A 114729-nucleotide genomic window follows, 5' to 3' on the forward strand; every position below is an offset into this window, starting at 1 on the left:
GAAGACCATCGGGCGGCCCTCCGGATTGCCGAGGACCCGCACGTTGGTGCGCCGCAGCACGTCAGGAGCCGTGGCGTGCTCGACAGGCGTCGGAAGGGCCATCATCTCTCCTGCTCGGCGGCGAACGGACTCCCACTGGCCCCCTCGCCCGGCTCCATCATCCCCGAAGATCGATGAGGTCTCCAGGCCCCCGCGAGCCGGCTGCGGGACTTGAACCCGCAACCTTCCGATTACAAGTCGGATGCGCTACCAATTGCGCCAAGCCGGCACGCCGCTGGGTGAGAACGGCCCTCCCATCCTAGAGCAGCGGGAAAGAGCGCTACGGCGTCGTGGTCGGCGTCACCTCCGGCGTCGCCTCCGGGGTCGCGGCGGGCTCGGGCGTCGTCGAGGGCGAAGGGGTGGCGGAGGGCGAGGGAGTCTCCTCGGCGTCCGTCTCCTCCGTCGACTGGGCCAGCACGAAGGCGGCGAACTCGCTCGGGTCGTTCAGCTCGCCCCGGTACTGCTTGCCGTTCACGACGATGATCGGCGTGCCCTGCACCTGCTCGATGTTGGAGTCGGGGATGTCGCCGGTGAGCACGCGATCCGTCGCCGCGTCCACCCACGCCTTGTACCGCTGGTCCGTGATGCAGCCGGCGACGGCGTCGGCCTTGCTCACCCCGGCCTCCTCGGTGATGGCGATGATTGCCGCGTCGTCGAGCCCGCTCGACTGCTCGGCGGGCTGGTTGTCGAACATGAGGCTGTTGAACTCCCAGAACGAGTCCGGGGAGTAGTTGGCGACGCAGGCGGCGGCGTTCGCGGCCCGCAGGGAGTAGCCCTGCGCGCGGCTCGTGAGCACAGCCAGCGGGTGGATCTCGACGGTGGCGGCGCCGGTCTCGATGTAGCCCTCGAGCTGCTCGGCGTTGGTCTCCTCGAAGTCCTTGCAGTAGGGGCAGAGGTAGTCGACGTAGATGCGGATGTTGACGACGCCGGAGTCGTCGGTGGCCGTCGGCACCGGGTCGGCGTCGGACGCGAGCGCCATGGTGGGCGTGGCCTTGAAACCCTCGCCGATGTGAATGCCGTCGCTCGCCATGTTGGCGGGGCCGGGTCCGGCAGGACGCACACCGTTCCAGATCACGAGTCCGACGATGGCGATGATCGCGACGAGCACGAGGCCGATGCCGCCCTGGAGGGCCCACCGGGAGCGGCGGTCGCGCTTCTTCTGCTTCTCTCGGTTCAGCCGAGCCTTCTCGCGGGCGAGTTCACGCCGCTGATTCTTGCTGGGTCGACCGTCTCCGGAATCGCCGTGGGCCATAGATGTCACTTCCGAGGTGCGTATAAAGAACAGTGGCGCAGTCCCCCCGGATGCGCCGGAGAAATGATAAGTCGACTGTCTGGGAATAGCCCAAACGGCACCTGGACGCGATAGCTCGCCGGCCCCGCGGACCGTGTCGCCCCGCGCTTTCCTTCCTCTCGCGGGGCGGCGTGCCATACTGTTGCGAGTGGCCGACGACGTCCCACGTCGATGAGCCACATCGCAACATCCATTCACTACGGATCGTCCGGCACGTACCTGCCGGTGAAGGAGACAGAGAAATTGGCATCTGTAACGTTCGATAAGGCCACGCGCCTCTACCCGGGCTCCACCCGACCGGCCGTCGACAAGATCGACCTCGAGGTCGCTGACGGCGAGTTCCTCGTCCTCGTCGGCCCCTCCGGCTGTGGAAAGTCCACCACCCTTCGCATGCTCGCCGGCCTCGAAGAGGTCAACGACGGGAACATCTTCATCGGTGACCGCAACGTCACCGACATCCCGCCGAAGGACCGCGACATCGCGATGGTGTTCCAGAACTACGCGCTGTACCCGCACATGACCGTCGCCGAGAACATGGGCTTCGCGCTCAAGATCGCCGGCGTCGGCAAGGAGGAGCGCGCGAGCCGCGTCCTCGAGGCGGCGAAGCTGCTCGACCTGGAGCCCTACCTCAACCGCAAGCCGAAGGCCCTCTCCGGTGGTCAGCGTCAGCGTGTCGCCATGGGTCGCGCCATCGTGCGTCAGCCCCAGGTGTTCCTCATGGACGAGCCGCTGTCGAACCTCGACGCGAAGCTCCGCGTGCAGACCCGCACGCAGATCGCGTCGCTGCAGCGTCGTCTCGGCGTCACCACGGTCTACGTCACGCACGACCAGACCGAGGCCCTGACCATGGGTGACCGCATCGCGGTGCTCAAGGACGGCCTGCTCCAGCAGGTCGGAACGCCCCGCGACCTGTACGAGGCCCCGCAGAACGTGTTCGTCGCCGGCTTCATCGGCAGCCCGGCCATGAACCTGTTCTCGGCCGACGTCGTCGACCGCGGTGTCCGCTTCGGCTCCGCTCTCGTCAACATCGAGCGCAACGTGCTCCAGGGAGCCCACGGCACCCAGGTCACGATCGGCGTGCGTCCCGAGGACCTCATCGTCTCGACAACGCAGGGCGAGGGCCTCGAGGTCGTCGTCGACCTGGTCGAGGAGCTCGGCGCCGACGGCTACCTGTACGGCCACTCGGACCTCGCGGGCAACCGCACCGACATCGTCGCTCGCGTCGACGGCCGCCTCCACCCGAACGCCGGTGACCGTGTGTTCCTGCTCCCGCAGCCGGGCCACATCCACACGTTCGATGCGGAGACCGGCCTGCGCCTCAACGAGCCGGTGCACATCGGCTCGTAGTTCCGCACCGCACCACCGCACTCTGCCGCGGCCCTTTCGGGGCCGCGGCAGAGTCCGTTAAGGCGCCCTCCCCCCCGCTGATCGGCCCACCGAGAAGTGGGTACGCTCGTACCATGGACGGTTCACTCAACATCACCGCGGCGACGGTCGACCCCGCACTGCTCGACCTGCCGTGGGTGCTCCCGCTCGCGGACTGGCCGTCCGAGAACATCGCGACCCTGCCGAAGGGCATCTCCCGGCACCTCGTGCGCTTCGCCAACCTGTCCGGCTACGTCATCGCCATCAAGGAGACGACGGACGTCATGGCCAAGGGCGAGTACGACATGCTCCGCACCCTCCAGCGGCTGGAGGTGCCGTGCGTCGAGCCGGTCGCCGTCATCACGAACCGCACGGACGAGGACGGCAAGCCGCTGATGTCCGTGCTGGTCACCCGCCACCTCAAGTTCTCCCTGCCCTACCGCGCGCTCTTCTCGCAGACGCTGCGCCCGGACACCGCCACCCGCCTCGTCGACGCCCTCGCCGTGCTGCTCGTGCGCCTGCACATCATCGGCTTCTTCTGGGGTGACGTGTCGCTGTCGAACACCCTGTTCCGGCGCGACGCCGGCGCCTTCGCCGCCTACCTCGTCGACGCCGAGACCGGCAAGCTCTACAGCGGTGGGCTCTCCAACGGCCAGCGCGAGAACGACCTCGAGATCGCCCGCGTGAACATCGCCGGCGAGCTGATGGACCTCGCGGCCGGCGGCCACATGGAGGAGGACGTCGACCCGGTCGAGACCAGTGAGCGCATCGTCGCCCAGTACCGCATGCTCTGGCGCGAGCTCACGGCGGCGGAGCAGTTCTCCACGTCTGAGCGCTGGCGCATCAACGAGCGCGTGGACCGCCTGAACGCGCTGGGCTTCGACATCGAGGAGCTCGCCATCCGCACCATCGAGTCGGGCAACCAGGTGCACATCCAGCCCAAGGTCGTGGACGCGGGGCACCACTCGCGGCGCCTGCTGAGGCTGACCGGTCTCGACGCCCAGGAGAACCAGGCCCGCCGGCTGCTCAACGACCTCGACGCGTACACGGTCTCCTACGGCAAGCAGAACCTCGACGAGGAGCAGGTGGCCCACGAGTGGCTCGCCCGAGTGTTCGAGCCCGTGGTGCGCGCGATCCCGCGCGAGCTGCGGGGCAAGCTGGAGCCCGCCGAGGTGTTCCACCAGCTGCTCGAGCACCGCTGGTACATGTCGCAGCAGGAGTTCCGGGACGTCCCCCTCGCCGAGGCCGTCACGGCCTACGTGAACGACATCCTGCGCCACCGCCGTGATGAGGCGACCGTGATCGGCTCCCCGCCCACGGAGGCGATCACCACGATCACGCAGCCTGTGGACGTGTCCGCCGACGAGACCGAGGACTGGCGCGCCCGGGTCTAGTGCCGGTGCGGGTGCGGGTGCGGGGTCGGTGCGGTGTGGGTCCTGCGGGTCCCGTATCTCCTGCCTGGGCAGAGGCACCTAAGCCAGCCCTGCTCGTTGTAGTCCCGCGCTCCTGCCCAGGCAGCGGCGCCCAACGCAGCCCCTCTCGTTCTAGCTGCGCGCTCCTGCCCAGGCAAAGGCATCCTGCCCAGCGTGAACCTGGGCAGGATGCCCGTGCCTGGGCAGGGGCGGACACCCGGGCTCGATCACAGGCGAGTGAGGGGTCGCCCGGGACGCAATTCAGCAGATGCAGGCCGACACGCCGCTCAGGGGCGTGACACGCCGGCCGAGGACTCAGATCTGCTGAATTGCGTTGGTGAGGGGGTCGAACACAGGCCGCCCTCCTCCCAATGCAGGTTCGGAGGGCGTTCTTGATTGGGCAGGCCTGGAGTTACGCGGTTGCGCCTGTGCAGGAGCCTGTATCCGGGAAGGGCGAACCTGTATTGCGGAGGCGAGCCTGCAGCGGGAAAGGGCGAGCCTGCAGTGGGAAAGGGGGAGCCTGCATTGGGAGAGGGCGAGCCTGCGTTAGGAGCGTGCGAGCCTTCAGAGGGGAAGTTCCCGCAGTCCCCCTACATCTCGCGTCGCTTCGACAAGCTCAGCGACCGGGAGGCGTCCCTCCTCGCCCGCCCCCGGAAGGGACGGGCGCTTCGGGTGCGGATCAGCGGCGGGCGGCCGCCGCGCGGAGGCGCGAGATCTCGTAGAGCGTGACGCTCGCGGCGATGCCCGCGTTGAGGGACTCGGTGGATGCGCTGATCGGGATCGACACCACGGCGTCGCAGGTCTCGGTGACGAGGCGCGAGAGCCCCTTGCCCTCGCTGCCCACGACAACGACCACGGGCTGGTTCGCGAGCTCAAGGCCGGGCAGCTGCACATCGCCGCCACCGTCGAGGCCGATCACGAACACCCCGCGCTGCTTGAGCACCTTGAGGGTCTGGGTGAGGTTGCCCGCCATGGCGACGGGCGTGCGCGCCGCGGCGCCCGCGGACGTCTTCCACGCCGACGCCGTCATGCCGACGGAGCGACGCTGGGGCAGGATGACGCCCTGCCCGCCGAACGCGGCGACCGAACGGATGATGGCGCCGAGGTTGCGCGGATCCGTGATGCCGTCGAGCGCGACGAGCAGTGGGATCTGGCCGCGGCCCTCGATCTTGTCGAGCAGGTCGATCGGGTCGGCGTAGTCGTACGCGGGCACCTTGAGCACGAGGCCCTGGTGCACGGAGTCGGGACCGGCGAGCCGGTCGAGTTCCGGGCGCATGACCTCGAGCACGGGGATGCCGCGGTTCGTCGCGAGGGCGAGGACCTCCTTCACCCGGTCGTCGACCTCGATGCGGGTCGCCACGTACAGCGTGGTCGCCGGGATGCGCGCCCGCAGGGCCTCGACGACGGAGTTGCGCCCCGTGACGAACTCTGCGGAGCCTGCGGACGACGAGCTGGAGCGGCGTCCGCGCGACGGCGCCTCCGTGCGCTGCGCCTTCGCGCGGCCGCCCGCTGTGTTCTCGTAGCGCTCCTGCGCCGCCTTCCGCTTGCCGGCGGGATGGTACGGGCGGTCCTCGGCCTTGGGAGTGGGCTTCCTGCCCTCGAGAGCCTGCCGGCCCTGTCCTCCGGACCCGACCTGCGGGCCCTTCTTCGTCTTGCGCACCGCTCCGGCGCGCCCGGGCTTATTCGCCATCGATCCTCCAGTGTGATCCGTTGGGGCCGTCCTCGATCAGGATTCCGGCGTCGGCCAACTCCGCACGGATGCGGTCCGCGGCGGCGAAGTCCCGCGCGGCGCGGGCCTCCTGCCGCTGGGTGAGGAGTCGGCGGATGAGATTGTGCAGCGCGTCGCGCACGGCGACGCTGCTGGTGGACTGCCACTGCGGGGCCAGCGGATTGATGCCGAGCACAGTGGTCATGGCGAGCACCTCGCCGCGCGACGTCGCCGCGTTCTCGAGCTGCTCGGCGTCGAGGGCCGCGTTGCCCGCGCGCACCCGGTCGTGCAGCACGGCCAGGGCCTGCGGCACGTTGAGGTCGTCGTCCATGGCCTCGCGGAACTCGTCGGGCACGACCACGATCTCCGCGCTCTCGAAGCGCGTCGACTTGAGGCGGCGGGCCGACCGGGTGAGAAAGACCTCGATGCGGTCGAGGGCGGCCTCGGCCTCCGCAAGGGCGCCGTCGTGGAACTCGAGCGTCGAACGGTAGTGCGCGGCGCCGAGGAAGTAGCGGATGACGATCGGCCGCGCGGCAGCGAGCAGGTCGGCCGCGTAGATGGAGTTGCCGAGCGACTTGCTCATCTTCTGACCGGCGACGGACACGAGCCCGTTGTGCACCCAGTAGTTGGCGAAGTCGTCACCGGCCGCCGTGGACTGGGCGAGCTCGTTCTCGTGGTGCGGGAAGCGCAGGTCGAGACCGCCGCCGTGGATGTCGAACCGCGGTCCGAGGTAGCGGGTCGACATCGCGGAGCACTCGATGTGCCAGCCCGGCCGGCCCGGCCCCCACGGCGAGGACCACGACGCGGTGTCGGGCTCCCCCTCCTTGGTGCCCTTCCAGAGCGCGAAGTCGCGGGCGTCGTGCTTGGCGCGCAGCTCGGAGTCGGCAGCGGCCTCCATGTCGTCGAGGCGCTGGCGGGTGAGCGATCCGTAGGAGCGCCAGGAGCGGGTGTCGAAGTAGACGTCGCCGGATCCGTCCGACGCCGGGTACGCGTGGCCCCGGGAGATGAGCCGCTCGATGAGCGCGATCATGTCCGGGATGTTCGCCGTGGCCCGGGGCTCGTAGGTGGGCGGAAGGATGTCGAGGGCGGCGTAGCCGCGGCTGAACTCGAGCTCCACCCGGTAGGCGAGCGCCCACCACGGCTCCGCGTCGGTCGCGTTGACGAGCACCTTGTCGTCGATGTCCGTGACGTTGCGCACGAGCGTGACCGTGTAGCCCGAGTACTCGAGCCAGCGGCGCAGCTGGTCGTAGTTGAGCGCCGAGCGCAGGTGGCCGATGTGCGGGGACGACTGCACCGTCGGTCCGCACACGTACAGACCGACCCGACCCTCGACAAGGGGAACAAAGTCCCGAAGGGACTGCGTCTGGGAGTCGTAGAGCTGCACGGTCACGGCCGCAAGCTTACTTGGGCGGCACGGGAGCCCCGGCCGGAAGCACGAGTGCGGTCGCGATGGCGGTGAGGCCGCGACCCTCGCCGGGGAAGCCGAGCCCATCCGTCGTCGTCGCCGCGACGCTCACCGGCGCGCCGAGCGCACCGCTCAGCACGGCCTCCGCCTCAGCCCGGCGCGGGCCGACCTTCGGCCGGTTGGACAGCACCTGCACGGCGACGTTGCCGATCGCGAACCCGCGAGTCCTCAGAAGCTCGGCCGTGCGGCGCAGGAACACGTCGCCGTGGGCCCCCTCGAGCGCGGGGTCCGCGGTGCCGAACAGCCCGCCGATGTCGCCGAGGCCCGCCGCGGACAGAAGGGCGTCGCAGATCGCGTGCGCCACCGCGTCGCCGTCGCTGTGCCCGGACAGCCCGACCTCGCCCGGCCAGTGCAGCCCCGCCAGCCACAGGGGCTCCGCCGGATCGAACGCGTGCACGTCGACGCCGACACCCGTGCGCGGCGCCGCCGGCGCGGCGGGGACGGGACCGACGAGCTGCTCCGCCCGGTGCAGGTCCCACGGGGTCGTGATCTTGAACGCGCGGGCGTCGCCGTCGACGACCCGCACGGAGCCGCCCGCGGCGGCGAACAGCGCGGCGTCGTCCGTGTACTCGATGCCGTCCGCCGCGGCCTGGGCGTAGGCGGCGGCCAGCCCCGCCCGCGGGAACCCCTGGGGCGTCTGCACGGCGACCAGCTCGGATCGGTCGACCGTCGCCCGGACCTCGCCCGACGCGTCCCGGCGCTTGATGGTGTCGCTGACCGGAAGGCCGGGGATGACGCCGGCGCCGCTGTCCCGCGTCTCCTCGAGCACGCGGGCGAGCTGGGCCGGCGGGGTGAGGCAGCGCGCCGCGTCGTGCACGAGCACCGTCTCGACGTCGCCGCCCAGCACCGCCAGGCCGGCGGCGACGGACTCCTGCCGGGTCGCTCCCCCTGCGACCACGGTCACGTACCCGGCGGCGGCCCCGGCCGTCCGGTCAGCGAGCGTGCGCGTGGTGTCGGCCTGATCCGCCGGGACGACGAGCACGACCTGCGCGGGCTCGGGCAGGGCGAACACGCCGTCGAGCGCCCACTCCAGGAGGGTCCGGTCGAGGAGGGGCACGAAGGCCTTCGGCTCCGGTCGCCCCAGCCGGGTGCCGGACCCGGCCGCCACGACGATGACGGCGACGGTCGCGGCGGGCGGGTGATCCGCGGAGGAAGCGGGTGCGAGGGTCATGTCCGACAGGCTACCGAGCCGGAAAAGGCGCGACGGGCAGAGCGCGGGCCGGCACATCCGAGGGCTGGATACGGGAGGCGCGACACCCTCGACATCCGGGCACGAAAAAGCGGCGCCGGCCGGATGGCCGACGCCGCTCGTCGCGTTCGATGGGAACGGTCAGGAGGCCAGGACCTCGTCGAGCACCGTCGACGCCTTCTCCTCGTCCGTCTTCTCGGCGAGCGCAAGCTCGCTGATCAGGATCTGACGCGCCTTGGCAAGCATGCGCTTCTCGCCCGCGGACAGCCCGCGGTCCTGGTCGCGGCGCCACAGGTCGCGGACGACCTCGGACACCTTGATGACGTCACCGGACGCGAGCTTCTCCAGGTTCGCCTTGTAGCGGCGGGACCAGTTGGTGGGCTCCTCGGTGAACGGGGCACGAAGCACCTCGAACACGCGGTCGAGGCCCTCCTTGCCGATGACATCACGGACGCCGACCAGATCGACGTTCTCAGCAGGGACCTCGATGGTCAGATCACCCTGAGTGACGTTCAGCTTGAGGTAAAGCTTCTCCTCGCCCTTGATGATCCGCTTCTTGACCTCGATGATGGTGGCTGCGCCGTGGTGGGGGTAAACGACTGTTTCGCCGACCTCGAAAAGCATAGAGTGTGTTCCCTTCAGGAACCTCTAGTTTACCATAGGGCCTCCCTGCCCCTCCCGCGCGCCCGCCCCGACCGTGACCGTCCCCTAGGCTAGGCTCGACAGCGATTCCGCGGCCCGACGCCGTTGATCCGACGTCATCGTTACGGCAAATCGGAGGGTTTAGTTGAAACTGCGCGCCACCGCCTCGATCGTCCTGGCATCACTGATCATGGTGGGAACGACGTCGTGCAACTTCGTCAGCCCGCAGACGACCACGGAGATCTACGAGGCCTCCGACGGCGTGAACTTCTCCATCGGTGACATCAAGGCGCGCAACGCGCTCATCATCTCCGAGGACGGGGAGCACGGCTCCCTCCTCGTGACCTTCATCAATGACTCCGGCGAGGAGCAGGAGGTCTCGGTGCAGTACGACACCGTGACCGACGGCAGTGCGTCGCGTCAGACCAGCACCGTTTCGCTCGACCGCGGCATGACGATCTTCGACTCCGGCGACAACGAGACCTTCGTCATGGAGAACCTCGACGACGCCCAGCTGGGCGGCCTCTACCCGGTGTACTTCCAGTACGGCGACGCCGAGGGCCTCGAGGTCCAGGTGCCGGTGCTCGGCACGGAGCTGCAGGAGTACAGCACCCTCGCCCCGACCCCGACGAGCACCCCGGAGAACACTCCGACGCCGACCGAGGGCACGGAGAGCACCGAGGGCACGGAGAGCACCGAGGGCGCGGAGAGCACGCCGGAGAGCACCCCCGAGGTCACCCCGGAGAGCACGCCCGAGGCCGAGTAGCTCGACCTCGTCGGCCCCGTCGCAGCGGATGCGGCGGGCGCGACGACGAACTCCTGGCGCCAACGCGAATGCGGGGGCACTGCTCGGCAGTGCCCCCGCATCGTCGTTCGGTGCGGTCAGCCCTCGAAGCGGTAGCCGAGGCCGCGCACCGTGACGAGCTGCACGGGCTCGGACGGCTCGCGCTCGATCTTCGCCCGGATGCGCTTGATGTGCACGTCGAGGGTCTTGGTGTCGCCGAAGTAGTCGGATCCCCAGACCCGGTCGATCAGCTGTCCGCGCGTCAGCACGCGCCCCGCGTTGCGCAGCAGCAGCTCGAGCAGCTCGAACTCCTTGAGCGGCATCGCCGTCTCGCGTCCGTCGACCTCCACCGTGTGGCGCTCCACGTCCATGCGCACGGTGCCGGCCTCGAGCACGCCGGGCTCCTCCTCGCCCTCCTCCATCGAGACGCGTCGGCGCAGAACGGCGCGGATGCGGGCCAGCAGCTCGCGGGTCGAGTACGGCTTGGTCACATAGTCGTCGGCCCCGAGCTCCAGCCCCACGACGATGTCGATCTCGGAGTCCTTGGCGGTGAGCATGATGATCGGCACGCTCGATCTCGTGCGCAGCTCGCGGCACACCTCGGTGCCCGGCATGCCGGGGAGCATCAGGTCGAGCAGCACGAGGTCGGCACCGGTCCGGTCGAACTCCGATACGGCGCCCGGCCCGTCCTCGACAACGGCCACGTCGTAGCCCTCGCGCTCGAGCAGGAAGGAGAGCGGTTCGCTCAGGGCGGGTTCGTCCTCGACGAGAAGGATGCGGGTCACGTGGTACTCCTTGCGATGGGCTGTGCGGTGGGGCGGGCGATGCCGGCGTCGTCGGCGGGCGAGGCCGCGGGAAGGCGGATGGTGAACGTCGAGCCGCGGCCGAGCTGGGACCAGACCCGCACGTCGCCGCCGTGGTTCTGCGCCACGTGCTTCACGATGGCGAGCCCGAGCCCGGTGCCGCCGGTGTTGCGGGCGCGGGCCTGGTCGACCCGGAAGAAGCGTTCGAACACCCGGTCGAGGTCCGATTCCGGGATGCCGACGCCCTGGTCGGTCACGGCGAGCTCGACGACGCTCTCCGATCGTCGCACACCGATGCCGACGTGGGAGCCGTCGGGCGAGTAGGTGATGGCGTTGGCCACGAGGTTGTGCAGCGCCGTGACGAGCAGCGCCTCGTCGCCGTAGACCTCGGCGTCGAGGTCGCCGCCCGTGACGAGCCGGATGCGCCTGGCCTCGGCGACGACGCGGTTCTGGTCGACGGCGCGGGAGACCACCGCGTCGAGGCGCACGAGCTCGGGCTTGGCGAGGGCGTCGGCGGCCTGCAGCCGGGAGAGCTCGATGATCTCCTGCGTGATGTGGGCGAGCCGGGTGGACTCCGCGGTCAGCCGGTCGGCGAAGCGACGCACCTGGTCCGGCTCGTCTGCCGCCACCTGCAGAGCCTCGGCGAGCAGCCCGACCGCGCCGATGGGCGTCTTCAGCTCGTGGCTGATGTTCGCGATGAAGTCGCGCCGCACGCTCTCCAGCCGCACGGACTCCGTACGGTCGTCGGCGATGAGCAGCACGTACCGGGCGCCGAGCCGGGCGGCCCGCACGATCATGTACAGGCTGGCCTCGCTGAACGGGCCGCGGCTGAGCTCCAGCTCCTCGGTCAGGGACTCCCCCGACCGGCGGACGCGGTCCGTGAGCCGCACGAGCTCCGGGTGCACGAGGGCGGCATTCCAGACCAGCCCGAACGCGTGGGCGGCCGGCGAGGCCTTCATGACGTTGTTGGACGGATCGAGCACAATCCCGGCGGACTCGAGGGCGTCGATCACCTCGTCGACACCGTCCGGAACGGCCGGCGTGATCACCTCGGCGGCGCGTTGACCCCGGAGGGACGCGTGATGCAGTAGCCACGTGAATCCCGAGCCCACCGCGAGGCCAAGGGCAAGTGACACGAGCACCAACAAACCGGTGTCCATGGGGTCAACACTAGGAGACGGCCATCGGCCGATATCGCCGTTTCTCTGCCGTCCCGGGCTACTTTGGTAGAAGTTCAGTCCCGCGGCACCGAGAGTTAACCTTCACGGGTCAGCATGGGCGCCGGACCGTACGCGTGGCCGCGCGCCCGCGGACGCACCACAGAAACAGGAAGGACGCCCGCATGCGCGAGGTATTCCAGCAGGAGTTGCGAGAGGTCCAGGACCGTCTCGTCCACATGTCGACCCTCGTCGCCGAGTCCATTGACAACGCCACCCGCGCGTTCAACGAGTCCGAGGTCAGCCTCGCCGAGACCGTCATCGCCGCCGATCCGCACATCGACGAAGCCGCCCGCAGCCTCGACGACCTCGCCATCCACATCCTCGCCCGCCAGGCGCCGGTGGCCCGCGACCTGCGGATCGTCGTCAGCGCGCTGCGCATCAGCGCCTCGCTCGAGCGGATGGGCGACCTCGCCGAGCACATCGCGCAGCTCGCGCGCTACCGCTTCCCGGAGAAGGTCGTTCCGGCCAGCCTCCGCCCGACGTTCGCCGAGCTCGGGCAGCTCGACGTCGCCATCGCCCGCAAGCTGACGGAGCTGCTCACCAGCGAGGACGTGCGCCTCGCCGAGGAGATCCGCAACGACGACGACCGCATCGACGAGCTGCACCTCAGCGTCTTCGACGCCGTGCTCGGCGAGACCTGGAAGGGCGCGGCGGTGGACACCGTCGACTCCACCCTGGCGAGCCGCTACCACGAGCGCTTCGCGGACCACGCGGTGTCGATCGCCAAGACGGTGCAGTACCTCGCCACCGGCGAGCTGGTGCCGTCCTCCATCTGATCGCTCATCGCGGCGATCGCTCGTCGCGGCGACGCCGCTGGCCGCGTCACCGCTTCCCAGCACGCGAGAAGGCCCCGGGTTCCCCCGGGGCCTTCTCCGTTCGGACTGCGCCGCCCGTGCGTCTGTTCCTGCCCTGCCTACTTCTTGCCCTGGGCCGCGACGGCCGCCGCTCCGGCCGCGGCGGCCTCGGGGTCGAGGTAGCGGCCACCCGGCTGAACCGGGGCGAAGTCCTCGTCGAGCTCGTACACGAGCGGGATGCCCGTGGGGATGTTCAGCTCGGAGATGTCGGTGTCCGAGATGCCGTCGAGGTGCTTGACGAGCGCGCGGAGCGAGTTGCCGTGCGCCGTCACGAGCACGGTCTTGCCGGCGCGGAGGTCCTCCTTGATGTCGGACTCCCAATAGGGCAGCATCCGGTCGATCACGTTCTTCAACGCCTCGGTGCGCGGCAGGTCGTCGCCCAGCGCGGCGTAGCGCGGGTCGTGCGCCTGCGAGTACTCGTCGTCGTCGTCGATCGGGGGCGGCGGCACGTCGAACGAGCGGCGCCACACCTTGAACTGCTCGGCGCCGTACTCCTCGAGCGTCTGGGCCTTGTCCTTGCCCTGCAGCGCGCCGTAGTGGCGCTCGTTGAGACGCCAGGACCGCTTGACGTCGATCCAGGAGCGGCCGGCCTTCTTGAGCGCGATGTTCGCGGTGTCGATCGCCCGCAGCAGCACGGACGTGTAGACGATGTCGGGCAGGAGCCCGGACTCGGCCAGGAGCTCGCCCGCGCGGATCCCCTCCGCCTCGCCCTGCTCGGTCAGTCCCACGTCGACCCAGCCGGTGAAGAGGTTCTTCTGGTTCCACTCGCTGTTGCCGTGGCGCAGGAGGATGAGCGTGTATGTCGAGTTCGGCATTCCGCCAGTGTATCGACCCGCCGCCCGCCGGATCGGGGACCCCGGGTCACGGCGGTGGGCTGCGCTAGCGTGGGACCATGCGCGATCGAGCCCCGTCGACGCCCATCGGGTCGGTGACGCGTGGCACGACGAACACGAATCGGCTGCGCCGGGTCGACCGCTGGATCACCGCGCTGCCGGAACTGCGCCGGGCGACCGCGCCCCTCGTCGTCGACCTCGGCTACGGCGCGAGCGGCGTGACCACCTTCGAGCTGTACGGCCGGCTCGCCCGGATGCGGCCGGACGTGCGGGTCGTCGGCTTCGAGATCGAGCGCGGCCGGGTCGACACGGCGAGGCGACAGCTCGAGGCGCAGGAGGACGAGCGCATCCGCTCGGCCGTGCGGTTCGAGGTCGGCGGGTTCGAGGTGCCCCTGCCGCCCGGCGACCGGGCCACCGTCGTGCGGGCCTTCAACGTGCTGCGCCAGTACGACGAGGCGGATGTGCTGCCCGCCTGGCGAACCATGCTCCGACGCGTGGACGCCGACGGCCTGCTCATCGACGGCACCTGCAACGAGGTCGGCCGCGTCGCCGCCTGGGTCGACGTCTCCCCCGCGGGCCCCCGCAGCCTGACCATCGCGCTCCGGCTGTCCCGGCTCGACCGCCCGTCCGTCGCCGCCGAGCGGCTGCCGAAGGTGCTCATCCACCGGAACGTGCCGGGCGAGCCGGTGCACGACCTCCTCGTCGCGCTCGACCGCGCGTGGCAGCTGGCCGCACCCCTCGCGTCCTACGGCCCGACCCAGCGCTGGATCGCGTGCGTGCAGCAGCTGCGCGACGCGGGGTGGCCGGTGATCGGCGGCCGCTCGCGCTGGCGGCTCGGCGAGGTCACGGTGCCGTGGGCGTCGGTGCAGCCGCGCGGCTTCGCCTGGCCCGAGGAGGGCTGACCGGGCCGCCTGTCGCGTCCCTTCGACAGGCTCAGGGACCGTATCCGTCCTGTCCGCGGAGACCCCGTTTCACGGTCGCTGAGCTCGTCGAAGCGACGCTCGCCGCCTCGGGGTTCCGGCCCTTCGACAGGCTCAGGGACCGTATCCGTCCTGTCCGCGGAGACGGCATCCACCGTCGCTGAGCTCGTCGAAGCGACGCTCGCCGCCTCGGGTCCCATCCCTTCGACAGGCTCAGGGACCGTGCGGCTCAGGGACCGTGGTGAGGTTCAGGGACCGTGCGGCTCCTGTACTCCAATGCCGGGGTCAGCGGGTGACGCGGCCCAGGCGCGGGAGGCGCGGCACGTTCGCGACCGCGCCGGCGTCCGGGGGCACGATGACCTCCTGCGCCGCGGCGATCGTCACGTCGTCGGCGATCACGAGGAGCTGCGCATCCGGCGCCACGGACCTCTTGATCACGGCGAGCGCGACGGGTCCGAGCTCGTGGTGCAGCGCGCTCGAGGTCACCGAGCCGACGGCGACCGGCTCCTCCCCCTCGCGAGGCGCGAGCACCGGCGCGCCGGGGCCCGGAAGCACGGCGTCGGAGCCGTCGAGGTGCAGCAGCACGAGCCGGCGCGGCGGCTTGCCGAGGTTGTGCACCTTGGCGACCGTCTCCTGCCCGCGGTAGCAGCCCTTCGTCAGGTGCACGGCGGTGCGCAGCCAGTCGAGCTCGTGCGGGATGCTGCGCTCGTCCACCTCGGCGCCGAAGCGCGGCCGCCACGCGGCGATGCGCAGCGCCTCGAGCGCGAGCGTGCCGGCCGCGGCCAGCTCGCCGGCCGCCACCCGGTCGGCGACGGACGCCAACTCGGCGCGCGGCACGAGCACCTCGGTCTCGCGCCACTGGGCGCCCGGGTGGTCATCGGCATGGGAGTACTGGTGCCCACCCGGTCGCACGGCGGACCAGGGGTCGCGCCAGGCGAGGAGAACGCCGTTCGGCGCCGCGACGGGCAGGCCGAGTGCGGCGGGATCACCGAAGGTGGCGATGGTCGCGTAGTCGCCCGTACGGTCCTGGGGCTCCACGCGCAGCATGAAGCGCATGCGGGAGAGCCAGGCGAGCAGCTGCTCCGCCTGGTCCCGCTCAACGAGGAGCCACGCGGTCTCGCCGTCGTCGAGCACGCGCACCGCGTGCTCGAGCCGGCCGTTCGGATCGAGGAGGAGAGTCTCGGCGGACTCGCCGGGGGCGAGGCCGCGAAGGCTCTGACTCGTGAGCGAGTCGAGCCAGGTCAGCCGGTCCTCACCGGGGATGGCGAGCACGGCACGGTGGGAGAGGTCGACGACGGCGCGGCCGGACTCGAGCGCGCGCTGCTCGAGCACGGGGTTGCCGTAGTGGGCGGCGACGCCGGCGTCCGGCCCCTCGCCCGACACGGCGCCGGGGAGGGTGAGGAACTCAGTCAACGCGGGCCAGCCTTCCTGAAGCGTGCGTGCGCAGGTCCTGGCCGAGGGCGGCGATGTCCCACGCCCAGAGCAGGTCGCGCTCCACGAGCCCGTAGATCCGGGTCGCGGCGGAGTAGTTCTTGGAGCCGTCGGTGCGCATGACTGCGTCGGTCGCCAGGTCGATGCGCGGGCCGCGCACCTGGCCGAGGTACACCTCGCTTACACCGCCGGGGTGCACGAGGGAGACCTCGATGTCGAAGCCCTGGTTGTCATTGCGCAGCGTCTCGACGTCGGACGCCGTCCGGTAGGGCGGGTCGCCCACGCCGGGCAGCAGGCCCGGGCCGGGATCCGCGTCGCCGAGGGGCCGGCTGAGCCGCCAGTAGCCCGTCTCGGTCGCGAGGGGGGTCGTCCCGCCGACGTAACTGTCGCCGGCCGGGTCGCGCAGCCATGTGGACGAGCTGTAGTTGAGGTGCGGGAGGCCGTCGTGGCTGAAGCTCACGCGCTGGCGGAACTCGTGCCGCTCCACGTCGTCGCCGACGACGTACTCGACCATGCCTGAGCCCTCCCAGACGCCGAGCAGCCAGGACAGCGGAACGAGCTCAGCGGGCAGCCCGACGGGAAGTTCGATCATGGCGCGACCTGTCTTTCGGACTGATCGGCGGGGAGAGCGAGCGTCAGCTCTGACCGCGGAAGAGGTTGTACAGCACGACAACCGAGACGGCGCCGATCGCGAGAGTCGCCAGGACCAGCAGGCCCGTGTAGAAGAGTTCGAGGGCGATCAGCGAGGACATAGATCGATTTTAGCCCACCGGCGGCGACACGGCCGCCAGCACCGCGGTCGCGAGGGCGAGCAGCACCACGAGGCCGCACACGCTGAGCATCGCCCGCCCGACGAAGCCGGTCTTGCGAGGCAGCGCGAGCTGGATGAGGAAGGTGACGATCACGCCGGCGCCGAGCACGACGGGCAGCCAGTCGAGGTAGTCGCCGGGGGCGGCCAGTGCGGCGACGAGGACGATGCCGACGACCCCGAGGATCCACACCGGCACGACGCTCTTCCACTGGCCAACCACCCGTTCATTGTGCCGCACGGCCCTCACCGCTGCGGCGCCCCGACCGGGCGGGCGGCCGCCTGCGATCCCCGGGGGAGGGAAAAGGACGCCGCGCGAGCGCCGCTAGGATGAGAAAAATTCCGGGACGAGAGGATCGTGAGTGGCGCAGCTGTTGATCCTCACGTCTGCGACGGACGTGGAGGCGCTCCCGTCGCTCGCCCTCCTCAGCCACCGAGTCCGCTCCATCCCCGCGGAGCCGGCCAGCCTCGTCAACGCCCCGTCCTCGGACCTCATCCTCGTCGACGCCCGCGCCGACCTGGCCAGCGCGAAGTCGCTCTGCAAGATCCTCACGACCACGGGTGTGAACGTTCCGCTCGTGCTCATCCTCACCGAGGGGGGACTCACCGCGGTGAGCGCCGACTGGGGTGCGAGCGACGTCATCCTCGAGTCGGCGGGTCCCGCGGAGGTGGACGCCCGCATCCGGCTCGTGATCGGCCGCGCCACCGAGGTGCACACCGCGTCGAAGATCCAGGCATCCGGCGTCGTGATCGACGAGGCGAGCTACTCGGCGAAGGTGCACGGCACGCCGCTCGATCTCACCTTCAAGGAGTTCGAGCTCCTGCGCTTCCTCGCCACGCACCCGTCCCGCGTCTTCACCCGGGAGCAGCTGCTGAGCGAGGTGTGGGGCTACGACTACTTCGGCGGCACCCGCACCGTCGACGTGCATGTGCGACGCCTCCGGGCGAAGCTCGGCGATCTGGAGTCGCTGATCGGCACGGTGCGCAACGTGGGCTACCGCTTCAACGTGTACGAGGATGACGATGAGCGTTCCGGTTCGGCTGTCCGCTCCTAGCCCCGGCGACCCCGAGTCGCTCGCCCGGTTCCGCCGGCTCGTCGCGGACGCGGAGCGGGTGGACGGGCAGCGCGCCGTCAACGAGCAGTCGATGCTGACGGTGGGACGCGATCGCGGTCCCGTCCTCCTCGAGGCGCACGTCGGCGACTCCCTCGCGGGCGCGGCCGTGCTCGCGACACCCGAGGACGCCGCCGGGTCGGCCGAGGCCGAGTTCCTCGTCGCCCCCGAGTTCCGCCGAAGCGGGGTCGGAACGGCGATCCTGGCCCACCTCGTCGATTCCGCCCCACACGGTCTCGCCGTCTGGGCCCACGGCGATCACCCCGGCGCCGCGGCGCTGGCCCGCCGCTTCGACCTCCGGCGCGCCCGCGTGCTGCTCAAGCTGTCCGCGCCCCCGGGCGCCGATCAGACGCCCTGGCAGCGCACCGACCTCAGCCTCTCCGCCTTCGACGCCGACCGGGACGCCGACGACTGGCTGCGCCTCAACGCGCTCGCCTTCGCCGGCCACCCGGAGCAGGGCGGCCAGACGCGGGACGACCTGGACGCCCGGCGTGCGGAGCCCTGGTTCGACCCCGACGACTTCCTCCTCGCCCGGGACGCGTCCGGCACGCTCGTCGGCTTCTGCTGGCTCAAGGTCGAGGTGCCCGAGGGCGACCCCGCCGGCGCGGCGGACGGCGGCGCCGCCGTCGAGGGCGTCCCCGCGAACGCCGACGTCGAGGGCGAGATCTACGTGCTTGGCGTGCATCCGGACCGGGCCGGCGCCGGGATCGGCCGGTCGCTGCTGCGTGCGGGGCTCGACCGGCTCCGCGTGCGGGGCGTGAGCCGCGTGACCCTCTATGTGGAGGAGGAGAACGCCTCCGCGGTGCGCCTGTACCGGTCCGAGGGCTTCACCGACGCGGCCGTGGACGTGCAGTACCGCCGCTGACCGCAGTGCCCCGTGCGGCCACGCTCCTGTGACGGCCCGGTCCCCTGCCCCGATCGGCGCACCTGCATCTCCGACGGGCACTCCCCCGGCCGGCGGCGACCAGGGTTCGCCCCGGGTCCGCCGTCGGTTCCCCGGCCGTTTCCGTTCCCGGAGAGCCGCACGGTGACAAGATGGATCAATGGACAGCGAAACGTACCTCGGGGACGCGAAGGCCGTCACGGACCTTCTCGACGATTTCGACGAGGAGGAGACGACGAGCGTCGACGACGGCTCACTGCCGGAGGACCGCTTCCTCGACCGCGAGCTCAGCTGGCTCGCCTTCAACCAGCGGGTGCTCGAGCTCGCCGAGGATCCCCGCCTGCCCGTGCTCGAGCGGGCCAACTTCCTGGCCATCTTCGCCAGCAACCTCGACGAGTTCTTCATGGTGCGGGTCGCCGGTCTCAAGCGCCGCATCGCGACCGGTCTCGCCGTCCCGACCGTCACCGGCCGCACGCCCACCGAGGTGCTGGCCGACATCAACCGCACCGCGTACGAGCTGCAGCGCAGGCACGCGGAGGCGTTCCGCTCCGGCGTGAAGCCGGCGCTGTACGACGCGAACATCCGCATCGTCGAGTGGGACGAGCTGGACGACTCCCAGCGCGATCACCTGCGGCAGACGTTCGCCCAGCAGATCTTCCCGGTGCTCATGCCGCTCGCGGTGGACCCGGCACACCCGTTCCCCTATATCTCCGGCCTCTCGCTGAACCTCTCGGTGCGCGTGCGCAACCCGAAGACCGGCAGGCAGGAGTTCGCGCGCATCAAGGTGCCGCAGATGCTGCCCCGGTTCCTGCCGCTCGGCGCGGACTCCGGCTCGGGCGTGCTCGAGTTCATCGCGCTCGAGGACCTCATCTCGAACCAGCTGGAGGACCTGTTCCCCGGCATGGAGATCGTGGAGCACCACGTCTTCCGGGTCACCCGCAACGAGGACGTGGAGATCGAGGAGGACGAGACCGAGAACCTCATCCAGGCCCTCGAGAAGGAGCTGCTCCGACGCCGCTTCGGCCCGCCGATCCGGCTCGAGATCTCGGACGACATGGACCCGGTGACGCTCGACCTGCTCGTGCGCGAGCTGGACATCACCGAGCAGGAGGTCTACACCCTCCCCTCGCCGCTGGACCTCGGCGGCCTCTTCTCGATCGCGAAGATCGACCGGCCCGCGCTGCACTACCCGAACCACGTGCCGACGACGAGCCTGCCGATCATGCCGACCGAGCCGAACTCGAAGCCCGACATCTTCCGCTCCATCGCGCGCCAGGACATCCTCCTGCACCACCCGTACGAGTCGTTCGCGACGAGCGTGCAGGCCTTCCTGGAGCAGGCCGCGGCCGACCCGCACGTGCTCGCCATCAAGCAGACGCTGTACCGCACCTCCGGCGACAGCCCCATCGTCGAGGCCCTCATCGACGCGGCGGAGTCCGGCAAGCAGGTGCTCGCGCTCGTCGAGATCAAGGCCCGCTTCGACGAGCAGAACAACATCAGCTGGGCGCGCAAGCTCGAGAAGGCCGGCGTGCACGTCGTCTACGGCCTGGTCGGGCTGAAGACCCACTGCAAGCTCGCCCTCGTGGTGCGGAACGAGAAGGGGCGCCTGCGCCACTACAGCCACATCGGCACCGGCAACTACAACCCGAAGACGAGTCGCATCTACGAGGACCTCGGCCTGCTCACCGCGGACGACACCGTCGGCAAGGACCTCACCCGCCTGTTCAACGAGCTGTCCGGGTACGCCATCGAGAAGAAGTTCAAGCGCCTCCTCGTCGCCCCGCTGCACCTGCGGAAGGGGCTGCTCAAGCGCATCGCGATCGAGACGAAGAACGCCCAGGAGGGCAAGCCGAGCGGCATCCAGATCAAGGTCAACTCGATCGTCGACGAGGCCATCATCGACGCGCTGTACCGCGCGAGCGCGGCGGGCGTGCCGATCGACATCTGGGTGCGCGGCATCTGCGCGGTGAAGCCCGGCCAGGCGGGCCTGAGCGAGAACATCCGCGTGCGCTCCATCCTCGGCCGCTACCTCGAGCACTCCCGCGTGTTCTCCTTCGTCAACGACGGCGACAAGCAGATGTACATCGGCAGCGCCGACATGATGCACCGCAACCTCGACCGCCGGGTCGAGGCGCTCGTGCGGCTGGTCGACCCGGACCAGATCAAGGAGATCGACCACCTCTTCGAGCTCGCCATGGCGCCGACCACGTCGTCCTGGTGGCTCGACGAGACCGGCATCTGGACCAGGCACCACCTGGACGACGAGGGCACCGTGCTCGACGACATGCAGAACCGGGTCATGTACCAGGTGTCGCGGAGGCGGCGCTCCGGTGCCTTCCGGTGATGGGGGCCGGCGCCTGAGCACGGCCGACGGGGTCGTCTACGCGGCCGGCGCGGTCGTGTGGCGGCGCATCGGCGACGACGTGCAGGTCCTGGTCATCCACCGCACCCAGCACAAGGACTTCAGCCTGCCGAAGGGCAAGCTCGACCCCGGCGAGGCGCTGCCCCAGACCGCCGTGCGCGAGGTGTTCGAGGAGACCGGCCTGCGCGTGTTCCTCGGCACCCCGCTCGGCGCCGTGGAGTACCCGATCCCGAACGGGCGCACCAAGGAGGTGCACTACTGGGCCGCGGAGGCGACGAAGAAGGCCGTCGCAGAGTCGACGTTCACGCCCAACAAAGAGGTGGACGGGCTCGACTGGCTGCCCATCCCGACCGCGCTCGCGCTGCTGACCTACGCGAGCGACATCGACGTGCTGCAACTCTTCGCCGACCAGCTCGACCGCGGGGTCGAGCGCACGTTCGCCCTGATCGTGCTGCGACACGGCAAGGCCGTGCAGCCCTACGAGTGGGACGGCCCCGACGCATCCCGCCCGCTGAAGCCGCGCGGTCGGCGCCAGGCCGGCGCGATCGTCCCCACGCTCGAGACGTTCGGGCCGCGCGTGCTCATCAGCAGCACCGCGACCCGGTGCATCGAGACGCTGCAGCCCACCGCGGAGGCCCTGGGCCTCGAAATCCGGACGACGGCCGGGATCAGCCAGGACGCCTACGAGGAGCACGGCGGGTCGGTGCGGGACATCGTGGAGAGGCGCATCGAGCGGCGGAAGACCGCCGTGCTGTGCAGCCACAGTCCGGTGCTCCCGGAGATCCTGCACGAGATCGCGGTGCTCACCGAGACGCGCTCCGCGCTGCGGCTCACCCGGGCCGGGATGCTGAGCCCGGCGGAGTTCACCGTCGTGCACCTCTCCGCCGACGACCCGACGCTGGGCATCGCGGCGATCGAGACCCACTCCCCGAAGGAGTAGGAGAGCCGGCGGTCTCGGTCCCACGGTCCTCCACGGTCCCTGAGCCTGTCGAAGGGACGCGACGAACCCCGAGACCCAGCACCGCTCTCGTCGCTTCGACGAGAGCAGCGACCGTACCTGCTTGTGCGCGTCTCCTCCACGGTCCCTGAGCCTGTCGAAGGGACGCGACGAACCCGGGACCCAGCATCGCTCTCGTCGTTCCGACGAGCTCAGCGACCGTACGTGTTGATGCGCGTCTCCTCCACGGTCCCTGAGCCTGTCGAAGGGACGCGAGGAACCCCGGGACCCAGCACCGATCCCGTCGCTTCGACGAGCTCAGCGACCGTACGCGTCCAGGTTCATCCTGCTCGTCAGCCCTCGGCGAACGCGGCCGCGGAGCGCCGTCCTGTTCACCTTCCGTTAACCGTGACGGACGACTCTCGTTAACCGTCCGGATTAGCGTGCGGCGAGGGCCTGCACCGGCCCACACAGTCCTGACATCAAACCCGGAAGGCCACTTTTGAACATCACGCGTTTCGGAGGGGTGACGGCTCTTGCCGCCGTCGCCGCTCTTGCCCTGACCTCGTGCGCAGCGAACGAGACCGGTGGCGCCGCCCCCGCCGCCTCCGAAGGCAGCACCGACGGCGGCTCCGCCCTGTCGGGCACGCTCGTCGGAATCGGCGCATCCTCGCAGGGCTCCGCCCAGGAGGCCTGGCGCGCGGCGTTCCAGACCGCGAACCCCGAAGTGACCGTCGAGTACTCCCCCGACGGCTCCGGCGCGGGCCGTGAGGCGTTCATCGCCGGTGGCGCCGACTTCGCCGGCTCCGACCGCGCGCTGAACGAGGAGGAGCTCGCCGGCACGTTCGGCAAGTGCGCCGAGGGCACCTCGGCCATCGACCTCCCCGTCTACATCTCCCCCATCGCGGTCATCTTCAACCTCGAGGGCGTCGACGAGCTGAACCTCGACCAGGCCACCCTCGCGGGCATCTTCGCCGGCACCATCACCACCTGGGACGCCCCCGAGATCGCGCAGCTCAACCCCGAAGCGACGCTGCCCTCGTCGCCGATCACCGCCGTGCACCGCTCGGACGACTCCGGCACCACCGAGAATTTCACCGAGTACCTCCACGCCGTCGCCCCCGACGTCTGGACCGAGGAGGCTGACGGCGTCTGGCCCGAGTCCTTCGGCGGCGAGGCTGCGGCCCAGACCTCCGGTGTCGTCGACGCCGTGACCAACGGCAACGGCACCATCGGCTACGCGGACGCCTCGCGTGCCGGTGAGCTCGGCGTCGCGAAGATCAAGGTCGGCGAGGAGTTCGTCGAGTACTCCCCCGAGGCCGCCGCCGCGATCGTCGACGCCTCCCCCGAGGCCGAGGGCCGCGAGGAAAACGACATCGCGTTCGAGATCGACCGCACCTCCACCGAGGCCGGCGTCTACCCGATCGTGCTCGTGAGCTACCTCATCACCTGCCAGGACTACCAGGACGACGAGACCGCCGCCCTGGTCAAGGCCTACGTCGGCTACGTCGCGAGCGAAGAGGGCCAGGCCGAGGCCGCGAGCACCGCGGGCATCGCGCCGCTGTCCTCCACGGTCTCCGCGCAGGTCTCCACCGCGATCGAGTCCATCAAGTAGCACCGCCCCCCGTGCCCGCCCCGTTGCGCTCTGCGCGGCGGGGCGGGCATCCTCGGGTTCAGGGATGCTACCCATCCCGCTCCCGAGCCAGCCTGATCACCCGATGAACCAGGGAATCGAATGACTGCCGTCGCCAAGACCCCCACCGCGATCAAAGCCAAGCAGAGGCCGGGCGACCGGGTCTTCTCCGCAAGCACCGTCTTCGCGGGAAGCCTCATCCTCGTCATCCTCGCGGCTGTCGCGCTCTTCCTCATCGCCCAGAGCGTGCCGGCCTTCGCCGCCGACCCCGCGGACATCGTCGGCGGCGAGGGCTTCTGGTCCTACGTCGCGCCGCTCGCCTTCGGCACCGTGTGGGGCGCGATCATCGCGCTCGCCATCGCCGTGCCGCTCTCGATCGGCATCGCGCTGTTCATCTCGCACTACGCGCCGCGGAGACTGGCGTCGCCGCTCGGCTACGTCATCGACCTGCTCGCCGCCGTGCCCTCCGTGGTCTACGGGCTCTGGGGCATCGGCGTGCTCGCCCCCGCGGTCGTGCCCTTCTACCTCTGGCTGACCGAGAACCTCGGCTGGTTCCCGCTCTTCTCCGGGCCGGTCTCCGGAACGGGCCGCACGATCCTCACCGTGGCCGTCGTGCTCGCGGTCATGATCCTGCCCATCATCACCGCCCTCTCCCGCGAGATCTTCCTGCAGACGCCGCGCCTGCACGAGGAGGCCGCGCTCGCCCTCGGCGCCACGCGCTGGGAGATGATCCGCATCGCCGTGCTGCCGTTCGGCCGCCCCGGCATCGTGTCGGCCTCCATGCTCGGCCTCGGCCGCGCACTCGGCGAGACGATGGCGGTCGCGATCATCCTCTCCCCCGCCGCCATCGTGAAGTTCGCCCTGCTGCAGCAGCAGAACCCGAACACCATCGCGGCGAACATCGCGCTCAGCTTCCCCGAGTCCTTCGGGCTCGGCACCAACACCCTCATCGCGTCCGGGCTGATGCTCTTCGTGATCACCCTCGTGGTCAACTCGATCGCCCGGTACATCGTCAACCGCCGCAAGGCCTTCTCGGGAGCGAACTGATGGCCGTCACGACCGGGGCGCGCCCCTTCGCCAACTCACTGACCGCCGGCCGACTCCCGCGCGGCGCGACCTTCGGGGTGCTCGCCGCCAGCTGGCTCGTGCTGCTCGTCGTCTTCCTGCTGCTGCAGATGGGCGGCGTGACCGAGAACTACAACCTGGTCGGCGCCCTCGTGCTCGGCACGGTGCTCTTTGCGGTCACGCTCTTCGCGGTGTCGTTCGCGGTCGAGGGCTCGCGCCTCGCGAAGGACCGGCTCGCCACCATCCTGGTGACCTGCGCCTTCGTGCTCGCCCTCATCCCGCTCGTGAGCCTCGTGTTCACGGTCGTCACCTTCGGTGCCGCGCGCTTCGACCCCCAGTTCTTCAGCTACTCGATGCGCAACGTCGTCGGCCAGGGCGGCGGCGCCATTCACGCGATCATCGGCACGGTGGTGATCACGCTGGCCGCCGCGGCCATGAGCGTGCCGATCGGCATGCTCACCGCGATCTACCTCGTGGAGTACGGCCGCGGCCGCCTCGCCCAGGCCATCACCTTCCTCGTCGACGTGATGACGGGCATCCCGTCCATCGTCGCCGGCCTGTTCGCCTACGCCCTGTTCGTGCTCTTCACCGAGCCCGGCGTGCGCATGGGCTTCGGTGGCGCGGTCGCCCTGTCGGTGCTGATGATCCCGATCGTCGTGCGCTCCACCGAGGAGATGCTGAAGCTCGTGCCGAACGAGCTCCGCGAGGCCTCCTACGCCCTCGGCGTTCCGAAGTGGCTCACCATCGTCAAGGTCGTGCTGCCCACCTCGCTGGCCGGCATCCTGACCGGTGTCACGCTGGCAATCGCCCGCGTCATCGGCGAGACGGCCCCGCTGCTCATCATCGCCGGCTTCACCGCCAGCGTGAACTACAACCTGTTCAGCGACCGCATGATGACCCTGCCGGTGTTCGTCTACAACCAGTACGTCTCGCAGGGTCAGGACGCTCAGGCGTACATCGACCGCGCCTGGACCGGCGCGCTCGTGCTGATCCTGATCGTCATGCTGCTCAACCTCATCGCGCGCATCGTGGCGCGGGTGTTCGCCCCCAAGTCCCGCTAGCCCGCACCGCACCCGAGAAGGAACCGAAGTGTCCAAGCGCATCGAAGTCAACGACCTCAACGTCTACTACGGCAAGTTCAAGGCCGTCGAGGACGTCTCCCTCACCATCGAGCCCCGCACCGTCACCGCCTTCATCGGCCCGTCCGGCTGCGGCAAGTCCACCTTCCTGCGCACCCTGAACCGCATGCACGAGGTCATCCCCGGCGCCTATGTCGAGGGCGACGTGCTCATCGACGGCAACAACCTCTACGGCCAGGGCGTCGACCCCGTGCTCGTGCGCCGCCAGGTCGGCATGGTCTTCCAGCGCCCGAACCCGTTCCCCACCATGTCGATCAAGGACAACGTGCTCGCGGGCGTAAAGCTCAACAACCGCCGCATGTCGAAGAACGACGCGGACGACCTGGCCGAGCGCTCGCTGCGCGGCGCGAACCTGTGGAACGAGGTCAAGGACCGCCTCGACAAGCCCGGCTCCGGCCTCTCCGGCGGCCAGCAGCAACGCCTCTGCATCGCCCGCGCCATCGCGGTGCAACCGGACGTCGTGCTGATGGACGAGCCGTGCTCCGCCCTCGACCCGATCTCGACCCTCGCGATCGAGGACCTCATCGAGGAGCTCAAGCAGGACTACACGATCGTGATCGTGACGCACAACATGCAGCAGGCCAGCCGCGTCTCCGACCGCACCGCGTTCTTCAACATCGCGGGCACCGGCAAGCCGGGCAAGCTCATCGAGTACGACGACACCGACACCATCTTCTCCAAGCCCAGCGTCCAGGCCACCGAGGACTACGTTTCCGGCCGCTTCGGCTGATCCCGCACTCCCCCCAAAACGCCGATCCCGGCTCCTCACCCGAGGAGCCGGGATCGGCGTTTTCGGGCAGGGGGACGGGATCGGCGTGGCCGCGGTGGAAGGGCAGGGCACGTCAACCCGGCGCAGGCGACGCGGCTGAGGCAACGCGGGGTAGGCACGGCTCGGGTCTGGCCCGGCTCGCGTCGGGCCCGTCTACACGCAGGACGCGTCAGGCGCGGTTCAGCAGGACGATCGGCTTGGTCGTCGGGGCCTCGGAGCCCGGTTCCGGCTCCACGGTCACGCCCACGGTGCCGCCACGGCCCAGCGAGCCGTCGAGCAGGTGGTAGACGAGGCCGTCCGTCTCGGTGCGGAAGGTTCCGGCGGGGGTCGCGGTGCCGGCCGAGTTGATGTACCAGGCCTCGTAGACGCTGTCCTCGGGAAGCGGCGCGAGCTGGTCGAAGACCACGACGGAGCGGTCGAGCTGCTCCGACCACACGAGCGTCGCCGTGCCGTCGCCCTCGACGTCCGCGCTGCGACGCTGAGCGTCGGGGGCGGCGTAGAGCTCGGCGAGCGCGGAGGCCTCCGCCTCCACCTGGGGGCTGTCGCCCTCGAAGAGGACGCCGACGGCCACTCCGCCCGCGAACAACGCAAGGGCCGCCGCTGCCGAGCCGAGCACGAGTCCCGGGCGGGCGTACCAGCGGGAGCGGGCCCGGGCCTCAGCGGGCCCGGGAGTGGCTGCGTCGGCGGAGGCGTCCGCGGCCGGGGCGCGATCCGCAGGCGGGACGATCGGGATGGACGCGGAGAACGGGCGGGACTCGCGGCTCAGGGACGACGTGTGGGACACGTCATCACCGGCGGAGGTCGCGGCGGACCCGTCGCGCACGTCCGCGACGGCATCCGTGGAGCTGTCCGTCGAGGCGGCGGTCGGGGCGGTCGCCGCAGCGTCCGCGGGAAGCTGCGGGGTGCGCGCGATCTCCGCAAGAAGTCGTGCCCGCAGGGCGGCCGGGGGCGCGACCGGCCGGGTCGCGAGCCCCAGCTGGGCTGCGGTCCCGGAGAAGCCGTCGATCTCGTCCCGCAGGGCGGCCGAGTCGCGTGCGGCGGCGTCGATGTCCTCTACCTCGTGCGGCTCGAGGGCGTCGAGCGCGCGTGCGGCCGCGTTCGTGCGCACGTCGTCGTCGTGCGAACGGAGGTCGTCGTTCATGACGCCACCCCCAGCTCGTCGCGCAGGCGAATCATGCCGTCGCGCAATCGCGTCTTCACGGTGCCGAGGGGGATGCCCAGGTGGTCGGAGACCTCGCGCTGGGTGAGACCGCCGTAGTAGGCGAGGGTTACCGCCTCGCGCTGGGCATCGCTGAGCCGGGCGAGCGCCCGCGTCACGCGGACGTTCTCCAGGCGGATCTCCACCTGCTCCGCCACGTCGTCGTAGCCCTCGACGTGGTCGCGCACGCCGATGCGCATGTCGCGCTGACGACTGGCCTCGGACGCGCGGATGCGGTCGACCGCCCGGCGATGCGCCATGGTGAGGATCCAGGTGATGGCGGAGCCGCGTTCGGCGGCGTAGCGGGGCGCGTTCTGCCAGATCTCCAAGAACACCTCCTGCGTCACCTCCTCCGACTGTGCATGGTCGACCAGGAGGCGCTGTACGAGGCCGTGAACCCGCGATGAGGTCTGGTCGTAGAGCTCCGCGAAGGCGTCCTGGTCACCAAGCGCCACGCGCGCCAACAAATCCTCACGGGGCGCCGGGGCGGGTGAGCCCGAGCGCTCGCTTCGGTCGGTCTCCGCTGGCACGAGTGCAAGCATGTCAGAGATGGCCAGTTGTCGCAGCGCGGTCATGATCACCAGTGGTTCGGAGCACAGCCCCCGGCGGATTGGTCCTCGCCGGGGCCGGCAGAAGCCGCCGCTTAACGGAGGAAACCGAGCCGCAGAAACGCCTCTCGGCGCGAGGCCGCTCGGAGCGGCAAATATTGGAGCCCGGGGTTACTGCGGCCCGGCTCCCCTATTCTAACCCGCCCATCCGCCAGAGGCGGGCGCAGGAGGTGAGTTCGGCGGCCGTTCGCGCCAGGCGAAGCGCCCGCTTCGTGAGCTCCGTCGCCCGCTCCGGCGTGATGACCTCGACGTCGTCGGCGATGCTCGTGCATCCCTCGGACGTGACCCGGCAGAACGCGGCGGCGCGGTCGAGGGCGACCGCGAAGTCCCCCTCGAACACGCCCCGCAGGATCTCGTCGGCGAGCTCGAGGATCTCGGTGGGGCCCGTCGGGGTCGAGGCGCCGGCGACCACCTGGTCGATGGTCACCGAGATCTCGGAGCCGCGCTGGAACGTGAACGCGGTGCCCTCCGGATCCTGCCGGATCATCGCGCGGACGAGATAGAGCCGCCAGAGGGCGCCGGGAAGACTGCGGGGGCTCGACCGGGACCACAGCTCGGCGACCGCGTCGATCCCGTGCTCGTCCGTGTACTCCACCAGCCGGTTGAGCACGGCGGGTTCCGGGTTGTCGCGCACCCGTCCCAGCAGGGCGTGGGCGGTGTCGTGCGCGATGCGGGAGATGGTGGCGGGATCCTCGCCGCCCTTCATCCCCTCGAACTTCGACCCCGAGAACTTGGTGGGCTTGTGGAACTCTTCGGTCACCCGACAACCCTACGAGCACGCGGGAGCCGACGGGTGGGCACGGTAGATTAGACGCCGCGGGCCTCTAGCTCAGTTGGTAGAGCAAGGGACTTTTAATCCCTGGGTCGTCGGTTCGAGCCCGACGGGGCCCACCAGGTACATCGATCTCTCGGCGCTGCTGCCCCTACTCGCAGCCGATGCCGTCACCCTCTCGGTCTAGATGTGGGCCATAACCCGGGTCTCCCCTCCTGACGGGATCGGCACCGGCCGCGCGCGCCGCGTCACAGTTCTTGTAATACGGAGGTGCAGGAGCGGGAGCCGGTGCAGGAGCCGGAGCGGGGGCGGGGGCGGGCGCTGGAGCGGGGGCAGGCGCTGGAGCGGGGGCAGGCACCGGTGCCGGAGCAGGGGCAGGAGCGGGCGCCGGTGCAGGGGCAGGCACCGGAGCGGGTGCAGGTACCGGCGCGGGGACGACGACGGCCTCAGCGTTTTCCTCCGGTTCCGGCGCAGGAGCAGGGGCGAAGGGCGACACGAATGCCTTGGTGTCCGGGCAGAAGCCGAGCACGCGCTTCATCGCATCCCGCTCGGCCTTCGTGACCCAGAGACCGTACGTCGCCTTCACGGACACCTGACGGGCCACGTACTGGCACACGAAGCTCTTGTTCGAGGGCAACCAGGTGGCGGTGTCCCCGTCGCCCTTCTGCGCGTTCGACCGCTGGTCCACCGCCAGCAGGTTGATCGGGTCGTTCGCGAGCGAGATCCGCTGCGCCTCGGTGAGCTGCTGGGCTCCCGTCTGCCAGGCGTTGGACAGAGACACCAGGTGATCGATTTGCACCAGGGGCGACGTGTCGTTGCCCCGCTCGAACTCGATGGTCTTGCCGGTGTACGGCGACTCCACCGTGCCGCTCATCACCTTGCAGCCGCCCGGGGCCAGCTCCGTGTCGATGAGGTCCCGCTCGAGGATGTCGTTCCGCGTGTCGCAGCCGTTGCGGTCGACGTCGAGCCACGCGGTGCCGAACCCGCCCTCGCGGTCGTACGCGGTCTTGGGCGCGCGGCCCTTCACGGGCAGCGTGTCCAGGAGGGCGAGGACCTTCGTGTCCTCGTCGATGGGGGCGGCGAGCACCACGGCCGCCGCCTGCGCGGCGGCCTGAGGCTCGGCCGGATCGACGGGGGCTTCGTCGTCGAGGGTGGGCGCGGGAGTGGCGCTGTCCGTGGCCGTCGCCGCGGGTGCCGGCTCCTCCGTGCCGCCGCCGCGCACGGCCGCGGCGGAGTCGGCCTCGTTGACCGCGACGCCCGTTCCTGCGGACGCGACGCCGGCGACCAGGCCCGCCACGAGCACGACCACCGCGGCGCGGCGGGAGGGGATCCTCGCCCACGAGCCGCGTCCCGTCACCAGCGCGTACAGGGCCGTCCCGATGCCGATGACCGCGGCCCAACCGAACAGCACGGGGAAACCACCGGCCGCGGCGACGAGCATCAGGAACACCGCGACCGCACCCCAGACGAGGAGGGCCGGTCCCCGCAGCACGAGGGGCCGCCGCACTCGGGGCGCGGGAATCGCGCGAGTTCTCCTCGGCCCGGGATCGGCGGGGTTCGGCTGCGTCATGGGGTCCTCTCGGGATCACCTGATCGTACGGACGCGCCGACGTAATTCCGCACACCGGGAAAGGGGTGTCGCGGCAGTGCCGTGCGCGCCGCCATGCGCGGCCGCCCGTGTCCACCCGGACATGACGTCGCCGGGCGCCCGGGAAGGACGCCCGGCGATCGGGCCGCGCGGGGAGGGAGGTGCCTAGACGCTGCGCCAGTCGTCGCTCGTGAGATGGGATCCCGCCTGCGGTCCCATCTGCAGCATTCCGCCGTCGACCACGAAGGACGCGCCGGTCACATAGCTCGACTGCGGCGAGGCCAGGAAGGCGATCACGGACGCGATCTCCCGCGCGTCGCCGGGACGGCCCAGCGGGATGCCCGGGCGATCCGTCTGGTGCGGGTCCTCGTCGGTCTGCCCCGTCATCGGGGTCGCGATCTCACCGGGCGCGACGGAGTTGGCCGTGATCCCCTGTCGGCCCAGTTCGAGCGCGAGCGTCTTGATCAGGCCGCCGAGGCCGTGCTTCGCGGCGTCGTAGGCGCTCGAGCCCACGCGCGGCTGGTGCTCGTGCACGCTCGTGACGGCGATGATGCGGCCGCCGTTGCCCGCCGCCACCATGCGGCGCGCCGCGCGCTGGATGCAGACGAAGGCGCCGTCGAGGTCGGTCGCGACGACCGCACGCCAGGCGTCGAGCTCCATGTCGACCAAGGGCACGCTGTCGCCGGTGCCCGCGTTGTTCACGAACACGTCGACGCCGCCGAGCTCCTCCGCGAGCCGGTCGATCACGTCTCCCGCGTTCTCGAGGTCGCTCTTGTCGAGCTCCGCGACGACGGCGCGCACGCCGTGCGAGCGCACCTCCTCGGCGGTGCGCTCGGCGCCCTCCTTGTCGTCGTGCCAGGTGATGCCGATGTCCATTCCCGCGGCGGCGAGCGCGACGGCGGTGGCGCGGCCGATGCCGGAGTCGGAGCCGGTGACGATTGCGGTTCGAGGTGAGAAAGTCATGCTTCGAGCGTGCGCCGGTCCGGTCCGCCCGGCAAGTGCGTGAGGGCCCTCGTGCCGCGGCGGGTGCGAGCAGGAGCGTCCTCCGACGAGCTCAGGGACCGTATGGATATGGAGGCGCGAGAACGTGCGAGACCGCGCGGGAGCCGGCCCCACGGTCGCTGAGCTTGTCGAAGCGACGCGGGGTTCCTCGACGGGCCCGTGTGGTTCCGGAGGCGCGAGCGCGTGGGGGCGCGTGGGGGCCGGCCCCACGGTCGCTGAGCCTGTCGAAGCGACGTGCGGTTCCTCGGTCGGCCCGGGACCCCCTAGAACGGCGGTTCCTCCGGAGTCACCGCCTTCGCTCGGGCGATCCTCCGTCCCGGCTTCGGGGTCGCGATGTGCGTTGCCGGTTCGGTCTCGTATTCCCGGCCGCTGGGCGCGAGCCACCGCACCCTTCCACCACCGGCGGAGATGGAGGACCAGGCGGTGTGGTGCTTCACCCGGTGGTGCGACCGGCACAGGTGGACCAGGTTGCCGTAGTCGGTTCCCCCGCCGTACTGCCAGTCGGTGACGTGGTCGACGTCCGCCCGGCCAGCACTCCGGTTGCACCCCGGGAAGCGGCACGTCTGGTCCCGAACTCGAAGCCACGTCCGCAGGTCCTTCGGCACGGCGTACCGGTCGCGACCCACGGACAAAACCGCGCCCGTCTCGGGGTGGGTGAGGATCCGGGTGAAGCTCGGCGCCCTCGCCGCGATCCGGCGAGTGGTGTCCGCGTCGATGGGCCCGTAGCCCTCGAGCGTGCCCGGCTCCTCCGAGCGGCCAAGGAGCGTCAGCACCGGGACCGTCACGAGTACGCGGGGCCGGATGCCGACGCCGATTGGTGCATCGATGCGCCGCGTCGACCTCTCCTCCACAGAATTGTCAGCGCTAGCCGCGGCGGTGGTCGTGCCATCCATGAGGAGGTCGGTGAACGCGTCGGCCATGAGCTGCGTCCGTGTCCTCTCCTCCCCAGGTTCCGCCTTGAGCTGCTCGGCGATGTCCCGCAGCCGGTTGGCAATGCCCAGGACCTCCGTTGCGGGTAGATAGGCGCTCAACCAGGCCATGCCGTCCTTCGCCGGGCACGTCTCGATGTGCCTGTCGGCGACCGACGCGGTGTGACGCTCCTGAATTGATTCCGGGTGCAGCCGCTCCCGTAGTTCCCGCGTTGCCTTGTCGAGCTTCGGCACGGTGAGGTGCTCGGCGCGGGGTAGGACAGCCTCCTCGACCGCGCTCACTCCGGCGGGTGGAAGTGTGGTGGTGTGGTCGATGAGCACTTGGGCGTGTCGGTAGCCGATCCGGCCGGTGCGTAGCGCCTCCTGGGTCGCAGGCAGGTCGTGCAGCAGGGCCTCGCTCTCCGCGATCAGCCGCTCCGCGGCCCGCTCGGAGATGCGCAGGGCAGCGGCGACCTCGGTCGTCAGGACGCGGCGTCCAGCGATCTTCGGTGACCACCGCGGGCCACCCGTGGTGGGCATAGAGAGGTCGGTTGCTTCGGTCCAGAGGCGGGCGCGATCGATCGCCTCAGCGCGGAGGGAGTGGCCGAGCCGGATGATGCGCTCAGCCGCGGTGACGGCGTCGATCATCGCCAGGAAGGTATCGGTGCTCGCCTGCCGTGGTGGTGATCCGTCGGGCGGGATCGGGTCGGGTGGAGCGGTTCGTTCGGTCATGCGTCCAGGCAAAACCCCGCCACCGACACCGACCTTCACGCTCCTGTGGACAATGTGGAGAAATAGCGGCGAGCGTCCATGGCGTCCCTTCGACAGGCTCAGGGACCGTATCGGAACCACCCGAGGCAGAGCACCTCGCATCCCTTCGACGGCTCAGGGACCGTGTCGGGACCACCTGAGGCAGGGCACCTCATGTCCCTTCGGCAGGCTCAGGGACCGTCTCAAGACCGCCGGGTCAGGCCGGCGGGAGGATGTAGCGGATGCCCCAGGTGGCCGTCCACTCCTCGCCCGGCTGCAGCCAGCGCAGCCCCTGGCCGGTGTTGAATGCGTTCGCGGGGGCGGTCATCGGCTCGATCGCGATGGCGAGGTCCGGACCGGACAGCGTGGGGAACGCGGTCGGCGTGTACACCTGCAGGAAGCCGAACTCCTCCCCCGCCCACAGCTCGACCCGGCGGCCGTCCGGGGCGGTGACGCGGTGCCTGCTCACCCCGTGCTCGCGGACGACGGCGCCCAGGCCGACGTTGAGGTTCAGCTCCGCCACGCGGCGCTCGCCGCGCAGGTCGAACTCGGTGCCGTCGACAGAGTGCTCGGCAACCGGGATCATCTGGTCGTCGGTCTCGAAGTAGGTGTCCGCCGCGACGGTGACGACGAGGTCGGAGGTCGGCACGTCTCCGATCTTGAGATAGGGGTGGGCACCGATCGCGGTGGGCGCGGCGGAGGAGGAGTCGTTGCGAATGCGGTGCGTCACCTCGATGCCGTCGTCCACCAGACGGTACGTCACGCCGGTGTCGAGCAGGAACGGCCAGCCGTGCTGCGGGAACACGGTCGCGGACAGCGTCACCGCATCGCCCGTGTGCTCGACGAGGGTGTAGCCCGTGTTCCGCAGGAGTCCGTGCGAGGCGTTGGAGTACCCCGGCTCGGTGATGTCGAGCTGCTGCTCCCGTCCGTCGAGCAGCCACAGGCCGTCCTTGATGCGGTTCGGCCACGGCACGAGCACAAGCCCGGACCCCATGGGCGCGAGGCGGTCCTCGCCCCACGGCTCCACGAGGTCGACGCCGTCGATGCTGAGCCCGCGCAGGCAGGCGGCGAGCTGCGTCACGGTCGCGCGCACCATACGCCTCCCGGCGTGGAGCTCGAGCGGGTACTGGTCTCCGGTTACGGGTCGCATTCGCCCGAGTCTAGGTGCGCCTTCGCGCAGGCCGCACCCCGCACCCGGGCTCGCAGCCCGGCTAGGCGGGCCGCGAGTCGGCCACGACCACGTCGACCCCCGCCGCCCGGAATGCGTCGATCCGGCCCGCGGCGGCACCGTCGTCGGTGATCAGGGTGGCCACGTCGGCGAGCGGCCCCACCGTGCCGAGGTGTACCCGGTCGAGCTTCGACGAGTCGGCCACCACGACGGGCCTGGCGCTGGCGCCGAGCATGAGCCGCTTGATCTCCGCCTCGGGCAGGTTGATGTTCGTCACGCCGCGCTCGACGTCGACGCCGTTGCAACCCAGGAACGCGATGTCGGCGTGCATCTGCTCGAGCACCGGGCGGGCGAGCGGGTCGACGAGGGAATGCTGCAGCGGCCGGAGCGTGCCGCCGGTCACCACGACCGTGAAGCGCGGGATGGCGCGCTCGAGCTCGAGGGCGATCGTCAGGCCGTTGGTCACGATGGTCACGTCGTGCAGGTCGGAACGCGCGACAAGCGCTCGGGCCACGGCGAGCGTCGTGGTCCCCACGTCGAGCAGCACGCTCTGCCCGGACACCACCATGGCGGCCGCCGCGGTGCCGATGTGCTCCTTCGCCCCCGAGGAGGACTCGAGCGACTCCTCGAACGACGCCTCGCGCTCCGGCGCCGCCTGGCGCGGTACAGCCCCGCCGTGCACCCGGAGGATGAGGCGGGCCCGCTCCAGGGCGCCGAGGTCGCTGCGCACGGTCACGCCCGAGATGCCGAAGGTCTCGCTCAGGTCGACGACCTTCACGAAGCCGCGGGAGGCGATCACCTCCGCCATGCGGCGCCGGCGGAGCACAGCGGGGAGCCCCTGGTCAGTCGGCGACTCGGGCTCCGGACTCATGCATCGATCTTCAAGTGCTTACGAATGGTTGTCAAACGTTGCGGAGGGCTTTCAGCTTCGCAAGCGGATCCGAGTATCCTTGCGGCATGACTTCGCCCGAACCACAGTCGTTGTCCCGCGGCATCGTGAAGCGGCCGTACACGCTCGCTGACGGCAGGGAACTCTTCTACTACGACGACGCCGACACGACGTTGCCGCCGGACCGTGCCGAGGACGCCCGTGTGCTGGGCCCTCGCCCGCCCACCGCAACCATGCGTCAGGACGTGCTCACGGGCGAGTGGATCTCGATCGCCGCGGCGCGCCAGAACCGGGTGTTCCTGCCGCCTGCGTCGCAGGATCCGCTCGCCCCGGCCACGCCGGAGAACCCGTCCGAGATCCCGAGCAACTACGACGTCGCCGTGTTCGAGAACAAGTCACCCTCCTTCGGTCCGCTTCTCGACGACGAGAACGCGCCCCAGGGGCAGGACGACCTCACGGAGATCGGGCTCGGGCGCACCCGCACGTCCATCGGGCGCTGCGAGGTCGTGTGCTTCAGCCCCCAGCACACCGGATCTTTCGGCACCCAGAGCGAGTCCCGCGCGCGCACCGTCGTCGAGGCCTGGGCGGACCGCACGGCCGCGCTCTCCGCCATGCCGGGCATCGCGCAGGTCTTCCCGTTCGAGAACCGCGGCGAGGCCATCGGCGTGACACTGCATCACCCGCACGGCCAGATCTACGCCTACCCCTACGTCACGCCGCGCACCCGGCGGCTCATCGCGTCCGTGGAAAAGGTCGGACCCGACCTGTTCGAGCGCATCCTGGAGTCCGAGCGGAGCTCGGAGCGCGTCGTGCTGGCGGGCGAGCACTTCACGGCGTTCGTGCCCTTCGCCGCGCGCTGGCCGCTCGAGGTGCACATGCTGCCCCACCGCCACGTCCCCGACTTCGCCGAGACAACGGAGGAGGAGCGCGACGAGCTCGCGCTGATGTATCGCAGGCTCCTGCGCGGCATCGACTCGCTCTACTCCACCCCCACCCCCTACATCGCCGCATGGCACCAGGCGCCCGTCGTGGAGCACCGCGACGACATCCGGCTCATGCTGCAGATCACCTCGCCCCGCCGGGCCGAGGACAAGCTCAAGTTCCTTGCCGGGTCCGAGGCCGCCATGGGCGCCTGGATCGGCGACGTGCCGCCCGAGCAGGCGGCCGCATTCCTTCGAGAGGGCATCGACCGCGTATGACCGACAGCACCGACATCTACTCCGCCGCCCGCGACGGGTTCCGCGAGCGCTACGGCCGCGAGCCGCTCGGCCTCTGGTCGGCGCCGGGACGCGTGAACCTCATCGGCGAGCACACCGACTACAACGACGGCTTCGTGTTCCCGTTCGCCATCGACCGCCGCACAGTCGTCGCGCTCGCCCCGCGCGAGGACGGCGTGATCCGCGTCGGCAGCACCTTCGCCGCGGACACGGAGGAGATGGCCGTCGAGTCCCTCTCGCCCGACCGCATCGCCGGCTGGTCGGCGTACCCGTTCGGTGTCGCGTGGGCCCTGCTGCAGCACGGCGCCGATGCGTCGACCGCCACCGGGTTCGACGCGTACTTCGCGTCCGACGTGCCGGTCGGTGCCGGCCTGTCGTCGTCGGCCGCCATCGAGAGCGCCGTCGCGGTCGCCCTGAACGAGGTGTGGGGGCTCGAGTACAACAAGCGCACGCTCGCCCGCGCCGGTCAGCTGGCCGAGAACCAGGTGGTCGGCGCGCCCACCGGCATCATGGACCAGTCCGCCTCCCTGTTCGGCAAGCAGGACGCCGCGGTGTTCCTCGACTGCCGCAGCCTCGACGCCGAGGTCATCCCGCTCGGTTTCGAGGGCGCGGGCCTCGAGATCCTCATCATCGACACCAAGGTCAGCCACTCGCACGCCGACGGCGGCTACAAGGACCGCCGCGCATCCTGCGAGGCCGGCGCCGCGGCCATGGGCGTCGAGTCCCTCCGCGATCTCGACGCGGACGACCTGCCCCGGGCCGAGTCCGTGCTCGACGACGTGACGTTCCGCCGGGTGCGGCACATCGTCACCGAGAACCAGCGCGTGCTCGACACCGTGCGCACGCTGCGCGAGGAGGGCCCGCGCGCGATCGGCGGCCTGCTCGATGCCTCGCACGTCTCGATGCGCGACGACTTCGAGATCTCCGTGCCGGAGCTCGACCTCGCCGTGGCGACCGCGCAGGCGTCCGGCGCCGTGGGCGCGCGTATGACCGGTGGCGGCTTCGGCGGAGCCGCCATCGCCCTGGTGCCGTCCGAGCTCGTCGCCGACGTGAGCCGGGCCGTCTCCGCAGCCTTCGCCGACGCCGGCTACGCCGCACCGGACCAGTTCACCGTGCGCCCCTCCGAGGGCGCCCGAGCGGAGCGCTGACCCGGCCGCCCACACCTCAGGGGATGACATGACGACCGACCCGCGCAGCGTGCTCGTGCCGTTCGGCGGCATGACGCCCGAGGTGCAGGACGACGCCTACGTCGCCGCGGGCGCCGTTCTCGTCGGACGCGTGCGCCTGGGAGCGTCGGCGAGCGTCTGGTTCAACGCCGTGCTCCGGGCGGACTCCGAGCCGATCACGATCGGCGACGGCTCGAACGTGCAGGACAACGTGAGCTGCCACGTCGATGCGGGGTTCCCGCTGACGGTGGGCAGGGACGTGTCGGTGGGACACAACGCCGTGCTGCACGGCTGCACCGTTGAGGACGGGGCGCTCGTCGGCATGGGCGCGATCGTGATGAACGGGGCCGTGATCGGCACGGGCTCGCTCGTCGCCGCGGGTGCCCTCGTGCTGGAGGGCACCGTGGTGCCGCCGGGGACGCTGGTGGCCGGCGTCCCCGCGCGGGTGCGGCGGGAGCTCACCGCCGAGGAGGCCGCAGGCATCCGCCGGAACGCGGCGGGCTATCGGGACCGCATCGTCGGCTACCGGGGCGATGGACCTCAATAGCGACCTCGGCGAGACGGTGGACGGCATGCCGACCGCCGACGACGCCGCGCTGTTCGCGCTGGTCACGAGCGCCAACGTGGCCTGCGGCTTCCACGCGGGCGACGAGCGGTCGATGCGGGACAGCTGCCGGCTCGCCGTCCGTCACGGGGTGGCCCTCGGCGCCCACGTGTCCTACGACGATCGCGAGGGCTTCGGTCGGCGGGACGTCGACGTGACACCCACCCGGCTGCGCGAGCACGTGCTGACGCAGCTCCGGGCGCTCGGCGAGGCGGCCGCGGAGTCCGGCGCGCGCATCCGCTACGTCAAGCCGCACGGCGCGCTGTACAACCGCATCGTGCACGACCGGGCGCAGGCGGATGCCGTGGCCGGCGCGGTGCGCGACTTCTCCCCCGGCCTGCCGCTGCTCGGGCTGCCCGGCTCGGCGATCGAGGCGGCGGCCGACACGGCCGGGTCCCCATTCTTCCGCGAGGCGTTCGTCGACCGCGGCTACCGGCCGGACGGCACGCTCGTGCCACGCGGGTCCGCCGGCGCCCTGCTCGGCGACGGCGACGGCATCACCGAGCGGGCGGTGCGGCTCGCGACGACGGGCCGGGTGCGCGCCGTCGACGGCACGGAGCTCGAGCTTCGCGTCGATTCCCTCTGCGTGCACGGGGACACGCCCGGGGCCGTGGACATGGCGCATTCGGTGCGCGCGGCGCTGATCGCCGCGGGCGTGCCGCTCACGGCCTTCGCCTGAGGAGCGGTCGTCGCCAGGTCCGGGCACCCGCATGGCGAGCACCCGGACCGACGGTCATCCCGTCGCGGGACTCAGGCCGTGCGCTCGGCGGCGGCGACGACGTTCGCGAGCAGCATGGCCCGCGTCATCGGCCCGACGCCGCCGGGCACGGGCGACAGCCAGCCCGCGACCTCGGCGACCGCCGGGTCGACGTCGCCGACGAGCTTGTGCTTGCCCAGCTCCTCGTTGAAGGTGCGGCTGATGCCGACGTCGAGGACGGCGGCGCCCTCCTTCACCCAGTCCGGCTTGACCAGCCCGGGCACACCGACGGCCGCGACCACGATGTCGGCGCGGCGCACCTCGGACGCGAGGTCGGGGGTGCGCGAGTGCGTGAGCGTGACGGTGGCGTCGATGCCCTTGCGGGTGAGCAGCAGGCCGAGCGGGCGGCCCACGGTCAGGCCGCGCCCGATCACGACGACGCGCGTACCGACGTAGGGCACACCGTTGCGCTTCAACATCTCCACGATGCCGGCCGGGGTGCACGGCAGGGGGAACGGGTCGACGAGGCCCGCGACGCGGGCATCCGGCGCGGTGACGTTGAGCACGAGCTTGCCGAGGTTCGTCGGATGCAGGCCGTCGGCATCCTTCGCCGGGTCCATGAGCTCGAGCATGGCGTTCTCGTCCATACCCTTCGGCAGCGGCAGCTGCACGATGTAGCCCGTGACGCTGGGGTCCGCGTTCAGCTCCAGGATGGCGTCGCGCACGTCCTGCTCGGACGCGTCGCCCGGCAGGTCGACGCGGATGGACCTGATGCCCACCTCGGCGCAGTCGCGGTGCTTGCCCGCGACGTAGGACACCGATCCCGGGTCGTCGCCGACGAGGAGCGTGCCGAGGCCAGGAACGATCCCCCGCTCGGCGAGCGCCTCGATGCGGCCCTTCAGCTCCGCCTTGACGGCCGCAGCCGTCGCGTTGCCGTCCAACCGCTCCGCGGTCACGCGACGGCTCCGGACGGGGTGAGCCCCGGGTAGAGCGGGAAGGAGTCGGTCAGCGCGGTGACGCGCTCGCGCTGGGCCGCGACATCGACGCCGGGCTTCAGGGTCTCGGCGATGATGTCCGCGACCTCGGTGAACTCCTGCTCGGCGAACCCGCGGGTCGCGAGCGCCGCCGTGCCGATGCGCACGCCGGAGGTGACCATGGGCGGACGCGGGTCGAACGGGACGGAGTTGCGGTTGACCGTGATGCCGACCTCGTGCAGCACGTCCTCCGCCTGCTTGCCGTCTATCTCGGCGTTGCGCAGGTCGGCGAGCACGAGGTGCACGTCGGTGCCGCCGGTGAGCACGGAGAGCCCCGCATCGGTGGAGTCCGCGGCGGTGAGACGCTCGGCGAGCAGCTGGGCACCCTGGATGGTGCGCTGCTGCCGGTCGACGAACTCGGGCTCGGCGGCGAGCTTGAAGGCCGTGGCCTTGGCCGCGATGACGTGCATGAGCGGGCCGCCCTGCTGTCCCGGGAAGACCGCCGAGTTCAGCTTCTTGGCGAGCTCGGTGTCGCGGCTGAGGATGACGCCGGAGCGGGGACCGGCGAGCGTCTTGTGGACCGTGGAGCTGACGACGTCGGCGAACGGGATGGGCGAGGGGTGCAGGCCCGCGGCCACGAGGCCGGCGAAGTGGGCCATGTCGACCCAGAGCGTCGCACCCACCTCGTCGGCGATGGCGCGGAACGCGGCGAAGTCGAGCTGGCGGGGGTAGGCGGACCAGCCGGCGATGATCACCTTCGGCCTGTGCTCGAGCGCCTTGTCGCGCACGACGTCCATGTCGATGCGGAACGTCTCCGGATCCACCCCGTACGCCGTCGCGTTGTACAGCTTGCCGGAGAAGTTGAGCTTCATGCCGTGGGTGAGGTGACCGCCGTGGGCGAGCTCGAGGCCGAGGATGGTGTCGCCGGGCTGAGCGATGGCGGCGAGCACGGCGGCGTTGGCCGACGCGCCCGAGTGGGGCTGCACGTTCGCGTAGGCGGCGCCGAACAGCGACTTCGCGCGGTCGATGGCGAGCTGCTCGGCGATGTCGACGAACTCGCAGCCGCCGTAGTAGCGGCGGCCGGGGTAGCCCTCGGCGTACTTGTTCGTGAGCACGGAGCCCTGCGCCTCGAGCACGGCGCGGGGGACGAAGTTCTCGCTCGCGATCATCTCGAGGGTGCCGCGCTGGCGCCCGAGCTCCTGCTCGAGCACGGCGGCGATCTCGGGGTCGACCTCGGCGAGGGACGAGACGAACGAGGTGGGGAGGTGGTCAACGGGCACGGAAGGCTCCTCAGCTGGCTTGGGCTTGCACTGGCACCGGGAACGTGCGGACCGCATCCTGCGGCCTGCATCGTTCTCGCCCCGCGGTGTCCGCGGGGGTGGGGGAAAGCGGCCCAGGCGTACGGCCGATCCGTGTCAGTCGCTCCCCGATGGTGACCCATCCGAACGCCAGTCGCGACGCCGCAATGCTACCAGCCGGTCCGCGCGGCCCGCCCTGTTCGCGCGGTTCCCGTCCGCTCATACCCGTCCTGTTCGCCGGGCTCATCCGACCCGACCCCGTTCACGTGTCCGCCCGTTCGCAATCCAGGCTCAGCTGCGACACGCCACAGTTGGACGTCTCGAAACGCGGCGTGTCGCAGCACGGCCTGAATTCGGAACGGTGTGGAGGAGGGTGGGTGCGATCGGACCGGTGCGGATCGGACCGGCGCGAAGATGGGGCGGTGGGGCGCGCCGGGCCGGCGTGCGTCAGGCGGTGCGGGCCTGGGCGCGGGAGGCGAGCGCGTCGGAGACGAGCACCACGGCGAGCGCGATCACCAGGATGGTGAGGTAGACGAACGGGATCGCCCGCAGGCCGAGCGTCTCGAGCACGATCGCCCCGACAAGGGCGCCGCCGCCGATGCCGATGTTGAACGCGGTCGTGAAGAAGGCGCTCGCGGTGTCGCGGATGCGGGCGGGCGCGATGTGCAGCATCCGCGTCTGCAGCAGGGCGGGGAGCCCGCCGAGCGCGAGGCCCCACAGCGCGAACGCCGGGATCGCGACGACCGGAACGTGGGGGAACGCACCGAGGAGGGTGATGGCGAGGATCGTCGCGCCGAGCGACACGACGAGCCCGACGCGGGGCCTGCGTCCGAGGTAAGCGCCGACGACGGCAAGGCCGACCGCGCCAGCGATGCCGTAGGCGAACAGCAGCGGGCTCACGGCGGCGTCGCCGAGCCCCGCCTCACGGGAGAGGAACGGGGCGATGTACGTGTAGAAGGTGTACTGCCCGACCATGATGACGCCGGTGATGATGCAGAGCAGCACGACGCCGCCGATGGACGGCCGGCGCCCGGCCGTGCTCGCGGCGACCTCCGGCGCGTCCGCGGCGGCGAGGTGGTCGACCCGGGGCAGGAATCGCCAGACGAGCAGCGCGCCCAGTGCGACCAGCCCGGCAAGCGCGCCGAACGTCGCGCGCCAGCCCAGCAGCTGCCCGAGGGCGGTGCCGAGCGGCACTCCGAGCACGAACGCGAGCGAGCCGCCGCCCAGCGTGATGGCGACGGCGCGGCCCAGCTGGTCCTTCGGCACGAGGTAGGAGGAGTACGCGCCCACGACAGCCCAGAACACGCCGTGCGCGAGTCCGCCGAACACCCGGGACGCCACGACGAGCTCGTAGGTCGGGGCGACCGCGGTGAGCAGGCTGCTCGCCGCGAAGACGGCGAGCACGCCCACGACGAGCGCGTGCCGGGGCAGCCGGCGGGTGAGGGCGACGAGCGGGGTGCTCGTGACGACGACGGTGAACGCGAACACGGTCACGAGCAGGCCGACGAGCGACTCGCTCACGCCGAGGTCGGCGCTCATCAGGGGCAGCAGTCCCGTGGGGATCATCTCGATGGTGACGTTGAGGAAGATCGCCACGGCGAGCATGCAGAGGCCGAGGTAGGGGAACGGGCGGGCAGCGGGCGCGGAAACAGGCACCGGCGCGGTGGTGGTCATGACAGGCATCCAGAGCGACTGGAACGGCGGGAGAGCTCCCGGGGCCGGCGAGATCCGCTCGACCAGCATCGATCCTACCGCCGACGGGCTGTGGACGGGCGAGATCGGCGGCGGGCGCCCGGGTTCCCGCGGCTCGCTCTAGCCACGGCGGCGGAGGCGCGTCCCGCCGAGCGCCTATCCTGTTCGGATGACTTCGCAGCCCTCGGCCATCACGCACTGGGTCCTCACGATCGTCTGCACCGACGAGCCCGGCATCGTGCACGCGCTCAGCGGGGCCGTGGTGCAGGCCCGGGGCAACATCACCGAGTCGCAGCAGTTCTCGAGCGCCGACACCGGGCGGTTCTTCATGCGCCTGCAGGTCGAGTCCGACGCGTCGCGCGAGGAGTTCGCGGGCGCCCTGGCCCCCGTGCTCGAGCGGTACGCCATGACCTGGCAGCTCGATATCGTCGGCCGGCCGCTGCGGACCCTCGTGCTCGCGTCGACGGCCGCGCACTGCCTGGGCGACCTGCTGTTCCGGCAGCGCACGGGGCACCTGCCCGTCGAGATCCCCCTCGTCCTCAGCAACCACGAGACCCTGCGCGACCTCGCGGGCTTCTACGGCGTGCCGTTCGAGCACCTCCACGTCACGGATGCGGCGAGCAAGGCCGCCATGGAGGAGCGGGTCATCCAGGCGGTCGAGGAGCACGACATCGAGCTCGTCGTGCTCGCCCGCTACATGCAGATCCTCTCGCCCGGGCTGTGCGAACGGCTGAGCGGCCGGGCCATCAACATCCACCACTCGTTCCTGCCCGGCTTCAAGGGCGCGAACCCCTACAAGCAGGCGCACGCCCGCGGCGTGAAGCTCATCGGCGCGACCGCGCACTTCGTGACGAGCGATCTCGACGAGGGCCCGATCATCGAGCAGAACGTCGTGCGGGTCGACCACTCCCGCACGCCCGCCGAGCTCATGGCGATCGGCCAGGACGAGGAGTCCCGCACCCTCACCCAGGCGGTGAAGTGGTTCGCGGAGAACCGCGTGCTGCTCGACGGGGCGCGCACCATCATCTTCCGCTGACGACACGGCCCGGGCGCCCTGCGGGGCCGGGGTTGCTCACTACGCTTCCCCCATGAGCCTCCTCGTCCACAGTGCCCGCAAGGTCGATGCGGAGGGCCACATCGACGACTTCTGGCTCGTCGCCGACGGCCTCACCATCACGGCGACCGGCACGGGCGACGGCTGGCGGAAGCACGCCGAGGGTGTGAGCCCGCAGAGCATCGTCGACGCCGGCGGGCACTGGCTCACGCCCGGCTTCCTCGACCTGCACGGCCACGGCGGCGGCGGGCACGCGTTCGACGACGGGCCGGCCGAGGTCCGCGCCGGACTCACCACCCACCGAGCGCGGGGAACGACGCGCTCCGTCATCTCGCTCGTCGCGAATCCGCTGGACGCGCTCGAGCGCAGTCTCGCCGGGATCGCGGACCTCGCCGAGCGGGACCCCCTCGTGCTCGGCTCCCACCTCGAGGGCCCGTACATCGCATCCCCCCGCCGGGGCGCGCACAGCCCGGACCACGTCCGCAGCCCCGAGCCGGCCGAGGTGGAGCGACTGCTCGCCGCCTCGCGCGGCACCCTGCGGCAGATCACGCTCGCGCCCGAGCTGCCGGGTGCGCTGGAGTCCATCGATGTGCTGACGGCGGCGGGGGTGACGGTGGCGGTCGGGCACACCGAGGCCGGCTTCGAGCAGGCGCGCGAGGCGTTCCAGCGCGGCGCTCGCCTGCTGACGCACGCGTTCAACGCCATGGAGGGCATCCACCACCGCAGTCCCGGGCCGGTCGTCGCGGCGATGGAGAATCCGCTCGTGACCCTGGAACTGATCCTCGACGGCCTGCACGTGCACCCGAGCGTCGCGCGGTTGCTGTTCGCGGGTGCGCCGGGTCGCGTGGCCCTGGTGTCCGACGCGATGGCCGCGGCGGGCGCCGCCGACGGCGACTACCGGCTCGGCGAGCTGGACGTCACGGTCCAGGACGGCGCCGCGCTGCTCGCCGGGACCGACACGATCGCGGGCTCGACCCTCACCCAGGACGCCGCGCTCCGGATCGCGATCACCGAGGTCGGCGTGACGCCGGAGGTCGCCGTGGCCGCCCTCACCCTCGCCCCCGCCCGGGCGCTCGGGCTGGAGGCGCAGCACGGCCTTCTCAAGCCCGGGCACGTCGCCGACGCGGTGCTCCTCGACTCGCGCTGGCACGTGCTGCGGGTGTGGGCCTGCGGGGCGATCATCCCCACCGACGAGTTCTGAGCGCCAGGGGTCCCGCCCCTTCGACGGGCTCGGGACCGCTCCGTCGACCGGACCGGGCGCCGGAGGGCTTCCCGCCTCAGGCTCCGTAGGGAATGCCGTTCACGCTCAGCGACTCCTCCGCGGCACCCACGAGCGCGGCCCCCACGGCCGCCGCGGGGAACTCCGCGGGCAGCACGCGAACCCGGCCGGGCAGCGCGGTGGAGGCCAGGAAGGGCGAGCCCTCCTCCCAGCGGGTGAGCACGGCACGCAGGTCGCGCAGGAGGTCGTCCCCGAGCGAGCTGAGCCCGCCGCCGATCACCACGGTCTCGGGGTCGACCGTGAGCACCAGGATCCGCACGGCGGCCGCGATGTGCTCCAGCAGCCGGGATCGCACGGCTACGGCGACGGGGTCCCCCGCCGCGGCCGCGGCGAAGAGCGCACGGGCCGGATGCGGGTCCGTGGTCGGCCACTGACGGGCGATGGTTGACCCGGACGCGACGGTCTCCAGGCAACCGCGCTGCCCGCACGGGCACACCTCGCCGTGCGGATCGACGGGGATGTGACCGATCTCCCCGGCCGCTCCACCCGCGCCCCGCCAGAGGCGGCCCTCGAGCACGAGCCCCGCGGCGAGCCCGGTGCCGAGATTGAGGTAGGCCATCGACGCCTCGGCGTCGACGCCGAGCAGGGAGTACGCGCCGAGCGCAGCAGCGTTCACATCGTTCTCCACGCGCACCGGCGCTGACAATCGGTCGGCGAGGGCCGGGCCCAGCGCCAGGTGCTCGAAGCCGAGGTTGACGGCGTGCGACACGGTGCCGGTCGCGGGCGAGACGGTGCCGGGGATGCCGACGCCGATCGAGACGAAGTCCGCGGGCTCGATGCCGGCGAGCCCCGCGAGACCCTGCACGGCGGCGACCGCGGTGCAGACGACGGCGTCCGCGCCGAATCCCGTCGGCAGGAGCAGGGAGTGGATCGGCGCGCCGGAGTCGTCGACGACGACCGCGTGCGTCTTGGTGCCGCCGATGTCCAGGCCCGCCCTCACGCCGCGGCCTCCCCCGAGAGCAGGGCCAGGAGCGCGCGGCCGACGGCCCGGCTCGCACCGAACGTCGCGACATCGGCGTACCGCCTGTCCTCGGCGGGCCAACCCATGTCCACGACGAGCACGTCCCGTCCCGAGCCACGCAGCTCGTCGATGGTGGCGGTGGCCCAGGGGAACAGGTGGAGGGACCGGCCGACCACGACGACCCGGGCGTCCGGAGACAGCTCGTCGGGCACACCCGGGGCGTCCTCCGCGACCGCCAGCACCGGCACATCCGACCAGTCGGACCAGCCGGACCAGCCGGACCAGCCGGCCTGCTCCTCCGCCTCGAGCTCGGCGAAGGGCCCCCACGGCGCCCGGCCGATGGCCAGGCTCGGGTGGCTGTCGACCCGGACGAGCACGAGCGGACGCTCTCCACGCGGGCCGAAGCCGGCGGCGAGCGCGGCGCGATCCGCCCCTGTCACGCTGCTCCGTCCGGCGCGGAAGGCGGCGACGAGCGCCGCGTCCCCTCGCGCCTCCTGCCTCGGATCGGGTTCCGGCGCCGCGACTACCGGGTCGGGCGCCGGCAGGCCGCGTGCCAGCGCGACGACCCTCCCCGCCGCGTCCGCCAGCCGCGCCTCGGTCAGCGCACCGGACGCGACGGCCCGCTCGACCGTCTCGACGATCTCCGCCAGTTGCGAGGCCGTGTTGCCCGTGCCGATGCAGAGCAGGTCGCAGCCGGCGGCGATCGCGCGCACGGCGGCGTGCGGGATGCCCGTGCCGCCACTCGCGCCGGCCATGTCGAGCGCGTCGGTGACGATCAACCCCTCGAAGCCCATGCGGCCGCGGAGCAGGCCGCCGAGCACCTCCCCGGACAGCGTCGCGGGATTCGCCGGATCGAGCTGCGGGAGGAGGATGTGCGACGTCATGATCGTCCGCACGCCCGCGCCGATCGCCGCGGCGAAGGGCAGGAGCTCGCGCTCGGCGAGCTCCTCGACGGAGCGGTCGACGACGGGCAGGGACAGGTGCGAGTCGTCCGCGGTGTCGCCGTGCCCCGGGAAGTGCTTGGCGCTCGCCGCGACTCCCGTGGCCTGCAGCCCGCGCACCCACGCCGCGGAGTGCCGCGCCACATCGGCGGCGTCCGCTCCGAAGCTGCGCACGCCGATCACCGGATTGTCGGGGTTCGAGTTGACGTCGACCACGGGCGCGAAGTCGAGGGTGCACCCGACCCGACGCAGCTCCTGACCGACCCGGCGGGCCACGGCCTCCGTACGCTCCTCGTCGTCGAGCAGGCCGAGGACGGCCGCGCCGGGGAACGGCGACCCCTCGTCGTAGTAGAGCCGGGTGACGTCGCCGCCCTCCTCGTCGATCGCGATGAGCGCGTCGGGATTCGCCGCCCGGACCGCGTCGGTGAGGGCGCGCAGCTGGTTCCGCGACCGCATGTTCTCACCGAACAGGCACACGCCGCCGAGCCCCTGCCGCAGCAGCGCGCCGACCCAGTCGGGCAGCTCCGTGCCGATGAACCCGGGGAGCAGCGTGCGCAGGACGAGCGCGCGGACGTCGCCGCTCATCCCTTCACCGCCCCGCTCACGAGACCCGAGGTCATGCGACCCTGCACGATCAGGAAGAACACGATGACCGGGATGGCCATGAGCGTCGAGCCCGCCATGATCGCCGCCCAGTTCGTCGTGGTGGTCGCCTGCTGGAACGTGCGCAGCCAGACGGGAAGGGTCATGCTCTCGGGGCGGGACATCACGACGAGGGCGAGGAGGAACTCGTTCCAGGCCTGGATGAAGCCGAACACGCCCGTCGCGACGAGCCCGGGGGCGAGGAGGGGGAAGGTGACCCGCCAGAACGCGCCCGACTTCGAGCACCCGTCGATCATGGCGGCCTCCTCGAGCTCGATGGGCACGCCGTTCACGAAGCCGCGCAGCGTCCAGATGGTGAACGGCAGCACGGTCGCGACGTAGACCAGGGTGAGGCCGGCAATGGTGTTGAGCAGCTGCCAGCCGTCGAGCACGCGGTAGGTGGAGATGATCATCGCCTCACCGGGGATCATCTGCACGACGAGGATGGTGAGCACGAACGCCCGGCGGCCTCGGAAGCGGAAGCGCGTGACGGCGAGCGCGGCGAGGAACGCGAAGATGAGGCACACGCCGACCGTGAGCAGCGTCACCGTCGCGGAGTTGGCGAGGGCGGGCAGGAAGTCCGCCCGACCGGCGCCGGACAGGACGGTCTCGTAGTTCCGCCAGGTGAACGTCGACGGGACGAAGTTCGGCACCAGCGTGCGCGTCTCGTTGTTCGGCATCAGCGACGTGTTGATCATCCAGTACACGGGGAAGACCGAGCACACGAACACGAGGACGGCGATGGCGCCGAGCAGCACGTCCACCGCCCTGCGGCGGCGCCGGGCCGGGGAGGACGGGCGCCGGCCTCCCCGGTCAGGCGGGGGCGCGAGCGGCGCTAGGGGCGCGGCGGTCGTCGTCACGATTCGTCCTCCTTGAGGGTGGCCCGTACGTAGTAGAGGGAGATGGCCAGCATCAGGATCACCAGCAGCACCGCGATGGCACCGCCCGTGCCGTACTCGCCACCCGCCAGCGAGGTCTGGTAGATGTACACGCCGATGGTCGACGTCTGCTCGCGGATGCCGCCGATGCCCTGCAGCGCGAAGATCTGGGTGAAAACCCGGAGGTCCCAGATCACCTGCAGCACCGTCACGACGAGGAAGATCGACTTCAGGTACGGGAAGACGATGAGCCGGAAGCGCGCCACCGGGCCGGCACCGTCGAGCTGCGCCGCCTCGAGCACCTCGTCCGGCACCTGTGTCAGCCCGGCGTACACGGTGAAGGCGACGAACGGCACCGACTGCCAGGTGATGATCACCGTGGCGACGAGGAAGAAGCTCAGCGGGTCGATGAGCCAGGAGTGATTCGCGAAGTCCGTGCCGGTCAGCACGGTGAGCAGGTGGTTGATGACGCCGAACTGGGTGTCGAACATCCAGCCCCACACGATGACGGCCGTGAGCGCGGGCATGGCCCAGGCGAGCAGCAGGCCGACGGACACGAGCAGCCGCAGGAACCGTCCCAGGCGCTGCATGAGCAGGGCGAGCAGGGTGCCGAGCGTCATGGTCGCCGCGACGTTCACGGCGCAGAACGCGAGGCTGCGGATCAGCACGGTCCAGAACGTGCTGTCGGTGAGCACGCGCACGTAGTTGTCGAATCCGACGAAGGGCGCCGGGGCGCCGAAGGCCTGCGCCCGCCCGAACTCCTGGAAGGACATGACGAGCAGCGTGACCAGGGGGTAGCCGACCACGACGATCAGCACCACAGCGGACGGCACGAGCAGAGCGGCGGGGGTGAGCCCGGCGCGCCGCCTCGCTCCGGATCCGCCGCGGGAGCCACGGGAGCCGCGGGGGCCGCGGGGGCCGCGGGATGACCGTCCGGAGTCCGGTCCGCCGTCGCGTCGGCCCGTCGGGCGGTCGGCGCGCAGCACGTCCTGGCCGATGGTCATGCGTCCTCGCTTCGTCGTCGTCGGTGGGGGTGAGGGGGCGGGAGGGGCCGTGGACGGGGAGCCTCCCCCGCCCACGGCTGCGCTCCCTCGCTCAGGAGTTCAGGATCTCCTCGATGCGGGCGTCGAGCTCCTCGGCGAGGGCGGCCACGTCGCCGCCCTGGGCCACCTTCACGAAGAAGTCCTGCAGGATGCCCGCCGCCTCGACGTCCGCCCAGCGGGGCGAGGCGGGCGTCAGCTTGGCGTTCTTCGCGGCCTCCGTGATGGCGGTGGCCGCCTCGTCCGTGCCGATCGTGCTCGCGAGCGAGACCTTCGCGGGCACCAGCCCCGCCTTCCCCAGGATGGTCTGGTACTCGTCGCTCAGCATGATCCTGAGGGCGTCGACGGCGAGGTCGGGGTTGGCGGACTTCGCCGCCACCGCGACGTTCGATCCGCCGGCGAACACCTGCGCCGCGCCGCCGTCCTTGCCGGGAAGCGCGAAGACGCCCAGGTTGGCCTCCTGGTCGGGGCAGCCGGGGGCGTCGGCGTCCGCCGGGGCGAGGATCGACCAACGCACCCAGCTGGGCGCCGACAGCTGAGCGACCGTGCCGGCGCAGTACGGCACCTGCGGATCCGTCTCGTTCCCGTCCTTCGGCGCGAGCGATGCCGTCGTCATGACCGTCTGCACCTGCTCGAGGCCGGCCTGCGACTCCGGCGAGGAGAACCCGCCGACCCACTTCCCGTCCTCCTCCGTGGCGATCTCGCCACCGTTCTCCCAGATGAAGGGGAGGGCGTTGTACCAGTCCTGGCCAGGGAAGTAGATGCCGGAGACACCCGGGTTCGCCGCGGCGAGCGCGACGCCGTTGGCGACGTACTCGTCGAGCGTCGTGGGGACGCTCAGGCCGGCGGCGGCGTACAGGTCCTTCTTGTAGAAGACGAGCCGGGCACCGGAATAGTACGGCGCCGCGTAGAAGGTGCCGTCGTACGTGCCGGCCTCGACGAAGCCGGGCAGGAGGTCGTCCCCGCCGAGCTCCTCGTACTCGTCGGACAGGTCGAGGAACGCGCCCGCGGAGGTGAACGCCGAGGACTGGGTGTTGCCGACCTCGACAACGTCGGGGCTGTCGCTGCCGGACAGGCTGGTCGTCAGCTTGTCGACGATGCCGGTCCAGCTCTGCTCCTCGATCGTGAGGGTCGAGCCCGGGTGCTCGTCCTCGAACGTGGTCTTCAGGTAGTCGCGGGCCTCGTCGGGGGTGTCCGTGCCGTTGAGCCAGACGCGGATCTCGGCATCGTCGCCGCCACCGCCTCCGCCCGTTCCGCCGGACGATGCCGCTCCGCCGGAGCATCCGGCGAGCGTGAGCGCTGCGGCGACCCCCATCGCCGCGAAAGCCAACTTCTTCATGTCGCTGTTTCCTTTCCTGGTGCGGGTGGGCGGGCGTCCGCGGGGAGCGGGCGCCCGGTCTTCACGAGACTCCGAGCCGGCCGGAGAGCACGAGGGCCGCGGCACCGCGCAGGACGATGTCCGGGCCGAGGTCGGTGGTGCGCAGCACGAGCTCGCTCGAGAACGTCTGCATGGTCCGTGCGCGGACGGTGTCGGCCGTCGACTGGAGGAGGGGCCCGGCCAGGAGTTCTTCGGGCCCGCTGAGCACGATCTCGGCGAGGTTGAGCGCGCCGACCACGGGCCCGAGCGCGATGCCGAGCCGCTTGCCCGCCTCCCGCAGCACCGCGTCACCGCGACGCTCGGCCTCCTCCGGGGAGCCGCCCTCCGTCCGGATGCGCGCGAGCTCGCCGGTGAGCCGCGGCTCGCTCAGCCAGGTCTCCAGGCAGCCCCGCTTGCCGCAGGCGCACCGCTCGCCGCCGTCTGTTCCGACGACGACGTGACCGATCTCTCCGGCGGCGTACCTGCTGCCGAACAGCGGTGAGCCGCCGAGCAGCAGTCCCGCGCCGACACCGAGACCGACACGGATGAGCATCAGATCGCTCTCGGCGCCGCCGAACGTGTGCTCGGCGAGCGCCGCCGCGTTCGCGTCGTTCGCGACGACGACCGGCAGGCCCAGCTCGAGCGACAGGTGCGACTGCAGGGCGACGCCGGTCCAGCCGAGGTTCGGGGCGCTGAGCACGGTGCCGGTGGGGTCCACGACGCCCGGCGTCCCCACGCCGACGCCGAGCACGGGCGCGGTCGCGAGAGCCGCGACTCGCCTGGCCAGCGTCACGACGGCGGCGAGGAGCTGCTCGCCCGCCGCGTCGCCGCGCTCGGCGTCTGCCCGGGCGACGACCAGGCCGTCGAGGTCGAGGACGGCGCCGCGCAGGACCCCGCGCTCCGACAGGTCGAGGCCGATGATCTGATGGCCGGACCGGTTCACCTCCAGAAGGGTCGCCGGCTTCCCCGGCCGGGATCCCTCGCGCTGTCCCACCTCGACGACGAGGGCGTCGTCCAGCAGTTCGGCGACGAGATCGGAGGTTGTGACCCGGGTGAGGCCGGTGCGCCGGGCGAGATCGGCGCGGGAGAGCCGCCCACCGCGGTAGAGGGTCTGCAGCACGAGCGAGCGGTTGTGCCCCCGCGCGTGCTCGGGCAGGAGCTTGACGCTCGGGCGGAGGGCGCGGCCTGGGGCGTACCGCGGCGCGGCGCCACCCCCGGGGGCGCTCGCCCGCGGGGTCCTCCCCTCACCCGTCTCCGTCGACGGCCGTGCCTCGGTCATGTTTGTTAGTAAAGCGTACGAACATATCCGGTGACAAGGATCATTTCGATCACGACGAGGGGGGCGGGCACCGTCCGGTGCCCGCCCCCCTGTCACTCGTTGGTGTCGGCTAGAACACGACCCAGACGTAGTCCGGGCGGCTGCTGGCCGCGGCGGTGGACGCGTCGCCCGCGTAGGACGCCGTCACCGCGTGCGCGCCGCGGCCGAGCTTCGGCAGCGTCACCGTCCCGCGCCCGCGGTCGTCGAGCGTCACGTCGAGCGTGCGCGAGCCGACCGTCACGGCGACGGTGCCGGTGGGCGCCGCGTCCGCGGAGCTCCTCACGACGATGGTCGCCTTCACCCGCTGCGAGGAGAGCGCGATGTGCCGGTCGAGGCGCACCCTCACCGTCGCGGCGTGCTTCACCGTCACCTCGGCCGACTGCGCCGTGCCGGCGGGCCGGCCCTCGGCGGTCGCGGTCACGACGACGGACAGCGCGGCGCCCTGGTCGGCGCCCTTCACGCGGTAGCTCGCCGAGGTCGCGTTCCGGATCGGCTCGCCGTCGGAGAGCCACTGGTACGCGTAGGTCAGGCCCTCGGTGTCCCACTGGCCCGGCGTCGCCCGGAGGACGCGCCCGACGAGCGGCGTGCCCGAGATGGTGGGCGGAGCCGTGGCGACCGGTGCCTGCGGCGTCGGCACCTCGTCGGCGGGACCGGACGACACGGTGACGGCCGTGGAGAGGCCGGTGTCGCCGTACTCCACGAGACCCAGGTACTCGGTCTCGGGGGCGAGACCGGTCCAGGACGCGGTGTAGCTCGCGGGGGTGCCCTGCACCCCGGCGAGGACCTGCGGCGTCACGGTGAAGGCGCCCTCGCCGCTGCCGGGCTGCAGCAGGAAGGAGCGGACGTCGAACGAGCCCGCGTTCTCCCCCGTTCCCTGCGCGTAGACGTCGACGACCACGACGTACGTTGCGGCGTCGGGCGAGGGGAGGTCGACCCGCTCGTCGGCCGCGCCGGTGGCGGCCGAGAACTGCGTCACGGGAGTGCCCTCCGCGTCCAGCTGCAGCACGTACAGGTCGAGGTCGCCGGTGTCGTCGGCGGCGTCGAGGCTGAAGCGTGCGAGCGACGTGCCCTCGGGTACGACGACCTCGTACTCGCGCTGGTCGCCCGTTCCGCCGGTGCCCGTGTAGGGCGACGCGGGGTCGTCGGCGTTCGCGATCTTCGTGCCCGCCGCGAGTCCGGACGCCTCGAGCGGCACCTCGCCGGTGCTGCCCGGCGTGACCGGGACGTCCACCGACCCGGTGATGCCCGTCCCCTCGACCGCGCCCGGTGCCGCGAGGGCGACCGGCTGCACGGCGACGGGGCTGCGCACCTCGGTGTCGCCGCTGGTCCAGGTAAGGGACCCCGTGGCGAACTCGTCGAGCGGGGCGTCGGTGCGCGTGAACGTGACCGTGTAGCTCTGCTCCTGGCCCGGCGCCGTGAACTCGAGCGTCGACGGGCTCACGACCGCATCCACGCCGGCGAGGCCGTCGACGTCCGCGGTGAACGTGCCCGCCTGGGTCGAGGTGACGGTGCGCGTGATCGTCTCACTTCCGGCGAGGGATCCGATGGCGATCGACGCGAGGTTCAGCTGGCTCGGGTCCAGGGGGTCGATGCCGAGGTCGTACGCCCCGACGCCCTGGATGTAGGCCAGCCAGTCGGCCTGGCCGTTGAGGTAGAGCAGTCCCGGCTCGAAGAACCGGGTCGGGTCGGCGTGCCCCGCGCCCTGGGCGAAGGGATTCGGGACCGCGGCGCCCTCGGCGTCGACGGTGTTGTACGCCGTCGTCATGAGTGCGGACTTGATCTCGGCCGGCGTCGCCGCGGGACGCTCGCCCAGGTAGAGCAGGGCGAGGCCGGCGACGTGCGGCGCCGCCATGGAGGTGCCGGAGAGGAACTCATACGTCCCCTCCTCGCCCTCGCGGTTGGGTCCGGCGGCGAGGATCGCGACGCCCGGGGCCGCGATGTCCGGCTTGAGGATGTCGCTGCCGTCGGCGAGCACCGGTCCGCGCGAGCTGAAGCCCGCGACCTGCGGCGTCGGCACGACGATCTCCGTTGTGTTGCCCTCGGAGAAGGTCACGGTCGCGCCGGGGGTGGCGGCGTACGCGGCGACGGCCTCGTAGTACTGGGCGTCGAGGTGCACGGTCGGGATGCCGTGGGCATCCGTGTCGACCGAGCCCGGGGTCGTGTTGACGAGCAGCATGCCGATGCCGCCCGCGTGGGCGACCTCCGCGGACTTCGCCACGCGGTCGACGACCCCGCGGTTGCACAGCACGATCATGCCGGCCGCCTTGGCCGGGTCGAGGGTGCCGGGGCCGCAGAGCTCGGGCGTCTCTGCGCCCGCCGCGGCGACGGATGCCGCCGTCACCAGCGGGCCGCTGAGGCGCTCGGTCACCGTGATGGACGCGCCGGGGAAGGCCTGGCCGTCGCCCAGCGTGGCCGTGGCCTCGTAGCTGGGGATGGTGCTCGCCGCGACGGTCGTGATCCACGGAGCCGCGTTGTCGAGCGTCGACGCGCCCGGCCCGGAGTTGCCCGCCGAGGCGGAGACGAAGATTCCGGCCGCCGCCGCGCCGAAGAAGGCCTCGTCGGTGGGCGAGACGGTCGTGGTGGCCGAGCCACCGCCGATCGAGAAGTTGATGACGTCGACACCGTCCTTGACGGCCTGGTCGATGGCGGCGACGAGGTCGGAGTTGGCGCAGCCGTCGTCCTCGCTGGACGCGTTGTCCGGTCCGCTCCAGCAGACCTTGTAGGCGGCGACCTTCGCCGCCGGGGCGACGCCGGAGATCGTGCCGAACGATCGGTCGAGCACGGTCGTCTCCACCTCGTGGTTGCCGGCGGCGGTGCTCGCGGTGTGCGAGCCGTGGCCGTCCCCGTCGCGCGGCGACAGGTACTCCCCCGTGCCCGTCGACCCGTCGCCGATGTTGTCCGCGCCGAAGCCGGCGACGAAGTACCGGGCGCCGATGATCTTGGTGCTGCAGTCATCCGCGCCGAAAGCCGGACCGGTCTGGCAGGCGCCGGTGAACGTGCCGCCGTCGGCCTTCTCGTAGAGGATCGCGTCGCCCGAGCGATACGGCTCGTCGCCGGCCGCCGTGCCGAGCGCGTCGCCCGCGAACGAGGCGTTCTCCGGCGCGATGCCGGTGTCGAGCACGCCGAGGACGATTCCCTCGCCCGCGGTCTCGGCGCCGCCCGTCTGGGCCCAGACGCCGTTCTCCCCCTCGAGGCCGAGGAACTCGGTGCTCGGGGTCGCGGTCACCTTGCGCAGCTCGTCGCGCTGGATGGATGCGACGTCGCGGCGGGTGCTGAGCTCCGCCGCCTGCTTCGCGGTCAGCACGGCCGTGAAGCCGTTGAGCGCGAGCGTGTAGGAGTAGTCGATCTCGGCGCCGACGCTGTCGGCGACGGCCTCCTGGGTCTCCTCGAGGTGCTCGCTGTAGTCCTCCGCGGGCGCCGAGCGGGCATCGAGCTGGGTGCCCTCCTCCGGCTTCGTCGCCTGAAGACCCGCGACCCCACCCTCGTAGGTCGCGACGGCGTCGTCGACGAGGGTGACGATGTACCGGCCGTCCTCGAAGGAGGTCGGCTGCTGGACGCCGGCGAAGGGCGCGGCGTTCGCGGCCCCTCCCGTGGCAACCAGCGCGCCGGCCAGGATCCCGGCCGCTGCGGTCGTGGCGACCGCCCTGCGGAGGAGTCCGGCCCGCCTGGGCAGAGGGGTGCCCAACCCGAATCGTGCGCTCACGTATGTGTCCTATTCAATGGGGGGTAGTGCAGGGGGTGAGCGCGGTCGGGTCCGCACACGAGGACCAACCTAACCCCGAATTTGCGCACGACGGAAACTCCGGTTTCCGCGATAGGACACATACCCGCACGGGGCGGGGCGCAGCAGAGGGCGCCGGCGATGCCGCCGGCGCCCTCCGTGAGGCGTGCCTACTGCCTCGTCGTGCTCGGCCCTACCGACCGCGCGGGACGCGCAGAGTGAGGATCTGGAACGGCCGCAGCGTCACCGTCGCTCCGCTCCGCACCGCCTTCGGCGTCTCGAGCGGCCGCTCGAGGAGGTCGGTCTCCACCGGCTCCCCCGCGTCGAAGCCGAAGGTCACGGTGGCGGTCGAGCGCGTTCCGGAGGCCTCGTAGAGCCGCACGATGACGTCGCCGCTGCGATCCTCGGCCAGCTTCACCGCTTCGACGAGGATGCTGCCCCCGGTCACCGAGACGAGCGGCGCCGGTACCTCCCCGCCGCGGGCGCGGCGCAGCGGCAGGTTGGCGCGGTACCCCTCGTATGCCGCGTCGAGAATGCCGGCGTTCGGTCGCACGCTCGTGCGGAAGGAGTGCGCGCCCTGGTCGGCGTGCGGGTCGGGAAACAGCGGCGCGCGCAGCAGGGACTGCCTCACGCGCGTCGTCGTGCCGCCGTCCGCGCGGGTGGTGCGGGTGATGTCGTGCCCGTAGGTCGCGTTGTTGGCCACCGCAACGCCGTAGCCCGGCTCGCCGACGTGCACCCAGCGGTGCGCGCTCGTCTCGAACCGCGCGGCGTCCCAGGACGTGTTGATATGCGTCCCGCGGTACACGTGACCGAACTGGATCTCCGAGGCCGCGCGGTCCGCGTGCACGTCGAGCGGGAACGCGAGCTTCAGCAGCTTCTGCCGCTCGTGCCAGTCCACCTCGGTCAGGATGTCGAGCGCGGCCGCGCCCGGTTCGAGCACGATCGTCTGCACGATGGTCGACGCCCCGACCGTGTGCTCCACGCGCACGCCGCCCTCCGTCACCGTGACCGAGGTCGGCTCGCGCAGGTCGACGCCGTGCCGCTGGTAGTGCACGTCGATGTCCCACGCGTCCCACTGGTTCGGGGTGTCGCGGAAGATCTGCAGCAGGTTGCCGACGTCCCCGGCGGGGATCGCCTCGCGGCCCGATGCGCGGTCCACGAGAGAGACGAGGAGGCCGCCCTCGAGCACGGCCGTGATCCGCTCGTTCTCCAGGACGACGCGGCCGCCCTCCTCGCGCACGCGCGCAGGGGCCGGGGCGGAGCCGGAGTTCGCGCCGAGCGCGGGCACCCCGTCGATCGCGAAGGGCCCGGCGTTGAACGCCAGGTCGGCGTCCCCGTCCCCGGCGAGCGCCGCGATCGCGCCCTCGATGAGCGCGGTCAAGGATCGCTCGACCACGGCGTAGTTCTCCTCGGCCACCTTGTAGACCCAGGCGATGGAGGTGCCGGGCAGGATGTCGTGGAACTGCTGCAGCAGCACGGTCTGCCAGGCCGCCTCGAGCTCCTCGTACGGGTAGTCGGCGCCGCGGAGGACGGTCGCCGCCGAGCACCACAGCTCGGCCTCGCGCAGCAGGTGCTCGCTCCGCCGGTTGCCCGCCTTCGTCCTGGCCTGCGAGGTGTAGGTGCCACGGTGGAACTCGAGGTACAGCTCGCCGGACCAGACCGGCGGGTTGGGGTAGTCGCGCTCGGCCTCCTCGAAGAACGCCCGCGGCGTTCCGAGGCTGACGGCGGGCGACCCCTCGAGCGACCGGGTGCGCTTCGCCGCCGCCAGCATCTCGCGGGTGGGGCCGCCGCCGCCATCGCCGAAGCCGAACGGCACGAGGGACACGTTGGACGCGCCCTTCTCGGAGTACTGCCGCTGGGCGCGCGCCAGCTCGTGCCCGGACAGCACGGAGTTGTAGGTGTCGACCGGCGGGAAGTGCGTGAAGACGCGCGTGCCGTCGATGCCCTCCCAGTCGAACGTGTGGTGCGGCATGACGTTCGTCTCGTTCCAGCTGATCTTCTGGGTGAGGAAGTACCGCGACCCCGCCGCCGCCACGATCTGCGGGAGCGCCGCCGTGTAGCCGAAGGAGTCCGGCAGCCAGACCTCGAGCGGCTCGATGCCGAACTCGCGCTGGAAGAACCCCTTGCCCGCGACGAGCTGACGGGCGAGCGCCTCGCCGCCGGGCATGTTGGTGTCCGACTCCACCCACATGCCGCCGACGGGCACGAAGCGGCCCTCGATCGCGCGCTCGCGGATGCGCTCGAAGAGGTCGGGGTAGTACTCCTTCATCCAGGCGTACTGCTGGGCGGACGAGCAGGCGAACACGAAGTCCGGGTCCTGCTCCATGAGCTCGAGCACGTTGGAGAACGTGCGGGCGCACTTGCGGATCGTCTCGCGCACGGGCCAGAGCCAGGCGGAGTCGATGTGCGCGTGGCCGACGGCCACCACCCGGTGCGCCGACGCGTACGCCGGCTTCGCCAGCACCCCCTCGAGCTCGGCCCTGCCCGCCCGCGCGGTTCCGCTCACGTCCTCGGGGTCGACGGCGTCGACGACCCGCTCGAGCGCGCGCAGGATCTCGGCCTTGCGGGGCAGGTCGTCGGACAGCTCGTCGAGCAGCCCGATCAGGGTGAAGAAGTCCCGGTCCAGCTCCCAGACCGGCTCGTCGAGCAGCGCGACGTCCGCGCGGCGGAACACGTAGATCGGGTCGGTCCCCGCGGTCTCGAGGTCGCCGACCGCCGTGGGCGCGAACCGCCAGTCGCTGCCGACGTCCGGGTTCGACGCGGCCTCGACGTAGAGGTCGATGTCGCCTCCCGGGCCGACCGGAACCGGCACGTAGGCGTTGAACGGTTCGATGGCCTTCACGATCGAGCCGTCCGGCCGGAACACCAGGCCCTCGGCCTGGAACCCCGGCTGCCCGGAGAGGAAGCCGAGGTCGAGCACGACCTCGATGCGCGCGTCGGACGCGTCCCAGTCCGCGGGCACCGTGCCGGTGATGTGCAGCCAGGTCGTGCCCCACGGCCGTCCCCAGGGCCGGCCGACCCCGAACTCCTCGTACGACTGGCCCACCGCCTCCGCGAACGGGACCGGCTCGCCCGGCACCTCCCACGCCGTCACCGTGAGCGGCGCCACGGACCGATGGATGGCGGGCAGGATGCGCTCGCTCTGGAACCGCTGCAGGCGGCGCAGGACGAGGGGCGAGTCGTTGTGCATGGTTCTCCTTCTGGGCGGCGACGATCGCCGCCCGAGCGATGTGCGGGTGCGGTGCGCGGTGGTGTGGTGGTCGAGTGCGGTGGACGGATCAGCCCTTGACCGCGCCGGCGAGTGCCGACGCGCCGCCGAGGCTGCGCGAGACGAGGACGTAGAGGGCGAGTACGGGCACGGAGTAGAGGAGCGAGAACGCGGCGAGCTGGCCGTACGCCACGGATCCGTACTGCCCGAAGAACGAGAAGATCGTCACGGCCGCGGGCTGCCGGTCCGGGCTCAGGAGCAGCACGAAGGGCACGAAGAAGTTTCCCCACGCGCCGATGAACACGAAGATGAACACTACGGCGAGACCCGGCCGCATGAGCGGGATCACGATCGTCGTGAGCGTCTTCAGCATCGATGCCCCGTCGACCCAGGCCGCCTCCTCGAGCGTGATGGGCACGGAGTCCATGAAGTTCTTCGCCATGTAGATGGCCATGGGCAGGCTCGATGCGGCGAGGAACAGGATCGTGCCGGGCACGCTGTCGATGAGGTTCAGCCAGACGAACAAGCTGTAGACGGGCACCATCATCGCCGTGACCGGCAGGCAGGTGCCGAACAGCACCCCGTACAGGAACGGCTTGTTGATGCGCATCCGGTAGCGGGACAGCGGGTACGCCGCGAGCACGGCGGCCGCCACCGTGAGCAGGGCGCAGCCGAGCGAGATCACGAGGCTGTTCGCGAGCGGCACGAACGCCAGGTCCGGCGTGAGCACCGTCGTGAAGTTGTCCAGCGTGAACGCCTCCGGCCACTTGACCGACAGCGTCGCGCTCGTGTCGACCGACGCGAGCAGCAGCCACACGAGCGGTAGTGCGAACGCGACGAGCACGAGCAGGAGCACGCCGTTCGACGTGGCCCGGAGCACGCGCTGGCTCGGTGAGGTCATGCCCATGTCAGTCCACCTCCGGACGGAGTGCGCGGATGTAGACGAAGGAGAACAGGGCGCCGACGACGAGCAGGATCGTGGCGATCGCCGTGCCGAAGCCGAGCTGCGAGAACTGGAACGCCTCCTGGTACGCGAGGATCGGCAGGGTCGAGCTCTCGGTGCCCGGGCCGCCGCCCGTCATGACGAAGATGAGCGTGAACACCGACAGGGTCTGCAGGGTCGTCAGCATGAGGTTCGTCGTGATGCTGCGGCGGATCATGGGCAGCGTGATGAAGACGAGGCGCTGCCAGCCCCGCGCCCCGTCCACCTCGGCGGACTCCGTGATCTCCTGCGGCACGTCGTGCAGCGCCGCGGAGTAGACGAGCATCGAGAAGGCGGTGCCGCGCCAGATGTTGGCGAGGATCACCGACACCATGGGCAGGTTGAAGAGCCAGTTCGGGCCGTCGATGCCGACGAGCCCCAGCATCGAGTTCAGCGTGCCCGTGTCGTTGAAGAACGCGTACGCCGCGAAGGACGCGACGATCTCGGGCAGCACCCACGCGGTGACCACGAAGGTCCCGACGAGCGCCCGGACCACCCGGTGCGCGCTCCGCATGAGCAGGGCGAGCGCGAGCCCGAGCACGTTCTGCCCCACGATGGCGGACGCCACAAGGAACACGAGGGTGAGCAGCACCGACTTGGGGAAGTCGGGGTCGGAGAACAGCTCGAGGTAGTTGTCGAAGCCCACGAAGGACGCGCCCTGCGCGGCGGAGCCGGTGAGGGAGGCGTCGGTGAGGGACCCGTAGAACGACCAGATCACCGGTCCGAGCAGGAACACGCCGAGCAGCACGACGGCGGGGAGGAGCGGCAGTGCGCGCGTGGCGCTGCGCCGGGCCGTCGCACCGGGGCCCCGGGTGCGGGGAGGTCGCCCTCCCCGCACCGGGGTCCCGGGAACGGCCGGCGACGGGATCGTCGTCGTCATCGCGTCACTTCGCGTCGACCGTGTTCTCGTCGCCGACGATGCCGCGGACGGCCTCGTCATAGACCTCGGCCGCCTCTTCCGGCGTCTGCTGGCCGGTCATGACCGACTCCATGGCCACGGTGATCGCGTTGCTGATCTGCGCGTAGTCGCTAGTGGCCGGGCGGAAGTGGGTCACCTCGACGATGTCCGAGAAGAACTTGAACGACGGGTTCGCCTCGATGTACGCCGGGTCCTCCGACACGTCGCTGCGTACCGCGATCTGGCTCGCCGCGATGTCGTAGCTCTGCGAGTTCTCCTTGTTCAGCGCGAGGCTGATGAAGTCCCACGCCGCGTCGGGGTTCTTGGTCTTCGACCCCATGGCGAGGGTCCAGCCGCCGGACATGCTCGTCGCGCCCGGCTCCTGCCCCTCCTGAGTCGGCATCGGCGCCTGCGACATGACGTCGTTCCACTCGGGCCACGGGTTCGTGCCGGTCTCCAGCCAGGTTCCGCTGAGCCACGAGCCGTCGAGGTTGATGGCCAGCTTGCCCTGCGGGAGCCACTCGCCCGCCACAATGGTGCCGACGTTCTTGTCGAGCGCCTGCTCCGGTGTCGGGCCGAGCTCGCCCTGGTACACGTCCCGGATGAAGCCGAGCGAGTCGGTGAAGCCCTTCGACCCCGTGACCCACTTGCCGTCCTCGTAGAGCGTGTCCTCGGTGCCGTACAGGAGCATCTCGAAGCCCTGCATCGTGGCGGCCTCACCCTGCGCCTTGCCGGAGTACACGTTGAGCGGGATGACGTCCGGCAGCGCGGACTTGATGGTCTCCGCCGCGGTCAGCACGTCCTCCCAGTTCTTCGGCTCCCACGGCACGGCGATGCCGGCCTGCTCGAACAGCTGGGTGTTGTACCAGAGGGCGCGGGTGTCCGTGCCCATCGGGATGCCGTAGATCTGGCCGTCGTCGCCGACGCCCGCCTCCTTGGCGTTGTCGTAGAACATGTCCCAGTCGTCCCACTCGGCGACGTAGTCGTCGAGCGACGCAAGGTAGCCCGCGTCGACGTCGGACTTGACCATGAAGGTGTCCTCGTACATGACGTCCGGCGCCGTGGAGGCCGACCGGTTCATCAGGGCGAGCTTGGTGAAGTAGTCGTTCTGCTGAGCCTCGATAGGCACGAGCTCGACGGTCATGCCCTCGTGCTCGGCCTCGAAGTCGGCCTTCACCTGCTTCATGTGGTCGTCGAGCTGAACGAAGTTGCCGAACTTCTGGTAGGCGACCTTGATGGTGTCGGACTCGCCACCGGCGCCGCCACCCCCTCCTCCGCCGCAGCCGGAGAGGACGAGGGTTGTCGCCGCCGCAACGGCGACGAACGCGGGAAATCGCTTCATGGTGCTCCTTTGCTCCACGCCCCCACGCCGGAGGGCGAACCTCGGCCCTCGTGGGAGTCGCTATAAATAAAACGTATGGACTAATTGCTGTCAAGAGTCCACGCGGCGGCGGCGCAAGGCGTTGTCAGGTCGAGATCAGGAGCGCGGAGGGCCGCGGCGAGAGGGCGTTGTCGAGCACGAGGCAGGCCGCGCCGACCGCGGCGACGTCCTCGCCGATCGAGCTCGCCGTCACGGTGACCGGGTGCACGCGCAGGAGCGCGGGATCCTTGGCGAGCATGCGGGGGATGTCGGCGAGGAAGACGTCGGAGACTCGCGACCAGAAGGGCCCGCCGAACACCACGGTGTCGACGTCGAGCAGGTTGAGCACGGTCACGAGGGCGTCCGACGCCGCCCGGGCGGCCTCGCGCAGGATCTGCCGGGCCGGCCCCTCCGCCTCGGCCTTCCGCGCGAGGTGGGTGAACAGCTCGTCCACGGCGGCGGCGTCGAGCGGGCCGGGCGGGGCGGCGAGGACCCCGGCACGGATGGCCTCGCCGACGAGGTGGACCGGCATGATGGCGGTTCCGACGCACCCGCGGCGGCCGCAGGTGCAGGCGGGCGCATCCCGGCCGGGCGGGGTGTGCGTGAGGATGTGCCCGGCCTCCCCCGCGTTGCCGCTGCGCCCGCGCACCACCTCGTGGTTCAGCGCGATGCCGACACCGAAGCCCGTGCCGTAGTAGAAGAACACGAGGTTGTCGCGGTCGCGCCGCGCGGTCGTCCACAGCTCGGCGACGGCGGCCGCGGTCACGTCCTTCTCGAGCAGCACGGGCAGCCCGGTCGCCTCGAGCAGGGCGTCCCGCAGCAGGACGCGCTTCCAGCCCACGAGCAGGGGCGCGTCGAGCACCACCCCGCGCTCGCGGTCGATGGGGCCGGGCGACGCGATGCCCAGGCCGATGATGCGGTCGCGGGGCACCCCCGAGGACTCGATGAGCGCGCCGACCGCCGACGCGATGCGTCGGACCACGTCGGCGGGCCGCACATCCGAGGGCGTGCGGCTGCGGGAGTGCGCGACGACCTGACCCTCGAGACCCAGCAGCACGAACGTGATGACCGACGGGTCGAGGTGCACCCCGACGGCGTACCGCCCCTCCGGCGACAGTTGCAGGATCGTGCGCGGCTTCCCCGGGCCGACGATGCTCTTTCCCGCCTCGCGCACCATGCCGGAGTCGAGCAGCCGGCGGGAGATGTTCGAGATGGTCTGCGCGCTGAGGCCGGTCTGCTGGGCGAGCTCCACCCGGCTCGCGCCGTCACCCGATCGGCGGATGAGGTCGAGGATCACCGTCTGGTTGTAGCCGCCCACGGCGGGGAGGTTGGTGCCACGACCCATGACCCTGCCCTCCCGTCGACCCGCGGCACGCCGACAGTGCCGCGGTCCTGCCAGTATGCAGCCACCCGGGCGGTCGACGGATGCGGCTGCTTCCGGGAACGACGGAGGCCCCGGATCCGAGGACGGATCCGGGGCCTCCGGAGTGCTTCTCGCGCCGCGGGACTAGCCCAGGCGCGACTTCAGGTTCTCCGCCAGCGTCGCGAGGAACTCCTCTGTGGTCTGGTACGGCTGGTCCGGTCCCACGAGGAGGGCGAGGTCCTTCGTCATCTTGCCGGACTCGACGGTCGTGATGACGACGTCCTCGAGCGTGGTCGAGAAGTCGATCAGCTCCTGGTTGCCGTCGAGCTTGCCGCGGTGGGCGAGCCCGCGGGTCCAGGCGTAGATGGACGCGATGGGGTTGGTCGACGTCGGCTTGCCCGCCTGGTGCTGGCGGTAGTGCCGGGTGACGGTGCCGTGCGCGGCCTCCGCCTCCACGATCTTGCCGTCCGGCGTGGTGAGCACGCTCGTCATGAGGCCGAGCGAGCCGAAGCCCTGGGCGACGGTGTCGGACTGCACGTCGCCGTCGTAGTTCTTGCACGCCCAGACGTAGCCGCCCTCCCACTTGAGGTTGGCGGCGACCATGTCGTCGATGAGGCGGTGCTCGTAGGTGAGGCCGGCGGCGTCGAACTGCTCCTTGAACTCGGCCTCGAAGACCTCCTGGAACAGGTCCTTGAAGCGGCCGTCGTAGGCCTTGAGGATCGTGTTCTTGGTCGAGAGGTAGACCGGGTAGTTGCGGTTCAGGCCGTAGCTCAGCGACGCGCGGGCGAAGTCGCGGATCGACTCGTCGAGGTTGTACATGCCCATTGCGACGCCGCTGCCGGGCGACTGGAACACCTCGAAGGACCGCGGCTCGGAGCCGTCCTTCGGGGTGAAGGTCATGGTGAGGGTGCCCTCGCCCTCGAAGCGGAAGTCGGTGGCGCGGTACTGGTCGCCGAACGCGTGGCGGCCGACGACGATCGGCTTGTTCCAGCCCGGCACCAGGCGCGGGATGTTGGATATGATGATCGGCTCGCGGAAGATCGTGCCGCCGAGGATGTTGCGGATCGTGCCGTTCGGCGAGCGCCACATCTTCTTCAGGCCGAACTCCTCGACGCGCGCCTCGTCCGGCGTGATCGTGGCGCACTTCACGCCGACGCCGTGCTTCTTGATCGCGTTCGCGGCGTCGATGGTGATCTGGTCGTCGGTCTCGTCACGCTTCTCGATGCCGAGGTCGTAGTACTCGAGGTTCACGTCCACGTAGGGGTGGATGAGGCTGTCCTTGATCGACTGCCAGATGATGCGCGTCATCTCATCGCCGTCGAGTTCGACGACGGTGCCTTCAACCTTGATCTTCGACAAGAGAACTCCCATGTTTCGTTGACTCGATGGATGCCGCATCCACCCTACTCGCTCCCGGAAGTATCTTGACATCGAGACATATTCGGCCGCGGGGCGCCCGCAGGACGCCTGCGCGCTACCAGGGGGCGAGTCCGCTCCGTTAGCCTGTGCCCATGGGTGAACTCAGACTTGAAGAACTGTCGGCGAGCACGATCGTGGCCGCGAACACGCTCTCACTCAAGCCTGGCCAGGAGGTCTTCGTCGCCCCGGTGTCGTTCTCGATCGCCGAGGCCTACGTGAACCCGAACACGGCGTGGCCGCGCGTCGTGCTCGAGGACGACGAGGTCGTCGGCTTCATCATGGGCAACTTCGACCCCGAGGCGCCCAACGAGATCTTCCGCAGCTGCATCTGGCGCATCAACGTCTCGGCCGACGCGCAGGGCCACGGCGTCGGCCGGTTCGCCGTGCTGCAGCTCGCCGAGGAGGCCCGCGCGCGGGGCTTCGACCGGGTCACCGTGATCTGGGAGTCCGGCGAGGAGGGCCCCGAGCAGTTCTTCCTGCGCATCGGTTTCACCGTCATCGGCGAGACGGAGTACGGCGAGCAGATCGGCGAGCTGCGCCTCTAGGCGCGTCGCGCGGCATGGCGGTCTTCGCGACCCCCGGCGAGTACACCGAGCAGGTGCTCGGCGTCGTCGAGTCCATCCCGGCCGGACGGGTCATGACGTACGGCGACGTTGCCGCGGTGTTCGGCGCGCGGGGTGCCCGGGCGGTCGGCATGGTGATGCGGTATCACGGCAGCGGACTGCCCTGGTGGCGCGTCATCCGCAGCGGCGGGCACCCGCCGACGGGCCTCGCGACGGAGGCCCTCATCCAGTACGAGCGCGAGGGTACGCCGCTGCTCCCGGCGAGCACGGAGGCCGGGTATCGAATCGATTACGATCAGGCCTCCTGGAGCCCCTGAAACCCCGTAATCATCCGGAAGTAGCACGGACGGGGGGTCTGTCGGACGATGCGACTGTCGGTGTTCGTTGCTTGACTGTTGCCCATGTCATCCCCCGCCGCGCGCACCGCCCTCCTCCTCCTGGTGAGCGCCCTCGCGCTCAGCGGCTGCTCCGCCCTGCGGCCGGTCACGGAGATCGCTGCGCCCGTGGACAACTCGCTCTTCCCCACCGTCGGGGACGCCGACGGAGAGCTGCCGGAGTGGGTGCCCGAGGACGCGGTGCAGATCCGCATGAAGTCCTCGAACTCGAGCGACGCCGCCATCGTCACCTACGTCTCCCCGACGCACTACCCGGCCGACGTGTGCACCGCGAGCGAGGCGCCGCCCCTGCCGCCGAAGCTGCGGGACAGCTGGTGGCCGCAGCAGCTGCCCGCGGAGACGGTCACCTGCCCGGACGGCTGGTTCGCGTTCGCGTCCGGTGACACGGTCTACGCCTGGACCGGCACCGAGTCCACGAGCCTCGCCCGCTAGCCGGCCGCGCCGCGCCTGTCCGGTCGCGCCTGCCGGTCGGCCCCGCCTGCCGGTCGGCCCCGCCCGGTCGCGCCTGCATCCGCACCCGCCCTGTCGCGCCTGCCCAGGCAGAGGCGTCGTGCCCGGCTTCAAGCTGGGCAGGATGCCCGTGCCTGGGCAGGGGCGGCTCAGGACTGCTCGAGCGTGCGGAGCGACCGGACCAGCTGCCGCGTGTACGGATGCTCCGGGGCCGTGAGGATCCGCACCGCGTCGCCCCGCTCGACGACGACCCCGTCCTTCATCACGAGCACGGTGTCGCTCAGGTGGTGGATGACGCCGAGGTCGTGGGAGATGAACAGGTAGCTGAGGCCGAGCTCGCGCTGCAGCACGACGAGGAGGTCGAGGATCTGCGCCTGCACGGACACGTCGAGCGCGGACACGGCCTCGTCCAGCACGAGCACGGACGGCGACGAGGCGAGCGCCCGGGCGATCGCCACGCGCTGGCGCTGACCGCCGGACAGGGTGAGCGGGAACCGCGGCAGCACCTCCTCCCCCAATCCCACCTGCTCGAGAAGCTCGAGCACGCGTCCACGGCGGGCGCGGGCATCCGGGTAGTACTCCGCGGACACGGCGTCGAGCAGGATGCGCTCCGTGTTCCAACGCGGGTCGAACGAACTCAGCGGGTCTTGGTAGACCACCGAGATGCGACCGCGCAGCGCCCGCCGGCGCGACTCGGGAACCGCGGACCACGGCTGCCCGAGCAGCGTCACCTCCCCCGCGTCCGGGGATTCGAGCGCGAGGGCGATGCGCGCGGTCGTGCTCTTGCCCGATCCGGACTCCCCCACGATGCCGAGCGTCGTGCCGCGCTCGAGCCGGAACGAGACGCCGTCGACGGCGGTGCTGCGGCTGCCGTCCGGCGCGCGGAAGCGCTTGACCAGGTTCCTCGCCTCGAGCACCGGCCCGTCGAGCCCGGCGAACCGCTCGGCGCTCCTGGCGGCAGAGGACGGCACGGACGGCGGGGCGTCCGGACTCAGCCGCCGGCCGCGCGTCGCGGCACCGGGCACGGCCTTCAGCAGTCGCCGGGTGTACTCGTGCCGCGGGTTCCGCAGCACCTCGTCGGCGGGCCCCGACTCCACGATGTGCCCGCCCTTCATGACGAGCACCGAGTCCGCGAGGTGGGCCACGACGGAGAGGTCGTGACTGATGAGCACGACCGACGCTCCCTGGCGCTTCCGCTGCCCGAGCAGCTCGAGTACCTGGGCCTGCACCGTCACGTCGAGCGCGGTGGTCGGCTCGTCGGCGAGGATGAGCTCGGGATCGAGCGCGAGCGCAGACGCGATGAGGGCGCGTTGGCGCAGGCCGCCCGAGAGCTCGCCCGGCCGCTGGCGGGCGCGGAGACCGGGGTCGGGGACGCCGACGGAGTCGAGGAGGTCGAGCACCTTGCGATGACGCTCGGGCCGGGAGCCCCAGCCGTGCAGCCGCAGCGCCTCCTCGATCTCCCGGCCCACGGGACGCAGCGGGTCGAGGGACACGAGGGCGTCCTGCAGGATGAAGCCGACGCGGCGGCCGCGGATGGCGCGCCACCGCCGCTCGGGAACCGCGGTGAGGTCCACGTCGCCCAGGGTCAGCCGCTCGGCCGACAACACGGCACCCTCGCCCGCGAGGCCCACCAGGGCCCGGGCGGTGACGCTCTTGCCCGAACCGGACTCGCCCACGATGGCGACGCAGTGGCCCGCCGGCAGGTCGAAGGACAGGTCGTGCACGACGGGGCGCACGACGCCGTTCCGGCGGAACCCGACGCTGAGCCCGCGGACCGAGAGCAGCGGGGCTGCCGCGGCGTCCCGCTCGCGGCGGTGCGCGGGCCGCTGCGTGGCGTGCGCCGAGCGATCGGGAACGAGTACCTCGGTCATTTCTCCCCCTTCTCGAGAGCGGACTGGATGTGCTTGCCGATGGTGGTGGTGGCGAGTGCGAGGAGCACGATCACGAGGCCGGGCAGCACCGTGAGCCACCACGCCTGGGTGACGTAGATCTTCCCCGCGTCGAGCAGGGCGCCCCACTCGGGAGCGGGCGGGGCGACGCCGAGGCCCAGGAAGGACAGGCTCGACGCCCAGACGATGGACTGACCCACCGAGAGGGCGAACACCGCGACGAGGGGCCGGATCGCGTTGGGCAGCACGTGCGTGCGCAGGATCCAGCCGCGCGGGTGCCCGAGCGCGACCGCGGCCTCGACGTAGCCGGAGTTCCTGGCGGAGAGGATCTGTCCGCGGATCATCCGGGCGTAGCCGGGCGCTGTGCCGACCCCGACCGCCACGACCTGGGTCCAGGCCGAGGGGCCGAGCACGGCCACGAGCAGGAGGGCGAGCAGCAGCGTGGGGAAGGCGAACAGCACCTCGACGACCCGGTTCACCGTTCCCGCGACGAACCTGCCCGCGAGCGCGGCGAGCGAGCCGAGCACGAGGGCGATGGCGAGGCTGAGCACGGTCGCGCCGACGCCGATGAGCAGGGACTGCCGGGCGCCGTGCACGATGCGGGTGTACAGGTCCCGGCCGGACTCGTCCGTGCCGAACCAGTGCTCGGCCGAGGGGGGCCGGAGCGCGTTCACCAGGTCGAGGGCGAACGGGTCGCGTGGGGCGAGCGCGGACGGCGCGGCGAGGGCCACGGCGAAGAACACCAGCACCAGCACCGCGGCCACGAGGTCGGGGGCGGGGCGCGGCGAACGGCGGGGCCCGCGGCGGGTCGGGGTGCCGCCGCCCGGCGCGGTGCGCGCGAAACGGGGGCGGCGGTCGAGGATGGTCATGCGTCCTTCAATCGGGGGTCGATGAGCGCGTACGCGAGGTCGACGAGCAGGTTCGCCACGACGTAGAGCGCCGCGATGAGCACGACGACGCCGGTGACGACGGGCAGGTCCTGGGCGTTCACGGCCGAGACGAGCACCGTGCCGATCCCTGCCCGGGAGTACACCGTCTCCACCACGACGGCGCCGGAGATGGTGGCGCCGAGGGCCCAGCCGGACAGCGTCACGGCCGGCAGCACCGAGTGGCGCAGCACGTGGCGCAACCGCACGCCGGCGTCCCCCATGCCCCTCATTCGCGCGGACAGCACGAAGGGCTGGGCGAGAGAGCGCTCGAACTCCGCCCGGGTCGCCTGCCCCAGGAATCCGGCGAGCGGGATGGCCAGGGTCAGGGCAGGTAGGAGCAGGCCCACCGGGCCGGTGCCGCCGATCACGGGGAACCAGCCGAGGGTCAGGGCGAAGACGAGCAGCAGCAGGATCCCCAGCCAGTAGTGGGGCAGGCCCGCCGCCGCGGTGTCCACCGCCTCCCCGAGCGCCCGGAGCGCCGGGCCGCGACCGGCCGTGAGGGTGACCCAGGTCACCATGAGGAGCCAGGCCAGCACGATCGCCGTCGCGGTCAGGGTGAGGGTCGGCCCGAGCTGCTCGAGGATCAGCGCGGCGACCGGGCGGTGCTGCTGGTACGAGGTGCCGAGGTCGCCGCGGACCAGTCCGCCGAGGTAGTCGAGGTACTGCACGACCAGCGGGTTCTTCAGCCCGTACTCCTCGTTGATGGCGGCCAGCTCCTCCGGCGTGCGCTGGATGGCCTGCCCGGCACGGACGTTGAGGATGACGGTCGCGCGGTCGCCCGGCAGCGCGGCCTGCGCCGCGAAGGCGGCGGTTGCGGCGCCGAGCAGCACGACGGCCGCGCCGGCGAGCTTGCCGCCGACGAGCCCGAGCCGCCCACCCAGGCGCGGCGGCGGGCCGCCGTCCCCGGTAGGCGGGACGGGTCCCCCGGGCCTGCCGACGGCGGCGCTCAGCTCGAGGTCACTCGACGAAGTACGCGTCATGGAACACCGGTCCTCCCTGTGCGTTCTCCTGCCACACGCCCTTCAGGAACGGCGACACGGCCAGCGTGCTCAGCCGGTCGTAGAGACCGATCGCGAGCGCGTGCTCCGCGATGTAGTCCTGGGCCTCGCCGTACAGGGCGTTCTGCTCCTGCGGGTCGACCGCCGAGTTCGCGCGCAGGATGATGTTCTCGAGCACGGGGTCGGCGTTGAACGCGTCGTTGTTGTAGTTCGGGGCCTCCGGCGTGGTCGGCCGCCAGTTGATGTGCAGGATGCCCGCGGTGACGCTCGTCCAGTACCCGGCGGAGATGTCCTTCTCCTCGGGCGTCGAGTAGGCGCCGGAGAAGAATGCGCTCTGCGGCACGGGAACGAGCTGCACGTCGAATCCGGACGCCTTCGCCTGCTCCTGCACGCCCTGCAGGATCGACGCCCCGTCGCTGTTGATGATCGAGCCGGCGCCGTAGGGCAGCACGACGGTCAGCTGCTCGCCGTCCTTCGTGCGCACGCCCTCGCCGCCGCTGCGGGTCCAGCCCGCCTCGTCGAGCAGCCGGTTCGCCTCGTCGAGGTCGAGGTCGTAGGCCTCCGCCGCGTCCGTGCTGTACCCGGGCGTCGTCCGGCTCACGCCGCCGTTGCCCTCGTAGGGGATGACGCCGCGGCCGATGGTCTCGACCAGCGAGCGTCGGTCGAGGCTGTACGCGAAGGCCTTGCGCACGCGCTCGTCGACGAAGGGGCCGTCGACGGTGTCGAAGGTCAGCTGCTGCGGGCGACCCGGGGTGACGTACTTGTGCAGCTCGTAGCCGCCCCCGTCGACGGTCGCCCACTCGATGGCGGGCACGTCGTAGACGGCGTCGGTCTCGCCGGACTTCAGCGATGCCGTCCGCGTTGTCGGGTCGGGCAGGAACCGCCAGTTCACCTTCTCGACGCGGGCGGGGCCCTCGTGCTTCGCGTTGGCCGGCCAGGACGTGTAGTGGTCGTTCCGCGCGAGAACGATGTTCTCGCCGCGGTTCCACTCCTCCACGATGAAGGCGCCGGTTCCGATGGGGCTCGCGCAGTTCTCCTCCTCGCTGCGGGTCTCGAGCGCCTGCTGCGACTGGATGCCGAAGTAGCCCTGGGTCAGCGTGTCCGCGAGGCGGGGGTAGGGCCGAGACAGCGACACCTCGAGGGTGCGGTCGTCGACCGCCCGGGAGGACGCGTAGTAGCCGTCGAGCCACACCTGTGCCGTGCTGTTGCCGCCGGCCAGCCAGTGGTCGAAGTTGTACGCCACGACCCCGGCCGTCAGTGGAGATCCGTCGGTGAACGTGACGCCGTCCTTGAGCGTGAACGTCCAGGTCAGCTGGTCGTCGGACACGCTCCAGGACTCCGCGAGCCACGGCACGACCTCGTGGTCCTCGTCGAGCGAGACGAGGTTGTCGAGCACCTGGTACGAGAGGTAGGCCTGTTCGATCCAGCCGCCGAAGACGCAGGCCGGCTCCTGCTGGTGGCCGTACTCGATGGTGCCGTCGGCGACGGGCTGGGCGTCGGCTGCGGGCCCGGCCGGCGCGCCGGAGCAGGCCGCGAGCGCCATCATCGTCGCCGCTGACGCGGCGGCGAGGGCGAGGGCGGTGCGTTTCTTCGGCATGGGTCGTACTCCTGTCGGGAAGGCTGATGCGATGTGGGTCCCGACAGTAGGGATCCGGGCGCGGGCACCGACAGCCCCTCCGGTCACGAGACGTAGCGGGGCGTAACGCCGCGTCACGAAGCGGCATCCGCCGCGCGGTCCGCCCCGGTCCCGGCGCCGATGCGACGGCGGGATGTCACGCGGCGACGCATCCCCTGCCGTCGGGTGCGGCCGGGATCCAGACTGAGGGCATGGCGAGAGAACTCCACTTCAACGGCTTCGAGATGAACACCCCGAGCCACATCAACCACGGCCTCTGGCGGCACCCCGGCAACAACCGGCACCGGTACACCGACCTGTCCTACTGGACCGAGACCGCGAAGCTGCTCGAGCGCGGCCTCTTCGACGCCCTGTTCCTCGCGGACGTCGTCGGCACCTACACGGTGTACCAGGGCAGCAGGGATCCCGCCGTCGAGCGCGGCATCCAGACGCCGAACAACGATCCGTTCCTGCTCGTGCCCGCCATGGCGGCCGTCACCGAGAACCTGGGCTTCGCCGTGACGTTCACGACCACCTACGAGCCGCCGTTCCCGAACGCCCGCCGGTTCAGCACGCTCGACCACCTCACCCGCGGTCGCGTCGCCTGGAACGTCGTCACGGGCTACCTGCCGGATGCCGCCAAGAACTTCGGCCTCAGCGAGCAGGTGCGCCACGACGACCGCTACGACGTCGCCGAGGAGTTCCTCGAGGTGTCGTACAAGCTGTGGGAGACGTCGTGGGAGCCCGACGCGGTGGAGCGAAACGCGGAGACCGGCCGCTACACCGACCCCTCGAAGGTGCACGAGATCGGGCACGAGGGCCGGTTCTTCCGGGTCAACGGCCCGCACCTCTCCGAGCCCTCCCCGCAGCGCACGCCCGTGATCTACCAGGCCGGCGCCTCGGACCGCGGCCGCGTCTTCGCCGCCCGGCACGCCGAGGCTATCTTCGTCGGCGCCCGCACCGTGGAGGCGGCCCGCGAGGTCGTGGAGGACGTGAAGCGTCTCGCGGTCGAGCTGGGCAGGCAGGCCGACGACATCCGCTTCCTCATCGGCCTCAACGTTGTCGTCGGACGCACCGAGGAGGAGGCGCGCGCCAAGCTCGAGGAGCTGCTGCCGTACCGCGACGTCGTCGGTTACCTCGTGCACTTCGGCGGCGGCAGCGGCATCGACCTCGCCTCGGCCGGCGCCGAGGAGTACATCGAGTACAAGGCGCGCGACCACATCCAGTCGTCCGAGAAGGCGTTCGCCGACAAGCGCGTGCGCGACGTCGTCGACCACTACGAGAACCCGCTCGCCGACCCGTTCTTCGTCTGGGGCACGCCGGAGCAGGTTGCGGACCGCATCGAGGAGCTCGCCGACGGCATCGGGCTCGACGGCTTCAACCTCGTGCAGTACCTCTCCCCCGGCACGTTCGAGGACTTCATCGAGCTCGTCGTTCCCGAGCTGCAGCGCCGCGGACGCTACCGCACGGAGTACCGTCCGGGCGAGACGCTGCGCGAGCGGCTGTTCGAGGGCCGCGGGCCCCTGCTGCCGGAGCGCCACCCCGCCGGCGCGCTGCGCGAGGCCGCGCGCTCCCAGCCGGTCGCCTGAGCAGGGCTGCGCGAGCCCCGCGCGCGCACCCGCGGACACGACGCTGAGCCTGTCGAAGGCGCGCAGGACGCTGCAGACACGGTCCCTGAGCTTGTCGAAGGGACGTTGCCTTTCGTCCCTTCGACAGGCTCAGGGACCGTGACGAGACCGCATCGCAATTCAGCAGGAACAGAACGACACGCCGCCCGCGGGGCCTTCGCGGCGGCGTGTCGTTCCCGTTCTGCTGAGTTGCGTTCCTTGCGGGGTCGGGATCGCGCCCGAACCGTGAGCCCGATGCGCTCGAGGGAACCCGGGGACTACACCAGCGAGTCGCGCCAGGCGGCGTGCAGCTGGGCGAACCGGCCCTCACCGCTGATCAGCTGCTCGGGCGCCCCGTCCTCCACGATGCGGCCCTTCTCCATCACGAGCACGCGGTCCGCGATCGCGACCGTCGACAGGCGGTGCGCGATGATGATGGCCGTGCGGTCCGCGAGCAGGGTCTGCAGGCCCTCCTGCACGAGGCGCTCGCTCGGGATGTCGAGCGACGACGTCGCCTCGTCGAGGATGAGCACCGACGGGTTCGCGAGGAACGCCCGCGCGAACGAGATCAGCTGACGCTGACCCGCCGACACGCGCCCGCCGCGCTTGTTCACGTCGGTGTCGTAGCCCTGCGGCAGCGTGCGGATGAACTCGTCCGCGCCGACCGCCCGCGCCGCCGCCTCGATCTCCTGCAACGACGCGTCCGGCTTGCCGATCGCGATGTTGTCCGCGACGGATCCGGAGAACAGGTACGCCTCCTGGGTCACCATGACGATCGCGCGGCGCAGGTCCTTCGGGTGCAGCTTGCGCAGGTCGACGCCGTCGAGCGTGATCGAGCCCTTCGTGGGGTCGTAGAAGCGCGAGATCAGCTTGGCGAGCGTCGTCTTGCCCGCACCCGTGGAGCCGACGAGGGCGATCGTCTGCCCGGCCGGGATGTCGAGCGAGAACTCCGGCAGCACGACCCGGCCCTCCTTGTAGGAGAACTCGGCCCGGTCGAAGCGCACGTGGCCGCGGGCCTTCCACAGGTCGATGGGCGCGGTCGGGTCCGGCACGCCCGGCTTCTCCTCGAGCACGCCCGAGATCTTCTCGAGCGCGGCGGACGCCGACTGGTAGCCGTTGTAGAACATCGCCATCTCCTGCGCGGGGCCGAAGAACTGGCGCGTGTACAGCAGCACGGCGAGCAGGGCGCCGATCGCGAGGTCGCCCTGCGCGATCCGCAGGCCGCCGATGAGCAGCACGACCGCAAGCGTCACGTTGCCGATGAGCACGAGCGCGGGGTCGTACGTGCCGAACAGCTGGATGACCTTCGCGTTGGCGTCGCGGTAATCCTCGACGAGCTCGGCGAAGTCCTCCTCGTTGCGCTTCTCCTTGCGGAACGCCTTCACGGCGCGGATGCCCGTCATGGACTCCACGAAGTGCACGATCAGCCGGGCGGACGCGACGCGGGTGCGGCGGAACATCTTCTGCGAGGCTAGGGCGAACCAGCGGGTGAGGAACGCGAGCGGGATGAGCGCGGCGAGAAGGATCAGGCCGCTCACCCAGTCGAGCGAGAACAGCGCGACGAAGGTGAACAGCATGAACAGCGAGCCCTGCACGAGCTGGGCGACGCCGCCCGCGAGGAGCTCGCGGATGGAGTCGAGGTCGCTCGTCTGCCGGGAGATGATCCGCCCCGACGTGTAGTTCTCGTGGAAGTCGAGGCTCAGCCGCTGCGTGTGCAGGAAGACGCGCTTGCGCAGGTCGATGAGGATCTCCTGCGCGATCTCCGCCGACAGCACCTGGAACCGTGCCACCAGGAACGCGCCGACGATGCCGACGAGCAGGTAGCCGATGATCACCGCGGCGAGCGGCACCCAGTCCTCGCGCTGGATGAGCGCGGGCAGCGCGCGGTCGATGCCGAGCGCGATGAGCGCTGGCCCGACCACGGAGGCCGCGGTCGCCACGAGGATCACGACGACCGTGAGGATGAACTTCTTCTTCAGCGGCTTGAGCGCGGATCCCAGCAGGCGCGTCGAGCGCTGCCGGATGGCGCGGCTCTCCGCGCGCGTGAAGTCGTCGCGCTCCTCGCCGGTCACACCGTGAACGCTCATGCGCTCACCTCCTCGCGCAGATCGGAGTCCTGGTCGTCCTCGAGGCTCGAGATGACGAATCGGTAGTGCTCACTCGTCGCGAGCAGCTCGGAGTGCGTGCCGATCGCGGTGATCCGGCCGTTCTCCAGCAGGGCCACCCGGTCGGCGAGCATCACGGTCGACGGCCGGTGGGCCACGATGAGCGCGGTCGTCGACGCGAGCACGCGACGCAGCGCCGCCTCGACGAGCGCCTCCGTGTCGACGTCGAGGGCGGACAGCGGGTCGTCGAGCACGAGCACGTCGGGCTTCGCCGCGACCGCGCGGGCGAGCGCCAGCCGCTGACGCTGTCCGCCGGAGAGGCTGAGGCCCTCCTCGCCGACCTTCGTGTCGACCCCGTCGGGCAGGTCGTACACGAACGTCGCCTGGGCGATCTCCAGCGCCTCGGCGAGCGCCGCGTCGGCCTCGGGGCCGCCTTCGGCGAACTCCTGGCGGCCGAGCAGCACGTTGTCGCGGACCGACGAGGAGAACAGGGTTGCATCCTCGAACGCCATGGCGATGTGGGTGCGCAGGTCCTCGCGGCTCAGCTCCCGCACGTCGACGCCGTCGAGCAGCACCGCGCCCCCCGTCACGTCGTACAGGCGCGTCGGCAGCGCGGTCAGGGTCGACTTGCCGGATCCGGTGAGGCCCACGAGCGCCATGGTCTCGCCCGGCTCCAGCGTGAGGTCGACGCCGTTCAGCAGGTCCGGCACGTGCGCGGGCGAGTCCTGGTAGCGGAAGTGCACGTCGTCGAACGTCAGCCGGCCGTGGGGCTCGGCGATCGTCTTCGGCTCCGCGGGGTCGGTGATCGTGTTCGTCTCGTCCATGACCTCGAAGTAGCGGTCGACCGCCGTGCGGGTGTCGAACGTCATCGAGAGCAGGAAGCCGATGGACTCGATCGGCCAGCGCAGCACGGTCGCGGTCGCGAAGAAGCCGACGAGGTCGCCGACCGAGAGCTCGCCGTTGTAGGCGAGCAGCACGCCGGCGAGCAGCGCGAGCGCGAACGTGACGTCCGGCACGAGCAGCAGCCATAGCCAGATGCCGGCGATGGCGCGCGCCTTCTCGATCTCCGTGCCGCGCAGGTCCTCCGCCTGGCTCGAGAAGTTGCGCAGCATGTGCTTGCCGCGGCCGAAGGCCTTGAGCACCCGGATGCCGTGCACGGACTCCTCGACGGCAGTCGCGAGGTCTCCGGCCTGGTCCTGGCTGCGGCGGGTGATGATCGAGTACTTCTTCTCGAACACGTAGCCGTAGATCCAGATGGGGATGGAGCAGATCAGGAAGCCGACGCCGAGGTACACGTTGATGCTGATCAGGAACCCGAAGCCGATGCCGATCGTGACGATGTTCACGATGAACAGCACGATGCCGAATGAGAGCCAGCGCCGGATCAGGTTCAGGTCGCTGACCATGCGGGACAGCAGCTGCCCGCTCTGCCAGCGGTCGTGGAAGGCGACGGGCAGGTCCTGCAGCTTGCGGTAGAAGTCGTTGCGCAGGCGCGACTCCACCTGGGTGCCCGGGGTGAGCACGAACCAGCGACGCAGCGCGATCATGACGGCCTCGAGCACGCCGAGTCCGAGGATGAAGAGCACGGCCGGCACGACCTGGGCCGAGTCACCGTCCTGCAGGGGTCCGTCGACGAGTCCGCGCAGCACCTGCGGGATGATGAGCGCGACGACGGCGCCGATGAGCGCTGCGATCATGCCCAGCACGATGCGCGGCATCGCGGGCCGGATGTAGGGGTAGAGCCGGGAGATCGTGGCGAGGGTCCCGCGGCGAGCGGTTGGGGGGTTGGTGGTCCGGTCGGACTCAGGCAAAACGAAATCCTCTTGAGTGGTAGCGACGATGCTGGAGGTGCGGCGGCGTCCCTGGGGGGAGGGCGTCGCGGGAGAAGGGGTCGGCGAGGTCGGCCGACGAGGTGGCGATGGAGGCGGCCCGACCGGCGGATGTGCCGGGGCCGTTCCTCCTAGCGGAGCCGGGCCGACTGGGGAGACGTCGGAAGGCCGAGGGGAAGGAGGGCCCCGATGACCGCCGTCAAGCCGGCGCGGTTCACCGTTGCGTTGCCTGTCGTCATGACGTCCTCCTCGGCTGCGTATGTCGAATCCGTAGGCCGATCCCCGCCACCGACTCCCCCGGCGGCCGCGACCAGCCTTTTACCCTAACCCTCCCTGAGAAATTGCCGCAATGACATAAGCAAAAGAATCGCAGTTATTGACAGATCGAATACATCGATATCGCTTTGCGCACTGTATTTCCCGATGGACTATTCGGTTTTCGCTTCTCCACCGTCGCCGACGTTCGGCACGCTCGGCTTGATCGCCGTGCCGCTCAGCCTCTTGGTCGGCTTTCCGGGTCGGGTCGGCTCGTCGGCCGGCTCTCCGGGTCGGCTCGGCGTGGCGTCAGCGGATGCGGACGGACAGGCAGGTCACGCAGCCCTCGAGCTTCTCGAACTCCGACACGTCGACGGTGACCACGCGGTAGCCGAGGTCGGCCAGGCGGGCAGCGGTCGCCGGCGCGGACGCGGACATGAGCAGCGTGCCCTCGTCGAGCACCACCACCGCGGAGCCGTGCGGTTCCGGCACGGCGAGGAAGCGGTCGAACATCTCCGGCGCATCGACGGTCTCGGGGTGTCCGATCACGGTGCCGTCGGGCAGCGCGGTGACCTGGGACTTGAGGTGCAGGGTCTTCGTCACCGGCACGGGGATGACTCGGTAACCGAGCGGCGACACGATGGCGCGCAGCTGGGCGATGCCCTCCGCGTTCGTACGGCCGCTGCGGCCGACGTAGACCTTGTCGCCGGCCTTGAGCACGTCGCCGCCGTCCAGGGTGCCGGGGAGCTCGATCCTCTCGACCGCGAAGCCGAGCTCGCGCACGGCCTCCTCGACGCCCTCGATCTCGCCGCGGCGCGACAGCGCACCCGGGCTGGTGAGCACGGCGGTGTCGCCGAACAGCACGACCGCATCCTCGACGAACACCGAGTCGGCGAGGTCGGACGCCGCGGGCACCTCGCGCGTCTTCCAGCCGTTCTCCTCGAACGCGAGCACGTAGCGCTCCCACTGCTCGTCGGCGAGCTGCTGGTCGATGGGCTGGCGGTCGAGGTGGGTGAGCTGCCCCTCCGCGAGCGTGGTCGCGGGGATCCGCACGAGGGCGGTGCGGGGCCGCTCGTCCTCGGTGGACCGGGCTGCGAGCATGGCGTTCCAGACCCGGCGGCCCAGCGTCGGGGTGGCGACCGCGTAGGCGAGCACGAAGATCAGGTTGACGCCGACGAGGCTGGCACCCGCGAAGCTGAGGACGTCGGAGTTGAGCGGCTGCCCGCCGCTCGTCACGGTGAGGATGGTGCCGAGCACGGCGCCCACGAGGCCGGACACCAGGCCGACGATGAGGGCGTTGTGCCAGCGCCGGAATCCGCCCAGCGCGGCGAACGCGACGAGCAGCACGAACGCGAACACGCTCGACCAGAGGAAGTAGGCGCTGACCTGCGCGAGCACCTGGAAGGTGCTGCCGCCGCCCACGAAGTAGGCGAGCGCGTTGACGACGTGCGCCACGGCCGCGACCACGAGGGCGGAGAGCACGGACGCGGCGAGCGCGCGCCCGAAGGAGACGTCGGCGATGGACCGCGGCGCTGCGGTGGTGGGGGTGCCGGTGGTGCGGGTGCCGCCGGTGGTGCGGGTGGTGCGGGTGGTGCGGGTGCCGCGGGTGCCGCGGCGTCCGCGCGACGGGGATGCCCCGCTGGAGCTCGAGCCCGTGCTGCGACCGGCGCCACCGCCCATCCCCGACGACCCCACGGCGCGGGACGCGGACACGGGTGCGGCCTCACCGGGCTGGTTCGTCCCGCCTGCGTCGTTGCGGTCGCGGCTGTTCGGGTCGTTCGGGGGCGCTGAAGTCACGAGCAACGACCCTACAGGCCCACCTTATGAGCAGTCCGAGAGCGCCGTCCCCGGACCCGCGGCCGCGCGGGCGCGGACGCGCGGGCGCGACGCAACCCGCAGATCGGGATGAGCACCGACGCAGATCAGCAAATCTCGCCCCGGAGCAACGCAACTCAGCAAATCACGCCCCGGACCAACGCAACCCAGCAGATTCGGGCCCACATCTCGCGCAACTCAGCAGATCCGCCCCGCCGAACGACGTTATTCAGCAGATCTCACTCGACACGCCGTCTGGAAGCAACGACACGCCGACCGCCCGCTCACATCTGCTGAATTGCGTCGAGTGGCGGGGTGCGCAGGGTCGCGCAGGGCCGGCGACACGGGAATCCGGAGAGACGTGGGGCGGCGGCGCAGGATCGGGACGGGACTTCGGCTACCCAGCACCGAACACAGGCTCGACGGATCCCAACACAGGCTCACCATTCCCCACACAGGCTCCACGGGCGTTCGCGAGGGTTCAATGCACGGAACTACGCGGGTGCGGCTTAGAGGGAGCCTGCGTTCGGGAACGGGGAGCCTGCGTTGAGCACGCGCACCGACAAACCGAGCACCCACACGCACCTACACCGCACGCACCTCACACTCCTACCCGCACACCGCGGGCACGCGCGGATCAGTGGAAGAAGTGGCGCTCGCCCGTGAAGTACATGGTCACGCCCGCCGCCTGGGCTGCCGCGATGACCTCCTCGTCCCGCACCGAGCCGCCGGGCTGCACCACCGCGCGCACGCCGGCCTGGAGGAGCACCTCGAGGCCGTCCGCGAACGGGAAGAACGCGTCCGACGCCGCCACGGATCCGCTCGCCCGGGCGCCGGCCCGGCTCACGGCGAGGTGGCACGAGTCGACCCGGTTCACCTGTCCCATTCCGACGCCGACGGATGCGCCGGCGTGGGCGAGCAGGATGGCGTTCGACTTCACCGAGCGGCAGGCCTTCCACGCGAACTCGAGGTCCGCACGCGTCGCCTGGTCCGCCTCGGCACCGGACACGAGCGTCCAGGAGGACGGGTCGAACCCGTCGAAGGTGTCCGCGGTCTGCACGAGGGCGCCGCCACTGATCTGCCGCACCTCGCGCGGCTCGCGCTCGTACCCGGCGGGCAGCTGCAGCAGGCGCAGGTTCTTCTTGGTCTTCAGCAGCGCGAGCGCGTCCGGCTCGAATCCGGGCGCCACGAGCACCTCGGTGAAGATCTCCTTCACCGTCTCGGCCATGCCGAGCGTCACCGTGCGATTCGCGGCGATCACGCCGCCGAACGCGGACACGGGGTCGCAGTCGTGCGCGCGCCGGTGGGCGGACGCGATGGGGTCCACCGCCGTCGGGGTGGCAACCGCGATGCCGCACGGGTTCGCGTGCTTGATGATCGCGACCGCGGGCTCGGCGAAGTCGAAGGCGGCGCGCACGGCCGCGTCCGCGTCGACGTAGTTGTTGTACGACATCTCCTTGCCGTGCAGCTGCTCGGCCTGGGCGATGCCCGCTCCCCCGGGGCTCGAGTAGAGCGCGGCCTTCTGGTGCGAGTTCTCGCCGTAGCGGAGCACCTGGGTGAGGGAGAACTCCGAGGTGAGGGAGTCCGCGAAGTCCGCGCCGTCGGCCGGCGTCGCGTCGGACGCGCCACCCGTCCCCTCGGGCGCCTCGAACCACGCCGCGACGGCGGCGTCGTAGGCGGCGGTGTGCGCGAACGCGGTAGCCGCGAGAGCGCGGCGCTGCACGAGCGACGTCCCGCCCGACCGCAGCGCTTCGAGGATCACCGGGTAGCTCGCGGGCGACACCGCGACGGCGACGTTTGCGTGGTTCTTCGCCGACGCGCGCACGAGCGCCGGGCCGCCGATGTCGATCTGCTCGACGACGTCGGCGGCCGATGCGCCGGAGGCGACGGTCTCCACGAAGGGGTACAGGTTCACCACGGCGAGCTGGAAGGGCGCGATGCCCAGCTCGCCGAGCTGCCGCTCGTGCGACTCGAGGCGGAGGTCGGCGAGCAGCCCGGCGTGTACGGCGGGGTGCAGCGTCTTGACGCGGCCGTCGAGCGACTCGGGGAAGCCCGTGACGGTGGAGACCTCGGTCACGGCGACACCCGCGTCGGAGATGGTCTTCGCGGTGGATCCCGTCGACACGATCTCGACGCCGGCCGCCGCGAGGGCTTCCGCGAGCTCGACGAGCCCCGTCTTGTCGCTCACGGAGATGAGCGCGCGCTCGATCTTCACGAGGTCGCGCTCCCGGTAGCTGGCCGGGTCGTGGGTGGGTCCGCTCATGGTGCAGTGCCTCCGGGGTCTCAGGTCAGGGTCTCGAGCGCGAGCGCTCCGTCGGCGATGTCGCGCACCGTCTGCACGAGCAGGGTGCGCTCCACCACCTTGATGCGCTCGTGCAGCGTCGTCTCGGTGTCACCGGGCAGCACGGGCACGCGCTGCTGGGCGATGATCGGTCCGCTGTCGACGCCGTTGTCGACCACGATGATGGATGCCCCGGTCTCCGTGACGCCCGCCGCGAAGGCGTCGCGCACGGCGTGGGCGCCGGGGAACTCGGGCAGGTACGCCGGGTGGGTGTTGATCAGGTTGGGCGTGAGCGCCTCGACGGCTGAGGGCGGCAGCAGCCGCATGAAGCCGCTCAGCACCACCAGGTCCGGCTGCCACACGCGGATCTGGCGGACGAGCTCGGCCGCCCACTCCTCACGGGTGGCGAAGTTCGTGAACGGCACCGTGAACGATGGGATGCCGAACTCCTCGGCGAGCCCGAGCCCGTCCGCGTCGCGATCCGCCCCGATGGCGATCACGCGCGCCGGATAGCCCGGATCCTCGGTCGCCTGCAGCAGCGCCCGGAGGTTGGATCCGCCACCCGAGATGAGCACCACGACCTTCAGCACTCGACAAGCCTAGCGGCGGCCGCGGAAGCGCCGGTCCCACCGGCGGTTGCCCGCTCGGCGCCCTGGTCGCACCGGCAGTTGCCGGTCCGCCGGTCCGCCGGTCCGGCGGTCCAGCTAGCGGCGACGCGGCAGGCGGATGCCCCGGGCGGCCGCCAGCATCCCGAGCACGGCGCCCCCGCCGATCTCGAGGAACGCGAACAGCAGCACCCACCACGGCGAGGGGCCCACATCGGCGAGGCGGCCGGGCCCGGCCGACCCGGCGGACCACCAGGTGAGCACGGCGAGCACGACCGCGCCCGCGAGGCCCATGCCTGCGCCGACCGCGGCGAGCCAGCGGCGCCCGGGGTCGGTGCCGCCGAACGCGCGGCGCACGCGCGGCTGCAGCGCGACCGCGGAGAGGAAGCCGGCGAGCACGGGCACGAGCACGCCGAGCAGACCGAAGGTCAGCTCGCCCTGCGGCAGCGGGCCGAGCAGCGGAAGGGCGGGGATGGGGCCGAGGGAGGTGCCGAGCGGCGAGACGGACGAGCCGGTGCCGATGGCGAAGCCCGGCCCGACGAGCCAGCTCGCGCCCCACAGCACGACGTTCGGGATGAGCGCGAGCTGCGCGAGCGTGAGGGCGATGCCGCCGGCGACGCCCGTCTGCAGGGACTCGTAGAGCGTGATGACCCGCGCGTACCCGGTCGCGAGCAGCACGGCGACCGCGATCGAGGCGGCGGCGATCACGGCGAAGGCCGATGCGGCCCCGCCGGACAGGGCGGACGCGGCGGACGCGCGCAGGTGACCCGGCACCGCGTCGAGCCGCTCGCGCGCGCTCCGCACCGGAGCAAGCACCGCCCGTCCGGCCCGCGAGGAGCGGAGCGTCGCACCCAGCGTCGATCCGAGGGAGGACGCCCGGGCCGAGAGGCTGGCGCCCGCCGCGGAGGCACGGGATCGGCGCCGGCGGCCGAGCTCGGAGCCGATGGCGACGCCGGAGCCGAAGACGAGCGTGGGCAGCACGATCCCCTGTGCAAGCGCGGGCGCGGCGTTCGGGTGCTGGGCCAGCAGGGTGACGCCGACCGCGATCAGGGCGAAGACCGCGACGGCGGCTGCGAGCCCCAGTGCGCGGTGGTCGGTGTCGCCGAGGCGGCGGCCCGCGCGCATCCCGAGCAGCAGGGTGAGCACGGCGAAGCCGAGCGGCGCGAGGGTCAGCGTGAACGGCGCCTCGGCGCCGGCGAGGCCGAGGGAGGCGGCGATGGCGGGGTCGAGGACGACCGCGAGGTCCGCCCCGTGGCCGAGCAGCCAGACGTCGACCGCGGCCCGGAAGAACACCGCCCAGTCGATCTGCAGGTCGTACTGGGTCGCCCAGAGCACCGTGAGCGGTACGAGCGGGATGCCGATGCCGATCGCGGCGACCAGGAGGGCTTCGAGGGCCGCGAAGAGCGCGGTGGTTGGACGATTCATGCGGCTTCGACCCTACCGGCGCCCGCCTGGACGGCCCCGCTCAAACGCCGTGAGGTGCCGCCTTCGGACCCTCCCGAGCTGCCGGCGGGACCGAAGGCGGCACCTCACGATGCCTACGGGACGCCTACAGGGCCTGGATGACCTCGCGCATGAGGTTGGCGGTCTCCGTCGGCGTCTTGCCGACGCGCACGCCCGCGGCCTCGAGGGCCTCCTTCTTGCCCTGCGCCGTTCCGCTGCCGCCCGAGACGATGGCGCCGGCGTGGCCCATGGTCTTACCCTCGGGGGCGGTGAAGCCGGCGACGTAGGCGACGACGGGCTTCGTCACGTTCTTCTGGATGAAGTCGGCTGCGCGCTCCTCGGCGTCGCCGCCGATCTCGCCGATCATGACGATGGCCTTGGTCTCCGGGTCCGCCTCGAACGCGGCGAGCGCGTCGATGTGGGTGGTCCCGATGATCGGGTCGCCGCCGATGCCGACGGCGGTGGAGATGCCGATGTCGCGCAGCTCGAACATCATCTGGTAGGTCAGGGTGCCCGACTTGGAGACGAGGCCGATGGGGCCGGCGTCCGTGATGGTGGCCGGGATGATGCCGGCGTTCGACTTGCCGGGGCTGATGACGCCGGGGCAGTTCGGGCCGATGATCCGGGTCTTGTTGCCGTGGTTGTTGGCGTGCGCCCAGAACTCGGCGGAGTCCTTCACCGGGATGCCCTCCGTGATGACGACGGCGAGCGGGATGCCCGCGTCCACGGCCTCGATGACGGCGTCCTTCGCGAAGGCCGGCGGCACGAAGATGACGGAGACTGTCGCGCCGGTCTCGGCCATGGCGTCGGCGACCGTGCCGAAGATCGGCAGCGAGGTGCCCTCGATCTCCACCTGGGTGCCCGCCTTGCGGGGGTTGACGCCGCCGACGATGCGCGAGCCGGAGCGCAGCATGCGTGCCGCGTGCTTGCTCCCCTCGGATCCGGTGAGGCCCTGGACGATGATGATCGAGTTCTCGTCGAGAAGAATCGACATGGGTGTTTTCCTTTTCTCTGTCGGAACGCGGATCAGTTGGCGGCGTTGGCGAGCTCTGCTGCGCGGTCGGCCGCCTCGTCCATGGTGTCGACGACGGTCACGAGCGGGTGGGCTGCCTCCGCGAGGATGCGCCTGCCCTCCTCGACGTTGTTGCCGTCGAGGCGCACCACGAGGGGCTTCGAGGCGGCGTCGCCCAGCTTGTCGAGCGCGCCGACGATGCCGTTCGCGACGGCGTCGCAGGCGGTGATGCCACCGAAGACGTTCACGAACACGCTCTTGACCTGGTCGTCGCCGAGGATGACGTCGAGGCCGGCCGCCATGACCTCGGCGGACGCGCCGCCGCCGATGTCGAGGAAGTTGGCCGGCGTGACGCCGCCGTGCTTCTCGCCCGCGTAGGAGACGACGTCGAGCGTGCTCATCACGAGTCCGGCGCCGTTCCCGATGATTCCCACCTGGCCGTCGAGCTTCACGTAGTTGAGGTCGGACTCCTTGGCCTTGGCCTCGAGCGGGTCGGTGTCGCCCGCGACGACGAGCGCCTCGTGCTCCGGGTGCCGGAACCCGGCGTTCTCGTCGAGCGTGACCTTGCCGTCCAGTGCGATGATCTCGCCGTCCTCGGTGAGCACGAGCGGGTTCACCTCGACCAGCGTTGCGTCCTCGTCGCGGTAGACCGTCCAGAGGCGCTCGATCACGGGAGCGACCTTCTCGATCAGCTCCTCCGGGAACGACGCGGCGCGGGCGATCTCGCGGGCCTTCTCGGCGTCGACGCCGGCCAGCGGGTCGACCTCGACGCGGGCGAGGGCCTCCGGCTTCGTGACCGCGAGCTCCTCGATCTCCATGCCGCCCTCGACGCTGGTGAGCGACAGGTAGGAGCGGTTGGCGCGGTCGAGCAGGATCGAGAAGTAGAACTCCTGGGCGATCCGGGCGCCGGCGGCGACCATCACGCGCTGCACGGTGTGACCCTTGATGTCCAGACCGAGGATGGCCTGTCCCGCCTCGAACGCGGCCTCCGGGGTCTTGACGACCTTCACGCCGCCCGCCTTGCCGCGGCCGCCGGTCTTGACCTGGGCCTTCACGACGACGGTGCCGCCGAGCTTCTCCGCGGCGGCGCGCACCTCCTCGGGCGTGTCCGCGACGATCCCCGGCAGCACCGGCACTCCGTAGGACTCGAAGAGGTCCCTCGCCTGGTATTCGAATAGGTCCACGCTGTCCATCCCATCCGCGCGCCGGCTCCGGCGCGCGTAGTCGCGGTGTTTGAGTTCGTCGGTCGGGAGCCGCCCCGCGCGAAAGGATCCGCGCCGAGTCCGTGGTTCCGAGAGACCGTCAAAAAGCCTACCGCTAGCGTTTCCGTGTGCGGGACGATCGGCGGAGTCGCGCACACGGTGGAACCGGGGAGCGGAGGCGCGGGATGCGGTGGGAGCGACCCCGGTGGGGAAGCATGGCGGAGCTCGGAAGCGAGGCGCTGCTGATCGGCGCGGGCGGGTACGCCATCCTGATGCAGATCGCCGACCCGGCGGTCGGCCGCGGCGTCGCCGCGCACTCGGGCTTCGTCCGCGACCCCGTGGGGCGGCTGCGCAACACCCTCGCCTACTCCTACGCGGTCGGCTGCGGCACGACCGAGGACGTGCGCCGGGCCGTCGCCCTCGTCAACGCCGCGCACCGCGCAGTGCGCGATGACGCCGACGGGGACAGACCGGCCTACGACGCCGTCGACCCGCAGCTGCAGCTCTGGGTCGCGGCCACCCTGTGGGACGCCGCGGTGCGCATGCACGAGGTCGTGTTCGGCGCCCTCGACGCCGAGGCCGCCGACCGGATCTACGCGGAGTGGGTGGCGCTCGGCACCAGCCTGCAGATGCCGGCCGAGCGGTGGCCGGCGGATCGCGCCGCGTTCGACCGGTACTGGCGGGCCGCGGTCGACCGGCTCACCGTGACGGACGAGGCGCGATCGGTCGCCGACGCCCTGCTGCACCCGGTCGCGGCACCGCTCTGGATGAGGGCGGCGCTGCCTCTCGGCCGGCTCGCGACCGCCGGTCTCCTGCCGCCCCGCCTGCGCCGGGAGTACGGGATGCCGTGGGGACCGCGCCGCCGGCGCCGGTTCCTGCTGCTCCTCGCGGTGACCCGGCTCGTGTACCCGCTGCTGCCCGCCCGCATCCGGCACTGGCCCCGCGACTACTGCCTCGGCGTGCTGCGCGGCACGCGGCGCGCACGACCGGCCGCCGCGTAGGGCGGGCTACTCCTCGGCGGGAACGCGCACGGTCAAGCCGCCCGGCACGATGCGCGCGCGGAAGGCCACCGCGCGCCCGAACCCGTCGCCGTCGAGCTGGATCTCCTCGGGGCGGCTCAGCCGGACCGTGACGAGCTTCGCCTTCTGGTAGTTCAGCGCGTCGACCTCCTTGGTCATGAGCTTGTCGCCGAAGCGGAGGCGGCGTAGCACCCCGTTCTCCCAGAGGATTTTCACGGCGATCTGCACCCAGCTGACCAGGCCCTCCGGTCGCAGCAGCAGGATCTCGAACTCGCCGTTGTCGATGACGGCCTCCGGCAGGAGCAGCACGTTCGCCTGCAGCGCGCCGGTGTTGCCGACGATGATGGTGTGGGCTCGAATCGACCTCACCCGCTTGTCGTCGAGCTTGTACTTGACCCGCAGCTGGTTCTTGTCGAGCAGCGCCTTCCCGAACGCGCTGACGTACGCGAGCCAGCCGACCTTCTTCTTGAGCTCGTCGTCCGTGTTGGCCAGCATCTTGGCGTCGAGCCCGAGTCCCGCCATCACGAGGAAGGCGTGGGAGGTCATCGAGCCGTCCTCGTGACGGATGTCGATCTCGGCGATGTCGATGTCACGGTCGGTGCCCGAGAAGGCGGAGTGGATGGAGTGCTGGAGGTCGTTGAGCGTCAGCTTCAGGTTGCGCGCCAGCAGGTTCCCGGTGCCGGACGGCAGCAGCGCGAGCGTGGCGTCGCTCGGGTAGACGACCTCGGCGATCGCGCGCACCGTGCCGTCGCCGCCTGCCGCGATGACCATCGTGGCGCCGGCCTCCAGCGCCTCGCGCGCGGCCCCCTGCCCGGGATCCTCGACGGAGGTCTCGAACCACAGCGTCTCGGCCCAGCCGGCCGCGGCCTCCTCCGTCGCGACGACGGCCCGGATGGCTTCGAGGTCGACCTTGATGGGGTTGTAGACGACGGCCGCGGTCTGGGTCCGCGTCGAGGTTCCTGCTTCAGTCATCCCCCCAGTGTGGCGGGCCGCCCCGGTTTCTGCGAGGGTTTGCGGCGCTCAGCCTCGGCGACGCACGATGACCACGGTCACGTCGTCGGCCGCGCGGCGCGGGGTCAGCGCGAGGATGCCGTCCACGGCGGCCTGTGCGTCCGGCCCGCGGCGCACGATCGCGGCGACCTCCTCGAGCCCGGTGAGGGTGCCGTCGAAGAGGTCGAGCACGCCGTCGCTCACAGCGACGAATGCGTCCCCCGGACCGATCGTCGTGTGCCGGGCGATCAGCGGGATGCCGAGGTCGATGCCGAGCGGCGGGTTCACCGAGAACAGCCGTTCGGTGCTGCCGTCCGCGCGCACGATCAGGCCAAGGCCGTGACCGGAGTCGAGGTAGCGCAGGTCCCCCGATGCGGCGTCGAGCCGCGCGTGGAGCATGGTCACGAAGCTGCCGGCCTCCTCGAGGTCCGGTTGCAGGACGTCGGCTGCGGCCGTGGCCATGGCCACGATGTCCCCCTGGACGCCGGTACCGAGGAACACGCCGCGCACGGTGGCCGCGATGATCGCCGCGGACAGCCCCTTCCCCATGACGTCGCCGATGGTGAACGCTGCGCCGCCGGGCGTCTCCTGCCAGGAGTAGAAGTCACCGCCGACGACGCGCGCGGGCAGGCACCGCGCCGCGACGTCATACCCCGGCGGCCGGATCGGCTCCTTCGGCAGGAGGCCGCGCTGCACCTCGGCGGCGCGGTCGAGCTCCTCGCTCGCCCACAGCTCGTCCTGCACCCAACCGGCGAAGTCCCGCAGCAGGCGGATGTCGTCGTCCGTCATCGTGCGCGGCTCGGGACCGAAGACGCAGAAGCTGCCGACGGGCTCACCTCCGGGCGCCTCGAGCGGGTGACCGGCGTAGAACCGGAGGCCCGGGTCGCCCTCCACGAACGGGTTGTGCTTGAAGCGCGGATCCGCACTGGCGTCCGGGACGACCAGGGTGTCGCGCTCCCGCACCACGGTGTCGCAGAACGCGTCGCTCCGCCGCTTCTCCCGATCCACCTCGCCGACGACGGACTTCAGCCACTGCCGGTCCCGGTCGATGAAGGAGATCGCGGACGAGCGGGTGCCGAAGATGCGGGCCGCCATGCGGGTGATGCGATCGAATCGCTCCTCGGGCGCCGTGTCGAGGATCCCGAGCTCGTCGAGCGCCTCCTGACGCTGGGCCTCGCTCACGACCGCGTCCGCGCCGCGGGTCGCGTACCCCGTCGTCATTCCGCCACGAAGCGTCGCGAGATGCGCCAGCGGTTCGTCGTCCCCTCCCGCGAGTACGCCAGGTCGTCGACGAGCGCCTGGATCATGGCGATGCCCCTGCCGGACTCGGACAGCTCGTCTGGCATCTCCCGCGGCTCGAGCACGTTCGCGTCCGACGGCTCACCGTCGTCGAGCACCATCGCCTCGATGCGCCCGGGCCGGGCGTCGATCTCGAGGGTGCACCACAGGCCGTAGCCGCCGTCCGCGTGCTTGACGACGTTCGAGGCGAGCTCGAGAAGAGCGGTCTCGAACTTGAACCGCTCCATCATCGGGATGTCGGGGACGTCCGCCCACACCGTCTCCAGCAGAGCGTGCACGGCGTCGACGTCCCCGGGCGGGACGGCCATGTGCAGCGTGTGCGTCGCCATGTCAGCCACTGAAGGCGGTTTCGGCGCGCTCGTGCGCCAGGAGTACCCGCTCCATGTTGGTCAGCTGAAGCACGAGCTTCACCTGCTCGGAGGGTGCGGCGATGCGCAGGTCGCCGCCTGCCTGCCTCGCCGTCTTCAGCCCGCTGATCAGCGCGCCCAGTCCCGACGAGTCCATGAAGTCCACGTTGGCGAGGTCGACCGCGATGCGCGGGTGGCCGTTGGCGACCGTGCTCGTCACGGCCTCGCGCAGCCGTGCGGCGCTTGTCATGTTGAGCCGGCCGTCGAGGTGCAGCACGGCGACACCGCCGCCCAGATCCTTGACTGTGTATTCCATTAGGCGGATACCTCCTGTGTGTTGGATTCGAAGCCCCGGAAGCGGGCTGCGGGGATGAGAACGCTGAGGACGACGAGGTCGAACACGACCCACGCGACGTTGACCAGCGTGCCGATGGGCTCACCGACGCCGAGCACGAGCCGGGTGACGCCGATGACCGTCGAGATGACGAGGAGGCACGCGAGCACGAGCTGCACCCGCACGAGGCCCCACTGGTTGCCCTCCTGGCGCGTCTTGGAGGTGACGACGAAGCCGAGGGGACGGTTGAAGTACACGTTCGCCACGGCGCTCGTGACGGAGCGGATCCAGATCGGGAACAGGGCGAGGCTGTACTGCTGGCCCCGCCAGGTCGAGACCCCCCGGCTGCTGACCACGAAGAGGAGCTGGTTCACGATCATGAACGGCAGGAAGCGCGCGAAGAACTCGGCGGCGTTGGAGTCGACCGGCAGCACGCCGAAGCACAGGAACACGATCGGAGCGGTGAAGTAGACCACGGCGGCGAAGCCGCTGAGGTAGCTCCACATCGTGGAGAAGTACATGAGCCGCTGCGCCCAGGTCATGCCGCGCTGCACGAGCGGGTTCTCGCGGAGCATCACCTGCATGGTGCCCTGCGCCCAGCGCAGCCGCTGCTTGAGCATGGTACCGAGGTCCTCCGGCGCGAGCCCGATCGCGAGCAGCTCGTGGTGGTACACGGTCTTCCAGCCCAGGCCGTGCAGGCGCATGGACGTGGCCATGTCCTCCGTCACGGAGATGGTGGCCAGCGGCATGAGCGGAACGGCCTCGTCCGAGCGGTCGACGTCGATGGTGCGCAGCAGGGCCTGCACCGACTCGAGCGCGCCGAGCGGCGAGAGCTGGCGCATGGCGAGCGTGTCGACGGTCGTGTCCACGTCGAGCAGCACGTCGAGCTGATCGCCCGTGCCCGCGTCCAGCTCTCGGATGGCCGCGAGGTCCATCTCGAGCAGGTGCAGGTCGAACGACACCATCGCGTGCGACACGGCGTCGATCTGCTGCTGCAGGTCGTAGGTGACGCGGGCGATTGGCTCGCCCTGCTTGAGGCTCGTACGCGCGGTGTCGACGGCGAGCGCGATCTCGTCGAGTGCCGCGTTGACCATGACGTCGTTCGCGTCGGTGCCCCGTCGGGCGCGGGCGATCACCCGGTCGGCCCCGCGCAGCGCGACGAGCACGGCGCGCTCCACCTCGCGCACGTACTGGGTGAGCCCCAGCTGCATGAGGGCCTCCCGCCGCAGCAGCGCGTTCGATCCGCAGAAGAAGGCGGCGTTCCAGCCGTCCTTGCCCTGCTGGATGGGGCCGTAGAACAGGGGCGCCTGGCTGCCGAGCGGGTCGCCCGTCGCCACGTTGCCGAACTCCTGCGGGGTCTGCACGAGGGCGACCTTCGGATCGGCGAAGTAGCCGAGGGCGTTGTCGAGGATCTCGGGGAGCGGCACCTGGTCAGCGTCGAGGATGAGCAGGAACTCGCCCTCGGTCGCCAGCAGCGCGTTGTTCAGGTTGCCCGCCTTCGCGTGCAGGGGGCGGTCCTTCCACTCCTCGCCGCGCGAGATGTAGCCGACGCCCAGTTCGGCCGCGGCCTGGCGCATGTCGTCGCGCGCCCCGTCGTCCAGGATCCAGGTGTTGTGCGGGTAGCGGATGTCCCTCGCCGCCCGGGCGGTGTCCGCGACCATGTCGATCGGCTCGTTGTAGGTGGTGATGAAGACGTCGACGGTGAGCCCGGCCTCGGGCGCGGGCGGACGCGGCCGCGTGCGGGCCCGCCACATGGTCATGCCGAACAGGGCGACGTCGATGAGGCTGTACGTCTCGGCGATCACCAGCGGGATCGCGATCCACCAGGCGTACCAGTTCAGCGAGAAGAGCCAGCGCCAGGCGACGTAGTTCACCCCCAGCACGATCGTGGCCACCACGAGCACCCGGAGCAGGGCGAATCCGACCGGTCCGCGCTCCCCCACGCCCCGGTCCACACGCGACATCATCACGCGTTCGTTCCTAGCACTTCGATCCCCAGTATCCGCCCGGTTCCCCCGCGGGCATCATCATGCTATTCGGGGCGGCCGCGTTCGTCTGCCGCTTCGCTGCCCCCAGTGTGGGGCGCGTGTTCCGCTCCGCTAGATCTTCTCGATCGGCGCGACCTTGATGAGCAGTCGCTTGCGCCCGGCCGTGTCGAAGTGCACCTCGGCGATGCGCTTCGGGCCGACCCCCGTGACCGCGCCCACGCGCCCCTCGCCGAAGTCCGTGTGCCGGATGCGGTCACCCGCCGCGAGCTCGAGGTCGCCGTTGTCCCGCACCGTGCCGGTGACGCGGTTGGTCCACTCGGTCTTCGGTCGCGACTCGCCGAGGGCGCGCGACGTGCTGTCGGCGAAGCTCGGCCCGTCCATGGCTCGGGAGGACCGGTTGAAGCCGTACCCGCCACCCTCCCGCCGCGCGTTCAGTGCCCGGGGCTGCGTGCCGCCGCGGGAGTTGGCCATGCCGGGCGACTGCTTCCACTCGATGAGGTCCGCCGGGATCTCCTGTAGGAAGCGGCTCGGCATCGCGACGCTCGTGTCACCGAACTGCGCGCGCGTCATGGCGAGCGAGATGAACAGCTTGCGCCTCGCGCGGGTGATGCCCACGTAGAACAGCCGCCGCTCCTCCGCGGGCCCGCCGGGTTCGTTCGCCGACATGCGGTGCGGCAGCAGGTCCTCCTCGACGCCGGTGAGGAACACCGCCTGGTACTCGAGGCCCTTGGCGGTGTGCAGGGTCATGAGCGAGACCGTGCCCGAGCTGTCGTCGAGCTCGTCGGCCGCAGCGACGAGCGACACCTCGGTGAGGAAGTCGATCAGCTGGCCGTCCGGGTTGTTGCGGCTGAACTCCTTGGTCACGGCGAGGAGCTCGTCGATGTTCTCGGCGCGCGCCTCGTCCTGCGGGTCGCGGCTGTTGCGCAGCGTCGAGAGAAGACCGCTGCGGTCCATGAGCACGCTCAGCACGTCGCTCACGGCCGACGGTCCCCCCGGGGTCATCGGGTCGAGCATCTCCTCGACCTCGTCGAGCAGACGGGCCAGCTGCAGGATGGACCCGGTCACCTTCGGGCCGAGCCCGAGCTTGCCCGCATCCCGCATGGCCTGCCGGAAGCTCACCCCGTTCGTCTCCGCGTACACCCCGAGCTGGGTCTCGGTGGCCGGTCCGATGCCGCGCTTCGGGGTGTTCAGGATGCGCCGCAGCGCGAGGACGTCGTTGGGGTTGGCGACCGCGACAAGGTAGGCCATCGCGTCCTTGATCTCGGCGCGCTCGTAGAACTTCGTGCCGCCCATGATGCGGTAGGGCAGGGCCGACCGGATGAAGATCTCCTCCAGCGCGCGGGTCTGCGAGTTGGTGCGGTAGAAGACGGCGATGTCCTTGTAGTCCATCCCCTCCTCGTGCAACTTCTGGATCTCGTCCGCCACGAACTGCGCCTCGTCGTGGCCGGAGTAGCCCGTGAAGCCGGTGATCTTCTCGCCGTCACCCACGGCCGTCCACAGCTTCTTGTCCTTGCGGTCGAAGTTGTTCGAGATGACCGCGTTGGCCGCGGACAGGATGTTCTGGGTGGAGCGGTAGTTCTGCTCGAGCAGCACGACCTTCGAGTTCGGGAAGTCCCGCTCGAACTCCACGATGTTGCGGATGTCCGCGCCCCGGAAGGCGTAGATCGACTGGTCGGAGTCGCCGACGACCGTGAGGGACGCGCCGTCGATGCCGCCCATGGGGTTGCGCTCCGTGCGGGTGTCCGCCGGCACGTGCTCCGGCGCGACGGGCCGGGTCAGCTCACGGATGAGCGAGTACTGCGCGTGGTTCGTGTCCTGGTACTCGTCGACGAGCACATGCCGGAACCGGCGCTGGTACTTGGCCGCGATATGCGGGAAGGCGCGGAACAGGTACACGGTCTGACCGATGAGGTCGTCGAAGTCGAATGCGTGCGCCGCATTCAGCGACCGCGTGTACTCGCGGAAGACCTCGACGAACGCCGTCTCGGCCGGGTCGTTGAAGTTCGCCGTGCGGGCGAAGCTGTCGACATCGGCGAGCTCGTTCTTGAGCTTCGAGATGCGGGACGCGACCGAGCCGACCGTGAAGCCGTACGCGTCGGCCTGGTACTGCTTGATGATGCGCTTGATCAGCACCCGGCTGTCCGCGGAGTCGTAGATCGTGAAGTTCGGCGTGAAGCCGAAGTTCTCCGCCTCGCGGCGCAGGATGCGCACGCAGGCCGAGTGGAACGTCGAGATCCACATGCCCTCGGCCGCCCTGCCGACGAGCGACTGCACGCGCTCGCGCATCTCGGCGGCGGCCTTGTTCGTGAACGTGATGGCCAGGATCTGGCTGGGCCACGCCTCGCGGGACTCGAGCAGCCCGGCGATGCGGTGGGTGAGGACGCGGGTCTTGCCCGATCCGGCGCCCGCGACGATGAGCAGGGCGGGCCCCCGGTACTCGACCGCCTCGCGCTGCTCGGGATTGAGCCCGTCGAGCAGGGAGTTGTGGGGCTCGACGATCACCGGCGTCGCGCCGGACACGATCCGGACGATGTTCTCGGGAGGGGGTGTCATATCGGTACCCGATTGTACGTTCTCCCCCCGACACCGGACCCCGTCCGGCGCACGAGCCTCGGTCCAGCCCGTACAGCCCATACGGCCGGTGCAGCGGTCGTCCGCCCGTGCTTCTCGCACGAAGCACGTGGCCGACTCCCAGGGACTCCCCCGCCGCGCCCCCGCCCGGCGGCGTAGCGTCGCGCCATGACGAACAAGAAGAACGACGAGTTCTCGAAGGGCGACCACGTCTCATGGAAGTCGCACGGCGGTGAGGCCACCGGCGAGGTCGAGAAGAAGATCACCTCGGACACCGAGGCCGCCGGCCGCACGGTGCGGGCATCGAAGGACGACCCGCAGTACCTCGTGAAGAGCGAGAAGAGCGGCGGCGAGGCCGTGCACAAGCCCTCCGCCCTCAAGAAGGACTAGCCGCTTCCACACTCCAGGCTCGGGCCTTTCACGGTCCCTGAGCCTGTCGAAGGGACGTCACGGGCCTTCGGTCCTGACGGGGGCCGCCACATCCACGGTCCGGGAGCCCGGCACGCGACGCACCACTCAGCGACCGCGAGGGGCTCAGCGACCGTAGGGCTCAGCGACCGTAGGGCCGGCTGCGTCGCGCACCGCGACCGCGAGGTCCGGGTGGTCCGCGAAGACCCCGTCGATGCCCGTGCCCAGGATGCGCGTCCACTCGCTCTCGTAATCGCCGGGAGCGGACGGCCCGCCGCCGTAGCGGAAGTTCACCGGCAGGAACCGGTTCTCGGTCCGGAGCGTCCAGCAGAAGACGAGGAGCCCGGCCGCGTGCGCCCGCGCCACGAGGTCGCTCGGCGCATCGGCCCGGCCGTGCTCGTCTGTGGGCAGGATCAAGCCCTTGTCGACGCTGATGCCGTCGACCCGCCCGCCGAGCGCGGCGAGTCCCTCGTCGGTGAGGTGATCCGCGTACTCCCGAGCGTGGGCGCCGCGGGCCGCGATCTCGTCGAACGGCGACCCGGACGCCTCGACGAGGTAGATGAACTCGCCGCCCACCCCGCGGGCGCGGACCTTCGCCAGGACGCTCTCCTCGAACGCCTCAATGGTGAGGCGGTCCGCGGCCCCGTTCCAACCCGCCTCGTTCAAATCCCGGGCGAGGAGCTCATCGAGCGGGAGGCCGAGGGACTCGAAGTAGGTGGCGTGCTTGACCTCGACGACAAGGCCGGGTCGCACGCCGTCGACCTCGCCCGCCTCGTCGAGCAGTCGAAGGAGATCGGGCAGCGCGAGCAGCCCGAAGGTCCCGTCGAAGGACGCGCTGGACGGCCGGATCTTTGGGAGCCGCTCCCGTGCGCGCAGCGTGCGGAGCTCCGCCCACGTGAAGTCCTCCGTGAACCACCCGGTCAGCTCGCTGCCGTCGATGACCTTCGTGGCGCGGCGGTCCGCGAACTCCGGGTGCGCGGCAACGTCTGTGGTGCCCGAGATCTCGTTCTCGTGGCGCAGTACGAGCACGCCGTCCCTCGTGGCCACGATGTCGGGCTCGATGGCATCTGCGCCGAGGGCCAGGGCGAGCTCGTAGCTGGAGCGCGTGTGCTCCGGCCGGTACCCGCTGGCACCCCGGTGGCCGATGACACGGGCGCGGGGACTCGGAGGAAGCGGCACCCGTCAACGCTATCCACCGCGGGCGGGGTCCGCGCCGTGTATCATACCGATCACCCCCCACATCCCCCCGCCGTGGAAATCGGCCGATCGCGCGCGCCGCGAGGCCGGAGGAGATGAGGGACAACCCGTGCTCGAGCGAGAACCGACGATGACGCTTCCACTGAAGTGGGGCAGCTATCGCGGCCGGTACGTCGCCGGCCTCACCTGCATCCTGGCCGGCGGCCTGCTGCTCGTGCTCACCAACACCTACTTCCTGGTGGCCCTCCTCGTCGGCAGCGTGCTGCACGCCGCGGGCTGGATCATCCTCCCCGCGGCCGGGTGGCGCCGCGTCGTCGTGGCCGGCCCGAGCATCATCGCGATCTGCGCGCTCCTCGCGGGCCCGACCCAGATGGCGATGCTCGTGCTCCCGCTCCTCGGCTGGCTGCTCGTGCGGCACCGCCCCGCGGTGTCCGCGCTCTCCGCCCTGCTCCCTCTCGGCTCGGGCCTGCTCCTCGCCACCCTCCTGCACGGCTACCCGGACCAGGGCCTTGCGCTCAGTGTGAGCGCCGTCGTGCTCGTCGTCGCCGCCTGGTCGGCGCGGACCCTGGCGCTCGATCCCGCGGCGTCACGCTTCAGGCGAAAATCAAGGCAACCGTCAAGCACCGTCCACTAGCCTGGAGGGGCACTGAGTAGTGCAGTCACCCCTATAGATAGAGGAACCATGGCAAACCCCACGTTCTCGCGAAACCCGGCCTTCAACGGCCGCGGCGGAGCCCCTACGCAGGAGGTCACGCCCGAAAGCCTGCAGGCCATGTACAACGCGCCGTCGGCCACCGCCGTCGACACGGGCCGCATGACCTACGAAGACACGATCACCAAGACGGCCGGTCTCTTCGCCGTGCTGCTTGTCGGAGCGGCTGTCGGCTGGCTCTTCCCCGCGCTCGCCATCGTCGGCGCGATCGTCGGCCTCGTGCTCGGCCTGGTCAACAGCTTCAAGCGCGAGCCGAGCGTGCCGCTCATCGTCGCGTACGCGGCGTTCGAGGGTCTGTTCGTCGGCGGCATCTCGGCGATCTTCGAGGCCCAGCCCGGGATGGCGGGCATCGCCGTGCAGGCCGTTCTCGCCACGCTCGTCGTGGTGGGCGTCGTGCTCGCCCTGTTCCGCAGCGGCAAGATCCGCGCATCCGCCAAGGCGACCAAGATCTTCATGATCGCCATGGTGAGCTACCTGGCCTTCTCGCTGGTGAACTTCGGCCTCGTCATCTTCGGCGTGCTGGACAGCCCGTTCGGCCTCCGCTCCGGTGTTCTCGGCCTCGTCATCGGCGCCCTCGCGGTGCTCATGGCGTCGTACTCCCTCGTGCTGGACTTCGACTTCGTCCAGCGGGCCGTGCGCACGGGCCAGCCCCGCAAGCTTGGCTGGCAGGCGGCGTTCGGCCTCATGGTCACCGTCGTGTGGCTGTACGTCGAGTTCCTGCGCATCTTCGCCATCCTGCGCGGCAGCGACTGATCGACGCGGACTGACCCCCGCACCACACAGCACAGCGGAACGGCCGCCCCTCGGGGCGGCCGTTCTTCGTTCCCCGGGGCCGGATCGGCGCCGCTTCGCCGACCCGGGCGCGGGTGGCGCGGCCGGTGCTTGGATGGCTGCGTGACCACCGGCACCGGTTCCACCCCGTCCTCGCCGTCGCCCCTCCCCTCGATGGCGGCGATCGCGGCGGCCTTCGACCTCCCCGGCACACCGCTCTCCCTCACGCCGGTCCCCCGCGCGTGGTCGCACCGGGTCTTCCGCCTGAGCACGTCCCGGGGACGCTTCGCCGTCAAGCAGCTCCTGAACCCGTGGGGTGAGGAGCACTGGCGCGAGTGGCTGGCCGAGGCCTGGGACTTCGAGCGCGCCGCGCAGGACTCCGGCGTCGCCATGCCGCGGCCGGTGCCGACGCGCACCGGCGCCTGTCTCGCCGACGTCGAGGTGTCGGGAGCTGGCGACCCGGTCCCCGTGCGTGTGCACGAGTGGGCGGACGCCGTTCCCTGCCCGCCCGGCCCGGTCGACGCTGGAGTCGCCCGATCGGTCGGCGCCGATCTCGCCCGGATGCACGCACTCGGGCACCAGCCCCGGCGGCGCGACGTGTTCCCCGTCTCCGACCGCGCGGGCATCGACGCCTGGCCCGAGCTCGTCGAGCGGGTGACCGCCCGGGACCCGTCCCTGGGGCGTCGCGCCCAGGCGGTGTCCCGCTCCGTCTCCCGGATCGGCGAGCTGTACGACGCGGCACGGGCGGACGCCTCGGCGACGGTAATGAGCCACGGCGACGTCGACCAGAAGAACCTTCTCCTCGCCCCCTCCGGACATCTGCTGTGCGACTGGGACGTCGCCAGCCCGTGGCGGCCGAGCGCCGAGCTTCTCCGCACCGCGATGGCGCTGGCCGGCTGGGAGCGCCCGGCCGTTGCCCGCGGAACGATCGCCGCCTATCGCGGCGCGGGGGGCGAGGACGCGGCGGCGCGACCGGAGGACCTCGCCCTCGACCTGCTCATCGGGGTCGACTGGCTCGCCTTCTGCCTGCAGCGGGCGACGGGCCTCCGTGAGGCGTCGCCGCAGCGCCGGGCGGAGGGCCGCAGGCAGGCGGAGGCGGACATGGCCGCCCTCCCCCGCCGGGTCGAGATCGCGCTCTCGATCGGCGCGTGGCTGAGAGGCTGAGCCGCCCGGGAACGACGAAGCGGGCCGCCCTGAGGACGGCCCGCTTCGTCACTCGGCCCGATTCGTCATCGGGCGAGCGTCACTCCCACTCGATGGTGCCCGGCGGCTTCGACGTCACGTCGAGGACGACCCGGTTCACTCCGGCGACCTCGTTCGTGATGCGGTTGGAGATGCGCGCCAGCAGGTCGTAGGGCAGGCGGGTCCAGTCGGCCGTCATCGCGTCCTCCGAGGACACGGGGCGCAGCACGATGGGGTGCCCGTAGGTCCGGCCGTCGCCCTGCACGCCCACCGACCGCACGTCCGCGAGCAGCACGACGGGGCACTGCCAGATCTCGTTGTCGAGGCCGGCCGCGGTGAGCTCGGCCCGCACGATGGCGTCGGCCTGGCGCAGCAGCTCGAGCCGCTCCTGGGTCACCTCGCCGACGATGCGGATGCCGAGGCCGGGGCCGGGGAACGGCTGGCGGCCGACGATGGCCTCGGGCAGGCCGAGCTCGCGGCCGATCGCCCGCACCTCGTCCTTGAACAGGGTGCGCAGCGGCTCGATGAGCTCGAACTGGAGGTCCTCGGGCAGCCCGCCGACGTTGTGGTGGCTCTTGATGTTCGCGGTGCCGGATCCGCCGCCGGACTCGACGACGTCCGGGTAGAGGGTGCCCTGCACGAGGAATCGGATCGGCTCGCCGCCCGCGGCAGCCTCGAGCACAAGCGCCTCGGCGGCGTTCTCGAAGGTGCGGATGAACTCGCGCCCGATGATCTTGCGCTTCTGCTCGGGGTCGCTCACGCCGGCGAGGGCGTCCAGGAACTGCTCGACCGCGTCGACAGTGACGAGCCGGACGCCGGTCGAGGCGACGTAGTCCTCCTCGACCTGGCGGCGCTCGTCGGCGCGCAGCAGTCCGTGGTCGACGAAGATGCAGGTGAGCTGGTCGCCGACGGCCTCGTGCACGATGGCGGCCGCAACCGCGGAGTCGACGCCGCCGGAGAGGCCGCAGATGACCCGGGCGTCACCGACCTGCTCGCGGATGCGTGCGACCTGCTCGGCGATGACGTTGCCGCTGTTCCAGTCGGCGGGGATGCCCGCGGCACGGTGCAGGAAGTTCTCGAGGATGGCCTGGCCGTGCTGGCTGTGGTTGACCTCGGGGTGCCACTGCACGCCGTAGAGCTTGCGCTCGTCGCTCGCGAACGCGGCGACGGGGGTGGACTCGGTGCTGGCGAGCACCTCGAACCCCTCGGGGGCGGCGGACACGGAGTCGCCGTGGCTCATCCAGACCGTCTGGCCGCTCGCCTGACCGTTGAGGAACACGCTGTCGCCGCCCGCGACGGTCACGTTGGTGGAGCCGTACTCGCGCTGGCCCGTGCGCGCGACCTCGCCGCCGAGCGACTTCGCCATGGCCTGGAAGCCGTAGCAGATGCCGAGGACGGGCACGCCGAGGTCGAAGATGTCGGGGTCGACCGCGGGGGCGCCCTCCTCGTACACGCTGGACGGCCCTCCGCTCAGCACGATGCCGACGGGGTTCTTCCGCGCGATCTCCTCCGCCGTGACCGAGTGCGGCACGATCTCGGAGTAGACGTTCGCCTCCCGCACGCGCCTCGCGATCAGCTGCGCGTACTGCGCCCCGAAGTCGACGACGAGTACGGGCCGCTGCTCAGTGGGATTGTCGACGCTAATGTGATGCCTCCACGGTGGGGTCGGACGTCGCCGCGGGAGCCGCCGCGGCACGGGACGCGAGCTCGGCCTCGCGGGCGGCGAGATAGCCGTTCACCTCGCGGGACGTGCGGTGCTCGACGAAGAACGAGAGGAACGGCACGACGCCGCCCGCGGCCAGCATCAGCAGGCGGCCGAGGCCCCAGCGCATCAGGCTCCAGAGCCGGAAGTCGGCGATGAGGTACACGACGTAGAACCAGCCGTGCACGATGAGGATGCCGGTGCTGAGGTTCACGGCGGTGGAGGTGCCCTCGGGCACGAGAGCGAGGAAGCCGAAGGGGCCGCCGAGCTCGATCTCCACGCCGCCCAGGTACTTGAACAGCATCTCGATCGTCAGCAGCAGGAGCAGCACGCCGGTGACGTACGCGGTGATGCGGTAGAAGCTCAGCGCGCTGCGGATGCGGGGGAATGCTTCGGGCTTGGGGGCGAGCGGCATGGCGTCGATTCTACCGGCCGGGCCTGGACGCGGACTCCGCGGGCGTCGGCGCTGCGCCCGCCGCGGCGGCGGCGTCCTCGGCCTCCTCCGTCTCGCGCTCGAGCTCATCACGCACGAGGCGGTACCAGATGAAGACGGCGAAGCCCGCGAAGATGACCCACTCGGCCGCGTAGAAGATGTTGAGCCAGTTGAGCTGCACGTCGTCGCTCGGCGCGGGCGAGTCGATGCCGACGAGCCCCGCAGGCGCCTGGGTCAGCACGACGTAGCCGGAGTATGCGTCGCGGTCGTCGAAGTCCCGCCAGGTGTTGACGAGCGCGGCGACGGACATCGACGTGATCGCGAAGGGGTTCTCGTCGTCGTCGGGCACGTTCGGCCCCTCCGTCGGCAGGAACCGGCCGACGACCTCGGTCACCTCGCCGCCCGGGTCGCCCGCGTTGAGGGCGTCGCTCCTCGCCTCCGCGTCCTCCCGATCGGCCGTCCAGCCGAGCGCGACCGCGAGCCCCGGCGCGTCCGGGGCCACGGAGGCCTCGTCGAGCGCGACGTCCAGGCGGCCGACGACCCAGTAGCCCGTCTCCCCGCCGTTGACCCGTTCGCTCACCACGCCGTAGTCACCGGGCGCCCAGGCGCCCCGCACGCTCACGACCTGACCGGACGCCTTCTGCTCCGTCATCTGCTGCGGCTGGACCACGCTCGTCAGCGGCACCGCCTCCTCCGTCGCGCGCTCGACCACGACGCCCTCCTCGACGGCGCGGGAGAGCTGCCACTGGCCGAGGGCCGCGAACGCGGCCGCCACGGCGAGGGCGAGCACGAGGAGCCCGATCCACTTCGGGCGGCGCATGATGGCGAGCATCGTCAGTAGTCCGGCTCTCTCTCTCGTTCCGGCCGGGTCCGCGGCTCGGACCGGATGGTCCTCCTGTCGAGGTCGCCCTCGCCGTCGTCGGGCTCGCGGGTGTCCTCGGTCATGTCGGCCGTGGCCGCCTCCATGAGCGCGATCGCGTTCTCGCGCTCCAGGTCCCGGGGCGGCCGGACGTGCGTCACCGGGCGGCGACGACCGGCGACAGCCTGGCCGATGCGCTCGGAGTTCGAGGCGAACAGCGGGCCGAGCACGGCCATCAGCAGCACGTAGAGACCGGCGAACGGTTGCAGCCTCTCGTCCAGCCCCGCGCCGAGCGAGAGCGTCGCGAGGATCAGCGTGAACTCGCCGCGGTTTACCATGATGGCCGCCGTGTTGATGGCCTGCGGCACGGTGAGCGAGTGCAGCCGGGCGATGACGAAGCCGGACAGGATGTTCACCGCGAAGGTCAGCAGCACCGCCGCGAGCACGAGCGTGACGACGCTGCCGAACTCCGCAACGTCGAGCGCGAGGCCGAAGTTCACGAAGAAGAAGGCGGCGAACACGTCGCGCAGCGGCACGCTCGCCCGCTCGATGCGCGCCCGGTGCCGCGTCGCGCCGAGCACGAGACCGATGAGGAACGCGCCGATGGCGTCGGTCACGCCGATCAGCTCGCCGATGCCGGCGAACATCACGGCGAGGCCGAAGAACAGGATCGTGAAGAGCTCCTCGTCGCGGGTGCGGGTGAGCCGGGTGACCACCCGGCCGCCCCATCGCGCGACGGCGAACATGACGATGAGGAACAGGAACGCGATGGTCAGCTGCATGACGATGGGCCACGCCTCGGTCTCGCCGGAGAGCACGACCGACACGATCGCGAGGTAGACGGCGATGAAGATGTCGCCGACCACGGTGACGCCGAGCACCACCGGGGTCTCCGTGTTGGCGAGCCTGCGCAGCTCGATGAGCAGCTTCGTGATGATGGCGCTCGAGGAGGTGCCGATCATGCCGGCGATGATGAGCGCCTCGCGCGGGCCCCAGCCGATCAGGATGCCGAACAGCAGGCCCGCCCCGGTGTTCAGCAGGATGTAGCTGCCGCCGGAGAGCAGCAATCGCCCGGCGCTCGTGAAGAACGCGTCCTGATCGAACTCGAGCCCGAGGCTGAACAGCAGGAGCACGAGGCCGAACACCGCGATGAGCTCGACGTCGGCCGAGTCGAAGTTCAGCGGGAAAACGTGCGTGTTCGGGCTCGCGAGCAGCCCGACCACCATGTAGACGGGGATCGCCGGGAGGCCGATGAGGGTCCCGAGCCGGCCGAGCACGTAGGCGATGACGAAAAGCAGGCCGAGGATGATGAGGTCTTCGCCGAGGTGCATGCTCAGCCCCCGGGCGGCGCGTCTACGCGCTCGTGCTTCGCCGACGAGGACAGGTCACCCGTCCGGTAGAAGTTGAACGCTTTCGCTACCTTCTCCGGGGATCCCGCGACGACGAGGGTGTCGCCGGGGAAGACTTTGAAGTCGTCGGCCGGGGCCGGGTTCGCGGAGTCCCCGCGCACCACCGCCACGACGGTGAGCCCCACGACGCCGCGCGCGGCCGGGTTGCCCAGCGGCTGACCGGCGATGTGGTCGTCGTAGTCGACCGTGAACCAGTCGATGCTGAGGCCGGGGATCTGCTCGAGCTTGCCGAGCGACTCCGTGATCCGGGTGCCGCCGAGGAGTTCGGCGAGGGTGTGCGCCTCGTCCTCGCTGAGCCGCAGGGAGACCTTGCTGCCGTCCGGCCCGTCCTCGTCGTCCGCGAAGGTGATGAGGTCGCTGTGGCCGGAGCGGTGCGCGATGACGCCGACCTTTCCCCCGTCGTCCGTGAGGAAGGTATGCAGCACACCGACCCCGGGAAGCTTGACCCGCCGAACGTCGACCATCTCGTACTCCTTGCGTGAGAAGAGGCCAGGACAGTCTAGCCGCGGCCGCCTGCGTGCACGGTCGACGGTTGCGCCGCTGCGAGCGGCGCCCCGGCCCCTCCCCTACAGGGCGGAGGCCGCGATGTCCGGCGCCTCCAGGCGCACCCGGTCGGCGGACTCGTCGTCCGGCTGGGTCTGGCTCTCCACCTCGGCGGCGACCCGCTTCAGGTAGTTCGCCACCTCGCTCTGCTCGCGCTCCGCGTCCCAGCCGAGCACGTCGGCCATGAGGGCGGCGGCGACGGGGGCGGCGGACACGCCGCGGTCCCAGGCCTCGATCGAGATGCGGGTGCGGCGGGCGAGCACGTCCTCGAGGTGCAGGGCGCTCTCGTGGCTCGCGGCGTACACGACCTCGGCGCCGATGTAGTCGTCGGCGCCGGGCAGCGGCTCGCCCAGCTCGGGTCGCTCGCGCAGCAGGTCGAGGATCTCGTCCGTCATGGTGCCGTAGCGGTTCAGCAGGTGCTCGATGCGCGCGCGGTGCACGCCGAACGCCCGGGCGATCTTGCCGCGCCGGTTCCACGCCGCCTGGTAGCCCTCGGCGCCGAGCAGACCGATGTCCTGGGTGACGCTCTGCGGCACCTTCCCGTCGAGCGCGGCGACGGCCTCGTCGATGGCGTCCTTCGCCATCACGCGGTACGTCGTCCACTTGCCGCCCGCGATCACGACGAGACCGGGCACGGAGTGGGCGACGAGGTGCTCGCGCGACAGCTTCGAGGTCTGCTCGGACTCGCCGGCGAGCAGCGGCCGCAGGCCGGCGTAGACGCCCTCGACATCCTCACGGGTCAGCGGCACCTGCAGCACCTGGTTCACGTGCTCGAGGATGTAGTCGATGTCCGCGGCGGTGGCGGCGGGGTGCGCCTTGTCCAGGCGCCAGTCGGTGTCCGTCGTGCCGAGCAGCCAGTGCCTGCCCCACGGGATCACGAACAGCACGCTCTTCTCGGTGCGCAGCAGCAGGCCGGTGTTGGACTGGAAGCGGTCCCGCGGCACGACGAGGTGCACGCCCTTCGAGGCCCGCACCTTGAACTGGCCGCGCTCGCCCACCATGGCCTGGGTGTCGTCCGTCCAGACGCCCGTCGCGTTGACGACCTGACGCGCGCGCACGTCGAACCGCTCCCCCGTCTCCACGTCGTGCGCGTGCACGCCGACGACGCGCTGCCCCACCTTAATGAAACCCTCGACGCGCACCCGGCTCGCGGCGTGGACGCCGTAGAAGGAGGCGGTGCGGGCGAGCGACGCGACGTAGCGGGCGTCGTCGACCTGCGCGTCGTAGTACGTGATGCCGCCGACGAGCGCGTCCTTCGACAGGCTCGGGATGGCGCGCATCACCTGGCGCTTCGACAGGTGCCTGTGGTGCGGGACGCCGGGCGGGCGGCCGCCGGACCAGCTGAAGATGTCGTACAGCAGCATGCCGGCGCCGATGTAGAGCCGCTCGATGACCGGGGTCTTCAGCGGGTAGAGGAAACGCACGGGCTTCACGAGGTGCGGCGCGATGCGCTGCAGCAGCAGGCCGCGCTCGATGAGCGCCTCGCGGACGAGGCGGAAGTCCAGCTGCTCGAGGTAGCGGATGCCGCCGTGCACGAGCTTCGACGAGCGGCTCGACGTGCCGCTCGCCCAGTCCCGAGCCTCGAGCATGCCCACGCTGAGGCCGCGGGTCACGGCGTCGAGCGCCGCCCCCGTGCCGACGATCCCGCCGCCGACGACGAGGATGTCGAGTTCCTTCTCCTTGAGCGCGGTGATGGCGGCGGCGCGCTCCTCCGGTCCGAGCTTCGACGAGCGGGACACAGTCCTTCGTGCGGCCATTCCTTGCCTCCGAACTTCTAGAGCGGGCCGCTCTCGCGCCCCGCCGATCTACGCTATTACGCGAAGTATGGGGCTACAACGACCTCGGAGCGCTGGAACTCCTTGAGGTCGGAGTAGCCGGTCGTCGCCATCGCGCGGCGCAGCGCGCCGACGAGGTTCACCGTGCCGTCGGCGACGGTCGACGGCCCGTACAGCACCTGCTCGAGCGGGGCGACCTGACCCACCTGCACGCGGTTGCCGCGGGGCAGCTCGGAGTGGTGCGCCTCGGCGCCCCAGTGGTAGCCGCCGCCAGGCGCATCCGTGGCCCGGGCGAGCGCGGAGCCGAGCATCACGGCGTCCGCGCCCATGGCGATCGCCTGACGATGTCGCCCGACCGGCCGAGGCCGCCGTCCGCGATCACGTGCACGTAGCGGCCGCCGGACTCGTCGAGGTAGTCGCGGCGAGCGCCCGCGACGTCGGAGATGGCCGTGGCCATCGGGGCGTGGATGCCGAGCGTGCTGCGGGTGGTCGACGCCGCTCCCCCGCCGAAACCGACGAGCACGCCCGCGGCGCCGGTGCGCATGAGGTGCAGCGCGGCCGTGTACGTGGCGGCACCTCCGACGATCACGGGCACGTCGAGCTCGTAGATGAACTTCTTGAGGTTCAGCGGCTTCTGGTTCTTCGACACGTGCTCGGCGGAGACCGTCGTGCCGCGGATGAGGAAGAGGTCGACGCCGGCCTCGACGACGGCCTCGTAGTGGTCCTGGGTGCGCTGCGGCGACAGCGCCGCCGCGACGGTGACGCCGGCCGCGCGGATCTCCGCGATGCGCGCGCTGATGAGCTCGGGCTTGATCGGCTCGGAGTAGATCGCCTGCATCCGCTCGATTGCCCCGTCGGCGGGCAGCGCGCGGATCTCCTCGAGCAGCGGCTCGGGGTTCTCGTAGCGCGTCCAGAGCCCCTCGAGGTCGAGGACGCCGAGCCCGCCGAGCTTGCCCATGCGGATGGCGCTCTCGGGCGAGACGACCGAGTCCATCGGCGCGGCCAGGAACGGGATGTCGAACTGGTACGCGTCGATCGTCCAGCTGATCGACACGTCCTGAGGGTCACGCGTGCGGCGCGAGGGGACGATGGCGATGTCATCGAACGCGTACACACGGCGGGACCGCTTGGCGCGGCCGATCTCTACGTCACTCACCCCCCAAGACTACCGGGCGCGCTCGACCCGGCCCTCGTCCCAGACGGGCTCGTCGGACACCGAGACGTGCCCGTCGGAGCCGAACACGACGAAGCGGTCGAGGCTCCGGGCGAGCCATCGGTCGTGCGTCACCACGAGCACCGTGCCCTCGAAGCGGGAGAGCGCGTCCTCCAGGGCCTCGGCGGACACGAGGTCGAGGTTGTCCGTCGGCTCGTCGAGCAGCAGCAGGGTCGCGCCGGAGAGCTCGAGCAGGAGGATCTGCAGGCGCGCCTGCTGCCCGCCCGACAGCGACTCGAACGTCTGCTCCGCCGCCCCGGCCAGCCCGTACCGGTCCAGGGCGCGGCTCGCCTCCTCCCGGGGCATGCCGCGGCGCTCCGCGTCGCCGACGTGCAGGATGTCGAGCAGCGTGCGCCCGACGAGGTCGGGATGCTCGTGCACCTGCGCGAACCAGCCGGGCACGACCCGGGCGCCGAGCCGCGCCGAGCCCGTGTGCGGCACGGGCGCGAGGGTCCCGCCGACGCTGGTGCCGTGGCCCAGGGTCGGATCGGGATCGGAGCCGCCGCGGGCGAGCAGGCGCAGGAAGTGCGACTTGCCCGAGCCGTTCGAGCCGAGGACCCCGACGCGCTCGCCGAACCACACCTCGAGGTCGAACGGGCGCATGAGCCCGGTCAGCTCGAGGTCCTCGCAGACGATGGCGCGCTTGCCCGTCCTCGCGCCGCGCAGCCGCATCCGCACGTGCTGGTCGCGCGGGCGCTCCTCGGGCGGCCCCGCCTCCTCGAACTTCCGCAGCCGGGTGAGGGCGGCCTGGTATCGGGAGGCGAAGCCGTCGTTCGCCGCCGCCTTCACCTTCATGGTGCGCACGAGGGTGCGGAGCTTCTCGTGCTGCTCGTCCCATCGCCGCCGCAGCTCGTCCAGGCGCTCCAGCCGGTCCTCCCGTGCCCGCACGTACCCCTCGAAGCCGCCGCCGTGGGTCCAGGTGGAGTTGCCGCTCCCGCCCACCTCGAGCGTGATGATGCGATCGGCCGCCCGGGCCAGCAGCTCGCGGTCGTGGGAGACGAGCAGCACGGTCTTCCGGCTGCGCCGCAGGGACTCCTCGAGCCACCGCTTCGTCGGCACGTCGAGGTAGTTGTCGGGCTCGTCGAGCAGCAGGACCTCGTCCGGGCCGCGCAGCAGCGCCTCGAGCACCAGCCGCTTCTGCTCGCCGCCGGACAGCGTGCTCAGCGCACGGTACTGCGCCCGGTCGAACGGCACGCCGAGCGCGGCGACGGTGCAGGTGTCCCACGCCGTCTCCTGCTCGTATCCCCCGGCCTCGGCGTAGTCCGCGAGCGCGCCGGCGTAGCGCATCTGGGCGTCCATCGTGTCGGACTCCAGCAGCGCATCCTCCGCGGCGTCGAGCGCGAGGGCCGCCTGCCGCACCCGCGGCGGCGCGACGCTCACCAGCAGGTCGCGCACCGTGGCGACGCCGCCCGGGGTGCCCACGAACTGGTCCATGACGCCGAGGCCGCCGTCGACGGACACGGACACGGACCCGGACGCCGGGCGCAGCTCGCCGCGCAGGATGCGCAGCAGCGTCGACTTGCCCGCGCCGTTCGGTCCGATCAGGGCGGCGGTCACGCCGCTCCCCACGGTGAAGCTCACCTCGTCGAGCAGGGGGCGGCCGTCGGGCAGCGCCAGGGAGACCGCGCTGACGTCGATGTGGCCCACGGAGCACTCCCGCCCTCGTCGAGAGGACCGGGTGGCCGAGGAGGCGCCGGCCGGTCCGCCCGCCGTCGGCGAGCCGACCAGACTATCGGCGCCGCGCCGGGCTGTCGAGACGCGGCCTGTCGAGACGCGCGCTGACGAGACGTGCGCTGTCGAGACAGCGCGGCCTCCAAGGGGCCGTCCGGTCAGCGCCTCAGCGCGTCAGCGCGTCAGCGCCGGTAGTTGGGCGCCTCGATGACCATTTGCACGTCGTGGGGGTGCGACTCCTTGAGCCCGGCCGCGGTGATCCGCACGAAGCGGCCCCGCTCCTTCAGCTCCGGGATCGTGCGCGCGCCGACGTAGAACATCGACTGACGCAGGCCGCCGGTGAGCTGGTAGACGACGTTGGACAGCGCGCCGCGGTAGGGCACCTGCCCCTCGATGCCCTCGGGGATGAGCTTGTCGTCGCTCGGTACGTCGGACTGGAAGTACCGGTCCTTCGAGTACGAGGTGCGCTTGCCGCGCGTCTGCAGGGCGCCGAGGGAGCCCATGCCGCGGTAGGTCTTGAACTGCTTGCCGTTGACGAAGATCAGGTCGCCGGGGCTCTCGTCGCAGCCCGCGAGCAGGGAGCCGAGCATCACGGTGTCCGCGCCGGCGACGAGCGCCTTCGCGATGTCGCCCGAGTACTGCAGGCCGCCGTCCGCGATGACCGGAACGCCGGCCTGGCGCGCGGCGAGGGACGCCTCGTACACGGCCGTGACCTGGGGCACGCCGACGCCCGCGACGACGCGGGTCGTGCAGATGGAGCCCGGTCCGACGCCCACCTTGATGGCGTCCGCGCCCGCGTCGACGAGCGCCTGCGCGCCGGAGCGGGTCGCGACGTTGCCGCCGATCACATCGATGTGCGCGGCCGCGGGGTCGGTCTTCAGTCGGCGGATGATGTCGAGCACTCCCGCGCTGTCGCCGTTCGCCGTGTCAACGACGAGCACGTCGACCCCCGCGTCCACGAGGGCCATCGCGCGCTCCCAGGCGTCGCCGAAGAAGCCGATCGCGGCGCCGACGCGCAGGCGGCCCTCGGCGTCCTTCGTGGCGTTCGGGTACTTCTCGGACTTGTCGAAGTCCTTGACGGTGATGAGCCCGCGCAGCTTGCCTGCCTCGTCGACGAGCGGCAGCTTCTCGATCTTGTGCTGCGCGAAGATGGCGACGGCCGAGTCGGGGTCGATGCCGACGGGGGCCGTGATGAGCGGCGAGCGCGTCATCACGTCGCGGACGAGCGTGGTGCCCTTCTCGAACGGGGAGACGAAGCGCATGTCACGGTTGGTCACGATGCCGACGAGCGTTCCGTCGGCCTCGACGACCGGGAGGCCGGAGACACGGAACTGGCCGCAGAGCGCGTCCACCTCGGCGACGGTCGCGTCCGGGCGGGTCGTGACCGGGTTCGTGATCATGCCGGACTCGCTGCGCTTCACCTTGTCGACGTGCGCCGCCTGGTCCTCGATGGAGAGGTTGCGGTGGATGACGCCGAGGCCGCCCTGGCGCGCCATGGCCACGGCCATGCGCGACTCCGTGACGGTGTCCATCGCGGAGGAGAGGAGCGGCGCGGACACGGAGATGCGCTTCGTGAGCCGCGACGTCGTGTCGGCCTCACTCGGGATCACATCGGTGTGCGCGGGAAGCAACATGACGTCGTCGTAGGTGAGTCCGACGAAGCCGAAAGGATCATGCTGGTCCATGAGTCTCCCTGGAATAGCGAGGTGTGCGGGTACTCCGGTGTCGGCGCTGATCCGGTATCCCATGTTAACCGGTCAGGCTTCCCGCTATTCCCGTCCATTAGGGTTCACCCTTGGCGCCGCCCATAATGGGCCAAGCTTTCGCCGCGGTGCGAAACATGAGAGACACAAACGACAAGTAACGTCAGCGACGACGGCGGTACCCCCGGGGACCGGCGCGCCAACCCGACGGCCCCCCTCTGGAGGTTCAGTGCCCCAACTTGTGAGACGTAGACCCATCCTGGCGGTGATCGTCGCGATGCTCGGCGTGATCGTGTCCGTCGGGGTGCTCGTACTGAGCGTGGGCCTCGGCCCCGCCTCGGCGAGCACGGAACCTGCGCCAACCCCGACCCCCACGAGCGACTTCACCAACACGTTCACGATCGGCGGCATCATCCGCAGCGGCGACGACCCCCTCGAGGGCGTCGAGGTGGAGGTCGAAGGCCAGGGCTTCAGCGAGGTCGGCACGACCGGCGCGGACGGCCGCTGGGCCGTCAGCGTGCCGTCGGCCGGCGACTACACCGCGACGCTGCTGCCGGACACCCTGCCCGAGGGCGTGAGCCCGCGGGACCCGGACAACGTGACGCGCGCCGTGACGCTCGGCACGACGAACACCGTCAACGTGCTGTTCCCGACCGGCGAGCGCGAGATCGTGCGCACGAACATCGCGGACACCATCCTCACGCGCCTCGTCTACGGACTGAACTTCGGCCTGCTGCTCGCGCTCGGCGCCATCGGCATCTCGCTCATCTACGGTACGACGAGGCTCAACAACTTCGCGCACGGCGAGATGGTGACGTTCGGCGGTGTGGTGTTCTTCTTCTTCGGCACGGTGCTGAACATGCCCCTGATCGCGGCCATCGCGGTGACGCTCGTGCTGAGCGCGTTCACCGGGTACGCGCAGGACGCGTGGCTGCACAAGCCGCTCCGGCGACGAGGCGTCGGACTCGTCCAAGCGATGATCGTGACCATCGGCCTGTCGATCCTCGTGCGCTACATCGTGCTGTTCTTCCTGGGCGGCAACATCGAGACGCTGGACACCGGGCTCACCGAGACGGTGTCGTTCGGGCCCGTGACCATCACGGTCGCCTCGGTCGTGAGCATGATCGTCAGCGCGGTGATGCTTGCGCTCGTCGGACTGTTCCTCACCCGCACCCGCATCGGCAAGGCCACCCGCGCCGTGAGCGACAACGCGTCGCTCGCGGCGGCGTCCGGCATCAACGTCGACCGCATCATCCGGATCGTCTGGGTCATGGCGGCGACGCTCACCGGACTCAGCGGCATCCTGTACGGCATCTTCCGCCAGGTGAACTGGAACATGGGCTTCCAGATCCTGCTGCTGCTGTTCGCGGCCGTGACCCTCGGCGGCCTGGGCAGCGCGTTCGGCGCGCTGGTGGGCTCCCTCATCATCGGCATCGTCACGGAGGTCTCGACGGTGTGGATCCCCAACGACCTCCGCTACGCCGTCGCCCTGCTGATCCTGATCGTGGTGCTGCTCGTGCGGCCGCAGGGAGTGCTCGGTCGCAAGGAAAGGGTGGGTTAGCCCATGGACTGGGGTCAGATTCTCAACAACGCCGCCGGCGAGCTGCTCAGCCCGGTGACGGCGGCATACGCCCTCGCCGCGATCGGCATCAGCGTGCACTTCGGCTACGCCGGCCTGCTGAACTTCGGGCAGGCGGGCTTCATGGCCGTCGGCGCGTACGCCTTCGTCATCGCGACGCTCTCGTTCGACGCCCCGCTGTGGGCGGCGTTCCTCGCGGCGATCCTCGCCAGCGTCGTGTTCGCGTTCCTGCTCGGCATCCCGACGCTGCGGCTGCGGGCCGACTACCTCGCCATCGTCACGATCGCCAGCGCGGAGATCGTGCGCTACGTCGTGTCGACGACGGGGCTCACCGAGTACACCGGCGGCGCCGCGGGCCTGTCCGGCTTCAACGACGCGTTCGTGGGCATCAATCCGTTCCCGACCGGCTCGTACGGCTTCGGCCCCTGGACCTACACGGCCAACCAGCTGTGGATCCGCGTGTTCGGCTGGGGCCTCGTCGTGCTCGCCACGGTGCTCGTCTACCTGCTCATGCGTAGCCCCTGGGGCCGCGTCGTGAAGGGCATCCGCGAGGACGAGGACGCCGTCCGCAGCCTCGGCAAGAACGTGTACGCCTACAAGATGCAGGCGCTCGTGCTCGGCGGCGTGCTCGGCTCGCTCGCGGGCGTGGTGTTCGTGCTTCCCCGCGCGGTCCAGCCGGGCAACTACGGCACGACGCTCACGTTCTTCATCTGGACGATGCTGCTGCTCGGCGGCGCCGCGACGCTGTTCGGTCCCATCATCGGCGCGATGATCTTCGCGACGCTGCTGACGCTCAGCGACGGCATCCTCCGCGGACTCATCTCCGCGGACATCATCACCTTCATCTCCACCACCCAGGCCGGTCAGATCCGGTTCATGATCATTGGAGCGGTGCTCATGCTGCTGGTCGTCTTCCGGCCGCAGGGCATCTTCGGCAACAAGAAGGAGCTGTCGTTCAATGTCTGACACGACGCGGTCCGACACGGCCGTAACCCATCCTCTCGTCGCCGGTGCCGTCGGCCCCGGCTGCAAGAAGGTCGACCCCATCGTCGTCGCGGACAACGTGACCCGCACGTTCGGCGGCCTCACCGCCGTCGACGTGCAGCACGTCGAGATCCCGCGCGGCGCCATCACGGCGCTCATCGGACCGAACGGCGCGGGCAAGACCACGTTCTTCAACCTGCTCACCGGGTTCGACAAGCCGAACACGGGCAGCTGGAGCTTCGAGGGCTCGAGCCTCGCCGGCGTGCCCGCGTTCCGGGTGTCCCGCAAGGGCATGGTCCGCACGTTCCAGCTCACCAAGTCCCTCGGGCGCCTGAGCGTGCTGCAGAACATGCTGCTCGGCGCCACCAAGCAGCCGGGCGAGAACATCTTCACCGCGCTGATCAAGCCGCTGTGGCGTAAGCGCGAGGAGGAGATCACGGCGAAGGCCGAGGAGCTGCTCGCCCGCTTCAAGCTGGACACGAAGCGCGACGACTACGCCGCCTCCCTGTCCGGCGGTCAGCGCAAGCTGCTCGAGATGGCCCGCGCCCTGATGAGCGACCCCGTGCTCGTGATGCTCGACGAGCCCATGGCCGGCGTCAACCCCGCGCTCACGCAGTCGCTGCTCGGCCACATCAAGGAGCTGAAGTCGGAGGGCATGTCGGTGCTCTTCGTCGAGCACGACATGCACATGGTGCGCCACATCTCCGACTGGGTGATCGTGATGGCGGAGGGCAGGGTCGTGGCCGAGGGACCGCCCGAGACCGTCATGAGCGACCCCGCGGTGATCGACGCCTACCTCGGCGCCCACCACGACACCGACCTCGGCGACATGACCGGCTCGAACCCGGTCATCGAGGCCAAGGAAGCGGCCGCCGCCCACCACGGCGGGAACGCCGACCGAAAGGACGAGCACTGATGTCGGACTTCTCCACCTCCTCCCCCGGGACCTCCCGCGGGGCGTCCGCAGGAACCGTCGAGCCCGTGCTCTACAGCACCGACCTCGTTGCGGGGTACCTGCCGGGCGTCAACATCCTCAACGGCTGCAACATCGAGGCGTACCCGGGCGAGCTCATCGGCATCATCGGACCGAACGGCGCCGGCAAGTCCACGTTCCTCAAGGCGGTGTTCGGCCAGGTGAAGATCCGCGGCGGGTCCATCCACCTGAAGGGCGAGGAGATCACCGGGCTCAAGGCCGACAAGCTGGTCAGCAAAGGCGTCGGCATGGTGCCGCAGAACAACAACGTGTTCCCGACGCTCTCCATCGAGGAGAACCTGGAGATGGGGCTGTTCCAGCGGCCCAAGGTCTTCGCCGAGCGCTTCGAGTTCGTGACGACCCTGTTCCCCGAGCTCGGCAGCCGGCGCAAGCAGCGCGCCGGGTCGCTCTCGGGCGGCGAGCGCCAGATGGTCGCCATGGGCCGCGCGCTCATGATG

Annotated in this window: 95 protein-coding genes, 2 tRNA genes, 2 pseudogenes and 1 riboswitch (2 of these 100 running past the window's edge); of the genes and pseudogenes, 34 read left to right on the forward strand and 65 right to left on the reverse strand. The window is 71.0% G+C overall.

Features of this window, described 5'->3' with window-relative positions; genetic code table 11:
- From DAI20_RS01025 to DAI20_RS01035, 3 genes are all read right to left on the reverse strand, one after another.
- Positions 1–102, reverse strand: partial view of an alpha/beta fold hydrolase gene (locus tag DAI20_RS01025; protein WP_108248733.1) — the start only. 729 nt of this gene lie to the left of the window's left edge; the window shows 102 of its 831 coding nt (coding positions 1–102); its start codon is at positions 100–102; its stop codon lies off the left edge, out of view.
- A gap of 93 nt (positions 103–195) precedes the next feature.
- Positions 196–268 (reverse strand) — tRNA-Thr (locus tag DAI20_RS01030).
- Between the two features lie 51 nt (positions 269–319).
- Entirely contained in the window at positions 320–1291 is a 972-nt protein-coding gene (locus DAI20_RS01035) for a DsbA family protein (RefSeq protein WP_108248734.1), read from the reverse strand.
- 282 nt (positions 1292–1573) lie between these two features.
- Here DAI20_RS01035 and DAI20_RS01040 point away from each other — a divergent pair, with 282 nt between their 5' ends.
- Positions 1574–2677, forward strand: a complete 1104-nt coding sequence (locus DAI20_RS01040) for an ABC transporter ATP-binding protein (RefSeq protein ID WP_108249660.1) — start codon at positions 1574–1576, stop codon at positions 2675–2677.
- A 113-nt stretch (positions 2678–2790) separates the two neighbouring features.
- Positions 2791–4089, forward strand: coding sequence for a DUF4032 domain-containing protein (locus tag DAI20_RS01045; protein WP_108248735.1), 1299 nt, complete (start codon positions 2791–2793; stop codon positions 4087–4089).
- Positions 4090–4786: 697 nt separating this feature from the next.
- Here DAI20_RS01045 and rlmB read toward each other — a convergent pair.
- The 4 genes from rlmB to DAI20_RS01065 form a co-directional block, all read right to left on the reverse strand.
- Positions 4787–5797, reverse strand: coding sequence for a 23S rRNA (guanosine(2251)-2'-O)-methyltransferase RlmB (gene rlmB, locus DAI20_RS01050; RefSeq protein WP_108248736.1), 1011 nt, complete (start codon positions 5795–5797; stop codon positions 4787–4789).
- Positions 5787–7205, reverse strand: coding sequence for a cysteine--tRNA ligase (gene cysS / locus DAI20_RS01055; RefSeq protein ID WP_108248737.1), 1419 nt, complete (start codon positions 7203–7205; stop codon positions 5787–5789). The genes rlmB and cysS overlap by 11 nt, the downstream gene beginning before the upstream one ends.
- A 10-nt stretch (positions 7206–7215) precedes the next feature.
- Positions 7216–8451, reverse strand: coding sequence for a 2-C-methyl-D-erythritol 4-phosphate cytidylyltransferase (gene ispD, locus DAI20_RS01060; protein WP_108248738.1), 1236 nt, complete (start codon positions 8449–8451; stop codon positions 7216–7218).
- A gap of 159 nt (positions 8452–8610) precedes the next feature.
- Complete coding sequence (locus DAI20_RS01065) at positions 8611–9093, reverse strand: CarD family transcriptional regulator (RefSeq protein ID WP_108248739.1); 483 nt, start codon at positions 9091–9093, stop codon at positions 8611–8613.
- 163 nt (positions 9094–9256) lie between these two features.
- On the opposite strand from DAI20_RS01065, the gene DAI20_RS01070 reads away from it, so the two are divergent.
- Positions 9257–9877, forward strand: coding sequence for a hypothetical protein (locus DAI20_RS01070; protein ID WP_108248740.1), 621 nt, complete (start codon positions 9257–9259; stop codon positions 9875–9877).
- A 116-nt stretch (positions 9878–9993) separates the two neighbouring features.
- Here the strand turns inward: DAI20_RS01070 and DAI20_RS01075 are convergent, their stop codons facing one another.
- Positions 9994–10680 carry a response regulator gene (locus DAI20_RS01075; RefSeq protein WP_108248741.1) on the reverse strand — a complete coding sequence of 229 codons (687 nt, stop codon included), beginning with the start codon at positions 10678–10680 and terminating at the stop codon, positions 9994–9996.
- Positions 10677–11858 carry a sensor histidine kinase gene (locus DAI20_RS01080; RefSeq protein WP_108248742.1) on the reverse strand — a complete coding sequence of 394 codons (1182 nt, stop codon included), beginning with the start codon at positions 11856–11858 and terminating at the stop codon, positions 10677–10679. The genes DAI20_RS01075 and DAI20_RS01080 overlap by 4 nt, the downstream gene beginning before the upstream one ends.
- A gap of 182 nt (positions 11859–12040) precedes the next feature.
- Between DAI20_RS01080 and phoU the strand changes: the two genes are divergently transcribed.
- A complete protein-coding gene (gene phoU, locus DAI20_RS01085; protein ID WP_108248743.1) occupies positions 12041–12694 on the forward strand; it encodes a phosphate signaling complex protein PhoU in 654 nt (217 codons plus the stop codon).
- Between the two features lie 137 nt (positions 12695–12831).
- Here the strand turns inward: phoU and DAI20_RS01090 are convergent, their stop codons facing one another.
- Complete coding sequence (locus DAI20_RS01090; protein WP_108248744.1) at positions 12832–13587, reverse strand: phosphoglyceromutase; 756 nt, start codon at positions 13585–13587, stop codon at positions 12832–12834.
- Between the two features lie 77 nt (positions 13588–13664).
- Between DAI20_RS01090 and DAI20_RS01095 the strand changes: the two genes are divergently transcribed.
- Complete coding sequence (locus DAI20_RS01095) at positions 13665–14507, forward strand: class I SAM-dependent methyltransferase (RefSeq protein ID WP_108248745.1); 843 nt, start codon at positions 13665–13667, stop codon at positions 14505–14507.
- A 303-nt stretch (positions 14508–14810) separates the two neighbouring features.
- Here DAI20_RS01095 and ygfZ read toward each other — a convergent pair whose 3' ends face one another.
- From ygfZ to DAI20_RS01110, 3 genes are all read right to left on the reverse strand, one after another.
- Positions 14811–15938 carry a CAF17-like 4Fe-4S cluster assembly/insertion protein YgfZ gene (gene ygfZ / locus DAI20_RS01100; protein WP_108248746.1) on the reverse strand — a complete coding sequence of 376 codons (1128 nt, stop codon included), beginning with the start codon at positions 15936–15938 and terminating at the stop codon, positions 14811–14813.
- Positions 15931–16548: a nitrobindin family protein gene (locus DAI20_RS01105; protein ID WP_108248747.1), complete on the reverse strand. Its 618-nt coding sequence runs from the start codon at positions 16546–16548 to the stop codon at positions 15931–15933. The genes ygfZ and DAI20_RS01105 overlap by 8 nt, the downstream gene beginning before the upstream one ends.
- 169 nt (positions 16549–16717) lie before the next feature.
- Positions 16718–16987, reverse strand: coding sequence for a hypothetical protein (locus DAI20_RS01110; protein ID WP_108248748.1), 270 nt, complete (start codon positions 16985–16987; stop codon positions 16718–16720).
- A 139-nt stretch (positions 16988–17126) separates the two neighbouring features.
- Between DAI20_RS01110 and DAI20_RS01115 the strand changes: the two genes are divergently transcribed.
- From DAI20_RS01115 to pstB, 8 genes are all read left to right on the forward strand, one after another.
- Entirely contained in the window at positions 17127–17819 is a 693-nt protein-coding gene (locus DAI20_RS01115) for a winged helix-turn-helix domain-containing protein (RefSeq protein WP_108248749.1), read from the forward strand.
- Complete coding sequence (gene mshD / locus DAI20_RS01120) at positions 17788–18741, forward strand: mycothiol synthase (protein ID WP_159084868.1); 954 nt, start codon at positions 17788–17790, stop codon at positions 18739–18741. The genes DAI20_RS01115 and mshD overlap by 32 nt, the downstream gene beginning before the upstream one ends.
- A gap of 178 nt (positions 18742–18919) precedes the next feature.
- On the forward strand, positions 18920–21103 hold the full coding sequence (locus DAI20_RS01125) for an RNA degradosome polyphosphate kinase (protein ID WP_108248751.1): 2184 nt from the start codon (positions 18920–18922) through the stop codon (positions 21101–21103).
- Positions 21090–22061, forward strand: coding sequence for an NUDIX hydrolase (locus DAI20_RS01130; protein WP_240605809.1), 972 nt, complete (start codon positions 21090–21092; stop codon positions 22059–22061). The genes DAI20_RS01125 and DAI20_RS01130 overlap by 14 nt, the downstream gene beginning before the upstream one ends.
- Before the next feature lie 499 nt (positions 22062–22560).
- Entirely contained in the window at positions 22561–23673 is a 1113-nt protein-coding gene (gene pstS / locus DAI20_RS01135) for a phosphate ABC transporter substrate-binding protein PstS (protein WP_108248752.1), read from the forward strand.
- Between the two features lie 120 nt (positions 23674–23793).
- Positions 23794–24738: a phosphate ABC transporter permease subunit PstC gene (gene pstC / locus DAI20_RS01140; protein WP_108248753.1), complete on the forward strand. Its 945-nt coding sequence runs from the start codon at positions 23794–23796 to the stop codon at positions 24736–24738.
- Positions 24738–25817 carry a phosphate ABC transporter permease PstA gene (pstA, locus tag DAI20_RS01145; RefSeq protein ID WP_108248754.1) on the forward strand — a complete coding sequence of 360 codons (1080 nt, stop codon included), beginning with the start codon at positions 24738–24740 and terminating at the stop codon, positions 25815–25817. Before pstC ends, pstA begins: the two co-directional genes overlap by 1 nt.
- 28 nt (positions 25818–25845) lie before the next feature.
- On the forward strand, positions 25846–26625 hold the full coding sequence (gene pstB, locus DAI20_RS01150; protein WP_108248755.1) for a phosphate ABC transporter ATP-binding protein PstB: 780 nt from the start codon (positions 25846–25848) through the stop codon (positions 26623–26625).
- A 208-nt stretch (positions 26626–26833) separates the two neighbouring features.
- Here the strand turns inward: pstB and DAI20_RS01155 are convergent, their stop codons facing one another.
- The 3 genes from DAI20_RS01155 to DAI20_RS01165 form a co-directional block, all read right to left on the reverse strand.
- Positions 26834–27805: an anti-sigma factor gene (locus tag DAI20_RS01155; protein WP_108248756.1), complete on the reverse strand. Its 972-nt coding sequence runs from the start codon at positions 27803–27805 to the stop codon at positions 26834–26836.
- Positions 27802–28404 carry an ECF RNA polymerase sigma factor SigK gene (gene sigK, locus DAI20_RS01160; protein WP_108249662.1) on the reverse strand — a complete coding sequence of 201 codons (603 nt, stop codon included), beginning with the start codon at positions 28402–28404 and terminating at the stop codon, positions 27802–27804. Before sigK ends, DAI20_RS01155 begins: the two co-directional genes overlap by 4 nt.
- A gap of 196 nt (positions 28405–28600) precedes the next feature.
- Positions 28601–29230, reverse strand: coding sequence for a DNA-directed RNA polymerase subunit beta (locus tag DAI20_RS01165; protein ID WP_108248757.1), 630 nt, complete (start codon positions 29228–29230; stop codon positions 28601–28603).
- A gap of 58 nt (positions 29231–29288) precedes the next feature.
- On the opposite strand from DAI20_RS01165, the gene DAI20_RS01170 reads away from it, so the two are divergent.
- Positions 29289–29364, forward strand: a tRNA-Lys gene (locus DAI20_RS01170).
- Positions 29365–29393: 29 nt separating this feature from the next.
- On the opposite strand, the gene DAI20_RS01175 is transcribed toward DAI20_RS01170, so the two are convergent.
- From DAI20_RS01175 to DAI20_RS01195, 5 genes are all read right to left on the reverse strand, one after another.
- Positions 29394–30812, reverse strand: coding sequence for a GmrSD restriction endonuclease domain-containing protein (locus DAI20_RS01175; protein WP_240605811.1), 1419 nt, complete (start codon positions 30810–30812; stop codon positions 29394–29396).
- A gap of 183 nt (positions 30813–30995) precedes the next feature.
- Positions 30996–31793 carry an SDR family oxidoreductase gene (locus DAI20_RS01180; RefSeq protein WP_108248758.1) on the reverse strand — a complete coding sequence of 266 codons (798 nt, stop codon included), beginning with the start codon at positions 31791–31793 and terminating at the stop codon, positions 30996–30998.
- A gap of 302 nt (positions 31794–32095) precedes the next feature.
- Positions 32096–33472, reverse strand: a complete 1377-nt coding sequence (locus DAI20_RS01185) for an HNH endonuclease signature motif containing protein (RefSeq protein ID WP_159084869.1) — start codon at positions 33470–33472, stop codon at positions 32096–32098.
- Positions 33473–33707: 235 nt separating this feature from the next.
- Positions 33708–34640 carry an aldose 1-epimerase family protein gene (locus DAI20_RS01190; protein WP_108248760.1) on the reverse strand — a complete coding sequence of 311 codons (933 nt, stop codon included), beginning with the start codon at positions 34638–34640 and terminating at the stop codon, positions 33708–33710.
- Positions 34641–34701: 61 nt separating this feature from the next.
- Positions 34702–35529, reverse strand: coding sequence for a DeoR/GlpR family DNA-binding transcription regulator (locus DAI20_RS01195; RefSeq protein ID WP_108248761.1), 828 nt, complete (start codon positions 35527–35529; stop codon positions 34702–34704).
- Between the two features lie 86 nt (positions 35530–35615).
- On the opposite strand from DAI20_RS01195, the gene galT reads away from it, so the two are divergent.
- The 4 genes from galT to DAI20_RS01215 are packed head-to-tail and all read left to right on the forward strand — an operon-like array spanning position 35616 to position 39213.
- Positions 35616–36746 (forward strand): galactose-1-phosphate uridylyltransferase, encoded by a 1131-nt coding sequence (gene galT, locus DAI20_RS01200; protein ID WP_108248762.1) that lies wholly within the window; start codon positions 35616–35618, stop codon positions 36744–36746.
- A complete protein-coding gene (gene galK, locus DAI20_RS01205) occupies positions 36743–37912 on the forward strand; it encodes a galactokinase (RefSeq protein WP_108248763.1) in 1170 nt (389 codons plus the stop codon). The genes galT and galK overlap by 4 nt, the downstream gene beginning before the upstream one ends.
- A 28-nt stretch (positions 37913–37940) precedes the next feature.
- A complete protein-coding gene (locus DAI20_RS01210; RefSeq protein WP_108248764.1) occupies positions 37941–38477 on the forward strand; it encodes a gamma carbonic anhydrase family protein in 537 nt (178 codons plus the stop codon).
- The gene (locus DAI20_RS01215; RefSeq protein ID WP_108248765.1) at positions 38464–39213 is read left to right on the forward strand and encodes a LamB/YcsF family protein; all 750 of its coding nucleotides are present in this window, start codon (positions 38464–38466) and stop codon (positions 39211–39213) included. The genes DAI20_RS01210 and DAI20_RS01215 overlap by 14 nt, the downstream gene beginning before the upstream one ends.
- 71 nt (positions 39214–39284) lie before the next feature.
- Here DAI20_RS01215 and DAI20_RS01220 read toward each other — a convergent pair whose 3' ends face one another.
- The 3 genes from DAI20_RS01220 to DAI20_RS01230 all read right to left on the reverse strand — a co-directional run bounded on the left by DAI20_RS01220 (position 39285) and on the right by DAI20_RS01230 (position 43177).
- Positions 39285–40187, reverse strand: a complete 903-nt coding sequence (locus DAI20_RS01220) for a bifunctional methylenetetrahydrofolate dehydrogenase/methenyltetrahydrofolate cyclohydrolase (protein WP_108248766.1) — start codon at positions 40185–40187, stop codon at positions 39285–39287.
- On the reverse strand, positions 40184–41485 hold the full coding sequence (glyA, locus tag DAI20_RS01225) for a serine hydroxymethyltransferase (RefSeq protein WP_240605812.1): 1302 nt from the start codon (positions 41483–41485) through the stop codon (positions 40184–40186). The genes DAI20_RS01220 and glyA overlap by 4 nt, the downstream gene beginning before the upstream one ends.
- Before the next feature lie 104 nt (positions 41486–41589).
- A riboswitch (ZMP/ZTP riboswitch) is annotated at positions 41590–41671 on the reverse strand.
- Between the two features lie 279 nt (positions 41672–41950).
- Positions 41951–43177 (reverse strand): MFS transporter, encoded by a 1227-nt coding sequence (locus DAI20_RS01230; protein WP_108248768.1) that lies wholly within the window; start codon positions 43175–43177, stop codon positions 41951–41953.
- On the opposite strand from DAI20_RS01230, the gene DAI20_RS18370 reads away from it, so the two are divergent.
- The 3 genes from DAI20_RS18370 to DAI20_RS01240 are packed head-to-tail and all read left to right on the forward strand — an operon-like array spanning position 43176 to position 45450.
- The gene (locus tag DAI20_RS18370; RefSeq protein WP_159084870.1) at positions 43176–43319 is read left to right on the forward strand and encodes a hypothetical protein; all 144 of its coding nucleotides are present in this window, start codon (positions 43176–43178) and stop codon (positions 43317–43319) included. The two genes, DAI20_RS01230 and DAI20_RS18370, sit on opposite strands and share 2 nt — an antisense overlap.
- Positions 43320–43364: 45 nt before the next feature.
- A complete protein-coding gene (gene purU / locus DAI20_RS01235; protein WP_108248769.1) occupies positions 43365–44231 on the forward strand; it encodes a formyltetrahydrofolate deformylase in 867 nt (288 codons plus the stop codon).
- A gap of 52 nt (positions 44232–44283) precedes the next feature.
- Positions 44284–45450 carry an N-acetylglucosamine-6-phosphate deacetylase gene (locus DAI20_RS01240; protein ID WP_108248770.1) on the forward strand — a complete coding sequence of 389 codons (1167 nt, stop codon included), beginning with the start codon at positions 44284–44286 and terminating at the stop codon, positions 45448–45450.
- A gap of 76 nt (positions 45451–45526) precedes the next feature.
- Here the strand turns inward: DAI20_RS01240 and DAI20_RS01245 are convergent, their stop codons facing one another.
- The 13 genes from DAI20_RS01245 to DAI20_RS01305 form a co-directional block, all read right to left on the reverse strand.
- Complete coding sequence (locus DAI20_RS01245; RefSeq protein ID WP_108248771.1) at positions 45527–46468, reverse strand: ROK family protein; 942 nt, start codon at positions 46466–46468, stop codon at positions 45527–45529.
- Complete coding sequence (nagZ, locus tag DAI20_RS01250; protein ID WP_108248772.1) at positions 46465–48015, reverse strand: beta-N-acetylhexosaminidase; 1551 nt, start codon at positions 48013–48015, stop codon at positions 46465–46467. Before nagZ ends, DAI20_RS01245 begins: the two co-directional genes overlap by 4 nt.
- Positions 48012–48932, reverse strand: a complete 921-nt coding sequence (locus DAI20_RS01255) for a carbohydrate ABC transporter permease (RefSeq protein ID WP_438501970.1) — start codon at positions 48930–48932, stop codon at positions 48012–48014. Before DAI20_RS01255 ends, nagZ begins: the two co-directional genes overlap by 4 nt.
- Positions 48929–49954 (reverse strand): carbohydrate ABC transporter permease, encoded by a 1026-nt coding sequence (locus DAI20_RS01260; protein WP_108248773.1) that lies wholly within the window; start codon positions 49952–49954, stop codon positions 48929–48931. Before DAI20_RS01260 ends, DAI20_RS01255 begins: the two co-directional genes overlap by 4 nt.
- A gap of 91 nt (positions 49955–50045) precedes the next feature.
- Entirely contained in the window at positions 50046–51329 is a 1284-nt protein-coding gene (locus tag DAI20_RS01265; RefSeq protein ID WP_108248774.1) for an extracellular solute-binding protein, read from the reverse strand.
- A gap of 61 nt (positions 51330–51390) precedes the next feature.
- Positions 51391–52626 carry an ROK family transcriptional regulator gene (locus DAI20_RS01270; RefSeq protein ID WP_108248775.1) on the reverse strand — a complete coding sequence of 412 codons (1236 nt, stop codon included), beginning with the start codon at positions 52624–52626 and terminating at the stop codon, positions 51391–51393.
- A 109-nt stretch (positions 52627–52735) separates the two neighbouring features.
- Entirely contained in the window at positions 52736–56368 is a 3633-nt protein-coding gene (locus tag DAI20_RS01275) for a S8 family serine peptidase (protein WP_108248776.1), read from the reverse strand.
- Between the two features lie 211 nt (positions 56369–56579).
- Positions 56580–59576: an alpha-mannosidase gene (locus DAI20_RS01280; RefSeq protein ID WP_108248777.1), complete on the reverse strand. Its 2997-nt coding sequence runs from the start codon at positions 59574–59576 to the stop codon at positions 56580–56582.
- Positions 59577–59664: 88 nt separating this feature from the next.
- The gene (locus DAI20_RS01285; RefSeq protein ID WP_438501977.1) at positions 59665–60495 is read right to left on the reverse strand and encodes a carbohydrate ABC transporter permease; all 831 of its coding nucleotides are present in this window, start codon (positions 60493–60495) and stop codon (positions 59665–59667) included.
- 7 nt (positions 60496–60502) lie between these two features.
- Complete coding sequence (locus DAI20_RS01290; protein WP_108248779.1) at positions 60503–61456, reverse strand: carbohydrate ABC transporter permease; 954 nt, start codon at positions 61454–61456, stop codon at positions 60503–60505.
- Positions 61457–61460: 4 nt separating this feature from the next.
- Positions 61461–62816 (reverse strand): extracellular solute-binding protein, encoded by a 1356-nt coding sequence (locus DAI20_RS01295; protein WP_108248780.1) that lies wholly within the window; start codon positions 62814–62816, stop codon positions 61461–61463.
- A 124-nt stretch (positions 62817–62940) separates the two neighbouring features.
- Positions 62941–64179 (reverse strand): ROK family transcriptional regulator, encoded by a 1239-nt coding sequence (locus tag DAI20_RS01300; protein ID WP_108248781.1) that lies wholly within the window; start codon positions 64177–64179, stop codon positions 62941–62943.
- Positions 64180–64341: 162 nt separating this feature from the next.
- Positions 64342–65556 (reverse strand): NADP-dependent isocitrate dehydrogenase, encoded by a 1215-nt coding sequence (locus DAI20_RS01305; RefSeq protein WP_108248782.1) that lies wholly within the window; start codon positions 65554–65556, stop codon positions 64342–64344.
- Positions 65557–65708: 152 nt separating this feature from the next.
- Here DAI20_RS01305 and DAI20_RS01310 point away from each other — a divergent pair, with 152 nt between their 5' ends.
- From DAI20_RS01310 to DAI20_RS01320, 3 genes are all read left to right on the forward strand, one after another.
- The gene (locus tag DAI20_RS01310) at positions 65709–66161 is read left to right on the forward strand and encodes a GNAT family N-acetyltransferase (RefSeq protein WP_108248783.1); all 453 of its coding nucleotides are present in this window, start codon (positions 65709–65711) and stop codon (positions 66159–66161) included.
- A gap of 14 nt (positions 66162–66175) precedes the next feature.
- Complete coding sequence (locus DAI20_RS01315; protein WP_108248784.1) at positions 66176–66496, forward strand: MGMT family protein; 321 nt, start codon at positions 66176–66178, stop codon at positions 66494–66496.
- A gap of 84 nt (positions 66497–66580) precedes the next feature.
- Positions 66581–67006 (forward strand): hypothetical protein, encoded by a 426-nt coding sequence (locus tag DAI20_RS01320; protein ID WP_108248785.1) that lies wholly within the window; start codon positions 66581–66583, stop codon positions 67004–67006.
- Between the two features lie 167 nt (positions 67007–67173).
- Here the strand turns inward: DAI20_RS01320 and DAI20_RS01325 are convergent, their stop codons facing one another.
- Genes DAI20_RS01325 through DAI20_RS01340 form a run of 4 tightly spaced genes read right to left on the reverse strand, consistent with a single transcriptional unit; the run spans position 67174 to position 72437 of the window.
- Positions 67174–68895 (reverse strand): dipeptide ABC transporter ATP-binding protein, encoded by a 1722-nt coding sequence (locus DAI20_RS01325; protein ID WP_108248786.1) that lies wholly within the window; start codon positions 68893–68895, stop codon positions 67174–67176.
- On the reverse strand, positions 68892–69782 hold the full coding sequence (locus DAI20_RS01330) for an ABC transporter permease (RefSeq protein ID WP_108248787.1): 891 nt from the start codon (positions 69780–69782) through the stop codon (positions 68892–68894). The genes DAI20_RS01325 and DAI20_RS01330 overlap by 4 nt, the downstream gene beginning before the upstream one ends.
- Positions 69779–70822, reverse strand: a complete 1044-nt coding sequence (locus tag DAI20_RS01335; protein ID WP_108248788.1) for an ABC transporter permease — start codon at positions 70820–70822, stop codon at positions 69779–69781. The genes DAI20_RS01330 and DAI20_RS01335 overlap by 4 nt, the downstream gene beginning before the upstream one ends.
- Positions 70800–72437, reverse strand: coding sequence for an ABC transporter substrate-binding protein (locus DAI20_RS01340; protein ID WP_108248789.1), 1638 nt, complete (start codon positions 72435–72437; stop codon positions 70800–70802). The genes DAI20_RS01335 and DAI20_RS01340 overlap by 23 nt, the downstream gene beginning before the upstream one ends.
- A 230-nt stretch (positions 72438–72667) precedes the next feature.
- Here DAI20_RS01340 and DAI20_RS01345 point away from each other — a divergent pair, with 230 nt between their 5' ends.
- Positions 72668–74044 carry an LLM class flavin-dependent oxidoreductase gene (locus DAI20_RS01345; protein WP_108248790.1) on the forward strand — a complete coding sequence of 459 codons (1377 nt, stop codon included), beginning with the start codon at positions 72668–72670 and terminating at the stop codon, positions 74042–74044.
- Between the two features lie 296 nt (positions 74045–74340).
- On the opposite strand, the gene DAI20_RS01350 is transcribed toward DAI20_RS01345, so the two are convergent.
- The 8 genes from DAI20_RS01350 to sucC all read right to left on the reverse strand — a co-directional run bounded on the left by DAI20_RS01350 (position 74341) and on the right by sucC (position 86591).
- Positions 74341–76149 (reverse strand): ABC transporter ATP-binding protein, encoded by a 1809-nt coding sequence (locus DAI20_RS01350; RefSeq protein ID WP_108248791.1) that lies wholly within the window; start codon positions 76147–76149, stop codon positions 74341–74343.
- A complete protein-coding gene (locus DAI20_RS01355; protein ID WP_108249665.1) occupies positions 76146–77885 on the reverse strand; it encodes an ABC transporter ATP-binding protein in 1740 nt (579 codons plus the stop codon). Before DAI20_RS01355 ends, DAI20_RS01350 begins: the two co-directional genes overlap by 4 nt.
- Before the next feature lie 675 nt (positions 77886–78560).
- Positions 78561–80048, reverse strand: coding sequence for a dimethylargininase (ddaH, locus tag DAI20_RS19030; RefSeq protein ID WP_306766447.1), 1488 nt, complete (start codon positions 80046–80048; stop codon positions 78561–78563).
- A gap of 655 nt (positions 80049–80703) precedes the next feature.
- Entirely contained in the window at positions 80704–82329 is a 1626-nt protein-coding gene (purH, locus tag DAI20_RS01365; protein WP_108248792.1) for a bifunctional phosphoribosylaminoimidazolecarboxamide formyltransferase/IMP cyclohydrolase, read from the reverse strand.
- Between the two features lie 20 nt (positions 82330–82349).
- Positions 82350–82937 carry a phosphoribosylglycinamide formyltransferase gene (gene purN / locus DAI20_RS01370; RefSeq protein ID WP_108248793.1) on the reverse strand — a complete coding sequence of 196 codons (588 nt, stop codon included), beginning with the start codon at positions 82935–82937 and terminating at the stop codon, positions 82350–82352.
- 114 nt (positions 82938–83051) lie between these two features.
- Positions 83052–84377 carry a cell division protein PerM gene (locus DAI20_RS01375; protein WP_108248794.1) on the reverse strand — a complete coding sequence of 442 codons (1326 nt, stop codon included), beginning with the start codon at positions 84375–84377 and terminating at the stop codon, positions 83052–83054.
- Positions 84378–84501: 124 nt separating this feature from the next.
- The gene (gene sucD / locus DAI20_RS01380; RefSeq protein WP_108248795.1) at positions 84502–85389 is read right to left on the reverse strand and encodes a succinate--CoA ligase subunit alpha; all 888 of its coding nucleotides are present in this window, start codon (positions 85387–85389) and stop codon (positions 84502–84504) included.
- 32 nt (positions 85390–85421) lie between these two features.
- Positions 85422–86591, reverse strand: coding sequence for an ADP-forming succinate--CoA ligase subunit beta (gene sucC, locus DAI20_RS01385; protein ID WP_108249667.1), 1170 nt, complete (start codon positions 86589–86591; stop codon positions 85422–85424).
- Between the two features lie 233 nt (positions 86592–86824).
- On the opposite strand from sucC, the gene DAI20_RS01390 reads away from it, so the two are divergent.
- Positions 86825–87610 (forward strand): oxygenase MpaB family protein, encoded by a 786-nt coding sequence (locus DAI20_RS01390; RefSeq protein WP_240605813.1) that lies wholly within the window; start codon positions 86825–86827, stop codon positions 87608–87610.
- Between the two features lie 6 nt (positions 87611–87616).
- On the opposite strand, the gene DAI20_RS01395 is transcribed toward DAI20_RS01390, so the two are convergent.
- The 6 genes from DAI20_RS01395 to DAI20_RS01420 all read right to left on the reverse strand — a co-directional run bounded on the left by DAI20_RS01395 (position 87617) and on the right by DAI20_RS01420 (position 95139).
- The gene (locus DAI20_RS01395) at positions 87617–88600 is read right to left on the reverse strand and encodes a diacylglycerol/lipid kinase family protein (protein ID WP_108248797.1); all 984 of its coding nucleotides are present in this window, start codon (positions 88598–88600) and stop codon (positions 87617–87619) included.
- Positions 88601–88648: 48 nt separating this feature from the next.
- Entirely contained in the window at positions 88649–89839 is a 1191-nt protein-coding gene (locus DAI20_RS01400; RefSeq protein WP_108248798.1) for a PP2C family protein-serine/threonine phosphatase, read from the reverse strand.
- On the reverse strand, positions 89836–90246 hold the full coding sequence (locus DAI20_RS01405; protein ID WP_108248799.1) for an ATP-binding protein: 411 nt from the start codon (positions 90244–90246) through the stop codon (positions 89836–89838). The genes DAI20_RS01400 and DAI20_RS01405 overlap by 4 nt, the downstream gene beginning before the upstream one ends.
- Before the next feature lies 1 nt (position 90247).
- On the reverse strand, positions 90248–90580 hold the full coding sequence (locus DAI20_RS01410) for an STAS domain-containing protein (protein WP_108248800.1): 333 nt from the start codon (positions 90578–90580) through the stop codon (positions 90248–90250).
- Positions 90580–92562, reverse strand: a complete 1983-nt coding sequence (locus DAI20_RS01415) for a glycosyltransferase (RefSeq protein WP_108249668.1) — start codon at positions 92560–92562, stop codon at positions 90580–90582. Before DAI20_RS01415 ends, DAI20_RS01410 begins: the two co-directional genes overlap by 1 nt.
- 135 nt (positions 92563–92697) lie before the next feature.
- Positions 92698–95139 carry an ATP-dependent helicase gene (locus DAI20_RS01420; protein ID WP_108248801.1) on the reverse strand — a complete coding sequence of 814 codons (2442 nt, stop codon included), beginning with the start codon at positions 95137–95139 and terminating at the stop codon, positions 92698–92700.
- Between the two features lie 186 nt (positions 95140–95325).
- On the opposite strand from DAI20_RS01420, the gene DAI20_RS01425 reads away from it, so the two are divergent.
- On the forward strand, positions 95326–95547 hold the full coding sequence (locus DAI20_RS01425) for a hypervirulence associated TUDOR domain-containing protein (RefSeq protein ID WP_108248802.1): 222 nt from the start codon (positions 95326–95328) through the stop codon (positions 95545–95547).
- Between the two features lie 144 nt (positions 95548–95691).
- On the opposite strand, the gene DAI20_RS01430 is transcribed toward DAI20_RS01425, so the two are convergent.
- Entirely contained in the window at positions 95692–96744 is a 1053-nt protein-coding gene (locus tag DAI20_RS01430; protein ID WP_108248803.1) for a glycerophosphodiester phosphodiesterase family protein, read from the reverse strand.
- A 148-nt stretch (positions 96745–96892) separates the two neighbouring features.
- On the opposite strand from DAI20_RS01430, the gene DAI20_RS01435 reads away from it, so the two are divergent.
- The 3 genes from DAI20_RS01435 to DAI20_RS01445 all read left to right on the forward strand — a co-directional run bounded on the left by DAI20_RS01435 (position 96893) and on the right by DAI20_RS01445 (position 99409).
- On the forward strand, positions 96893–97396 hold the full coding sequence (locus DAI20_RS01435; protein WP_159084871.1) for a hypothetical protein: 504 nt from the start codon (positions 96893–96895) through the stop codon (positions 97394–97396).
- Between the two features lie 48 nt (positions 97397–97444).
- Entirely contained in the window at positions 97445–98227 is a 783-nt protein-coding gene (locus DAI20_RS01440) for a Bax inhibitor-1/YccA family protein (RefSeq protein ID WP_108248805.1), read from the forward strand.
- A 141-nt stretch (positions 98228–98368) separates the two neighbouring features.
- Complete coding sequence (locus DAI20_RS01445) at positions 98369–99409, forward strand: protein kinase family protein (protein ID WP_108248806.1); 1041 nt, start codon at positions 98369–98371, stop codon at positions 99407–99409.
- A 79-nt stretch (positions 99410–99488) separates the two neighbouring features.
- Here the strand turns inward: DAI20_RS01445 and guaA are convergent, their stop codons facing one another.
- The 9 genes and pseudogenes from guaA to guaB form a co-directional block, all read right to left on the reverse strand.
- The gene (gene guaA, locus DAI20_RS01450) at positions 99489–101072 is read right to left on the reverse strand and encodes a glutamine-hydrolyzing GMP synthase (protein ID WP_108249669.1); all 1584 of its coding nucleotides are present in this window, start codon (positions 101070–101072) and stop codon (positions 99489–99491) included.
- Positions 101068–101544 carry a DUF3817 domain-containing protein gene (locus tag DAI20_RS01455; protein WP_108248807.1) on the reverse strand — a complete coding sequence of 159 codons (477 nt, stop codon included), beginning with the start codon at positions 101542–101544 and terminating at the stop codon, positions 101068–101070. The genes guaA and DAI20_RS01455 overlap by 5 nt, the downstream gene beginning before the upstream one ends.
- Positions 101545–101554: 10 nt before the next feature.
- Positions 101555–102382 (reverse strand): SURF1 family cytochrome oxidase biogenesis protein, encoded by an 828-nt coding sequence (locus DAI20_RS01460; protein WP_159084872.1) that lies wholly within the window; start codon positions 102380–102382, stop codon positions 101555–101557.
- A gap of 14 nt (positions 102383–102396) precedes the next feature.
- Positions 102397–103752 (reverse strand): cation:proton antiporter, encoded by a 1356-nt coding sequence (locus DAI20_RS01465; RefSeq protein WP_108248809.1) that lies wholly within the window; start codon positions 103750–103752, stop codon positions 102397–102399.
- Between the two features lie 2 nt (positions 103753–103754).
- Positions 103755–104294, reverse strand: a complete 540-nt coding sequence (locus tag DAI20_RS01470) for a cation:proton antiporter regulatory subunit (RefSeq protein ID WP_108248810.1) — start codon at positions 104292–104294, stop codon at positions 103755–103757.
- A 102-nt stretch (positions 104295–104396) separates the two neighbouring features.
- Positions 104397–106130 carry a glycerol-3-phosphate dehydrogenase/oxidase gene (locus tag DAI20_RS01475; protein WP_205781319.1) on the reverse strand — a complete coding sequence of 578 codons (1734 nt, stop codon included), beginning with the start codon at positions 106128–106130 and terminating at the stop codon, positions 104397–104399.
- A 56-nt stretch (positions 106131–106186) separates the two neighbouring features.
- Positions 106187–107304 (reverse strand): annotated as a pseudogene (locus DAI20_RS01480) (GuaB3 family IMP dehydrogenase-related protein).
- A gap of 9 nt (positions 107305–107313) precedes the next feature.
- Positions 107314–109008: an ABC-F family ATP-binding cassette domain-containing protein gene (locus DAI20_RS01485; RefSeq protein WP_108248812.1), complete on the reverse strand. Its 1695-nt coding sequence runs from the start codon at positions 109006–109008 to the stop codon at positions 107314–107316.
- A gap of 206 nt (positions 109009–109214) precedes the next feature.
- Positions 109215–110717 carry an IMP dehydrogenase gene (gene guaB / locus DAI20_RS01490; protein ID WP_108248813.1) on the reverse strand — a complete coding sequence of 501 codons (1503 nt, stop codon included), beginning with the start codon at positions 110715–110717 and terminating at the stop codon, positions 109215–109217.
- 259 nt (positions 110718–110976) lie between these two features.
- Here guaB and DAI20_RS01495 point away from each other — a divergent pair, with 259 nt between their 5' ends.
- The 4 genes and pseudogenes from DAI20_RS01495 to DAI20_RS01510 form a co-directional block, all read left to right on the forward strand.
- The gene (locus DAI20_RS01495; RefSeq protein WP_240605814.1) at positions 110977–112296 is read left to right on the forward strand and encodes a branched-chain amino acid ABC transporter permease; all 1320 of its coding nucleotides are present in this window, start codon (positions 110977–110979) and stop codon (positions 112294–112296) included.
- Between the two features lie 3 nt (positions 112297–112299).
- Complete coding sequence (locus tag DAI20_RS01500) at positions 112300–113280, forward strand: branched-chain amino acid ABC transporter permease (protein WP_108248814.1); 981 nt, start codon at positions 112300–112302, stop codon at positions 113278–113280.
- Positions 113273–114214, forward strand: a complete 942-nt coding sequence (locus tag DAI20_RS01505) for an ABC transporter ATP-binding protein (protein ID WP_108248815.1) — start codon at positions 113273–113275, stop codon at positions 114212–114214. Before DAI20_RS01500 ends, DAI20_RS01505 begins: the two co-directional genes overlap by 8 nt.
- Positions 114214–114729, forward strand: a pseudogene (locus DAI20_RS01510) (ABC transporter ATP-binding protein); its annotated part runs 264 nt beyond the window's last position; the annotation flags it as partial. The gene DAI20_RS01505 and the pseudogene DAI20_RS01510, both read left to right, overlap by 1 nt.

This window comes from Planctomonas deserti, assembly GCF_003067705.1.
Taxonomy (GTDB): domain Bacteria; phylum Actinomycetota; class Actinomycetes; order Actinomycetales; family Microbacteriaceae; genus Planctomonas; species Planctomonas deserti.

Bases quoted from the DNA above. Each gene is read 5' to 3' on its own strand.
- sigK (WP_108249662.1), bottom strand. From the start codon at position 28,404: ATGCTTGCACTCGTGCCAGCGGAGACCGACCGAAGCGAGCGCTCGGGC.
- DAI20_RS01210 (WP_108248764.1), top strand. From the start codon at position 37,941: ATGACGACCGACCCGCGCAGCGTGCTCGTGCCGTTCGGCGGCATGACG.
- DAI20_RS01420 (WP_108248801.1), bottom strand. From the start codon at position 95,139: ATGACACCCCCTCCCGAGAACATCGTCCGGATCGTGTCCGGCGCGACG.
- DAI20_RS01460 (WP_159084872.1), bottom strand. From the start codon at position 102,382: ATGCGCCGCCCGAAGTGGATCGGGCTCCTCGTGCTCGCCCTCGCCGTG.
- sucD (WP_108248795.1), bottom strand. From the start codon at position 85,389: ATGTCGATTCTTCTCGACGAGAACTCGATCATCATCGTCCAGGGCCTC.
- galK (WP_108248763.1), top strand. From the start codon at position 36,743: ATGACCGACAGCACCGACATCTACTCCGCCGCCCGCGACGGGTTCCGC.
- DAI20_RS01405 (WP_108248799.1), bottom strand. From the start codon at position 90,246: ATGGCGACGCACACGCTGCACATGGCCGTCCCGCCCGGGGACGTCGAC.
- DAI20_RS01355 (WP_108249665.1), bottom strand. From the start codon at position 77,885: ATGCCGCGCATCGTGCTGGGCATGATCGCAGCGCTCATCGGCGCCGTC.
- DAI20_RS01190 (WP_108248760.1), bottom strand. From the start codon at position 34,640: ATGCGACCCGTAACCGGAGACCAGTACCCGCTCGAGCTCCACGCCGGG.
- DAI20_RS01105 (WP_108248747.1), bottom strand. From the start codon at position 16,548: ATGATCGAACTTCCCGTCGGGCTGCCCGCTGAGCTCGTTCCGCTGTCC.
- DAI20_RS01340 (WP_108248789.1), bottom strand. From the start codon at position 72,437: ATGCCGAAGAAACGCACCGCCCTCGCCCTCGCCGCCGCGTCAGCGGCG.
- DAI20_RS01350 (WP_108248791.1), bottom strand. From the start codon at position 76,149: ATGAGCGTTCACGGTGTGACCGGCGAGGAGCGCGACGACTTCACGCGC.
- phoU (WP_108248743.1), top strand. From the start codon at position 12,041: ATGCGCGAGGTATTCCAGCAGGAGTTGCGAGAGGTCCAGGACCGTCTC.
- DAI20_RS01390 (WP_240605813.1), top strand. From the start codon at position 86,825: ATGGCGGAGCTCGGAAGCGAGGCGCTGCTGATCGGCGCGGGCGGGTAC.
- DAI20_RS01375 (WP_108248794.1), bottom strand. From the start codon at position 84,377: ATGAATCGTCCAACCACCGCGCTCTTCGCGGCCCTCGAAGCCCTCCTG.
- DAI20_RS01095 (WP_108248745.1), top strand. From the start codon at position 13,665: ATGCGCGATCGAGCCCCGTCGACGCCCATCGGGTCGGTGACGCGTGGC.
- DAI20_RS01180 (WP_108248758.1), bottom strand. From the start codon at position 31,793: ATGACTTTCTCACCTCGAACCGCAATCGTCACCGGCTCCGACTCCGGC.
- DAI20_RS01330 (WP_108248787.1), bottom strand. From the start codon at position 69,782: ATGACCATCCTCGACCGCCGCCCCCGTTTCGCGCGCACCGCGCCGGGC.
- DAI20_RS01465 (WP_108248809.1), bottom strand. From the start codon at position 103,752: ATGCACCTCGGCGAAGACCTCATCATCCTCGGCCTGCTTTTCGTCATC.
- guaB (WP_108248813.1), bottom strand. From the start codon at position 110,717: ATGGACCAGCATGATCCTTTCGGCTTCGTCGGACTCACCTACGACGAC.
- DAI20_RS01260 (WP_108248773.1), bottom strand. From the start codon at position 49,954: ATGACCATCGGCCAGGACGTGCTGCGCGCCGACCGCCCGACGGGCCGA.
- nagZ (WP_108248772.1), bottom strand. From the start codon at position 48,015: ATGAGCGGCGACGTCCGCGCGCTCGTCCTGCGCACGCTGCTCCCCGGG.
- purH (WP_108248792.1), bottom strand. From the start codon at position 82,329: ATGAGCGGACCCACCCACGACCCGGCCAGCTACCGGGAGCGCGACCTC.
- DAI20_RS01310 (WP_108248783.1), top strand. From the start codon at position 65,709: ATGGGTGAACTCAGACTTGAAGAACTGTCGGCGAGCACGATCGTGGCC.
- DAI20_RS01090 (WP_108248744.1), bottom strand. From the start codon at position 13,587: ATGCCGAACTCGACATACACGCTCATCCTCCTGCGCCACGGCAACAGC.
- DAI20_RS01045 (WP_108248735.1), top strand. From the start codon at position 2,791: ATGGACGGTTCACTCAACATCACCGCGGCGACGGTCGACCCCGCACTG.
- DAI20_RS01125 (WP_108248751.1), top strand. From the start codon at position 18,920: ATGGACAGCGAAACGTACCTCGGGGACGCGAAGGCCGTCACGGACCTT.
- DAI20_RS01270 (WP_108248775.1), bottom strand. From the start codon at position 52,626: ATGACCGAGGCACGGCCGTCGACGGAGACGGGTGAGGGGAGGACCCCG.
- galT (WP_108248762.1), top strand. From the start codon at position 35,616: ATGACTTCGCCCGAACCACAGTCGTTGTCCCGCGGCATCGTGAAGCGG.
- DAI20_RS01265 (WP_108248774.1), bottom strand. From the start codon at position 51,329: ATGAAGAAGTTGGCTTTCGCGGCGATGGGGGTCGCCGCAGCGCTCACG.
- pstC (WP_108248753.1), top strand. From the start codon at position 23,794: ATGACTGCCGTCGCCAAGACCCCCACCGCGATCAAAGCCAAGCAGAGG.
- DAI20_RS01345 (WP_108248790.1), top strand. From the start codon at position 72,668: ATGGCGAGAGAACTCCACTTCAACGGCTTCGAGATGAACACCCCGAGC.
- pstA (WP_108248754.1), top strand. From the start codon at position 24,738: ATGGCCGTCACGACCGGGGCGCGCCCCTTCGCCAACTCACTGACCGCC.
- DAI20_RS01505 (WP_108248815.1), top strand. From the start codon at position 113,273: ATGTCTGACACGACGCGGTCCGACACGGCCGTAACCCATCCTCTCGTC.
- DAI20_RS01415 (WP_108249668.1), bottom strand. From the start codon at position 92,562: ATGTCGCGTGTGGACCGGGGCGTGGGGGAGCGCGGACCGGTCGGATTC.
- DAI20_RS01175 (WP_240605811.1), bottom strand. From the start codon at position 30,812: ATGACGCAGCCGAACCCCGCCGATCCCGGGCCGAGGAGAACTCGCGCG.
- DAI20_RS01325 (WP_108248786.1), bottom strand. From the start codon at position 68,895: ATGACCGAGGTACTCGTTCCCGATCGCTCGGCGCACGCCACGCAGCGG.
- DAI20_RS01410 (WP_108248800.1), bottom strand. From the start codon at position 90,580: ATGGAATACACAGTCAAGGATCTGGGCGGCGGTGTCGCCGTGCTGCAC.
- mshD (WP_159084868.1), top strand. From the start codon at position 17,788: ATGAGCGTTCCGGTTCGGCTGTCCGCTCCTAGCCCCGGCGACCCCGAG.
- DAI20_RS01240 (WP_108248770.1), top strand. From the start codon at position 44,284: ATGAGCCTCCTCGTCCACAGTGCCCGCAAGGTCGATGCGGAGGGCCAC.
- DAI20_RS01440 (WP_108248805.1), top strand. From the start codon at position 97,445: ATGGCAAACCCCACGTTCTCGCGAAACCCGGCCTTCAACGGCCGCGGC.
- DAI20_RS01080 (WP_108248742.1), bottom strand. From the start codon at position 11,858: ATGGACACCGGTTTGTTGGTGCTCGTGTCACTTGCCCTTGGCCTCGCG.
- DAI20_RS01035 (WP_108248734.1), bottom strand. From the start codon at position 1,291: ATGGCCCACGGCGATTCCGGAGACGGTCGACCCAGCAAGAATCAGCGG.
- DAI20_RS01395 (WP_108248797.1), bottom strand. From the start codon at position 88,600: ATGACTGAAGCAGGAACCTCGACGCGGACCCAGACCGCGGCCGTCGTC.
- DAI20_RS01185 (WP_159084869.1), bottom strand. From the start codon at position 33,472: ATGACCGAACGAACCGCTCCACCCGACCCGATCCCGCCCGACGGATCA.
- DAI20_RS01315 (WP_108248784.1), top strand. From the start codon at position 66,176: ATGGCGGTCTTCGCGACCCCCGGCGAGTACACCGAGCAGGTGCTCGGC.
- DAI20_RS01280 (WP_108248777.1), bottom strand. From the start codon at position 59,576: ATGCACAACGACTCGCCCCTCGTCCTGCGCCGCCTGCAGCGGTTCCAG.
- DAI20_RS01155 (WP_108248756.1), bottom strand. From the start codon at position 27,805: ATGAACGACGACCTCCGTTCGCACGACGACGACGTGCGCACGAACGCG.
- ispD (WP_108248738.1), bottom strand. From the start codon at position 8,451: ATGACCCTCGCACCCGCTTCCTCCGCGGATCACCCGCCCGCCGCGACC.
- DAI20_RS01215 (WP_108248765.1), top strand. From the start codon at position 38,464: ATGGACCTCAATAGCGACCTCGGCGAGACGGTGGACGGCATGCCGACC.
- DAI20_RS01290 (WP_108248779.1), bottom strand. From the start codon at position 61,456: ATGACGACGACGATCCCGTCGCCGGCCGTTCCCGGGACCCCGGTGCGG.
- DAI20_RS01425 (WP_108248802.1), top strand. From the start codon at position 95,326: ATGACGAACAAGAAGAACGACGAGTTCTCGAAGGGCGACCACGTCTCA.
- purU (WP_108248769.1), top strand. From the start codon at position 43,365: ATGACTTCGCAGCCCTCGGCCATCACGCACTGGGTCCTCACGATCGTC.
- DAI20_RS01230 (WP_108248768.1), bottom strand. From the start codon at position 43,177: ATGACCACCACCGCGCCGGTGCCTGTTTCCGCGCCCGCTGCCCGCCCG.
- DAI20_RS01320 (WP_108248785.1), top strand. From the start codon at position 66,581: ATGTCATCCCCCGCCGCGCGCACCGCCCTCCTCCTCCTGGTGAGCGCC.
- DAI20_RS18370 (WP_159084870.1), top strand. From the start codon at position 43,176: ATGACAGGCATCCAGAGCGACTGGAACGGCGGGAGAGCTCCCGGGGCC.
- DAI20_RS01300 (WP_108248781.1), bottom strand. From the start codon at position 64,179: ATGGGTCGTGGCACCAACCTCCCCGCCGTGGGCGGCTACAACCAGACG.
- rlmB (WP_108248736.1), bottom strand. From the start codon at position 5,797: ATGGCGAATAAGCCCGGGCGCGCCGGAGCGGTGCGCAAGACGAAGAAG.
- DAI20_RS01435 (WP_159084871.1), top strand. From the start codon at position 96,893: ATGACGCTTCCACTGAAGTGGGGCAGCTATCGCGGCCGGTACGTCGCC.
- DAI20_RS01065 (WP_108248739.1), bottom strand. From the start codon at position 9,093: ATGCTTTTCGAGGTCGGCGAAACAGTCGTTTACCCCCACCACGGCGCA.
- DAI20_RS01455 (WP_108248807.1), bottom strand. From the start codon at position 101,544: ATGCCGCTCGCCCCCAAGCCCGAAGCATTCCCCCGCATCCGCAGCGCG.
- DAI20_RS01400 (WP_108248798.1), bottom strand. From the start codon at position 89,839: ATGACGACGGGGTACGCGACCCGCGGCGCGGACGCGGTCGTGAGCGAG.
- DAI20_RS01285 (WP_438501977.1), bottom strand. From the start codon at position 60,495: ATGACCTCACCGAGCCAGCGCGTGCTCCGGGCCACGTCGAACGGCGTG.
- DAI20_RS01500 (WP_108248814.1), top strand. From the start codon at position 112,300: ATGGACTGGGGTCAGATTCTCAACAACGCCGCCGGCGAGCTGCTCAGC.
- DAI20_RS01195 (WP_108248761.1), bottom strand. From the start codon at position 35,529: ATGAGTCCGGAGCCCGAGTCGCCGACTGACCAGGGGCTCCCCGCTGTG.
- DAI20_RS01335 (WP_108248788.1), bottom strand. From the start codon at position 70,822: ATGACGCGTACTTCGTCGAGTGACCTCGAGCTGAGCGCCGCCGTCGGC.
- DAI20_RS01295 (WP_108248780.1), bottom strand. From the start codon at position 62,816: ATGAAGCGATTTCCCGCGTTCGTCGCCGTTGCGGCGGCGACAACCCTC.
- DAI20_RS01475 (WP_205781319.1), bottom strand. From the start codon at position 106,130: ATGGCCGCACGAAGGACTGTGTCCCGCTCGTCGAAGCTCGGACCGGAG.
- DAI20_RS01470 (WP_108248810.1), bottom strand. From the start codon at position 104,294: ATGGTCGACGTTCGGCGGGTCAAGCTTCCCGGGGTCGGTGTGCTGCAT.